Source organism: Streptomyces sp. NPDC004647, assembly GCF_040609575.1.
Lineage (GTDB): Bacteria > Actinomycetota > Actinomycetes > Streptomycetales > Streptomycetaceae > Streptomyces.
The window spans coordinates 56,349-171,691 of the sequence record NZ_JBEXKU010000002.1 but is presented as its reverse complement, the minus strand read 5'-3'; the positions used below and the strand labels follow the sequence as shown (position 1 = coordinate 171,691).

At 70.8% G+C, this 115,343-nt stretch carries 94 protein-coding genes, 2 tRNA genes and 3 pseudogenes (2 of these 99 cut by a window edge); 55 read left to right on the top strand and 44 right to left on the bottom strand.

Annotated features, from left to right (window positions below):
• Window positions 1–425, bottom strand: the 5' portion of a protein-coding gene (locus tag ABZW18_RS01605) for a mechanosensitive ion channel family protein (RefSeq protein ID WP_356180481.1). The gene continues 646 nt to the left of window position 1, outside the view; only the first 425 of its 1,071 coding nucleotides appear in the window; it begins with the start codon at window positions 423–425; the stop codon falls past the left edge of the window.
• 273 nt (window positions 426–698) lie between these two features.
• Here ABZW18_RS01605 and ABZW18_RS01600 point away from each other — a divergent pair, with 273 nt between their 5' ends.
• Entirely contained in the window at window positions 699–1,235 is a 537-nt protein-coding gene (locus ABZW18_RS01600; protein WP_356180478.1) for an HNH endonuclease, read from the top strand.
• 194 nt (window positions 1,236–1,429) lie between these two features.
• Here ABZW18_RS01600 and ABZW18_RS01595 read toward each other — a convergent pair whose 3' ends face one another.
• Window positions 1,430–4,456, bottom strand: a complete 3,027-nt coding sequence (locus ABZW18_RS01595) for a beta-N-acetylglucosaminidase domain-containing protein (RefSeq protein ID WP_356180475.1) — start codon at window positions 4,454–4,456, stop codon at window positions 1,430–1,432.
• A gap of 449 nt (window positions 4,457–4,905) precedes the next feature.
• Between ABZW18_RS01595 and ABZW18_RS01590 the strand changes: the two genes are divergently transcribed.
• The 5 genes from ABZW18_RS01590 to ABZW18_RS01570 all read left to right on the top strand — a co-directional run bounded on the left by ABZW18_RS01590 (window position 4,906) and on the right by ABZW18_RS01570 (window position 10,382).
• A complete protein-coding gene (locus tag ABZW18_RS01590) occupies window positions 4,906–6,330 on the top strand; it encodes an amidase (protein ID WP_356180472.1) in 1,425 nt (474 codons plus the stop codon).
• 217 nt (window positions 6,331–6,547) lie between these two features.
• Complete coding sequence (locus ABZW18_RS01585; protein WP_356180610.1) at window positions 6,548–6,847, top strand: hypothetical protein; 300 nt, start codon at window positions 6,548–6,550, stop codon at window positions 6,845–6,847.
• Window positions 6,848–9,565, top strand: coding sequence for a 4-alpha-glucanotransferase (gene malQ, locus ABZW18_RS01580; protein ID WP_356180469.1), 2,718 nt, complete (start codon window positions 6,848–6,850; stop codon window positions 9,563–9,565).
• Window positions 9,566–9,614: 49 nt separating this feature from the next.
• A complete protein-coding gene (locus ABZW18_RS01575) occupies window positions 9,615–9,854 on the top strand; it encodes a hypothetical protein (RefSeq protein ID WP_356180466.1) in 240 nt (79 codons plus the stop codon).
• A 207-nt stretch (window positions 9,855–10,061) separates the two neighbouring features.
• Window positions 10,062–10,382, top strand: a complete 321-nt coding sequence (locus tag ABZW18_RS01570; RefSeq protein WP_356180464.1) for a GYD domain-containing protein — start codon at window positions 10,062–10,064, stop codon at window positions 10,380–10,382.
• Window positions 10,383–10,517: 135 nt separating this feature from the next.
• On the opposite strand, the gene pepN (ABZW18_RS01565) is transcribed toward ABZW18_RS01570, so the two are convergent.
• Window positions 10,518–13,097: an aminopeptidase N gene (gene pepN, locus ABZW18_RS01565; RefSeq protein ID WP_356180462.1), complete on the bottom strand. Its 2,580-nt coding sequence runs from the start codon at window positions 13,095–13,097 to the stop codon at window positions 10,518–10,520.
• 158 nt (window positions 13,098–13,255) lie between these two features.
• Entirely contained in the window at window positions 13,256–16,585 is a 3,330-nt protein-coding gene (locus ABZW18_RS01560; protein ID WP_356180460.1) for a S8 family serine peptidase, read from the bottom strand.
• Between the two features lie 619 nt (window positions 16,586–17,204).
• Here ABZW18_RS01560 and ABZW18_RS01555 point away from each other — a divergent pair.
• Both ABZW18_RS01555 and ABZW18_RS01550 read left to right on the top strand, forming a co-directional pair.
• Complete coding sequence (locus ABZW18_RS01555; protein WP_356180457.1) at window positions 17,205–18,965, top strand: TIGR03767 family metallophosphoesterase; 1,761 nt, start codon at window positions 17,205–17,207, stop codon at window positions 18,963–18,965.
• Between the two features lie 145 nt (window positions 18,966–19,110).
• Window positions 19,111–20,364: a serine hydrolase domain-containing protein gene (locus ABZW18_RS01550; RefSeq protein ID WP_356180455.1), complete on the top strand. Its 1,254-nt coding sequence runs from the start codon at window positions 19,111–19,113 to the stop codon at window positions 20,362–20,364.
• A 70-nt stretch (window positions 20,365–20,434) separates the two neighbouring features.
• Here the strand turns inward: ABZW18_RS01550 and ABZW18_RS01545 are convergent, their stop codons facing one another.
• Together ABZW18_RS01545 and pepN (ABZW18_RS01540) are read right to left on the bottom strand one after the other, a co-directional pair.
• Window positions 20,435–21,436, bottom strand: a complete 1,002-nt coding sequence (locus ABZW18_RS01545) for a hypothetical protein (protein ID WP_356180452.1) — start codon at window positions 21,434–21,436, stop codon at window positions 20,435–20,437.
• Between the two features lie 169 nt (window positions 21,437–21,605).
• Window positions 21,606–24,284, bottom strand: coding sequence for an aminopeptidase N (pepN, locus tag ABZW18_RS01540; protein WP_356180450.1), 2,679 nt, complete (start codon window positions 24,282–24,284; stop codon window positions 21,606–21,608).
• Between the two features lie 148 nt (window positions 24,285–24,432).
• On the opposite strand from pepN (ABZW18_RS01540), the gene ABZW18_RS01535 reads away from it, so the two are divergent.
• Entirely contained in the window at window positions 24,433–25,071 is a 639-nt protein-coding gene (locus ABZW18_RS01535) for a DsbA family protein (protein ID WP_356180447.1), read from the top strand.
• A 232-nt stretch (window positions 25,072–25,303) separates the two neighbouring features.
• Here the strand turns inward: ABZW18_RS01535 and ABZW18_RS01530 are convergent, their stop codons facing one another.
• Both ABZW18_RS01530 and ABZW18_RS01525 read right to left on the bottom strand, forming a co-directional pair.
• Window positions 25,304–25,945 carry a superoxide dismutase gene (locus tag ABZW18_RS01530; RefSeq protein ID WP_356180444.1) on the bottom strand — a complete coding sequence of 214 codons (642 nt, stop codon included), beginning with the start codon at window positions 25,943–25,945 and terminating at the stop codon, window positions 25,304–25,306.
• Window positions 25,946–26,111: 166 nt separating this feature from the next.
• Complete coding sequence (locus ABZW18_RS01525; RefSeq protein ID WP_356180442.1) at window positions 26,112–27,527, bottom strand: amino acid permease; 1,416 nt, start codon at window positions 27,525–27,527, stop codon at window positions 26,112–26,114.
• A gap of 449 nt (window positions 27,528–27,976) precedes the next feature.
• On the opposite strand from ABZW18_RS01525, the gene ABZW18_RS01520 reads away from it, so the two are divergent.
• Window positions 27,977–28,567 (top strand): biotin transporter BioY, encoded by a 591-nt coding sequence (locus ABZW18_RS01520; RefSeq protein WP_356180439.1) that lies wholly within the window; start codon window positions 27,977–27,979, stop codon window positions 28,565–28,567.
• A 160-nt stretch (window positions 28,568–28,727) separates the two neighbouring features.
• On the opposite strand, the gene ABZW18_RS01515 is transcribed toward ABZW18_RS01520, so the two are convergent.
• On the bottom strand, window positions 28,728–30,173 hold the full coding sequence (locus ABZW18_RS01515) for an amino acid permease (protein WP_356180436.1): 1,446 nt from the start codon (window positions 30,171–30,173) through the stop codon (window positions 28,728–28,730).
• A gap of 161 nt (window positions 30,174–30,334) precedes the next feature.
• Here ABZW18_RS01515 and ABZW18_RS01510 point away from each other — a divergent pair, with 161 nt between their 5' ends.
• Together ABZW18_RS01510 and ABZW18_RS01505 are read left to right on the top strand one after the other, a co-directional pair.
• Complete coding sequence (locus ABZW18_RS01510) at window positions 30,335–30,820, top strand: ribose-5-phosphate isomerase (RefSeq protein WP_356180433.1); 486 nt, start codon at window positions 30,335–30,337, stop codon at window positions 30,818–30,820.
• A gap of 204 nt (window positions 30,821–31,024) precedes the next feature.
• Window positions 31,025–31,846 (top strand): DNA-formamidopyrimidine glycosylase family protein, encoded by an 822-nt coding sequence (locus tag ABZW18_RS01505; RefSeq protein ID WP_356180430.1) that lies wholly within the window; start codon window positions 31,025–31,027, stop codon window positions 31,844–31,846.
• A gap of 22 nt (window positions 31,847–31,868) precedes the next feature.
• Here the strand turns inward: ABZW18_RS01505 and ABZW18_RS01500 are convergent, their stop codons facing one another.
• Window positions 31,869–33,098, bottom strand: a complete 1,230-nt coding sequence (locus ABZW18_RS01500; RefSeq protein WP_356180427.1) for a GNAT family N-acetyltransferase — start codon at window positions 33,096–33,098, stop codon at window positions 31,869–31,871.
• Between the two features lie 148 nt (window positions 33,099–33,246).
• Here ABZW18_RS01500 and ABZW18_RS01495 point away from each other — a divergent pair, with 148 nt between their 5' ends.
• Entirely contained in the window at window positions 33,247–34,389 is a 1,143-nt protein-coding gene (locus ABZW18_RS01495; protein ID WP_356180425.1) for a PP2C family protein-serine/threonine phosphatase, read from the top strand.
• Here ABZW18_RS01495 and ABZW18_RS01490 read toward each other — a convergent pair.
• A complete protein-coding gene (locus tag ABZW18_RS01490; RefSeq protein WP_356180422.1) occupies window positions 34,373–35,494 on the bottom strand; it encodes a helix-turn-helix domain-containing protein in 1,122 nt (373 codons plus the stop codon). The two genes, ABZW18_RS01495 and ABZW18_RS01490, sit on opposite strands and share 17 nt — an antisense overlap.
• A 71-nt stretch (window positions 35,495–35,565) precedes the next feature.
• On the opposite strand from ABZW18_RS01490, the gene ABZW18_RS01485 reads away from it, so the two are divergent.
• Complete coding sequence (locus tag ABZW18_RS01485; RefSeq protein ID WP_356180419.1) at window positions 35,566–36,939, top strand: MFS transporter; 1,374 nt, start codon at window positions 35,566–35,568, stop codon at window positions 36,937–36,939.
• Between the two features lie 191 nt (window positions 36,940–37,130).
• On the opposite strand, the gene ABZW18_RS01480 is transcribed toward ABZW18_RS01485, so the two are convergent.
• On the bottom strand, window positions 37,131–38,324 hold the full coding sequence (locus ABZW18_RS01480) for an acyltransferase family protein (protein ID WP_356180416.1): 1,194 nt from the start codon (window positions 38,322–38,324) through the stop codon (window positions 37,131–37,133).
• A gap of 644 nt (window positions 38,325–38,968) precedes the next feature.
• Here ABZW18_RS01480 and ABZW18_RS01475 point away from each other — a divergent pair.
• A complete protein-coding gene (locus ABZW18_RS01475) occupies window positions 38,969–39,163 on the top strand; it encodes a hypothetical protein (protein WP_356180414.1) in 195 nt (64 codons plus the stop codon).
• A gap of 45 nt (window positions 39,164–39,208) precedes the next feature.
• Here the strand turns inward: ABZW18_RS01475 and ABZW18_RS01470 are convergent, their stop codons facing one another.
• Both ABZW18_RS01470 and ABZW18_RS01465 read right to left on the bottom strand, forming a co-directional pair.
• Entirely contained in the window at window positions 39,209–39,589 is a 381-nt protein-coding gene (locus tag ABZW18_RS01470) for an ArsC/Spx/MgsR family protein (RefSeq protein ID WP_356180411.1), read from the bottom strand.
• 452 nt (window positions 39,590–40,041) lie between these two features.
• Window positions 40,042–40,115, bottom strand: a tRNA-Gly gene (locus tag ABZW18_RS01465).
• A gap of 138 nt (window positions 40,116–40,253) precedes the next feature.
• On the opposite strand from ABZW18_RS01465, the gene ABZW18_RS01460 reads away from it, so the two are divergent.
• The 15 genes from ABZW18_RS01460 (at window position 40,254) to pgi (ending at window position 57,324) form a co-directional block, all read left to right on the top strand.
• A tRNA-Pro gene (locus ABZW18_RS01460) sits at window positions 40,254–40,330 on the top strand.
• Between the two features lie 150 nt (window positions 40,331–40,480).
• Window positions 40,481–41,884, top strand: a complete 1,404-nt coding sequence (tig, locus tag ABZW18_RS01455; protein WP_356180408.1) for a trigger factor — start codon at window positions 40,481–40,483, stop codon at window positions 41,882–41,884.
• Between the two features lie 338 nt (window positions 41,885–42,222).
• Window positions 42,223–42,837, top strand: a complete 615-nt coding sequence (locus tag ABZW18_RS01450) for an ATP-dependent Clp protease proteolytic subunit (RefSeq protein WP_356180406.1) — start codon at window positions 42,223–42,225, stop codon at window positions 42,835–42,837.
• A gap of 65 nt (window positions 42,838–42,902) precedes the next feature.
• Complete coding sequence (locus ABZW18_RS01445) at window positions 42,903–43,559, top strand: ATP-dependent Clp protease proteolytic subunit (protein WP_356180403.1); 657 nt, start codon at window positions 42,903–42,905, stop codon at window positions 43,557–43,559.
• Window positions 43,560–43,715: 156 nt separating this feature from the next.
• Window positions 43,716–45,005, top strand: a complete 1,290-nt coding sequence (gene clpX / locus ABZW18_RS01440; protein WP_356180400.1) for an ATP-dependent Clp protease ATP-binding subunit ClpX — start codon at window positions 43,716–43,718, stop codon at window positions 45,003–45,005.
• A gap of 569 nt (window positions 45,006–45,574) precedes the next feature.
• On the top strand, window positions 45,575–47,635 hold the full coding sequence (gene uvrC, locus ABZW18_RS01435) for an excinuclease ABC subunit UvrC (RefSeq protein WP_356180398.1): 2,061 nt from the start codon (window positions 45,575–45,577) through the stop codon (window positions 47,633–47,635).
• Complete coding sequence (rapZ, locus tag ABZW18_RS01430; protein ID WP_356180397.1) at window positions 47,632–48,564, top strand: RNase adapter RapZ; 933 nt, start codon at window positions 47,632–47,634, stop codon at window positions 48,562–48,564. Before uvrC ends, rapZ begins: the two co-directional genes overlap by 4 nt.
• Window positions 48,561–49,646 (top strand): uridine diphosphate-N-acetylglucosamine-binding protein YvcK, encoded by a 1,086-nt coding sequence (gene yvcK / locus ABZW18_RS01425; RefSeq protein WP_356180395.1) that lies wholly within the window; start codon window positions 48,561–48,563, stop codon window positions 49,644–49,646. Before rapZ ends, yvcK begins: the two co-directional genes overlap by 4 nt.
• Window positions 49,637–50,626, top strand: coding sequence for a DNA-binding protein WhiA (whiA, locus tag ABZW18_RS01420; protein ID WP_356180392.1), 990 nt, complete (start codon window positions 49,637–49,639; stop codon window positions 50,624–50,626). The genes yvcK and whiA overlap by 10 nt, the downstream gene beginning before the upstream one ends.
• 208 nt (window positions 50,627–50,834) lie before the next feature.
• Window positions 50,835–51,839: a type I glyceraldehyde-3-phosphate dehydrogenase gene (gene gap, locus ABZW18_RS01415; protein WP_356180390.1), complete on the top strand. Its 1,005-nt coding sequence runs from the start codon at window positions 50,835–50,837 to the stop codon at window positions 51,837–51,839.
• A 152-nt stretch (window positions 51,840–51,991) separates the two neighbouring features.
• On the top strand, window positions 51,992–53,203 hold the full coding sequence (locus tag ABZW18_RS01410) for a phosphoglycerate kinase (protein WP_356180388.1): 1,212 nt from the start codon (window positions 51,992–51,994) through the stop codon (window positions 53,201–53,203).
• A 7-nt stretch (window positions 53,204–53,210) separates the two neighbouring features.
• Window positions 53,211–53,987 (top strand): triose-phosphate isomerase, encoded by a 777-nt coding sequence (gene tpiA / locus ABZW18_RS01405; RefSeq protein WP_356180386.1) that lies wholly within the window; start codon window positions 53,211–53,213, stop codon window positions 53,985–53,987.
• Window positions 53,988–54,101: 114 nt separating this feature from the next.
• Window positions 54,102–54,332, top strand: coding sequence for a preprotein translocase subunit SecG (gene secG, locus ABZW18_RS01400; protein ID WP_356180383.1), 231 nt, complete (start codon window positions 54,102–54,104; stop codon window positions 54,330–54,332).
• A gap of 173 nt (window positions 54,333–54,505) precedes the next feature.
• Window positions 54,506–54,841 carry an RNA polymerase-binding protein RbpA gene (locus ABZW18_RS01395; RefSeq protein WP_356180380.1) on the top strand — a complete coding sequence of 112 codons (336 nt, stop codon included), beginning with the start codon at window positions 54,506–54,508 and terminating at the stop codon, window positions 54,839–54,841.
• An 803-nt stretch (window positions 54,842–55,644) separates the two neighbouring features.
• Window positions 55,645–57,324, top strand: coding sequence for a glucose-6-phosphate isomerase (gene pgi / locus ABZW18_RS01390; RefSeq protein ID WP_356180607.1), 1,680 nt, complete (start codon window positions 55,645–55,647; stop codon window positions 57,322–57,324).
• Here pgi and ABZW18_RS01385 read toward each other — a convergent pair.
• From ABZW18_RS01385 to tkt, 8 genes are all read right to left on the bottom strand, one after another.
• Window positions 57,300–58,097, bottom strand: a complete 798-nt coding sequence (locus tag ABZW18_RS01385) for an amino acid ABC transporter ATP-binding protein (RefSeq protein ID WP_356180605.1) — start codon at window positions 58,095–58,097, stop codon at window positions 57,300–57,302. The two genes, pgi and ABZW18_RS01385, sit on opposite strands and share 25 nt — an antisense overlap.
• Before the next feature lie 10 nt (window positions 58,098–58,107).
• A complete protein-coding gene (locus ABZW18_RS01380) occupies window positions 58,108–58,896 on the bottom strand; it encodes an amino acid ABC transporter permease (protein WP_356180378.1) in 789 nt (262 codons plus the stop codon).
• 8 nt (window positions 58,897–58,904) lie between these two features.
• Window positions 58,905–59,741: a transporter substrate-binding domain-containing protein gene (locus ABZW18_RS01375; RefSeq protein WP_356180376.1), complete on the bottom strand. Its 837-nt coding sequence runs from the start codon at window positions 59,739–59,741 to the stop codon at window positions 58,905–58,907.
• Window positions 59,742–59,934: 193 nt separating this feature from the next.
• Window positions 59,935–60,717: a 6-phosphogluconolactonase gene (pgl, locus tag ABZW18_RS01370; protein ID WP_356180373.1), complete on the bottom strand. Its 783-nt coding sequence runs from the start codon at window positions 60,715–60,717 to the stop codon at window positions 59,935–59,937.
• Window positions 60,714–61,799: a glucose-6-phosphate dehydrogenase assembly protein OpcA gene (opcA, locus tag ABZW18_RS01365; protein ID WP_356180370.1), complete on the bottom strand. Its 1,086-nt coding sequence runs from the start codon at window positions 61,797–61,799 to the stop codon at window positions 60,714–60,716. The genes pgl and opcA overlap by 4 nt, the downstream gene beginning before the upstream one ends.
• Window positions 61,796–63,334 carry a glucose-6-phosphate dehydrogenase gene (gene zwf / locus ABZW18_RS01360; protein WP_356180367.1) on the bottom strand — a complete coding sequence of 513 codons (1,539 nt, stop codon included), beginning with the start codon at window positions 63,332–63,334 and terminating at the stop codon, window positions 61,796–61,798. The genes opcA and zwf overlap by 4 nt, the downstream gene beginning before the upstream one ends.
• A gap of 1 nt (window position 63,335) precedes the next feature.
• Window positions 63,336–64,481 (bottom strand): transaldolase, encoded by a 1,146-nt coding sequence (gene tal, locus ABZW18_RS01355; RefSeq protein ID WP_356180364.1) that lies wholly within the window; start codon window positions 64,479–64,481, stop codon window positions 63,336–63,338.
• Window positions 64,482–64,515: 34 nt separating this feature from the next.
• Complete coding sequence (tkt, locus tag ABZW18_RS01350) at window positions 64,516–66,594, bottom strand: transketolase (RefSeq protein WP_356180362.1); 2,079 nt, start codon at window positions 66,592–66,594, stop codon at window positions 64,516–64,518.
• A 386-nt stretch (window positions 66,595–66,980) separates the two neighbouring features.
• Here tkt and ABZW18_RS01345 point away from each other — a divergent pair, with 386 nt between their 5' ends.
• From ABZW18_RS01345 to ABZW18_RS01335, 3 genes are all read left to right on the top strand, one after another.
• Entirely contained in the window at window positions 66,981–67,961 is a 981-nt protein-coding gene (locus ABZW18_RS01345) for a heme o synthase (RefSeq protein ID WP_356180360.1), read from the top strand.
• A 111-nt stretch (window positions 67,962–68,072) separates the two neighbouring features.
• Window positions 68,073–68,423, top strand: a complete 351-nt coding sequence (locus ABZW18_RS01340) for a hypothetical protein (protein ID WP_356180358.1) — start codon at window positions 68,073–68,075, stop codon at window positions 68,421–68,423.
• A 53-nt stretch (window positions 68,424–68,476) separates the two neighbouring features.
• Complete coding sequence (locus ABZW18_RS01335; RefSeq protein ID WP_356180355.1) at window positions 68,477–69,610, top strand: amidohydrolase family protein; 1,134 nt, start codon at window positions 68,477–68,479, stop codon at window positions 69,608–69,610.
• On the opposite strand, the gene ABZW18_RS01330 is transcribed toward ABZW18_RS01335, so the two are convergent.
• The 3 genes from ABZW18_RS01330 to ABZW18_RS01320 all read right to left on the bottom strand — a co-directional run bounded on the left by ABZW18_RS01330 (window position 69,587) and on the right by ABZW18_RS01320 (window position 72,370).
• Window positions 69,587–70,576 (bottom strand): COX15/CtaA family protein, encoded by a 990-nt coding sequence (locus tag ABZW18_RS01330; RefSeq protein ID WP_356180353.1) that lies wholly within the window; start codon window positions 70,574–70,576, stop codon window positions 69,587–69,589. The two genes, ABZW18_RS01335 and ABZW18_RS01330, sit on opposite strands and share 24 nt — an antisense overlap.
• Window positions 70,577–70,658: 82 nt before the next feature.
• The gene (locus ABZW18_RS01325; RefSeq protein ID WP_356180351.1) at window positions 70,659–71,447 is read right to left on the bottom strand and encodes an ABC transporter permease; all 789 of its coding nucleotides are present in this window, start codon (window positions 71,445–71,447) and stop codon (window positions 70,659–70,661) included.
• On the bottom strand, window positions 71,444–72,370 hold the full coding sequence (locus tag ABZW18_RS01320; RefSeq protein WP_356180350.1) for an ABC transporter ATP-binding protein: 927 nt from the start codon (window positions 72,368–72,370) through the stop codon (window positions 71,444–71,446). Before ABZW18_RS01320 ends, ABZW18_RS01325 begins: the two co-directional genes overlap by 4 nt.
• 212 nt (window positions 72,371–72,582) lie before the next feature.
• Between ABZW18_RS01320 and ABZW18_RS01315 the strand changes: the two genes are divergently transcribed.
• The 13 genes from ABZW18_RS01315 (at window position 72,583) to ABZW18_RS01255 (ending at window position 82,977) form a co-directional block, all read left to right on the top strand.
• Window positions 72,583–73,353 (top strand): ArsR family transcriptional regulator, encoded by a 771-nt coding sequence (locus ABZW18_RS01315; protein WP_356180602.1) that lies wholly within the window; start codon window positions 72,583–72,585, stop codon window positions 73,351–73,353.
• Entirely contained in the window at window positions 73,350–74,771 is a 1,422-nt protein-coding gene (gene sufB / locus ABZW18_RS01310) for a Fe-S cluster assembly protein SufB (RefSeq protein ID WP_356180347.1), read from the top strand. Before ABZW18_RS01315 ends, sufB begins: the two co-directional genes overlap by 4 nt.
• A 70-nt stretch (window positions 74,772–74,841) precedes the next feature.
• Window positions 74,842–76,023: a Fe-S cluster assembly protein SufD gene (sufD, locus tag ABZW18_RS01305; RefSeq protein WP_356180344.1), complete on the top strand. Its 1,182-nt coding sequence runs from the start codon at window positions 74,842–74,844 to the stop codon at window positions 76,021–76,023.
• On the top strand, window positions 76,020–76,343 hold the full coding sequence (locus ABZW18_RS01300) for a bifunctional 3-phenylpropionate/cinnamic acid dioxygenase ferredoxin subunit (RefSeq protein WP_356180341.1): 324 nt from the start codon (window positions 76,020–76,022) through the stop codon (window positions 76,341–76,343). Before sufD ends, ABZW18_RS01300 begins: the two co-directional genes overlap by 4 nt.
• Window positions 76,344–76,350: 7 nt before the next feature.
• Window positions 76,351–77,112, top strand: coding sequence for a Fe-S cluster assembly ATPase SufC (gene sufC / locus ABZW18_RS01295; protein ID WP_356180338.1), 762 nt, complete (start codon window positions 76,351–76,353; stop codon window positions 77,110–77,112).
• Entirely contained in the window at window positions 77,113–78,369 is a 1,257-nt protein-coding gene (locus ABZW18_RS01290) for a cysteine desulfurase (RefSeq protein ID WP_356180335.1), read from the top strand.
• A gap of 47 nt (window positions 78,370–78,416) precedes the next feature.
• Complete coding sequence (gene sufU, locus ABZW18_RS01285; RefSeq protein ID WP_356180333.1) at window positions 78,417–78,881, top strand: Fe-S cluster assembly sulfur transfer protein SufU; 465 nt, start codon at window positions 78,417–78,419, stop codon at window positions 78,879–78,881.
• Window positions 78,878–79,210: a metal-sulfur cluster assembly factor gene (locus tag ABZW18_RS01280; protein WP_356180330.1), complete on the top strand. Its 333-nt coding sequence runs from the start codon at window positions 78,878–78,880 to the stop codon at window positions 79,208–79,210. The genes sufU and ABZW18_RS01280 overlap by 4 nt, the downstream gene beginning before the upstream one ends.
• Before the next feature lie 150 nt (window positions 79,211–79,360).
• Entirely contained in the window at window positions 79,361–79,732 is a 372-nt protein-coding gene (locus tag ABZW18_RS01275) for a VOC family protein (protein ID WP_356180328.1), read from the top strand.
• Between the two features lie 61 nt (window positions 79,733–79,793).
• Window positions 79,794–80,114: a multidrug efflux SMR transporter gene (locus ABZW18_RS01270; RefSeq protein WP_356180325.1), complete on the top strand. Its 321-nt coding sequence runs from the start codon at window positions 79,794–79,796 to the stop codon at window positions 80,112–80,114.
• Window positions 80,114–80,659 (top strand): TetR family transcriptional regulator, encoded by a 546-nt coding sequence (locus ABZW18_RS01265; RefSeq protein ID WP_356180323.1) that lies wholly within the window; start codon window positions 80,114–80,116, stop codon window positions 80,657–80,659. Before ABZW18_RS01270 ends, ABZW18_RS01265 begins: the two co-directional genes overlap by 1 nt.
• A 223-nt stretch (window positions 80,660–80,882) precedes the next feature.
• Entirely contained in the window at window positions 80,883–81,875 is a 993-nt protein-coding gene (gene dapD, locus ABZW18_RS01260) for a 2,3,4,5-tetrahydropyridine-2,6-dicarboxylate N-succinyltransferase (protein WP_356180321.1), read from the top strand.
• A 658-nt stretch (window positions 81,876–82,533) separates the two neighbouring features.
• Entirely contained in the window at window positions 82,534–82,977 is a 444-nt protein-coding gene (locus ABZW18_RS01255) for an SseB family protein (protein ID WP_356180318.1), read from the top strand.
• Between the two features lie 412 nt (window positions 82,978–83,389).
• Here ABZW18_RS01255 and ABZW18_RS01250 read toward each other — a convergent pair whose 3' ends face one another.
• Window positions 83,390–85,216: an endonuclease/exonuclease/phosphatase family protein gene (locus ABZW18_RS01250; protein ID WP_356180315.1), complete on the bottom strand. Its 1,827-nt coding sequence runs from the start codon at window positions 85,214–85,216 to the stop codon at window positions 83,390–83,392.
• Between the two features lie 190 nt (window positions 85,217–85,406).
• Between ABZW18_RS01250 and ABZW18_RS01245 the strand changes: the two genes are divergently transcribed.
• Entirely contained in the window at window positions 85,407–86,942 is a 1,536-nt protein-coding gene (locus ABZW18_RS01245; RefSeq protein ID WP_356180313.1) for a hypothetical protein, read from the top strand.
• 485 nt (window positions 86,943–87,427) lie between these two features.
• Window positions 87,428–88,891, top strand: coding sequence for an alkaline phosphatase PhoX (locus ABZW18_RS01240; protein WP_356180311.1), 1,464 nt, complete (start codon window positions 87,428–87,430; stop codon window positions 88,889–88,891).
• Here ABZW18_RS01240 and ABZW18_RS01235 read toward each other — a convergent pair.
• The 3 genes and pseudogenes from ABZW18_RS01235 to ABZW18_RS01225 form a co-directional block, all read right to left on the bottom strand.
• Entirely contained in the window at window positions 88,863–89,687 is an 825-nt protein-coding gene (locus ABZW18_RS01235; protein ID WP_356180308.1) for a class I SAM-dependent methyltransferase, read from the bottom strand. The two genes, ABZW18_RS01240 and ABZW18_RS01235, sit on opposite strands and share 29 nt — an antisense overlap.
• Before the next feature lie 96 nt (window positions 89,688–89,783).
• A complete protein-coding gene (locus tag ABZW18_RS01230) occupies window positions 89,784–90,995 on the bottom strand; it encodes a TerD family protein (protein ID WP_356180306.1) in 1,212 nt (403 codons plus the stop codon).
• 85 nt (window positions 90,996–91,080) lie between these two features.
• Window positions 91,081–91,908: pseudogene (locus ABZW18_RS01225) on the bottom strand (NAD(P)-dependent oxidoreductase).
• A 183-nt stretch (window positions 91,909–92,091) separates the two neighbouring features.
• Between ABZW18_RS01225 and ABZW18_RS01220 the strand changes: the two are divergent.
• Window positions 92,092–92,220 (top strand): annotated as a pseudogene (locus ABZW18_RS01220) (5-dehydro-4-deoxyglucarate dehydratase); the annotation flags it as partial.
• A 135-nt stretch (window positions 92,221–92,355) separates the two neighbouring features.
• Window positions 92,356–93,549, top strand: a complete 1,194-nt coding sequence (locus ABZW18_RS01215; protein WP_356180600.1) for a serine hydrolase domain-containing protein — start codon at window positions 92,356–92,358, stop codon at window positions 93,547–93,549.
• 54 nt (window positions 93,550–93,603) lie between these two features.
• On the opposite strand, the pseudogene ABZW18_RS01210 reads toward ABZW18_RS01215, so the two are convergent.
• Window positions 93,604–93,804, bottom strand: a pseudogene (locus ABZW18_RS01210) (hypothetical protein); the annotation flags it as partial.
• 25 nt (window positions 93,805–93,829) lie between these two features.
• On the bottom strand, window positions 93,830–94,627 hold the full coding sequence (locus ABZW18_RS01205; RefSeq protein WP_356180303.1) for an IclR family transcriptional regulator: 798 nt from the start codon (window positions 94,625–94,627) through the stop codon (window positions 93,830–93,832).
• A gap of 114 nt (window positions 94,628–94,741) precedes the next feature.
• Between ABZW18_RS01205 and ABZW18_RS01200 the strand changes: the two genes are divergently transcribed.
• From ABZW18_RS01200 to ABZW18_RS01190, 3 genes are all read left to right on the top strand, one after another.
• Window positions 94,742–96,274 carry an aldehyde dehydrogenase (NADP(+)) gene (locus tag ABZW18_RS01200; protein ID WP_356180301.1) on the top strand — a complete coding sequence of 511 codons (1,533 nt, stop codon included), beginning with the start codon at window positions 94,742–94,744 and terminating at the stop codon, window positions 96,272–96,274.
• Between the two features lie 236 nt (window positions 96,275–96,510).
• On the top strand, window positions 96,511–97,188 hold the full coding sequence (locus tag ABZW18_RS01195) for a GntR family transcriptional regulator (RefSeq protein ID WP_356180298.1): 678 nt from the start codon (window positions 96,511–96,513) through the stop codon (window positions 97,186–97,188).
• Between the two features lie 100 nt (window positions 97,189–97,288).
• The gene (locus tag ABZW18_RS01190) at window positions 97,289–98,347 is read left to right on the top strand and encodes an aminotransferase class V-fold PLP-dependent enzyme (protein WP_356180296.1); all 1,059 of its coding nucleotides are present in this window, start codon (window positions 97,289–97,291) and stop codon (window positions 98,345–98,347) included.
• 148 nt (window positions 98,348–98,495) lie between these two features.
• Here ABZW18_RS01190 and thpD read toward each other — a convergent pair whose 3' ends face one another.
• From thpD to ectA, 4 genes are all read right to left on the bottom strand, one after another.
• On the bottom strand, window positions 98,496–99,395 hold the full coding sequence (thpD, locus tag ABZW18_RS01185; RefSeq protein WP_356180293.1) for an ectoine hydroxylase: 900 nt from the start codon (window positions 99,393–99,395) through the stop codon (window positions 98,496–98,498).
• 58 nt (window positions 99,396–99,453) lie between these two features.
• Window positions 99,454–99,858, bottom strand: a complete 405-nt coding sequence (locus tag ABZW18_RS01180; RefSeq protein ID WP_356180291.1) for an ectoine synthase — start codon at window positions 99,856–99,858, stop codon at window positions 99,454–99,456.
• Window positions 99,859–99,941: 83 nt separating this feature from the next.
• A complete protein-coding gene (ectB, locus tag ABZW18_RS01175) occupies window positions 99,942–101,210 on the bottom strand; it encodes a diaminobutyrate--2-oxoglutarate transaminase (RefSeq protein WP_356180289.1) in 1,269 nt (422 codons plus the stop codon).
• Between the two features lie 61 nt (window positions 101,211–101,271).
• Window positions 101,272–101,835, bottom strand: coding sequence for a diaminobutyrate acetyltransferase (gene ectA, locus ABZW18_RS01170; protein WP_356180286.1), 564 nt, complete (start codon window positions 101,833–101,835; stop codon window positions 101,272–101,274).
• Window positions 101,836–102,240: 405 nt separating this feature from the next.
• On the opposite strand from ectA, the gene ABZW18_RS01165 reads away from it, so the two are divergent.
• A complete protein-coding gene (locus ABZW18_RS01165) occupies window positions 102,241–103,332 on the top strand; it encodes an amidohydrolase family protein (protein WP_356180284.1) in 1,092 nt (363 codons plus the stop codon).
• 431 nt (window positions 103,333–103,763) lie between these two features.
• On the opposite strand, the gene ABZW18_RS01160 is transcribed toward ABZW18_RS01165, so the two are convergent.
• Window positions 103,764–103,889, bottom strand: coding sequence for a hypothetical protein (locus ABZW18_RS01160; protein ID WP_356180281.1), 126 nt, complete (start codon window positions 103,887–103,889; stop codon window positions 103,764–103,766).
• Between ABZW18_RS01160 and ABZW18_RS01155 the strand changes: the two genes are divergently transcribed.
• Entirely contained in the window at window positions 103,888–104,886 is a 999-nt protein-coding gene (locus ABZW18_RS01155; protein ID WP_356180279.1) for an SCO1860 family LAETG-anchored protein, read from the top strand. The genes ABZW18_RS01160 and ABZW18_RS01155 overlap by 2 nt on opposite strands.
• Window positions 104,887–105,085: 199 nt before the next feature.
• Here the strand turns inward: ABZW18_RS01155 and cobC are convergent, their stop codons facing one another.
• The 8 genes from cobC to ABZW18_RS01115 form a co-directional block, all read right to left on the bottom strand.
• On the bottom strand, window positions 105,086–106,153 hold the full coding sequence (gene cobC / locus ABZW18_RS01150; protein ID WP_356180277.1) for an Rv2231c family pyridoxal phosphate-dependent protein CobC: 1,068 nt from the start codon (window positions 106,151–106,153) through the stop codon (window positions 105,086–105,088).
• Window positions 106,137–107,063: a sirohydrochlorin chelatase gene (locus ABZW18_RS01145; RefSeq protein ID WP_356180275.1), complete on the bottom strand. Its 927-nt coding sequence runs from the start codon at window positions 107,061–107,063 to the stop codon at window positions 106,137–106,139. Before ABZW18_RS01145 ends, cobC begins: the two co-directional genes overlap by 17 nt.
• A 376-nt stretch (window positions 107,064–107,439) precedes the next feature.
• Window positions 107,440–109,431: a precorrin-3B C(17)-methyltransferase gene (gene cobJ / locus ABZW18_RS01140; protein WP_356180273.1), complete on the bottom strand. Its 1,992-nt coding sequence runs from the start codon at window positions 109,429–109,431 to the stop codon at window positions 107,440–107,442.
• Window positions 109,432–109,743: 312 nt separating this feature from the next.
• Window positions 109,744–110,577, bottom strand: coding sequence for a precorrin-4 C(11)-methyltransferase (cobM, locus tag ABZW18_RS01135; RefSeq protein WP_356180271.1), 834 nt, complete (start codon window positions 110,575–110,577; stop codon window positions 109,744–109,746).
• Between the two features lie 89 nt (window positions 110,578–110,666).
• The gene (cobI, locus tag ABZW18_RS01130; protein ID WP_356180269.1) at window positions 110,667–111,413 is read right to left on the bottom strand and encodes a precorrin-2 C(20)-methyltransferase; all 747 of its coding nucleotides are present in this window, start codon (window positions 111,411–111,413) and stop codon (window positions 110,667–110,669) included.
• Window positions 111,410–112,792: a cobyrinate a,c-diamide synthase gene (locus ABZW18_RS01125; RefSeq protein ID WP_356180266.1), complete on the bottom strand. Its 1,383-nt coding sequence runs from the start codon at window positions 112,790–112,792 to the stop codon at window positions 111,410–111,412. The genes cobI and ABZW18_RS01125 overlap by 4 nt, the downstream gene beginning before the upstream one ends.
• Window positions 112,793–112,905: 113 nt before the next feature.
• On the bottom strand, window positions 112,906–113,502 hold the full coding sequence (cobO, locus tag ABZW18_RS01120) for a cob(I)yrinic acid a,c-diamide adenosyltransferase (protein ID WP_356180263.1): 597 nt from the start codon (window positions 113,500–113,502) through the stop codon (window positions 112,906–112,908).
• On the bottom strand, window positions 113,502–115,343 hold the 3' portion of the coding sequence (locus ABZW18_RS01115) for a magnesium chelatase subunit D family protein (RefSeq protein ID WP_356180597.1). It continues 417 nt past the right edge of the window; 1,842 of the gene's 2,259 nt are visible here — the last part of the coding sequence; its start codon lies off the right edge, out of view — the gene reads right to left on this strand; its stop codon occupies window positions 113,502–113,504. Before ABZW18_RS01115 ends, cobO begins: the two co-directional genes overlap by 1 nt.

Here is a 115,343-nt window from a genome sequence, read left to right as displayed (position 1 = left end):
AAGCCGAGTGCCACACCGGCGACGCCCGCGCTGGCGAGCAGCGGCGCCAGATTGATGTTCAGAACGGACAGCACGGTGAGCGCCGCTGTGCCGAGAATCACAAAGGACGTGACGCTCCGGAGCACCGAACCGATCGCCTCGGAGCGCTGCCGCCGCCGCTCGACATTGACGAGCAGCCCGCCCAGGGCGGTGCCGTCCACGGCCTGTGCCGTGCGGTTCATCCGCCTGATGAACCTGGTGATCGCCCGGCGGACCACCGACCTCAGCACCACCGCGATCACGATGATCAACAGAATGCGCAGACCGGCGCCGAGCCAGGTGGACCAGTTCTCCTCCAGCCACCCGGCGGCCTGGGACGCATCGTTCTGCGCCTCTTGGAGCGAGGGCGCGGGAGCGTTCGCGTCGGCAGCAGGGAACCAGGACACAGCGAGAAACCTTCCGTGTGGGACAGGGGCAGCTGAGCTGCCCACCCGCCAAATACTGCGCGGGCGGAACAACCACACTAACGGGGCAAGCCGTCTCATCCGTTGCTCTGTTCGAGAAGGCGCAGGTTTTGAGCCTGGGAAGAAAAGGGTGTGGTCGAAAACACTCTTGATGCGTTACCTGGACGTGGTGGCGCTGCGACCAGGCATGAGGAGAGACTGAGAACAGATCGTCCCGGCGCGAGCCACGCGCCGCCGGCGTACAAGGAGGCACCCGTGCCGCATGTCCTGGTCCTCAACGCGTCGTACGAGCCGCTCGGCGTCGTACCGCTCCGCCGTGCGCTCATCCTCGTGCTCAACGACAAGGCGATCAGCCTTGAGGACTCGGGCGCCCTGATGCACAGTGCGACGCGTGCCGTCCCCGCACCCAGCGTCGTCCGGCTCAAGCGCTTCGTGCGAGTCCCCTTTCGGGGCCCTGTCCCGCTCACCCGCCGTGCCCTGTTCGCCCGTGACGGCGGGCGGTGCGCGTACTGCGGTGGCGTCGCAACCAGCGTCGATCACGTGATTCCGCGCAGCCGCGGCGGTCAGCACGCCTGGGAGAACGTGGTCGCGGCCTGCCGCCGCTGCAACCACGTCAAAGCAGACCGGCACGTCGCGGAGCTGGGCTGGCGGCTGCGGCACCAACCGGCACCGCCGTCCGGCCTGGCGTGGCGGATCATCGGCACGGGACATAGAGATCCGCGCTGGCTGCCATACCTGCAGCCGTACGGCGCGGACGACGCGATGGCCCGGATCGACGGCATATCAGCCTGAGACCGGGCCTTCGTCATCCCCTGCGGCGCTCCCGTACGGGGATCCGCGAGGCAGGATCCTGACTCGTGCGAGACCGGCCGGGCGGCGTACGTCCGTAGGTCCGTGCGCACCGGACGTTCCGTGCGAGAACCTCCGTGAGCAGCCGGTGACGGCCGGGGCCGGCCAGAGAGGGTTCCGGTCGGTGACGACCGGACTCAGTCGGTGACGGCGTAGGCCTCCACCGACCAGAGCGAGTAGCCGAAGCGGGTGCCGCGCCGGTCACCCTGGATCCGTACGAAGCGCGTGTCCGGGGCATCCATACGCACCGACTCCCGTCCCCCCTCGCCGTCCCGGACGGTCGCGGCCGTGCGCCAGCGGCGGCCGTCGGCCGAGACCTGGACGCGGTACCCGGCGGCGTACGCGTCCTGCCAGTGCAGCACCACCCGGCCGACCCGGGTCGGCCGCTCCAGCTCGACCTGGAACCAGGCGCCGTCCTCGGCCGTCGAGGACCAGCGGGTCCCCGGATCGCCGTCGACCGCGGCGGAGGCCGGGAAATCGGAGGTCTCGTCGCCCGAGGAGGAAGACCTCGCACCGCGCGCGAGGTCCGGACCGCCGCTGCGCGGAAAGGCCCGTACGGTCAGCGTGCGCTGCTCGCCGCCGAAGTCCAGCGGCACGTCGTAACTGCCGGCCGGTGTGCCCTCGGGGACCGTGACCTTCACCGGCACGGTCGCCGCGGCGCCGCGCGGGACATCCGTGCCCTCCGGTACGTCGACGCGGATGCCGTCCGGCGCCTTCACCACGAGCCTGCCGCGGACGTCCGACGGGCGCTGCGCGGTCAGCTCGGCCGTGACGGTCCTCGGACCGCCGCCGATCTCCGCGTCCGTCTCGCTGCGGCTCAGCCGGAGCTTCGCGGCGGGGGAGTCCGCGAACCACGGCACCATGCCGTGCACCTTCGGTGCCGCGCCGTCCGGGGCCCAGGAAAGCCGCAGCGCGTCGGCCCGTACGCCCTTGCCCTGGAGCTGGGTCCAGCCGTCCTGGGACAGCTCGCCGATCCGCCGCCAGCCCTCACCCGGCACATGCGCCTCGACGCCGGGGGGTGCGCCCGTGCCGGGCTCGGATGTGACCGTCACGGCCTCCAGCGGGTGGGCCCGGTCCAGATCCAGGGTCAGCCGGGAGGGGCCCTCGGTGAACGCGCTGCGCGGCTTCGCGCGGTCCGCCCCCGTCCAGGAGTCGGCTCGCTCGAGCGCCTTTCCCAGGAACGGGGAGAGCACCCCCTTGCCGACGGTCGCCGGGCGGGCGGCGATGTCCTTGCGCAGCCGGCGGACGTCGAGCTGGGCCTTCCAGGCCTTGGCCCCCTCGCCGCGTGACTGCGCGAGGAGCAGGTCCACTGCGTGCTCACCGGCCTCGCCGTAGCGGGCCAACTGCTCCAGCCAGGGTTGGACTTCGCTGTTCAGAGAGCCCAGCGAGGCGCCGGAGAGCCGCTTGGGGGCCTCGTGCATCACCCGGAACGCCGTGCGCAGCCGCTTGGCCGCGGCCTCCAGCTTCGTACGGTCCCCGCCGTCGTACCCGGCCCAGACGTCGGCGATCAGCGGCCGCAGATACGCGGACTCGTCGCCTCCCAGCACCGACGAGGCGTCGTTGCCCGCCAGGGCGCGTACGGCCTCGCGGGCGCGGGAGTCACCGCCCGCGAGATCGGATATCGCCGCCTGCCAGGACTCCTGGGGGCGGTAACCGCGCGGGTTCCAGGCGTAGTCGGCCGCGGTGAACAGCGGGATGCGGGACGCGGTCGGCTGCTCCATGGAGTTGGCGAGCAGCGCCGCCGACCCGGTGGCCACGGCGGGTTCCCGGCCGGTGTACGGGCCGAGGAAGATGCGGTCCTGCGCGTAGTCGTTGACCGGGTAGTTGTCCATGGTGACCAGCGGGTGGCCGAACGCGGCCCGGGCCCCGGCGAGTTCGCCGCCGGTGATGGTCCTCGGCACGACGCCGACACCGGTCCACGCCACCTCCACGCGCGCGTGGAGCGCGTCGGCCAGCGCGCGGCGGTAGTCGGTGGTGCCGTCCTGGTAGTACTCGGTCGGCATGAGGGAGAGCGCGGGCGCACCGGCAGTGCCCTGGGCCGCGGGCGCCCCGTGCCGCTCGGCGAGGTGCCGCGCAACCGCGTTCGCCACATGCGCCTGGGCCCTGGCCGCCGCCTCCGGGCCGGAGCCGAACCGGTCGGCGTCGGCGTCGCAGTGCCACTCGCTGTAGCTCACGTCCTGGAACTGCAGCTGGAAGGAGCGCGCGCCCAGCGCCCACATCGCGTCGATCTTGCGGGTCAGCGCCTTGACGTCGCCGTCGTCGGCGAAGCACAGCGCCTGGCCGGGGGAGACGGCCCAGCCGAGGGTGACGTGGTTGCGGCGAGCGCGGTCGGCGAGTTCGCGGAAGGCGGCACGCTCGGCGGCCGGGTACGGGTCGCGCCAGCGGGACTGGCGGTACGGGTCGTCGCCGGGCGCGTAGAGGTACCGGTTCTGTTTCGTGCGGCCCATGAAATCGAGCTGCGCGAGCCGCTGTTCGAGGGTCCAGGGAGTGCCGTAGAAGCCCTCGGTGGTGCCGCGCACGGCGGTGCCGGGCCAGTCGCGGACGACGGCACCCGCGAAGGACGGAGCTCCGTCCCGGGCGGTGGCCAGCTGGCGGAGCGTCTGCGCGGCGTGGAACAGCCCGTCCGGGCCGACTCCCGCCATGGCCACGGTCGCGCGCCCGTCGACCCGGCCCACGGCGAGCCGGTAGCCCCCGGTGGGCAGATCCCCGCGCTCGGGTGCGCGCAGGGCCCGCAGCGCCTTCTGCGCGCCCTTCTCGTCGGCGCGTACGACGAGCCCCCGGGGCGGCAGCGGCGAACCCGGCCGGTGGTCGGTGACGGTGGGTGCCCCGGCGTCGCGCAGCAGGGTGCGCAGCGCGTCGAGCGCGTACGGGTCGGTGGTGTCGTCGGCGACGAGGGCGACTTCGTCGCCGAGGGGGACGGACGTGCCCTGGGCGCGCAGATCCTGCGGGCGCGGCCAGACGGGCGGTACGGATCCGTCGCTCTCCCGGTCCGGTGAGGTGGGCGCGGGCTCCTCGGGCGGTGGTTGGGCCGCCACCGCGCTGGGGGCGCCGCCGAGCAGCCCGCCGATGACCGCGGCGGCCAGCGCCGTGGCCCCGGCCTTCGAGCCGCTACGCCCGCTACGCCGGCCACGCTCTTTGCCCCCGAACGGCCTTGCACCCCGCATCTGCACGGCCCCCTCCCCCTGTCGGTGTCGTGCCGATGGGCACCGAGCCCACCACCGGCTGAGGAAGGTGTCAACGTGAGTGACCGTTGTGACGGCATTTGCCCATCCGATGCGGGCCTGTGCGGGCGGAATCCGCCTTGGGGGATCTTGCTCCGGCGCCCCGCCCGTGTCCGTCCGTCGGCGTCACCGACCGCCGTGCAGCGGCGCGTACAGCTGCGGTTCGCCGATCCGTGCGACGCCGGCCGCCGTCCTTTTCGGCTGCTCACAGCATGGGGTTCCGGAACGAACTCCAGGTGTCCGGCTGGGAACCGGTCAAAGGCCGATCGACCGCCGGTCCCGCCCCGCCGACCGCGCGTAGCGGCTGTCGCCCGGCCGTCAACCCGTAGACCCGCACTGCCCGCCCCGCGATGCGTGGCCGTGCCCGGCCGAACGCCCCCTACAGTGGATCCGTGGCCGAACCGCATGAGTTGACGATGCTCGAGCAGGCCGCCGCCATCCGCGGTGGACAGGTGTCGCCCGTCGAGCTGGCCGAGCACTATCTGCGGCGCATCGAGCGGCTGGACGGCGCTCTCGGCGCGTATCTCACCGTTACCGCGGACCGCGCCCTCGACGACGCCCGCCGCGCGGAGCGACTCCTCGCAGAGAGCCGGAGCGACGATGAACTGCCGCCGCTGCTCGGGGTGCCGCTCCCGGTCAAGGACCTCGACCCCGTTCCCGGTGTCCGTTACACCGCGGGGTCTGCCGTGTACGCCGACCTTGTGGCCCCGCCCGACTCCGGCACCCACCTCGTCGGTCTGCTGGAGCGCGCCGGCACGGTGCTGCTCGGCAAGACCAACACCCCCGAGTTCGGACTGCCCGCCTACACCGAGAGCCGCGTCGGACCGCCCGCCCGGACCCCGTACGACCCGGCCCGTGGCGCCGGTGGCTCCAGTGGCGGTGCGGCCGCCGCAGTGGCCGCCGGGCTCGCGCCCGCCGCACAGGGCAGCGACGGCGGCGGATCGATCCGCATCCCGGCGAGCTGCTGCGGCATCGTCGGCCTCAAGCCCAGCCGGGGCAGGATCAGCCCGGCCCCGCAGGGTGACGTCAGCGGGCTGGCGACGGCAGGCCCGCTGGCCCGTACGGTCCGCGACACCGCTGCGCTGCTCGATGTGATGGCCGGCCCGGTAGCCGGCGACCCCGTCCCCCTGGCCGCGACCGGGACCCCGTTCCTGCAGTGGTGCGAGCGCCCTCCCGGGCGCCTGCGGATCGCCCGCTGGTCCCGCCCCGACGTGGCGGGCGTCACCGTGGAACCCCAGGTGCTCGCCGCTTACGAGAAGACTTCCGCGCTGCTGGCCGAGCTCGGCCATGACGTCGTGGAGATCGAGCAGCCGCTGCGGCCCGGCGACCGGGACGCCTTCACGCCCGTGTGGGCCGTGCTGGCCGCGATGGCGCCCGTACCGCCGGAGCGCGAGCGGGAGCTGATGCCCCTCACCCGCTGGCTGCGCGAGCAGGGCCGGGGGACGACCGGTGAGCAGTACGCCCGGGCGCTGGCCGCCATGCAAGCCGTGGGGCGCCGTCTGGCCGCCGCCGTGGAGCCGTACGACGCCGTGCTGACCCCCACACTCGCCCAGCTCCCGCAACCGGTCGGAACCCTGCGTGACGATGACGACCCGGCTGCCGACTTCGACGCCCAGATCGCCTTCACGCCCTTCACCGGGCCGTGGAACATCGCCGGACTGCCTGCGATATCCCTTCCGCTCGGCTGGACCGGCGAGGGGCTGCCCGTCGGCATGATGCTCGGCGCGCAGCACGGCGCCGAGGGCCGGCTGCTGGCGCTCGCCGCTCAGCTGGAGGAAGCGGCCCCGTGGCGGGGCCGTCGGCCTCAGGTCTGGTGACCGGTGCCCGTCGAAGCGGGCACCAGCAGCCCGGGAAAACCGCCGTCGGACGGGCGCATCCGACCGTAATCCCTGCGCTTATAGGTCCACCCGGCCGTAAATCAATGCTTTGGAAGCGATTGTGACGTGACCCACGTTCCTGATCTGTTTACGCCTGCCGTCCCGCCGTTTGGGTAAGGCTGCATATGACCCACCCAGTCGACCGATGGAGACCACCGTGGCCGCGCCCGCTCAGCTGCTCCTGTCCGCTCTCTCCAAACCCGGGGAGCCCGTAGGCTCCGCACACCCTATGGACGCCACCTTGAACCCGCTCGACCTGGACGGACTGTCCGACCCCGACTGCGGCCTGGACGGCGCCAGCTCCAGTGAGTGGGCCGAACCGCCGCTCACCAGCGAGCCGCCGCTGGCCGACACAGCCCCCCTCACCAGCGAGACACCTCTCGCCGCAGAACTTCCGCTGACCAGCGAGCCGACCGCCACCGCCATGGGTGCGGGCACGGAGTGCATGGAGGTCTAGATGGGCCGAGCGCGGCTCGCCGCACTGCGCGGTGTCGCCACCTCGTACGAGCCCTCCCCGGGGCACAGGGCCGACGTCCCCGAGGACACCGTCGTCGCCGTGCTCGCCGCGCTGGGCGTGGACGCGTCCACGCCGCAGGCCGTGCGTGCAGCCCTCGGCGCCCACCGGCACGACGCTGCGAACCGCCTGCTGCCCGCCACGGTGGTGCTGCGGGTGGCCGCCGCCGCTCCGTCCGCACGCGCGCGTGATGCCGCGTCCTCCACCGCCCCGCGCCATCCGCCGGCTCCGGCAGCCGCCCTCCCGGAGGGCACCGTGCTGTACGTCGAGACGGAGCAGGGCGAAAGCCTGCCGTGGGACGGCTCCGCATTCTTCCGGGGGAACGCCAGGGGGGCGTCGGCCTTAGGCACGGGAGCGGCGGCAGCGGGCCAACTCCCCCTCGGGACGTACGTCTTACGCGCCCATACCCCTGACGGGCGCTCCGCCCGCGCCGCCCTGATCGTCACCCCCGACCGGATGCCCGCGCCCCGGGGCCGCACTTTCGGCTTCCTCGTGCAGCTCTACTCCCTTCTCTCCGCCCGCTCCTGGGGGATGGGCGACCTCGGAGACCTGGCCGATCTCGCCGCCTGGTCGGGCCGGTCGCTCGGCGCCGGATTCGTCCAGCTCAACCCGCTGCACGCGGCGGTACCCGGGGACGGCAGCGCCCCGACCGATCCCTCCCCCTACCGCCCGTCCTCGCGCCGCTTTCCCGACCCCGTGCATCTACGGGTCGAAGACGTGCCCGAGTACGCGCATCTCACCGGCCCCGCGCGCGAGAGGGCCGCCGAACTCCTCCACCGGGCAGCCGGGTTGCGGGACTCCGTCCTCAACAAGGGCGCCCTGATCGACCGGGACGCCGTGTGGCGGCTCAAGCGTGAAGCCCTGGAACTGGTGCGCGCGGTGCCGCTCAGCCCCGGCCGCCGCGCCGCGTACTGCGACTTCCTCGCCGAGCAGGGCCAGGCGCTCGACGACCACGCCACCTGGTGCGCCTTCGCCGAGGTGCACGGCCCGGACTGGCACACCTGGCCCAGCGGTCTGCGCGACCCGCGCTCGGCCCGGACGGAACGGGCCCGCAGTGCACTCCTCGACCGCGTCGACTTCCACTGCCGGCTCGCCTGGCTGACCGACGGCCAGCTCGCGGACGCCCAACGGACCGCACGCGACGCGGGGATGGGCATCGGGATGGTCCACGACCTCGCGGTCGGGGTGCACCCCGGCGGCGCCGACGCCTGGGCCCAGCAGGACGCCTTCGCCGCCGGCATGTCGGTCGGCGCGCCCCCGGACGCCTTCAACTCCCGCGGCCAGGACTGGGGTCTGCCGCCGTGGCGCCCCGACACCCTCGCCGCCTCCGGCCACGCCCCGTACCGCGATCTGCTGCGCGGCCTGCTGAGGCATGCGGGGGCGCTGCGCATCGACCATGTGATGGGCCTGTTCCGGCTCTGGTGGGTGCCGGAGGGGTGCGAGCCGACGCAGGGCACGTACGTCAGATACGACGCGGAGGCGATGCTCGGCGTGCTGGCCCTGGAGGCGCACCGGGCGGGCGCGGTCGTCATAGGGGAGGACCTGGGCACGGTGGAACCGGGGGTACGGGACGCGCTCGCCGGGCGCGGAGTCCTGGGCACCTCGGTGCTGTGGTTCGAGCGTGACTACGACGGTCTCCTCGCGGACCCGGAAGCTGTTGTCCCTGAGGGAGCAACCGAGCCGGACAACCCCGGGGACGAGACCAGGGACGCCACTCGGGACGGGGCCCCCGCGGACGAGACCACCGGCGACGCCGCTGGGGGAGACGCCGCGACCGGGGACGCGGGGGACGCGACCACCGGCGACACCGCTACGAGAGACAGCGCCGCTGGGGACGCCGCCACGTTCGACGCCGCCCCGCGGGACGCCCGGAACGACGCCATGCGGGACACCGACACCCGCGCCGCCACCGGGGACGCCAGGGACGCCGGGGACGCCGGGGACGCCGGGGACGAGGCCACCAGGGACGCAGCCGCCGGGCACCCCGCCACCGGCGACCCCACCACCGGCGACCCCGACACTGTGGACGCCGGGGACGCAGCCGCCGAAGCCGCCGGGAACGCCGGGGAGAGCACCCGCGCGGTCCACGTACGACGGGCGCGTCCGCTGCCGCCCGAGGCGTGGCGGGCCGACTGCCTCGCCACCGCCACCACCCACGATCTGCCGAGCACCGCCGCCCGGCTCACCGGCGAGCATGTCGAACTGCGGCACCGGCTCGGGCTGTTGACCCGGCCACTGGCCCAGGAGCAGGCCGAGGACGCGGTCGAAGTCGGAGAGTGGCTGCGGCTGCTCAGGCGGCGGGGCCTGCTGCCGGAAGGTGTGGAGGACGAGGAGGGCGCGATCAAGGCGGTCTACCGCTTCCTCGCCAGGACCCCCGCGAGGATGGTCGGCGTATGGCTGCCGGACGGGGTCGGGGACCGGCGGCCGCAGAACCTTCCCGGCACGTGGAAGGAGTATCCGAACTGGCGGCTGCCCATCGCCGGCGCCGACGGGCAGCCGGTCACCCTGGAGCAGCTCGCGGCCTCCCCCCGGCTGCACTCCCTGATGGCCGAACTAGCGGAACTGATCCCCGCCGAGCCGGCACCGGAGGCCGCTCCTCGGTCCGCACCCGAGCCAACCCCCGGGGCTGCGGTCCGGTCGGCGGCCCGCATTCGGCCATAGGGGGCACCCCGGGCGCGCGAGGCGAGGGGCTGTTGGCTACGGTTGCCCTGTGGACAAGAAGAATGCCCTGCGCGCCGGAGCTGTCGTTGCCGGATCGACGCTGATGATGCTGCTCATGACGTCCCCCGCGCTCGCGCTCACCCGCGACGACGGCGACGACCCGGGCCCGGGCCTGAGCGTCGGCGAGACGCTCGGCCTCTACGTCGCCGCGCCGATCGTCCTGTTCCTGGTGATCGCGGGCCTCGTCGTGGTGGGCGAGAAGAAGTCCCACAAGCAGCACCAGGGCTGACACCCACCGCGTAACACCTGACGATCGAGGACGCCCCCGGCCGTACGACGCCGAGGGGCGTCCTTTCGTGTGCCCGGCCACACTGCTGCCCGCCCGCGTAAGCCGTTCGGCGGCTGTTCTCGTCATCCGGCGACCGTAGAGTCGAACGAACTATACGGACAAAACGGTTCTTCTACGGAACGGTTATCGCAGGAAGGCGAACGAACCATGCCGAAGTACCTCGTGAAGGGCAGTTACACCGTGGACGGCTTGAAAGGGCTGCTCAAAGAGGGCGCCACTGCTCGGCGCGAGGTCGCCGACCGCATGGCCCAGAGCCTGGACGGCCGGCTCGAGTCGATGTACTGGGCGTTCGGCGAGGAGGACCTCTACCTCGTGGTCGAGCTGCCGAGCAACGCCTCCGCGGCAGCGCTGGGCCTCGTGGTGTCGGCGGCCGGCGCGGCCCGCACGAGCACGGTCGTGCTCCTGACGCCGGAGGAGATCGACGAGGCCACCCGGCAGAAAGTGCAGTACCGGGCACCCGGCGCGTGACGCGACGCCGTCTCAAGGGGACGTACAACGGGCGTACAGCGAACGTACGAGGCCCCCGCGTCATCACGGGGGCCTCGTCAGCTGTCCGCAGTCCCGGGCCGTAAGCCGACGCCCAGGCCGCCGGATCACCAGCCGTCAGGGCTGGTCGGCCGCCGCCGCGTCCGCCGCCTGGGCCTTCAGGGCGCGCTCCACGCCCGACCGCGACTCCGTCACCAGCCGGCGCAGCGCCGCCGACGGCTCGGCCGAGGCCAGCCAGGCGTCCGTCGCGTCCAGCGTCTCCTGCGAGACCTGAATCACCGGGTACAGGCCGATCGCGATCTGCTGCGCCATCTCGTGGCTGCGCGAGTCCCAGGCGTCCTTCACCGCGGCGAAGTACTTCGCGGTGTACGGGGCCAGCAGCTCGCGCTGGTCGGTCTGGACGAACCCGGCGATGACCGCCTCCTGCACGGCGTTCGGCAGTTTGTCGCTCTCCACGACCGACGCCCAGGCCTCCGCCTTCGCCTCGGCCGTGGGGCGGGCCGCCCGGGCGGTGGCCGCGTGGCGCTCGCCCGCCGAGGTCTTGTCGCGCTCCAGCTCCGCCGCGATGGCCGTCTCGTCCGCCCTGCCCGTCGCCGCGAGCCGCTCGATCAGAGTCCAGCGCAGCTCCGTGTCGACGGCCAGCCCGTCGATCGTCTCCGAGCCCTCCAGCAGCCCGGACAGCAGGTCGAGCTGCGCGTCCGTACGGGCGGTGGCCGCGAACGCCCGTGCCCACGCGAGCTGGTGGTCGCTGCCCGGCCGTGCCGCGCGCAGCTGCTCCAGCGTCGCCTCGGTCCACTTCGCCAGGCCGCTGTCGCGCCAGCCCGGGTCGGCGTAGAGGTCCAGTGCCAGCTTCACCTGGCGGTGCAGCGACTGGACCACACCGATGTCCGACTCCTTCGCGATCCCCGACAGCACCAGCTCGAGGTAGTCGCGCGCGGCCAGCTCGCCGTCGCGCGTCATGTCCCAGGCCGAGGCCCAGCACAGCGCGCGCGGCAGTGACGCCTCGAAGTCGCCCAGATGCTGGGTGACGGTCGCCAGGGAGTCGGCGTCGAGCCGGACCTTCGCGTAGGACAGGTCGTCGTCGTTGAGCAGGAACACCGCCGGACGCGCCTTGCCCACCAGCTCCGGGACCTCGGTCAGCGCGTCGTCGACATCCAGCTCCACCCGGCCGGTACGGACCAGCTTGCCGTCGTCGCCCAGGTCGTACGACCCGATGGCGATCCGGTGCGGCCGCAGCGTGGGCGCCCCCTTGGCGCCGGCGGGCAGCGCCGGGGCCTCCTGCCGCACCGCGAAGGCGGTGACGACACCGGAGGCGTCCACCTCGACGTCCGGCCTCAGGATGTTGATGCCCGCGGTCTCCAGCCACGCCGTGGACCAGGTCTTCAGATCACGCCCGGAGGTCTCCTCCAGAGCGTTCAGCAGATCCGTCAGCCGGGTGTTCCCGAAGGCGTGCCGCTTGAAGTAGGTCTGCACACCGCTGAAGAACTCGTCCATGCCGACGTACGCGACGAGCTGCTTGAGCACCGACGCGCCCTTGGCGTACGTGATGCCGTCGAAGTTGACGAGCACATCGTCGAGGTCGTTGATCTCGGCCATGATCGGATGGGTGGAGGGCAGCTGGTCCTGCCGGTACGCCCACGTCTTCATGGAGTTCGCGAAGGTGGTCCAGGAGTGCGGCCACTTGCTGCCGGGCGCGTACGCCTGGCACGCGACCGAGGTGTAGGTGGCGAACGACTCGTTCAGCCACAGGTCGTTCCACCACTCCATCGTCACCAGGTCGCCGAACCACATGTGGGCCAGCTCGTGGAGGATGGTCTCGGCCCGCCGCTCGTACGCGGCGTCCGTCACCTTCGAGCGGAAGACGTACTGGTCGCGGAAGGTCACCGCGCCCGCGTTCTCCATGGCGCCTGCGTTGAACTCCGGCACGAACAGCTGGTCGTACTTCGCGAACGGGTAGGCGTAGTCGAACTTCTCCTCGAACCAGTCGAAGCCCTGCCGCGTCACCGCGAAGATCGCGTCCGAGTCGAGGTGCTCGGCCAGCGACGGACGGCAGTAGATGCCCAGCGGGACGCTGCGCCCGTCGCTCTCCCAGCTGCTGTGCACGCTGTGGTACGGGCCGGCGATCAGCGCCGTGATGTACGTGGAGATGCGCGGCGTCGGCTCGAAGCGCCAGACGTTGTCCGCCGGCTCCGGCGTCGGGGAGTTGGAGATGACCGTCCAGCTCTCGGGGGCCTTCACGGTGAACTGGAAGGTCGCTTTCAGATCCGGCTGCTCGAAGCTGGCGAACACCCGCCGCGCGTCCGGCACCTCGAACTGGGTGTAGAGGTAGGCCTGCTGGTCGACGGGGTCGACGAAGCGGTGCAGGCCCTCACCGGTGTTGGTGTAGGCGCAGTCGGCGACGACCTTGAGCTCGTTGGGTCCCGCCTCCAGCGACGGCAGCGCGATCCGTGAGTCCTTGAAGGCCCCGGCCGGGTCGAGCGAGGCGCCGTTGAGCAGCACTTCGTGGACGGTCGGCGCCACGAGGTCGATGAAGGTCTCCGCCCCCGCCTCGGCGGAGTCGAAGCGCACTGTGGTCACCGACCGGTACGTACCGCCCTCCTGCGCGCCGGAGAGGTCGAGCTCGACCTCGTAGGAGCTCACGGTGAGCAGACGTGCCCGCTGCTGCGCCTCTTCGCGGGTCAGATTCGTACCAGGCACGCAGTCATCTCCTTGCATTCGGACTTTCCGGCCATCCTTCCACGCCCCAGGGGCGACGTCCGTTTCCGACCGGAAAAAGACGTGTGGCAGCCTCCACGGGGATGGGGCGGCGGCTCCTACGAGCCCCCGCCCCATCCGCCGTATTCACCTCCGGGCGGTTACGGGGTGACCTTCTCGATCCGGACGCTGCCGCTGCCCGTGACCGTGCCGGCCGCGTTGAGCAGGCTGACGGTGCCGGAGAACTCGCGTCCCTCCGGCGCCGCTCCCGCCACCACGATCTGGGCGCCGACCTGGGCGGACGCGCCGTTGGCCAGCTTCACGGCCTTCGATCCGTCCACCTTCACCTCACCCAGCGACGGCGCGAAGTAGATGTCCGCGTAGTCGTACTCGGTCGTCCCCGCGGGCACCGAGTAGCCGTCCACGGTGATCGTGTACGTACCGGCCTTGGGCTTGACCAGGCTGACGGCCTCCTCCGAGTCGCCGTCCGCCGCCGACCCGACGACCACGCCGTTCAGCGAGACGCTCAGGTCCAGGTCGGCCTTGGCGTCCGAGGTCGAACCGATCGCCACGTCGAGCCGCGAGACGCCCTCGCCGAGGACGACCGTGGTCTCCTGCGACTCGGCGTCCTTGATCGAGGGGCGGGCCTTCTTGGCGGAGCCCAGCTCGCCGCCCCGCGGCTTCCCGTCGACCGCCGCGAAGCCGTTCGTCACTTTCCACTCGACCGGCGCCGGTGTGCCGACCTTCGCCTCGGCGATGGTCTGCACCTCTGGGTCGAAGGTGGTGCCGAGCGCGGTCGCCGTCACCGTGAACGGGTTGTCCAGCAGCGGTGAGGTGCGCCGCGACTCGACCTCCAGCTCCCAGACGCCGGGGATCGGGTCGGTGTAGGAGCGTAGATCGGGGCGGCAGGTGTTCGCCGGGTTCTCGTAGTTCGGGTAGCAGTTCGGCGTGGAGGTCGGGTCGACCGGCAGGCCGTACGGGTTGATCGCGATGAACCGGGTCTGGCTGCCGGCCTTGAGGCCGCTCATCGCGACCTCGAGCGACTTGGCGCCCTCGGGCACCGTCACGAAGTACGACGTGGTGCCGTTGCGCTGCACCGACCCGGCCGACTTGACCGCGTACGACGGCTTGGCCAGCGGCTTTGCGACCACAACGCTGCTGAGGATCTGCTTGTCGATGCCCTTGGTGCTGTCGTCGTCGAGCGTCAGGACCGCGCTGTGGAATCCGGCGGTCCGCGGTTTGGCGGCGACCTGCACGGTGACCGGCTTGTTCAGCGGCAGGTCGATCTCGTCGTGCTGTGACATTTGCCGCTGCGCGGCGGGCGCCAGCCGGAACGTGCCGTCGTTGTTCTGCCACTTCACGGCGTGGCGGACGGGGCGGTCCGGGCCGGTGGTCCGGGTGACGGTGACGTTGTACGTCCTGGACTGCCCGGCCTTGAGCCCGCCCTCGCGGTCGTAGATGCCCGTGCCGGAGCCCGGCGTCCTGAGCTTGTCCGAGAGCGCGGTCCGCACCGGCGCCTTGACCGTGTACTCGTGGGCGGTCGCACCGTCGCGGATCGCGTCCCACGCGTCCTCGATGTTCATCAGGCCCGAGCCCTGCTCGTAGGCCTGGAAGCCGGGGATCCGGTCGGCGGTGCCGGTGAGCGCGGTGCGCAGCTTCAGCGGGGACAGCTCGATCTTCTTCTGCTTCGCGGCGGAGAGCAGCAGGGCGGAGGCGCCGGCGGCCTGCGGGGAGGCCATCGAGGTGCCCTGGAGCATGCCGTAGCCGGGCGGGAGTTCATAGCCCGCCTCGGCGACCGGCTGGCCGGCCACCCAGGTCTGGATGGTGTTGACCGACGCACCGGGGGCGGAGATCGTCGGGGTGAAACCGCCGTCCTCGCGCGGACCGCGGGAGGAGAACGGCATCATCGAGTACTTCCGCTTCACCTGGGAGCCGTAGTTCGCGGCCCAGGTGTCCTTGGAGACGGTCGCGCCGACGCTGAGCACCTTGTCGGCGAGGCCGGGGTCACCGATGGTGTTGGCGCCCGGGCCGCTGTTGCCGGCCGAGATGACGAGCTGGACGCCGTAGGTGTCGATGAGCCGGGTGTAGAGCTCGGAGCGGGCGTTGTTGCCGTCGTTGAGCGCGGGCAGACCGCCGATCGACATATTGACGATGTCGACGCCGCGGTTGACGACGAGGTCGATCATGCCTTCGGTGAGCGCGACGTTGGTGCAGCCGCCGGTCCAGGTGCAGGCGCGGGAGGAGACGATCTTGGCGCCGGGCGCGGCGCCGCTCATCTTCCCGCCGAAGAGGCTCTTCGCGGCGGTGATGCCCGCGACATGGGTGCCGTGCTCGGACTCGATGACGCCGATGTTGACGAAGTCGGCCTTCTTCCCGGACCAGTCACCGCCCAGCGGGTCCATGGGCACGTCCTTGCGGATCTCGACCACGAAGGGGATCCGCTCGGCGACCGCCGTGTCCGGGTTGTCCTTGCCGAAGTACCCGATCCGGTAGCCGTCCTTGTACGGCTTCATGACCTCGTCGTTGCCGAAGTCGCCGTCGTCGTCGAGGTCGACGCGGACGGTTCCGGCGGCGGGGTCGTAGAGAACGCCCCAGCGGTCCGTGGTGTCGCCGTCCCGGTTGAGGTCGCCGGCCATGTCACCGCCGCTGGTGGCGGACTCCGAGAACCGGCTGACCTGGTACGAGCCCGCGGGCGCGGTCCAGGTACGGCCGCCGAAGGTGAAGGTCGGCCCGCTGACCGGGTTGATCATCGCGCGCCAGGTGCCGTCCTGGTCCACCAGCGGGTCGGTCGCCGTCACCCAGTCGGTGATCTTGCGTTCGCCGGTGGTGGTCTTCTGCAGCGCGGGGTGGCCCAGGTCCACGCCCGAGTCGAGGATGCCGATGGTGATGCCCCGGCCGTCGGCCTTGGGGTGGTCCTTCACGAAGTCGACGGCGCCCGTCTCGAACGCGGGCTGGTACGGGTTCTTCGCCGGGGTCGTCCTGTCGGGGGCCGGGTACGAGCCCTGCCCCCCCGCCTCGGCGCCCTTGGCCCGGTCGGCCTTGGGCGTCGGGTCCGGCAGCTCGATCTCCTGGCGCAGATCGATGCCGTGCACCGAACTCAGCTTCTGGGCCTTCTCGATCGCCGTGTCGGCCCGCCCGGTGGGCACGGTGGCGCGGACATAGCCGAGCTTGTCGTACGTACGGCCCACGGAGGCGCCCTTGACCGCGTCCAGCGCCCCGGCGACCTGCTCGGTCGCGCCCGGCGCGGTGACGATCATCATCGTGACGTGTCTGTCGCCGTCGGCCCTGGCCTCGGCGAGCAGCTCCGCGTCCGCCGAACCGAGCTTGCCCTGGACGGACTTGACCGGGGCCGGGGCGGGGTCGCCGTCCGCGGCGAGGGCGGGGAGCGGTCCCGCGCCGGCGAGCGCGGCCACCAGGCCGGCGGCGAGGGCGATACGTACCGTGCGTCTGTGCCCGGGTGAGGCGGGCTCGGGTATCGAAGATGAAGGCATCGGCATCCTTGGTTCAGAAATTGGTCCGGAATTCGGAACCGGATGACCGCTCACTGTTATGTAAGTGACAGGGTTTTGGGGAGAGTTGCCCGAAGGGCAATACAGTCGTGGCACATTTCCGCCAACCGCCATCGGGCCCAAAGATGGTCCAAAGCTGTCAAGTTGCCGCAGCAGTGGTCACGCGGGGTCGTCGGGCGTACGGGCGCAGTGGCGACGCGGGGGCGAGGCGGTGTTCACCGACGGGTCCCGGCTGATGGGAGTGCTCCCCGAGTCGCGGCCGCGGCGTGGGGGAACACCGGCTGCCGGTGCCGTTCCGGACACCTGGCCGCGCCGCACGACCACCGGGGTCGCGGCCCCCGCCCGGCGGCGCCGCCCGCCCCCCGGGACACCCGGCGCGCGCAGGCGTGTGAAGAGAGGCCCTACCCCGCCGGATGAACATGCGGTGAGCGCTGTCCCTCCACCACACGAGCGGTTGATGGCGCGAGCGGCCGTGAATGATCCATGTGCCGTGATCGGCGTCCGTCGTTTCGTCGTCGTTAAAGCGCAGGCCACCCCTGGTGCCAAACATCCCCAGTGAAGCGGGGAACCCCCCGCGCCCACGCACTCGGGGAGATCGCGCATGTCCCGGACCAGGTCCGTCGTCTCCGCTCTCGACCGCCGTTCGCTGCTCGCCACCGCGGGCGCGATAGCGGCCTCCGCAGGGCTCGGGCTGGCCATCGGCCCCGGCACAGGATCTGCCGCGGCGACGCCGCCCGCCACCGGCCGCCTGGCGGCGCGGCGAGCCGTACGCCCGGCGCCCGGCGCTCCGGCCGACCCCGGAACCGCCCCCTCCGTCGGTCCGTCGAAGACCGGCACCACGCTCCTCGACGTCGCGACCCCGCGCGGTTCCGGCGGCTACCGGCGGCTCGGCGACGGACCCGGCTGGCCCCGCGTCGTACGCCCCGAGCTGGCGGCGGCCAAGGGAGGCCGGGAGGACCGCCGCACCACCCTCGCCTCGTTCGTACAGTTCACCGACCTCCACGTGGTCGACGTCCAGCACCCGCTGCGCGCCGAGTTCCTGCGCTCCGAGCTGATCAGCTCCTTCCGCCCGCAGGAGGCGCTCTCGGTGGCCGGCGCCGTCTCGCTGGTCGAGCGGGTCAACGGACTGCGCGGCGGCCCCGTCACCGGCTCCCCGCTGGCCTTCGTCATGACCACCGGCGACAACACCGACAACAACGCCAAGTCGGAGCTGGACTGGTTCCTCACCGCGATGAGCGGCGGCCGGATCACCCCCAACACGGGCGATCGGCGGCACTACGAGGGAGTCCAGAACAGCGGTCTGAAGCTCTACTGGCAGCCGGACGAGGAGATCCGCGACGCCGACAAGCAGCTCGGCTTCCCGCGGCTCGACGGCTTCCTGGACGCGGCGATCCGTACGGTCAACAGCCCCGGGCTGCGGATGCCCTGGTACTCCACCGTCGGCAACCACGACGGTCTGCCCGGCGGCTGCTACGCGCCCGGCAAGAGCTTCTTCGCCGACTTCGCCGTGGGCGGACGCAAGCTGGAGACCCTTCCCGCAGGGGAGGCCGCAGCCCTCTGGGACGCGGTCGAGAAGGGCCAGGACCCGAAGGGCAAGCGCTACGAGGAGCTGCTGCGCACCCGCACCCGCAAGATGCGCAGCGTGACCCCCGACCCGGGCCGCGCGCCCTTCACCCCGCGCGAGTACCTCAAGGCCCATCTCGACCCCAAGTACACGGGCGCGGGCCCCGTCGGCCACGGCTACTCCGCCGCCGACCTCGCAGCGAACCGTCTCCACTACTCCTTCCGGATCTCCGACGACGTGCTCGGCATCAGCCTCGACACGACGAACTCCGGCGGCCACTACCAGGGTTCGCTCGGCGCGGCCCAGCTCCGCTGGCTGGAGCGCACCCTCGCGGCGCACAAGGACAGCCACGTCCTCGTCTTCAGCCACCACACCAGCAAGTCGATGGCCAACCTGCGGCCCGACCCGGCCCGTCCGACGGAGAAGCGGCACGGCGGTGACGAGCTGGTCGCGCTGCTCGAGCGGCACTCCAATGTGCTGGCCTGGATCAACGGCCACAGCCACAAGAACGACATCACCCCGCACGGCACCTTCTGGGAGATCTCCACCGCCTCCCACATCGACTTCCCCCAACTCGCCCGCGTCATCGAGCTGGTGGACAACCGCGACGGCACGCTGTCCCTGTTCACCACACTCGTCGAGTCGGCCGCTCCGCACCGTACGGATTTCGCCGACCTCTCCCAGACCGGGCTGGCCGCGCTCTACCGCGAGCTGTCCTTCAACGCCCCGGGCGCGCGCAGCGCTCTGGCGGGCGAACCGGGCGACCGCAACACCGAACTGCTCCTGAAGCGCCGCTGAGCCCTGTCCGGCCGGTGTCCCGGACGGCCGCCCTCCGGTGGCCGATTACTGTCCCCTCCGGACGCGTCGAAGCAACGTGGCGGCGGGTGCTGGAGTCCTGTCTCTCACGAAGCACCGCCATCGGCGCCAGCGGAGGGACGGATTCATGTCGGTACGTACTGTTCGAGGCAGGGTCGTGGGAGTCGCGGTCGCCGCCGCTGTGGCAGGCACCGCGCTCGCCGGTCCGGCGGCAGCCGCTACCACCGGCCAGGGCCCCGGCCAGGGCCCCGGCCAGGGCGGTTCCGGAGGCCATACGGCAACCCAGGCCGCCATGGACGCCGATGTGAAGGCCGGTGTCCCCGGCGTGCTGGGCCGGGCCCAGGACCCGGACGGTGTCTGGTCCGGCTCCTCAGGGGTCGCCGACCTCGGCACCCAGCGCCCCCGACTGCCGCAGGACCGCTTCCGGATCGGCAGCATCACCAAGAGCTTCGTCGCCACCGTGCTGCTCCAGCTGGAGGCCGAGAAGAAGCTCAGCCTGGACGATCCGGTCGAAGAGTGGCTGCCGGGCGTGGTCCACGGACACGGCCACGACGGCAGCAGGATCACGATCCGCGGGCTCCTCAACCACACCAGCGGGATCTACAACTACACCGAGGACCCCGGATTCACCGAGAAGGTCTTCGGCAAGGGCTTCCTCGAGCACCGCTACGACACGTATACCCCGAGGCAGCTGGTGCGGATCGCGATGCGGCACCAGCCGTCCTTCGAACCCGGCACGGGCTGGAGCTACTCCAACACCAACTACGTCCTCGCCGGGATGATCGTGGAGAAGGCCACCGGCCGCTCCTATGCCGGCGAGATCCAGCGGCGCGTCATACGGCCGCTCGGGCTGCGCTCCACCACGCTCCCCGGTACGTCCGTGACCCCTCCCGGCCCGCACGGCCGGGCGTACTCCAAGCTCTACGACGAGTCCCCGGACGCCACGGTCCACGACGTGACCGACCTCAACCCCTCACTCGCCGGAGCGGCCGGCGAGATGATCTCCTCCGCGGGCGACCTCAACCGCTTCTACAGCTCGCTGTTGCGCGGCAGGCTCCTCCCGGACCGGCAGTTGAAGGAGATGCTCACCACCGTGCCGACCGGCGAGCCGGGCCTCGACGCGTACGGGCTGGGGATCAGTCCGATGAAGCTGTCCTGCGGTGTGAAGGTGTGGGGCCACGGCGGAGGCATCCACGGCTCGGGTTCCATGGCAGGTGCCACCCGGGACGGGCGGCACTCCGCCGCCTTCAACTTCAACGCCGACTGGGCGGGCGACAGCGTCGCCGTCCTCGAGGCGGAGTTCTGCGGCAAGCTCCCGGAGAAGGGCGGAGCGAAGCCCTGGCCCGAAGCCCCGGCGCGCCGAGCGGCGCAGCTGCGGTAGCCGTTGACGCGGCTGTCCGGCTGGGACGACCGCGAGGCGGCCGTCATCCGGGACGGCCACGTGGCAGCCGTCACCTGGGGATCACTACGAGATAGGCGGCCGGGTCCCGGTCACCCGCGGCCATCAGTGCCGTACGGACCACGGCCGCCTGCTGCTCCATCGCCTCATCGAGCTTCCGGGGCGTGGTGTGCACGACCGTGATGCCGAGCCGCTCCAGATGCTCCCGCTTGCGGGCACCCTCCGACCACACCGTGTTCTCGTCCTGCCGGGGGGTGCGGGCATCGATCTCCAGCGCAACGGAGTGGTCCGGCCAGTACGCGTCGACGCCGCCGAGGTCCGGGCCGCCGGGCAGCCGCAGCTCCACGTTCCACACCGGGTCGGGCAGGCCGTGGCTGCGCACCATGTCGTAGAGGCGGCCCTCCGCGATCGCCCGGCCCTCCGCGAGCAGTGTGTCCACGACATCGGCCACATGCGGCCGGGACAGCAGCCGGGCGCTGGTCAACTCCCTGACGACCGAGTTCGGTTCGCAGTGGCCGCCGCGTACGGCCTCGGTGAGCAGACGGCGAACGGCCGGGGCGTCGGAGAGCTGCTCCACGGTGTCGGCGAGGGCGCGCGGCACGGGGACGACCGGTACCCCGGTGATCTCCAGCGCTTCGGGCAGCTCATGGGCCCGGACGATGTGCACCAGTCCGGAGGAGCGCAGCCGGCGGCTGCGCGGGACCAGCACGTCGATGCGGTCGAGGGAGCGCAGCGGGGGAGCGGAGGAGAGCCGGTGCAGGGCGAGCGCCGCGGGCCCGGTGATCATTGCCTCGCTGCTCGGTCCGCCGGATGCGACGGGCCGTCCGGCGTAGAGCAGCGCCGCGTGCAGCCGCTCCTCACTGGTGGGCGGGCCCGGGTGCAGCAGATAGACGCCGGGGAGCAGCTGCTGCCAGCAGCCGCCGGGGCGGATGCGCTCGGCGATGTCCGCCGCGGTGGCGCCCAGCTCGCGTAGTTGACGAATCGTCAGGATACTTCGCTGGACGTCGGAGAGGTGGCGGACCGGGAGGGGCGAGAGCGGGGTGTTGTAGTTCATGACCCGCCGATTCCCGCCTCGGGTCCGCCTCCTAACCGCTGTTACAGGCCCGTCGACAAAGCCGGACATCATCGCCCTAAAGTACGGCAGTTCGATCGCCGATCGAGGATCCGCCGATTGGCGCATCAGTGCCGGTGGCGGGCCTGCCGGAGCTCCTCGGGCGGCGAGGTCACACGACAGCCGCCCCCGAGTGGGCCCCCGCGTCGCACTCCTGTGCGCGCAGAGCCCGCGCGAGGTCGTCGTGGGCCTCGAGGACCAGCCGGCGCAGCGCCGAGGGCGCGTCCGTGTGCGCGTCCAGCCAGGCCTCGGCCGACTCCAGAGTCCGCGGATCATCCTGGAGGCTCGGGAAGAGACCGCGGACGATTGCCATGGCGATCTCGATCGACCGCTCCTGCCACACCCGCTCGATCGCGGCGAAGTACCGGGGCGCGTACGGCGCGAGCAGCTCTCGCTGGTTCGGCTGTACGAAGCCCGCGATCGTCGCCTCGACCAGCGCGTTCGACAGCTTGTCGGACTCGACCACATCGGCCCACGCCTGTGCCTTCACCTCGGCTGACGGCCGCGCGGCGAGGCAGCGCACCTGGTGCCGCTTGCCGGAGGCCGTGTCGTCGCGGGTCAGCTCGGCGCCGATCACGGAGGCGTCGGCGACCCCGTGCGAGGCGAGCGGCTCCAGGAACGTCCAGCGCAGCTCCTGGTCCACGTCCAGGCCGTCGATCCTCGCGGTACCGTCCAGCAGCCCGCTCAGCAGCTGGAGATCGGCCGGGGTGATGGCGACCTGCGCGAAGAAGCGGGCCCACGCCAGCTGGTGGCCGCTGCCGGGTTCCGCGAGCCGCAGCTCCCGCAGTGCGCTCACCGAGAGCTCCCGGCCGCTCTCCTCGCGCCACTGCGGCGCGGCGTAGTGCACCAGCGCCGACTTGGCCCAGGAGTGCAGCATCTGCAGCACGCCGATGTCGCTCTCCTGGCCGGCGAAGCGCTGCACCAGGCCGAGGTAGTCGCGGGCGGGCATCAGCCCGTCGCGGGTGAGGTTCCACAGCGCGGACCAGCACAGGGCGCGGGCGAGCGGGTCGGTCAGATCGCCCAGATGCTTCCGCAGCGTGTCCAGCGAGACCTCGTCGAAACGGATCTTGCAGTACGTCAGGTCCTCGTCGTTGACCAGGATCAGCTCGGGCCGCTCGGCCCCGGCCAGCCCGGACACGACCGTACGGGGCCCGGCGACGTCCGCCTCGGCCCTGGCGTACCGCACCAGCGCGCCCTCGACGCCCTCCCGGCGGTAGAGCCCGACCGCGACGCGGTGCGGCCGCAGTGTGGCGTGGGAGGCAGGGGCCTCCTGGAGAACCGCCAGCTGGATGATCCGGCCCCGGGAGTCGTAGGTCGCCTGCGGGGTGAGGGAGTTGACGCCCGCGGTCTCCAGCCAGGCCTGCGACCACTCGGCCATATCGCGGCCCGAGGTCTCCTCGAGGACGTCCAGCAGATGCTCCAGCCGGGTGTTCCCGTAGGCGTGCCGCCGGAAGTAGCGCCGGGCGCCCTCCATGAACGCGTCGCGCCCGACGTAGGCGACGAGCTGCTTGAGGACCGAGGCGCCCTTGGCGTACGTGATGCCGTCGAAGTTGAGCTTGGCGTCCTCCAGGTCCTGGATGTCGGCCGTGACCGGGTGGGTGGACGGCAGCTGGTCGGCGCGGTAGGCCCAGGCCTTGCGGCGGTTGGCGAAGGTGATCCAGCCGTCCATGAAGCGGGTCGCCTCGACCAGCGACAGCGCTCCCATGAAGTCGGCGAACGACTCCTTCAGCCACAGGTCGTCCCACCACTCCATGGTGACGAGGTCGCCGAACCACATGTGCGCCATCTCGTGCAGGATGACGTTCGCCCGGTGCTCGTAACTGGTCCGGGTGACCTTGCTGCGGAAGACGAACTCCTCCCGGAAGGTCACACAGCCCGGGTTCTCCATCGCGCCGATGTTGTACTCCGGCACGAATGCCTGGTCGTACTTCCCGAACGGGTACGGGTAGTCGAAGTGTTCGTGGAAGAAGTCCAGGCCCTGCTTGGTGACGGTGAAGATGTCGTCCGCGTCGAAGTGCTTGGCCAGCGACCTGCGGCAGAGCGCGCCCAGCGGGATCTCCAGAACCGAACTGTCGGCGAGCGTACGGCTGTAGCGGTCCCGCACATAGTGGTACGGGCCCGCGACGACTGCCGTGATGTACGTCGAGATGGGCTGCGTGGGTACGAACTGCCAGGTCAGCGCCCCCGGCCCGGCGGCTTCCGGCGCGCCCTCGGCCGCGCTGTTGCTCAGCACCGTCCAGTCGGCGGGCGCGGTCACCGAGAAGGTGAACGGCGCCTTGAGGTCCGGCTGTTCGAAGTTGGCGAAGACACGGCGGGCGTCGGCCGGCTCGTACTGGGTGTAGAGGTAGACCTCCCCGTCCTCGGGATCGGCGAACCGGTGCAGCCCCTCGCCGGTCCGGCTGTACGCGCACTGCGCGTCCACCGTGAGGACGTTCTCCGCGCGGAGCCCCTCGAGCGCGATCCGTGCCCCGTCGAACACGGCCGCCGGGTCCAGCTCCCGCCCGTTGAGCACCACTGAGGTCACGGACGGCGCGATGAGGTCGGCGAAGGTGGCGGCGCCCGGTTCCGAGCAGCGGAACCGGATCGTGGTGGTCGACCGGAACGTGCGCGGCTTCTCCTCGCCGGAGCGGCCCGCCGCTGAGCCGGTGCCCGCGCCCGAACCTGTCCCCGCGCCCCCCTCCGCACCCGTTCCGACCGCCGAGCGCAGGTCCAGCGCCACCTCGTACCCGTCCACGGACAGCAGCCCGGCCCGCTCGCGGGCCTCGTCACGGGTCAGGTTCTCACCGGGCACGACGGCTCCTTTGCCTCGTCCTGTCTCACATCCGGGACGATCGCCATAGTGTCACGCTGCGCTGACAGCGGGCATTCGGGAATGGCCACGGTGCCGCCCGGTGTTTGTCCCGGAGGACCCACTGACCACGCGTGCCCGAGGAGACCCTGTGACCGCACCCGAGAAGACCCCCGTCGACTTCTGGTTCGACCCGCTGTGCCCCTGGGCGTGGATCACCTCGCGCTGGATGCTCGAAGTGGAGAAGGTGCGCCCGGTCGAGGTCCGCTGGCATGTGATGAGCCTGGCGGTGCTCAACGAGCCGAAGATCGACGAGCTCCCGGAGGAGTACCGGGAGATGCTGGCCACCACCGCGTGGGGCCCGGTGCGCGTCGCCATAGCGGCCGAGCAGAAGTTCGGCAGTGAGGTGCTCGGCCCGCTCTACACCGCCCTGGGCACCCGCTTCCACAACCGCGGCGAGGGCCCCACCCACGAGGCCGTCGTCGCCGCCCTGGAGGACGCCGGGCTCCCTGCCGACCTCGCGGACTTCGCCGGATCGGACGAGTACGACACCGAGCTGCGCGCCTCCCACCGGGAGGGCATCGAGCTGGTGGGCCAGGACGTCGGAACCCCGGTGATCGCGGTGCCCGACGCCGACGGTGGGCGGGTGGCGTTCTTCGGCCCGGTCGTCACCCCGGCCCCGAAGGGCGAGGCCGCGGCCAGGCTCTGGGACGGCACGCTGCTCGTCGCGTCCACGCCCGGCTTCTACGAGATCAAGCGCACCCGTACCCAGGGGCCGGTCTTCGACTGAGGCCCGTAGAGCCGGAAGGCCCCCGCGCGACTCTCACGTGCGGGGGCCTTCCGTTTTCCGCCTGCCGGTGAAGGTTGAGAAGACGATCACGCGAGCAGGAGGCTCCTGGGGGAGACAGGGCCCTGTCGGGCCCGGAGCGCAGGGCCGAGCCGGACCCGGAGCGCAGACCAAAGCCGGGGGACCCGGAGCACAGGCCCAGGGGGCCGGGCGCACGGGGGACCAGGAGTGTGGCTCAGGGGGCGAGGAGCAGCCCGGTGGCCTTCTCCTTTGCCCTCTTGTAACGGTCGTTCACGTCCTGCCAGTTGACGACCCGCCACATGGCCTCGACGAAGTCCACTTTCTGATTGCGGTACTGCAGGTAGAAGGCGTGCTCCCAGGCGTCGAACACCAGGATCGGGATGCTGCCCTGGCCGACGTTGCCCTGGTGGTCGTAGACCTGCTCGACGATGAGCCGGCCGCTCAGCGGCTCGTACGCCAGCACGCCCCAGCCGGAGCCCTGGGTGGTGGCCGAGGCCTTGGAGAGCTGGGCCTTGAAGCGCTCGAAGGAGCCGAAGTGCTCCGCGATGGCGTCGGCGAGCTCGCCGGTGCCGTCCTTCTCCAGCGGCTCGCCGCCGCCGTCACCGGTCATGTTCTGCCAGTAGATGCTGTGCAGGATGTGCCCCGACAGATGGAAGGCCAGGTTCTTCTCGAGTCCGTTGATCGAGCCCCACTGGTCCTTGGCGCGGGCTTCCTCCAGCTGGTCGAGGGTGTCGTTCGCGCCCTTGACGTACGCCGCGTGGTGCTTGTCGTGGTGCAGCTCGATGATCTCCCCGCTGATGACCGGCGCGAGCGCGGAGTAGTCGTACGGGAGCTCAGGAAGTGTGTAGATGGCCATGCCCAACGCCCTTCGACAACGCTTATTGCAACTCACTTGCAAGTGCATATTACCAGCATGAAGATCTACCGCCAGGTCAGGGCGGGGGCACGCCGGTCAAAAGACCGAGGCGGGGCGGGCCCTCGGATGGAGGACCCGCCCCGCCTCGTCGGCGTGGTGAAGGCGTTCAGCCGGTGCGGGACTTCGACCGCTGCCGGACGTACCCGACGCCGGCCAGCACCACCGTCAGCCCGGCCGTGAAGAACAGCTGTGTCCGCGTTTCGCCCTCACGCAGCATCAGCAGCAGCACCGCGGCCACGCCCGCCAGCGCCACCCACGTCAGATACGGGAACGCCCACATCCGCACCGTCAGCTTGTCCGGCTCCTCGCGCTCCAGCCGCCGCCGCATCCGCAGCTGCGCCACGGCGATGAAGCCCCAGACCACCAGCACCGCCGCGCCGACCATGTTCAGCAGCCACTTGAAGACCGTCTCGGGCCACCAGTAGCTCAGCAGCACCGCGAAGAAGCCGAAGGCGGAGGAGGCGAGGACGGCGTGGCGCGGGACGCCGCCGGTCACCTTGCCCAGGACCCGGGGCCCCTCGCCGCGGGCGACCAGGGAGTACGCCATGCGCGAGGCGCCGTAGATGTTGGCGTTCATGGCGGACAGCAGGGCGACGAGCACCACGATGTTCATGATCTGCCCGGCCGCCGGAATGTCCAGGAAGTCGAGCACGGCGACGTACGGGCCGTCGGACACGACGGACTTGGCGTCCCACGGGATCAGCGTGACGATCACCAGCATGGAGCCGACGTAGAAGAGGGCGATCCGCCACATCGCGGTCCGTACGGCCTTCGCGACGCCCTTGCGCGGGTCCTCGGACTCGGCGGCCGCGATGGTCACCGTCTCCAGGCCGCCGTAGGCGAACACCGAGGCGAGCAGACCGACGACGAGGCCGTTCACCCCATTCGGCAGGAAGCCGCCGTCACCGGTGAGGTTGGTGGCGCCCGGGGCGTCCGTGCCCGGCAGGACGCCCAGGACGGCCAGCGTGCCCAGCACCAGGAAGATCGCGATCGCCGCGATCTTCAGCGCTGCGAACCAGAACTCGAACTCGCCGAAGTTGCTCACCGCGGCCAGGTTCGTACCGCAGAACAGCGCCATGAACAGGGCGACCCACATCCATGACTCCGTGCCGGGCAGCCAGCTGGTCATGATTCCGGCCGCGCCGATCGCCTCGGCCGCGATGCCCACACAGAGCAGCGTCCAGAACATCCAGCCGGCCGTGAAGCCCGCCCACGGTCCGATCGCCCGCTCCGCGTGCACGGAGAAGGAGCCGGACGCCGGATTGGCCGCCGACATCTCGCCGAGCATCCGCATCACGAACAGGACCAACAGGCCGGAGGCCGCGTACGCGAGCACGATGGACGGTCCGGCTGCCGCGATGCCGGCGCCGGAGCCGATGAAGAGGCCGGCGCCGATCACGCCACCGAGGGCGATCATTGACAGATGGCGCTGCTTGAGACCGTGGGAGAGCGGACTGTCGCTCCCCGGGGTCCCGTCGGCCTCGTCGCGCGCGGGCGCGGAAGACACAGATGTCCGATTCATGGGGCAATATGTCCAGTACGTGAGAACGTCGGCGGGCTGCCTCAGTGTGGAGGTACGTACCGGTCACAGCAACATCGTGTCCACAATCGACCGGTATCCGGACGCCGTCGTGACGTTCCGCAGCTGTCGCATCGTCAGGACGCGCGTATCCGCCTCTCCTCGGTCCACGCACGGCCCGCGCCGCTTTGGCCGGACCGCACAGTCCGTGTGACCGGCGGCACGCCCGAAGAGTCATGTCCCGCGCGATGTCCCGGCCACCCAGCCCCACGTGACGAGCTCACGAGACCTGCCCGAACGGCCAATGCCGGGACTCCCTTGCCGTGACCGGCTGTTGTCCGGAACTCACCAAGCAGCTGTTCACGCCTTTGTCGCATACGCACGGCGATCGGGCGCTGACTCCTGGGCTAACGTCACCCTGACCCGTCCAACCCTCTCCCGCGGAGCCCCTGATGAGCACTGCCGCCGTCACCAGCCGCCCCGGTACGGTCCTCGCCGACCTGCTGCCGGCCTCCACCGTGACCCGCGCCCGCCTGCGCGATGCCGCCCTGGTCGTCGGTGGCGCAGCGCTCACCGGCCTCGCCGCGCAGCTCTCCGTCCCGGTCCCGGGCTCCCCGGTGCCTGTCACGGGTCAGACCTTCGCCGCACTGCTGGTGGGCGCCTCGCTCGGCGCCGGCCGCGGCTTCTTCTCCCTCGCGCTCTACACCCTCGCGGGGATGGCAGGGATGCCGTGGTTCGCGGACGGCGCCGGTTCTCCTTCCTTCGGCTACGTCCTCGGGATGCTGCTCGCCGCCACCGTCGTCGGCGCGCTGGCCCGCCGCGGCGGCGACCGCGGCGTACTGCGCACCGCGGGCACGATGGTCCTCGGGTCGGCCATCATCTACGCGGTCGGCGTGCCGTATCTGGCGCTCGCCGCGCATCTCTCGTTCGGTGAGGCGGTCGCAGCGGGGCTCGTTCCGTTCCTGATCGGTGACGCGGTCAAGGCCGCTCTCGCGATGGGCGCGCTGCCCGCCGCCTGGAAGCTCGCGGGCAGGCGCGGCTGACACGCGCTCGCTCGTCTCCCGTACGCGGTGTTCCCCGTACGCGGCTGCTTCGCGTACGACCTGTTCCCCCGCACGTGCTGTTCCCCGTACGCGAAAAGCAAGGGCCGGACCCCGCACCCGTTGAACGGGGGTGCGGGCTCCGGCCCTTCTCACTTGGCAGTTACGCGTCGACGGCGACGGCTGCGTTCTTGCGGCGCCGGTCGCGTACCGCGCCGATGGCCACCACGATCACCGCCACCAGCGTCGACAGGAGCACCTGATCGCGCCCGGCGTCGTCGGTGAGCATGTAGACGAGGACGAACGAGATCATTCCGGCCGTCGCCCACGTGAGGTAGGGGAAGAGCCACATCCGCACGACGAGCTTCTCCGGGCTCTCGCGCAGGATGATGCCCCGCATCCTCAGCTGGGTGAGGCAGATGACCAGCCAGACGAACAGCGCAACCGCGCCCGAGGAGTTCAGCAGGAACTGGAAGACGGTGTCCTTCCAGATGTAGTTGAAGAACACCGCGACGAAGCCGAAGGCGACCGACGCGAGAATCGCGGTCCGCGGGACGCCGCGGGCGTTCGTCCGCGCGAAGGAGGCCGGCGCATCGCCGCGACGGCCGAGCGAGAAGGCCATCCGGGAAGCGGTGTAGAGACCGGAGTTGAGGCAGGAGAGCACGGCCGTCAGCACGATGACGTTCATGATCTGGCCGGCGTGCGGAATACCGATCGTGTTGAGCGCGGCGACGTAGGAGCCGTCCTTGACGATCGACTTGGCGTCCCACGGGAGCAGGGCGACGACGACGAAGATCGAGCCCAGGTAGAACACGCCGATCCGCCAGATCACGCTGTTGGTGGCCTTGGTGACCGCGCGCCGCGGGTCCTCGGACTCACCGGCGGCGAGGGTGACGATCTCGCTGCCCATGAAGGAGAAGACGACCATCAGCACGCCGGTGAGGATCGAACCGACGCCGTTGGGCAGGAATCCGCCCTGTTCGGTGAGATTCGCCAGTCCGGGCGCCCCGGAGTCGGAACCGGGCAGCAGACCGAAGACCGCGAGACCGCCGATGATGACGAAGGCGGCGATGGCGACGACCTTGATCCCGGCGAACCAGAACTCGAACTCGCCGTAGGAGCTGACCGAGGCGAGGTTGGTCGCGGTCAGCACGACCATCACGATCAGGGCCCAGGCCCACTGCGGTACGGCCGGCATCCACCCTTCGAGGATCACGGCACCCGCGGTCGCTTCGACCGCCAGCACCACCACCCAGAAGAACCAGTACAGCCAGCCGATCGAGAACCCGGCCCAACGGCCGAGCGCACGGTCGGCGTACGCGGAGAAGGAGCCGGAGGTCGGGTTGGCCGCGGCCATCTCCCCGAGCATCCGCATCACGAAGACCACCATCGCGCCGACGAGCGCGTACGACAGCAGGATGCCGGGGCCTGTGGCGGCGATGCCGGACGCGGAGCCGACGAACAGCCCGGCGCCGATGACGCCGCCGATCGCGATCATGGAGAGGTGGCGGTTCTTCAGTCCGGCCTTGAGGCCGTCGTCGGGTGACTCGCCGGGGCCGGGGGCCCCGGGGGTGGCGGCCACTGTTGTGGTCGTCGGTTGCGCGCTCATATGCACGATCCTTAGCTCTCGGTTCACGAGCCCGGCCAGTGAATCGCAGGAGAAGGAGAAGGAAAACCTTTGATTCCGGATCGTTGTATTTGAGCTTCCCTTGAGATGTGCGCACAGCACCCGGGACGACTACCCGAGCAGGGGCATGCCACACTCGGACCATGCGCGTGTACCTCGGCTCTGATCATGCCGGTTTCGAACTCAAGAACCACCTCGTCGAGTGGCTGAAGGCCCATGGCCACGAGCCCGTCGACTGTGGCCCGCACATCTACGACGCCCAGGACGACTATCCGCCGTTCTGTCTGCGCGCGGCCGAGAGGACCGCGGCCGACCCCGAGAGCCTCGGCATCGTGATCGGCGGCTCCGGAAACGGTGAGCAGATCGCCGCCAACAAGGTCAAGGGCGTACGTGCCGCGCTGGCGTGGAGTGAGCAGACGGCCACCCTCGGCCGCGAGCACAACGACGCCAACGTGATCAGCATCGGCGGGCGGATGCACACCCAGGACGAGGCGACGCGGTTCGTCGAGGCCTTCCTGAGCACCCCCTACTCGGGCGAGGAGCGGCACACCCGCCGCATCGAGATGCTCAGCGCGTACGAGACGACGGGTGAGCTCCCGCCGATCCCCACCCACCACCCGCAGCCGTAGCCTGCCACCGGCGGCGGCAGGGCTGCGCCGGACCCCGCCCGGGTAGCCGGGCGGGTATCGCGCGGCGGCTCTGCGGGCCCCACAGCCCCGCTGGGTCCACGCGGCGGTTGCGGCGGCGATCCCGGCTCGCGAAGCGCCTGGCGGCCGTACTCGCCCGGCGGCAGCGCCGGACGGCCGGCTGCCACCCACTCCGGAGGAGAACCCGTGCCCGAGGGGCATACGATCCATCGCCTCGCGGCGGACTGCCTGGAGCGTTTCGCCGGCCGCCAGGTCCGGGTCAGCAGCCCGCAGGGCAGGTTCACCGATGCCGCGGCCCTGCTGGACGGCCGGGTGTTGAGCGGTGCCGAAGCCCACGGCAAGCACCTGTTCCTCGGCTTCGAGGCCGTGGGCTGGGTCCACATCCACCTGGGCCTGTACGGCAAGGTCGGCTTCGGCGCGCCACCGGTGCCGGCGCCCGTGGGCCAGGTCCGGCTCAGGCTCGTCGGCGGTACCACCAACGGCGACCACTACGCGGATCTGCGCGGGCCGACGACCTGCGAGCTGATCACCCCGGCCGGCAAGCAGGCCGTACACGAGCGGCTGGGGCCGGACCCGCTGCGGCGTGCCGATGACGGCGAGGCCGCCTGGGCCCGCATCTCGCGCAGCCGTACGTCGGTCGCCGCCCTGCTCATGGACCAGAAGGTCGTGGCGGGCGTCGGCAACGTCTACCGCGCCGAGGTCCTTTTCCGGCACGGCATCGACCCGTACCGCGCGGGCAAGGACCTGACCCGCTCGGAGTGGGACGCGGTCTGGTCCGACCTGGCCGCCCTGATGCGTGAGGGCGTACGGAACAACCGGATCGACACCGTCCGCCCCGAGCACACGCCCGAGGCGATGGGCCGCCCGCCGCGGGACGACGACCACGGCGGCGAGGTCTACGTCTACCGCAGGGCTCACCAGCCCTGCCACATCTGTGGCGGCGAGGTCCGCACCGCCGGCCTCGCCGCCCGCAATCTCTTCTGGTGCCCGTCCTGCCAGCGGGCCTAGGCCTGCCCGGGAAATCCCGCCGTCAGAAGCCGTGTGGCAGCCAGGGGGCGACATCACTGCGGAACGCCACCGATGCCTCCGTCAGCGTGCCCTGCCGCAGCTCCCGCACCCGGCCCGCGGCCGCCAGCGCCGACAGCGCTGTCCCGCCCAAGTAGGCCGCGCCCAGCTCCCGTACGGAAAGCTCCAGGTCGGCGGCGTCCTCCGTACGCCGGCAGGAAGCGCCCTTGGTGTCACCGGTCAGCCGCCACCGGCCCTCGTTCCATGGGCAGAAGGCGTCCGTGACCTCGAACACCACCTCCACCGGTGTCGCGTACGTACGGGCCTCCAGCGCCGCGCCCACATCCACCAGCCGCGCGTACAGCGAGTCCCGGACGCTGATCCGGCAGCGTCGCGGGTCGGAGACCAGGTGCAGCACCGGGTCGTCGACCGGCCTGTTGCGCGTTTCGATCGTCGAGGTCAGGTCGAGGTCGAAGAGGAACCGCCACAGCGCGGCGTATGCCGCCGGGTCGAGCGCCTCGATGTCGCGCAGCACGACCGTGCCCTTCGGCCCGGCCGGCTCCCACTCCGGTTTGATCGCGTACAGCGCGAAGCCGACGGTCTCCCCGTCCCGCTCGGCGAGCACGCACTGCAGCGGCGAGGCACCCGCCCGCTCGCTCGCGGGGTCGAGCACCGGCAGCCGCTCCCAGCGGGGGAGCCTGGCGAGCATTCCGGGGCGGGCGGTCACGCGCCGGGCATAGACCGCCTCACACGCGTCGCGGACGTCCTCGGGTGCGGCGAGCCGGAGCCGTACGTCATCCGTGCCGTCCGGAACCGTCAGCCGGACCCGACTTGTGTCGACCTCCGCGACGAGTTGCTCGGTGGCGGCGCCGTAACCGAACCGCCCGTAGATCTCCGGCTCCGAGGCGGTCAGTACGGCGAGCGGCTCGCCCCGAGTGCGCACATCGTCCAGCTGCCGCCGCATCATCGAACGCAGCACGCCCCGCCGCCGGTGCGTCGCCAGCACGCTGACCATCGTGACCCCGGCCACAGGCACCAGCGCACCGCCCGGCACGGACAGCCGAAAACTGAAGGCCCCGGCCGTGCCGACGCAATCGTCACCGTCCCAGGCGCCGATCGAGCGCTCCACTTCGGTGAGATCGCGCCAAAGCTCACGCCCCTCCGGGGCCTCGCTCACCCCGCCGAAGGCCAGTTCCAGCCTGCCGAACCACTCGTCCCACTCAGCCGGCCGCAGAACGCGCAACTCCGTCGTCATGAGCAATCCCTATCAGCGCGTTCCCGTCCATGCGAGCGTATTTCTCGTACGGATGTCCGCACTCGTCGGGCCGGTGGCCGGATGCGAGGGACGCCCGGCGTGCCGTGAATCGACGCGCCGCTGAACGGGTGGATAGGGTCCCGGTGCAATGGCACGCGCCGCGGGAGCAGAGACCGTCACGGCCCGGATGCGAAAGAGGTCGCACCGGGCCCGCATCGGCATGCGCAAAGCCGGGGTCGATTACTTCCGCGGCGACGCCTCCGACTGGCTCGCCCTGGTCGCCCTGCTGCTCGCCGTCCCGGCCATCGCCGCGGCGACGATCGGCACGCCCGACTGGTGTCCGCCCGCCGCACTCGTACTCCCCGTCATCCTCGGCGGACTGCTGCTGCGGCCCGCCAGCCTGCTGATGCTGTACGGCGCATCGGCCGCGGCCCTGATCACCGAGGCGGCCGTGCTCGGCCCGTACAGCCAAGGGACCTCGCGGGTCACCCCGGGCACGATCCTGTTGGTCGGTGTGGTCGGCTTCGTGGGACTGATCATCGCTCAGTTCCGCAGCCGCGTAGGGGTGCCGTGGCGTCGCGGCGGCACCATGCTCTTCGACCTGCGCGAGCGGATCCGGGTGCAGAGCAAGCTGCCCAGGCTGCCGATTGGCTGGCACCGGGAAATGGCGCTCCGCCCCGCGGGCGGGCAGTCCTTCTCGGGCGACTTCGTCGTCGCGGCCCGCACGAACGGCGGCAGGACGCTCGAGGTCGTCCTCACCGACGTCTCCGGCAAGGGCATGGACGCGGCTTCCCGCGCGCTGCTCCTCTCCGGCGCCTTCGGCGGGCTGCTCGGCTCCCTGCCGCCGCACGAGTTCCTCCGCGCCGCCAACGGCTATCTGCTCCGCCAGGACTGGGACGAGGGCTTCGCGACGTCCGTCCACCTCGCCCTCGACCTGGACAGCGGCGACTACGAACTGCTGTCCGCCGGACATCTCCCGGCTCTCCAGCTGAGCGCGGGGACGGGACGGTGGGAGGAGAAGGCCGCGGAGGGACCCCTGCTCGGGGTGTACGACGGCGCGCAGTTCGACCCGACGAAGGGCACGCTGCGCCCCGGCGACGTGCTGATGCTGTTCACGGACGGGCTGGTCGAGTCCTCCGAGCGGGAGTTGACCGACGGCATGGACCGGCTCACGGGCGAGGCCGACCGCTATGTCGCCTCCGGCTTCGTGGGCGCGGCCTGGCATCTGATCGAGGCGGTCGCCAAGGACGTCAACGACGACCGTGCGCTGCTGCTCATCTGCCGGGAGTAGTGCTCCGGCGACCGGCCCCGGCCCCGGCCACGGCGCGGCTCCCGGCGCGCGGACGAGGCGGATTCCGCGGGCCCCGAGCCGAATCGCTCCCGCCCTGCGCCGAATCGCTCCCGCCCTGCGCACCAGGGCCGCGGAACGCACTACGGTAGGCACTCGGCGAGACGCCGAGCGCCGTCTGCAGATGCTGCCGCAGTGAGGCCGCCGTACCGAAGCCCGCGTCCGCCGCGATCCGGTCCACCGGGTGGTCGGTCTTCTCCAGCAGTTGCAGGGCGCGTTCGATACGCCGCTGGGTCAGCCACTGCACCGGGGTGATCCCGACCTCCTCCCGGAACCGCCGCGAGAAGGTCCGCAGGCTCATCGACTCCTGCGCCGCCAACTCGCGCAGGGAGAGCGGCCGGTCGAGATGTGCCAGCGCCCAAGCGCGGGCCGTGCCGGTGGAGGAGGACCGCGGCTCGGCGACGGGCCGTTGGATGAACTGGGCCTGCCCGCCCTCGCGGTGCGGCGGGACGACCGTCCGGCGTGCGACATCGCCCGCGACCGCCGCGCCGTGATCGCCCCGGATCATGTGGAGGCACAGGTCGATACCGGCGGCTTCGCCGGCCGAGGTGAGGACGTCGCCCTCGTCGGCGTAGAGGACGTCCGGATCGAGATCGACGGCCGGGTACAACTCCCGGAAGTGTTCGGAGGACTTCCAGTGCGTCGTCGCCCGGCGGCCGTCGAGCAGTCCGGCCGCCGCCAGTACGAAGGCGCCGGTGCAGATCGAGGCGATCCGGGCGCCGGGTGGGACGAGTGCGAACGCGTCGGCGAGCGCGGCGGGAAGGAGTCCGTCGGTCATCGACTCGTCGTCCTCGTGGGAGGCCGGGACGATCACGGTGTCGGCTTCACCCAGGGCCTGCGGACCGTGCGCGACGTGGATGGGGAAGTCGGCGTCCGTGCGGACCAGACCGGGGACGAGGGCGCAGGTCACGACCTCGTACAGCGGCTCGCCCGCGGCCGACTCGGCCTGGCCGAACAGCTGGTGCACGATGCCCAGTTCCATCGGCAGCAGACCGTGGCGGACAAGGACCGCGACCCGGTGCCGGCCGGAGTGCGTGAAAGCGATCATGGCACGATTCTTTCACATCATGGCTATCTGGCCACTCGTCCCGCGAGTGCCGCTCCCACAGGGTCGTATGCGTGACGCAGACAACCGATCCAGAGCATCAGCCGCCGCCGATGGTCGCACCGCCGGGCCATGTCCGGGAGGGTGCACCACTCCGGGAGAGTGCACCGCCGGGCCGTGCCCGGGAGGGGACACCCGCTGTCCGCGCACCCCGGGTGCACCGCGCCTGGTGGGTCGCCGCCGTCGCCTCGCTCGCGATCATCAGCGCAGGCGCCTTCACCACCATGTCGGGGCTGCTGGTCTCCCCGCTGCACCAGGAGTTCCACTGGTCACGCGGCACGATCGGCTTCGCGGCCTCGGTGAACATGGCGCTCTACGGGCTGACCGCGCCCTTCGCCGCCGCGCTGATGGACCGCCTCGGAATCCGCCGCGTCGTCGTCGGCGCGTTGCTGACCATCGCCGCGGGCGCCGCGCTGACCACGGTGATGACCCAGGCCTGGCAGCTGACCCTCTACTGGGGCGTTCTCGTCGGCCTGGGCTGCGGCTCCGTGGCGATGGCATTCGCCGCGACCGTCTCGGGCCGCTGGTTCGCCCGCCGCCGCGGCCTGGTCGCCGGCTTCCTCACCGCGGCGGGCGTCTTCGGGCAGTTCGTCTTCCTGCCCCTGCTCTCGTGGATCGTCGACCGCTACGCGTGGCGCCCGGCGGCGGTGACACCGGCGCTGGCTGCCCTGGTCGTGGTGCCGTTCGTCCTGCTCCTACTGCGCGACCATCCCGCGGACATCGGCCTGAAGGCTTACGGGGCCGAGCAGTTCACACCGAAGCCCGCCCCGCTGCCGGGTGCCGCGCGGCGCACGCTACGGGTGCTGCGGGAGGCGGCCGGGACACTCCCGTTCTGGCTGCTGGCGGGCACCTTCGCGATCTGTGGCGCCTCGACGAACGGCGTCATGTGGACCGCCTTCGCCCCTGCCGCCCACGACCACGGAATGCCGGTGACGGTCGCGGCCTCGCTGCTCGCGATGATCGGCGTCTTCAATGTGGTGGGCACGATCGCCTCGGGCTGGCTCACCGACCGCTTCGACGCCAGGCGGCTGCTCGCCGTGTACTACGCGCTGCGCGGGATCTCGCTGATGTCCGTGCCGCTGCTGCTGGCAGCGACCGTCCAGCCGTCGATGATCACCTTCATCGTCATCTTCGGGCTTCTCGACGTGGCCACCGTGCCGCCGACGATCGCACTGTGCCGGGAGTTCCACGGCGAGGACAGTGCCATCGTCTTCGGCTGGGTGAGCGCCGCGCACCAGGTGGGTGCCGCGCTGGTGGCGTTCCTCGGCGGCGTGGCACGGGATGCCTTCGGCTCGTACGACATGCTCTGGTTCGCCGCGGGTGCCCTCTGCGCCCCGGCGGCTCTGATGGCACTGATGGTGCGCTCCCGGAAGTCAGGATCCGTCTGACGCTGTGGCCGGGTCTCAACGGAAACGATCGCCAACTGTCCTGTCCTGCGAGGGTGTTGTGATGTGTTTCACGCCCGGAGCCCGCCTCTGCCGGGGACGGGTTCCCCCACCCACCGCGTACGGCCCTCTACGACGTACGGCCCCGGAGCTCGCTCCGGGGCCGTACGTGTGCGTCGAGCGAGCCGGGTGGTTCAGCCGGTCGGTGCCTTCTTGCGGTCGCGGGCCAGTTCCGCCGCGTCCTTCTTGAAGGCCCACTCCATCTTCGGCTCCATGGCGAAGCGGAACATCCGCTGTACCGGTGGCGTGCACAGCACCGTCACCAGAGAGGCCGCGAAGAGGGTGACAGCGATCGCCCCCGCCGGCGTATTCACCCAGTCGTAGGTGTCGAACCAGCCCCAGAAGCGGGAGCCCTTGGCGAGGAATCCGTGCAGCAGGTAGCCGTACAGTGTTCCGGCGCCGAGGATCGTGAACCACATCCTCCGCCTGGGCACCCACGCGAAGAAGCAGGCGACGAGCACCATCGAACAGCCGAAGAGGGCGAGAGTCATCACGATCCCGCTCCACCAGGGGCCGGTCAGCTCCTGGGCGCTGTCGCGGTGGTAGAACCACGCCGAGGACATCCTGGGCGCCGCCCAGTAGGCCACGACGCTCGCGACGGCGAAGATCGGCACGGAGAGGATCCGGACCTCACGGCGCCGCACCATCTGGAAGTGCTCCGGCTTCATGAACAGTCCGGCCACGAAGAACGGCAGGAACTGCAGTACGCGCTGCAGGTCGAGGTCGTCGCCGATGTCCGGGGAGACCGAGGCGAGCGCGGCGATCGCCAGCGAGAGCGGTATCGGCCAGCGGACGAGCTTCCACAGCGGAGTGGTCAGCCGCCAGATGAAGAGCGCGGCCAGGAACCACGTCAGGTACCAGGGATCGAGCAGGCTGATCGGATGCCCCGGATCGTCGTCCGCGTACCGTTTGAAGATGCTGTACGTGACCTCGAACAGGACGTACGGCACGGCGATTCCGGTCACCAGGCGCTTGAGCCGGTCCGGCCGCATGTCGAAGCTGCGCGAGAAGTAGCCGGAAATGAGGATGAACGCCGGCATGTGGAAGCCGTACACGACCATGTAGAGCGCTTCGGCGGTCCGGCTGCCGTCGGTGAGCGGCTCCCAGCCGTGGCCACAGGCGACCAGCACGATGGCGAGGTATTTGGCGTTGTCGAAGAAGGAGTCGCGCTGCTTCAGCTTCTCGGGTCCGGCCGTGGCGGTGGAGCGTGTACGGCGGTCCGCGGCGTCGCCGTCTGCGGAACGCGGACCGGTGTCGGTGGCCGTCGCTTCCCGAGCCGGGGGGAGCGGGGACCGCTGATAGCCGTGCGGGCGCAACGTGTTCGTCACAGGCCCTCCCACCATGAACTGGGCGAGACGATCCTGGACCCCACTGCGTGTGCGGGGGTCATGGCAGCGTGGAACATCTGAGGCACCATAGCGTCGGAAGGCGGAATCCGTAAAACCTTCATGCACCACTTCTACGAATCAAACGTCTACCCGGTTCACATGAAGTAAACGGGGTGGTCGGCTGGTTGGGCGCGATGAGATCAAGTGCCCGTTCTGTCATGGCTCATCCTGCTTAAATGGTGCATATGCCCCGCAGGAGGCCCAGGTGAAATGTCCGATTCATTGACCCTTTGTCATCCCGGCACTCGGCTCGCCGGTCTTTCTCCAATTCCCGTGCGAGTCACATCACAGGGCCGGAACATGAATACGGAAATGATCAGCCGAATTAACTCCGCGCCGAGGTCGTCGAATTACCCGGGCGGGCGCCCGCGGGCAACTGCTGGACGTCTGCTGGGCGGCGCCGGGCGTCCGCGGGCCGTACGGTCCCTGGCTCGATGTCCGTGCCAGGATGGCTTGAACAGTTGACCGATGATGTGTCACCCGGGGCCGATGGGTAACGGGTTGGTGGCACCATGGTCCAAACGGGGGAGTGCGGGGCATGCTCCCCTGGCCGGTGAACCGTTCCGACCGAGGGTGTGACCGTTGTGGCCATTTCGCTGTCTGTGGTGGTGCTGTTGGCGATCATCCTGGTGGTGATGATCCGCGGGGGTTCGATCAAGGCCGGGCCCGCCATCGTGGCGGCGCTGTTCGGCTTCTTCCTGGCCTCGACCGAGATGGCCCCGTCGATCAACCGGTTCATGAACTCGATATCCGAGACGATCAGCCAGATCAGTTTCTGAGCCGGGACCGGTCGACGGTCCCGGCTCAGCTGCTCACCGGCTGCTCTAACTGCCGCTGGGGCTGCTTCGGCGCGCGAGCGCGTCCCGTACGGCGTCCTCGGTCCGCGCGACCGACGCCGTGCCGTCGTCCGCCGTGATGATCGGCCGCTGGATCAGCCGCGGGTGTGCCGCGAGTGCCCCGATCCACCGCTCGCGCTCCGCCGGCTCGCGCGGCCAGGCGCGCAGCCCGAGCTCCTCGGCCTCGGCCTCCTGGGTACGGGCGATGTCCCACGGCTCCAGCCCCAGCCGGTCCAGGACCGCACGCAGCTCGTCCGTGCTCGGAGGGTCGTCCAGATAGCGCCGGACGGTGTACTCGGCGCCCTCCTCGTCGAGGAGGTGTACGGCGGACCGGCACTTCGAACACGCGGGGTTGACCCAGATCTCCATGCCGGGCACCTTAGCCACCCGCCTCACCGCCCTGAAAAGAGTGGTGTCCCGAGGGGCGGGGCTGGGTACGCGCCCACGTGATCACCGAGCGGGATGCCAATGAAGTGGTGTGAATCCCGTGAAAGCACCGAAGAGGGAGGAAGCGGTATGTCCTCGAAGCGGCGCCGCAAGAAGAAGGCTCGTCGTAAGAACGCCGCCAACCACGGTCGGCGGCCTCAGTCCTGAGCGCGGCACGGTCACCAAGGTTCGGAGAAGGGCGGTCCCTGCCGGGGTCGCCCTTCTCCGTGCACGGATTGAACTTCGTGTGCGGAGTGATCGCGAACGAGGAGGCGGCACCGGAGGCGGCACCAAGGGGCGGGAAGTGCTGATGCTGATACCGCCCCGGGAAAGACAACGGGAAAGACAACGGGCCAGGTCCGAGAAGAATCCCTCTGACCTGGCCCTTCGTCGTGTGGAGCGGGCGACGGGAATCGAACCCGCGTAGCCAGTTTGGAAGACTGGGGCTCTACCATTGAGCTACGCCCGCGTACGCCGCACGCCGTGAGGGCTGCGGCACACGGAGTGCATCGTAGCGGGTCCGTGCGGCTCCACGCACACCACATCACCCGCGCAGCAAAGCGGCAGCCGGACCGCGTCCGGGCATGTACCCTTCGTGTCGCACCAGCGGGGTGTGGCGCAGCTTGGTAGCGCGTCCGCTTTGGGAGCGGAAGGTCGTCGGTTCGAATCCGGCCACCCCGACCAGCAAGATCACGTGAACAGCAAGATCGCGTTGTGGGGCTGATCCCGCTTGCGGTTACTATGCAAGCTGCGTGCCCGTGTGTCTGTCTACCGGTCGCAATCCGCTGGAATCTCAGCAGAACCCCAGAAGTCAGCCCCCAAGGAGACCCAACCGTGAAGAGCGCCGTGGAGACCCTGAACCCGACTCGGGTTCGGCTCACTGTCGAGGTGCCCTTCGAGGAGCTCAAGCCCAGCCTCGACGCGGCGTACAAGAAGATCAACCAGCAGGTCACGGTGGCGGGCTTCCGCAAGGGCAAGATCCCGGCCCGTGTCATCGACCAGCGGTTCGGCCGCGGTGCTGTGCTGGAGGAGGCCGTCAACGACGCCCTTCCGAAGTTCTACACCGAGGCGGTCAACGAGGGTGACCTCAACCCGCTCGGCCAGCCCGAGGTCGACATCACCGAGCTGAAGGACGGCGAGCTGCTGTCGTTCACCGCTGAGGTGGACATCCGCCCGGCCATCGAGATCCCGGACTACTCCGGCATCGAGGTCGAGGTCGACGCCGTCGAGGTCGGCGACGAGGAGGTCGAGAAGGCCGTCGAGCAGCTCCGCGAGCGGTTCGCCTCCACCTCCCCGGTCGAGCGCGCCGCCGCCGAGGGCGACGTCGTGACGCTCGACCTCGAGGCCAAGGTCGACGGTGAGGTCCTGGAGGACGGCGTCGCTCAGGGCGTCAGCTACACCGTCGGCTCCGGCGAGCTCCTCGAGGGCATCGACGAGGCCGTGACCGGCCTCGAGGCCGGTGGCACCGCGACCTTCACCACCGAGCTCAAGGGCGGTACCGCCGAGGGCAAGGAGGCCGAGGTCAAGGTCGACGTCACCGCCGTACAGGCCCGGGAGCTGCCCGAGCTCGACGACGACTTCGCCCAGCTGGCGAGCGAGTTCGACACCCTCGAAGAGGTCAAGGCGGACAGCCGCAAGCGCCTCGAGCAGTCGAAGAAGTACGAGCAGGCCACCCAGGCCCAGGAGAAGGTGCTCGACGCCCTCATCGCGCTGGTCGAGGTCCCGATCCCCGAGAAGCTCCTCGAGGACGAGATCCAGACCCGCAAGCACAACCTGGAGAACCACCAGCTCGGGCAGATGGGACTGGACCTCGAGGCGTACCTCAAGATCCAGGACAAGTCCGCCGAGGAGTTCGACGCCGAGCTCAGGGAGCAGGCCGAGAAGGGCATCAAGACCCAGTTCATCCTCGACGAGCTCGTCTCCAAGGAGCAGCTGTCGGTCGGCCAGGAGGAGCTCACCGAGCACCTCATGCGCCGTGCGCAGTCCTCCGGTATGAGCCCTGACCAGTTCGCGCAGGCCGTCGTCGAGGGCGGCCAGGTGCCGATGCTCGTCGGCGAGGTCGCCCGCGGCAAGGCTCTCGCGGTGGTCGTCGAGGCCGCCACCGTCAAGGACACCAACGGCGAGGTCGTGGACCTGGACGAGGAGGACGAGACCGCCGAGACGGTCGAGGCCTCCGACGAGAGCGGCAAGGGCGAGAAGGCCGCGGACGAGTCCGGGGACGAGAAGTCGGAGGCCTGAGCCCCGCTTCTCCTGTAGCCCGTACGGTGGGCCCGGACGTGATCACACACGCCCGGGCCCACCGGCGTCTCGGGGGCCCGCTGCGGCGCCCGCGTTCGGGGCCGGGGAGCCGGTCGCGGCCGTGCCGTGACGAGGGCTCGGACCGCCCCGAGCCTGCGCTCACAGCGAACAGTTCTCAATGCGGGATGGCGTTGTCCGACCTGCGCGTTAGGGTCCGTAGATACGAGGGCAGGGGAGTCTCCGGAAGGCGACGGAGAGCGGCCGGTGCGACCGGCCCCTACGCCCCAAGAAAGACGCTGGGACGGCGCGCGGCCGTCAAACAACGAGCAGGTGGATACGTGACGAATCTGATGCCTTCCGCCGCCGGCGAGCCGACCATCGGTGGCCTCGGCGACCAGGTCTACAACCGGCTGCTCGGGGAGAGGATCATCTTCCTCGGCCAGGCCGTCGACGACGACATCGCCAACAAGATCACGGCGCAACTGCTCCTTCTTGCCGCTGACCCGGACAAGGACATCTTCCTCTACATCAACTCCCCGGGCGGCTCGATCTCGGCCGGCATGGCGATCTACGACACCATGCAGTACATCAAGAACGACGTGGTCACCATCGCGATGGGCCTCGCGGCCTCGATGGGTCAGTTCCTGCTGAGCGCGGGCACCCCGGGCAAGCGCTTCGCGCTGCCGAACGCCGAGATCCTGATCCACCAGCCCTCGGCGGGCCTGGCCGGATCAGCCTCGGACATCAAGATCCACGCCGAGCGACTGCTCCACACCAAGAAGCGGATGGCGGAGCTGACCGCCCTGCACACCGGCCAGACCGTGGAGCAGATCACCCGGGACTCGGACCGTGACCGCTGGTTCTCCGCCGAGGAGGCCAAGGAGTACGGCCTGATCGACGCCGTCTACCAGGCCGCGGCGAACATCCCGGGCGGGGGCGGCACCGGGGCGTGACAGCTCCCCACGCCACTCCAGCCGACCTCAGCCCATTGATCGTCTCCAGGACGGTGAACTCTTCCATGAACAACTTCCCCGGCAACGGCCTGTACCAGGGCCCGGTGGCCGAGTCCCGATACGTCGTGCCGCGCTTCGTCGAGCGCACCTCGCAGGGCGTGCGCGAGTACGACCCGTACGCGAAGCTCTTCGAGGAGCGCGTGATCTTCCTTGGCGTGCAGATCGACGACGCCTCGGCCAACGACGTCATGGCGCAGCTGCTGTGCCTGGAGTCGATGGACCCCGACCGGGACATCTCGATCTACATCAACTCCCCGGGCGGCTCCTTCACCGCGCTGACTGCGATCTACGACACCATGCAGTTCGTCAAGCCCGACATCCAGACGGTGTGCATGGGCCAGGCGGCGTCCGCCGCGGCCGTGCTGCTCGCCGCCGGCACGGCCGGCAAGCGGATGGCGCTGCCGAACGCCAGGATCCTGATCCACCAGCCGTACAGCGAGACCGGCCGCGGCCAGGTCTCCGACCTGGAGATCGCGGCCAACGAGATCCTGCGGATGCGCGCGCAGCTGGAGGAGATGCTGGCCAAGCACTCCACCACGCCGATCGAGAAGATCCGCGACGACATCGAGCGCGACAAGATCCTCACTGCCGAGGAGTCGCTCGAGTACGGTCTGATCGACCAGATCGTGTCCACCCGCAAGACCTCCGTCGGGATGGGCTGACCCTCTCCGGTCAGGTACGTCGCCCCTTGGGCCGGTCCCGGTCAAGTGAACCGGCCCAAGGGGGGCCCGCACGGGGGGCCCGGCAAGGTACCGTCGATAGGCAAGCACCCGGGTCTGCGCAAGTGATGCAGATCCCAGGCGAAGGGGAAGCACCTCGTGGCACGCATCGGTGACGGCGGCGACCTGCTCAAGTGCTCGTTCTGCGGCAAGAGCCAGAAGCAGGTGAAGAAGCTCATCGCAGGTCCCGGTGTGTACATCTGCGACGAGTGCATCGATCTCTGTAACGAGATCATCGAGGAGGAGCTCGCCGAGACCTCCGAGGTGCGGTGGGAGGAACTCCCGAAGCCTCGCGAGATCTATGAGTTCCTCGAGGGCTATGTCGTCGGCCAGGAGGCTGCCAAGAAGGCGCTGTCGGTCGCGGTCTACAACCACTACAAGCGGGTGCAGGCCGGCGAGAGCGGACAGAACGGGCGTGACGACGGCATCGAGTTGGCGAAGTCCAACATCCTGCTGCTCGGCCCCACGGGCTCCGGCAAGACCCTGCTGGCGCAGACCCTCGCCCGGATGCTCAACGTCCCCTTCGCCATTGCCGATGCCACCGCACTCACCGAAGCGGGCTACGTCGGCGAGGACGTGGAGAACATCCTGCTGAAGCTGATCCAGGCCGCCGACTACGACGTCAAGAAGGCCGAGACCGGCATCATCTACATCGACGAGATCGACAAGGTCGCCCGCAAGAGCGAGAACCCGTCGATCACGCGCGATGTCTCCGGCGAGGGCGTCCAGCAGGCCCTGTTGAAGATCCTGGAGGGCACGACCGCCTCCGTTCCGCCGCAGGGTGGCCGAAAGCATCCGCATCAGGAATTCATCCAGATCGACACGACGAACGTGCTGTTCATCGTGGGCGGTGCGTTCGCAGGACTGGAGAAGATCATCGAGTCGCGGGCGGGCGCGAAGGGCATCGGCTTCGGCGCGACCATCCGCTCCAAGCGCGAGATCGACTCCTCCGACCACTTCCGCGAGGTCATGCCGGAGGACCTGGTGAAGTTCGGGATGATCCCGGAGTTCATCGGCCGGCTCCCGGTCATCACCAGCGTCCACAACCTCGACCGCGAGGCGCTGCTCCAGATCCTTGTCGAGCCGCGCAACGCGCTCGTCAAGCAGTACCAGCGGCTCTTCGAACTCGACGGTGTGGAGCTGGAGTTCGACCGCTCGGCGCTCGAGGCCATCGCCGATCAGGCGATCCTGCGCGGGACCGGTGCGCGGGGCCTGCGCGCCATCATGGAAGAGGTCCTGATGTCGGTGATGTACGAGGTGCCGTCGCGGGCGGATGTCGCGCGGGTCGTCATCACCGAGGAGGTCGTGCACTCCAACGTGAACCCGACGCTGGTCCCGCGCGAGCCGCGAGGACTCGGCAAGGACGAACGCCACGAGAAGAGCGCGTAGCGCAGCAGTCGTCTTCGATACGAGAAGGGGGGGCCCCCCCCCGCCGCCGCCCCCCCCCCCCGGGCGGCCGCCGCGGCAACCGGTTCGCCGCGGCAGCATGCCGACGAGCTCCTGGTGTCGGCGGCGTCCGCCGCCACCGCTGTGGCCGCGGGCCTGGCCATCGTCCTCAGCGTCGTGGCTGCGCGGCGCCGTAAGCGCCGTTGAGCCGGAGCGGCAGCGGTTCCGCCTCCGCCTGACCGACCGTGCGGAGCCCGCCCGCCCCCGGGCCGGGTGTCCGGGCGCTCCCACAGCCCCACCACCACCGCACGGGCTCTCCACCCACCGCTCGTACGGGCCGCACCGCTCGTATGGGCCGCACCGCTCGTACGGGCCGGGGCGGTTGTCGCGAACCATTCCGCGCCCGGTGAGCGATTCCGTACCCGGTGAGCGCGCCGTGCGCGGTCACCGCCGACCGCACCGCCGACCACAGCGGGGGTTCCCTCGGCCGAGCCCGCCGCAGGCGACAGCGCATACCCGCGGCCATGCCACCGCACCCCGAACTGTCATCCCGCGCCAGTAGGGTGAGGGGCATGGCAGACCCCAGCAGCTACCGACCCAAGCCGGGACAGATCCCCGACTCGCCGGGGGTCTACAAGTTCCGCGACGAGCATCGCCGGGTGATCTACGTCGGGAAGGCGAAGAGCCTGCGCCAGCGGCTCTCCTCGTACTTCCAGGACCTCTCCGGGCTGCATACGCGCACTCGCACCATGGTCACCACCGCGGCCTCCGTCGAGTGGACCGTCGTATCCACCGAGGTCGAGGCGCTGCAGCTCGAATACTCCTGGATCAAGGAGTTCGACCCGCGCTTCAACGTCAAGTACCGCGACGACAAGAGCTACCCGTCCCTCGCCGTCACCCTGAACGAGGAATTCCCCCGCGTCCAGGTGATGCGCGGCCCCAAGCGGAAGGGTGTGCGCTACTTCGGCCCGTACGCCCACGCCTGGGCCATCCGCGAGACCGTCGACCTGATGCTCCGGGTCTTCCCCGTGCGGACCTGCTCCGCCGGCGTCTTCAAGCGCTCCGCGCAGATCGGCCGCCCCTGTCTGCTCGGCTACATCGGCAAGTGCTCCGCGCCCTGCGTCGGCCGCGTCACGCCCGAGGAGCACCGCGAACTCGCCGAGGAGTTCTGCGACTTCATGGCAGGCCGCACCGGAACGTATCTGCGCCGCCTGGAGCAGCAGATGCGGGACGCCGCGGACACCATGGAGTACGAGAAGGCGGCCCGGCTTCGCGACGACATAGAGGCGCTGCGCCGCGCCATGGAGAAGAACGCGGTCGTCCTGGCCGACGCCACCGACGCCGATCTGATCGCGGTCGCCGAGGACGAGCTGGAGGCCGCCGTCCAGATCTTCCACGTCCGCGGAGGCCGGGTACGCGGCCAGCGCGGCTGGGTCACCGACAAGGTCGAGGCCGTCAGCACCGCCGGACTCGTCGAGCACGCGCTCCAGCAGCTCTACGGCGAGGAGAGCGGCGAGGGCGTCCCCCGCGAGGTCCTGGTCCCCGCCCTGCCCGACCCGGTCGAGCCGATCGCCCAGTGGCTGGCCGGACACCGCGGCTCGAACGTCAGCCTCCGCATTCCCCAGCGCGGCGACAAGAAGGACCTGATGGCGACCGTGGAGCGCAATGCCCAGCAGGCGCTCGTACTGCACAAGACCAAGCGCGCCTCCGATCTGACCACCCGCTCGCGGGCCCTGGAGGAGATCACCAAGGCCCTGGAGCTGGACTCCGCGCCACTGCGCATCGAGTGCTTCGACATCTCCCACCTCCAGGGGGACGACGTGGTGGCCTCGATGGTGGTCTTCGAGGACGGCCTGGCCCGGAAGAGCGAGTACCGCCGCTTCCAGATCAAAGGCCGGGTCGGAGACGCGCAGATCTGGCACGGTGCGGGGCAGGACGACGTGCGGTCGATGCACGAGGTCATCGCACGCCGCTTCCGCCGCTACGTGCTGGAGAAGCAGAAGACCGGCGAGTGGGACGAGGAGGCCGGCGGCGAGGTCGACGCCGACGCCCCGCCCGGCGGTCCCGTCGACCCCGAGACCGGCCGCCCACGCCGCTTCGCCTACCCGCCGCAGCTCGTGGTCGTGGACGGCGGGCAGCCGCAGGTCGCCGCCGCCCGGCGGGCCCTGGACGAGCTCGGCATCGACGACGTGGCCGTCTGCGGCCTGGCCAAGCGCCTCGAGGAGGTCTGGCTGCCGAACGAGGACGACCCCGTCGTGCTGCCGCGCAGCAGCGAAGGGCTCTACCTCCTGCAGCGCATCCGCGACGAGGCCCACCGGTTCGCGATCACGTACCAGCGCAGCAAACGCAGCAAGTCGATGCGCGCCGGGCCACTCGACACGGTCCCCGGCCTCGGCGAGAGCCGCCGCCAGGCGCTGCTCAAGCACTTCGGTTCGCTCAAGCGGCTGCGGGCCGCCACCATCGACCAGATCTGCGAGGTGCCCGGCATCGGCCGGAAGACGGCCGAGACCGTCGCGGCGGCCCTCGCGGGGGCGGCGCCCGCCGCCCCGGCGGTGAACACCGCGACAGGAGAGATCATTGAAGATGAGGCCGCAAGCGCGGTGTCCTCATCGGAACGGGGGCGAGAGGGATGACCGGGATCGACGGAGACGGAGCACAGGTGAGTACGGGCACGACGGCGGAGGGCGGCGCGGAGGCGCCCGCCATCCCCGAGTTGGTGATCATCTCCGGTATGTCCGGCGCGGGGCGCAGCACCGCGGCCAAGTGCCTGGAGGACCTCGGCTGGTTCGTGGTCGACAATCTGCCGCCCGCCCTGATCCCCACGATGGTGGACCTCGGCGCCCGCTCGCAGGGCACTGTGGCCCGGATCGCCGTCGTCGTCGACGTCCGGGGCCGCCGCTTCTTCGACAACCTGCGCGAGTCGCTCTCCGCCCTGGACGCCAAGAACGTCAAGCGCCGGGTGATCTTCCTGGAAGCCTCCGACGACTCGCTGGTCCGCCGCTTCGAGTCGGTACGGCGCCCACACCCGCTGCAGGGCTCGGGGCGGATCGTCGACGGCATCGCCGCGGAGCGCGATCTGCTGCGCGAGCTGCGCGGCGACGCCGACCTGGTGATCGACACCTCCAGCCTCAACGTCCATGAGCTGCGCGCCAAGCTGGACGCCCAGTTCGCGGGCGAGGAGGAGCCCGAGCTGCGCGCCACCGTCATGTCCTTCGGCTACAAGTACGGCCTGCCCGTCGACGCCGACCTGGTGGTGGACTGCCGCTTCCTGCCGAACCCGCACTGGGTCCCCGAGCTGCGCCCCTTCACCGGACTGCACACCGAGGTGGCGAGCTATGTCTTCAACCAGCCGGGCGCGAAGGAGTTCCTGGACCGCTACGCCGAGCTGCTCCAGCTGATCGCCACCGGCTACCGCCGCGAGGGCAAGCGCTATGTGACCGTCGCCGTCGGCTGCACCGGCGGCAAGCACCGCAGCGTCGCCATGTCCGAGAAGCTTGCTGCCCGCCTCGCCGCCGAAGGCGTGGAGACCGTCGTCGTCCACCGCGACATGGGGCGCGAGTGACGAGCGGACGAACCTCACGGCTGCGGCGGGTACGGCAGCTGGTCCCGGAGCGTACGGGCCGGACCACGGGCCGTACGACTTTCAGACGCGGCGCGCAGCCCAAGGTCGTCGCGCTCGGCGGCGGGCGGGGCCTGTCGGCCTCGCTCGCCGCGCTGCGCCGGATCACCGGTGACCTGACCGCGGTGGTCACCGTCGCCGACGACGGGGGCTCCAGCGGACGCCTCCGCGACGAGCTAGGTGTCCTGCCGCCCGGCGACCTCCGCAAGGCGCTCGCCGCGCTGTGCGGCGACGACGAATGGGGCCAGACCTGGGCGCAGGTCATCCAACACCGCTTCGCGAGCGAGGGCGACCTGCACGGCCACGCCGTCGGCAATCTGCTGATCGTCGCCCTCTGGGAGCAGCTCGGCGACCACGTCAAAGCCCTGGAGTGGGTCGGCAGACTGCTCGGCGCGCACGGCAGGGTGCTGCCCATGTCGGCCGTCCCGCTGGAGCTCCAGGCGCTGGTACGGGGCCATGATCCCGCCCGGGCCGACGAGGTCACCACCGTCTGCGGCCAGGCCACCGTCGCGCTGACCCGCGGGGAGGTGCAGTCGGTCCACCTGGTGCCGGCCGACCCGCCCGCCGTCCCCGAGGCCGTCAAGGCGGTGCTCGACGCCGACTGGGTGGTTCTCGGTCCGGGGTCGTGGTTCTCGTCGGTGATCCCGCACCTGCTGGTGCCGGATCTGCTCGACGCGCTGACGGAGACCAAGGCCCGACGGGTGCTCTCGCTCAACCTCGCACCGCAACCCGGCGAAACCGAGGGGTTCTCTCCGCAGCGTCATTTGGAGGTTTTGGCCCGACACGCCCCTAAACTCGCCTTCGACGTGGTGCTGGCCGACGAGGATGCCGTGCCCGACCGGAAAAGCCTGATCGAAGCCGCCCAGCGGCTCGGCGGCGCGGTCGAGCTGGCGCCGGTCGCCGCACTTGAGGGCAGCCCCCAGCCCGAGGCTGGGGGAGGCTCACCAAGGCACGACCCGGAGCTGCTGGCCGCCGCGTACGACCGTATTTTTCGGATGCATGGAAGGATCGGCCCATGGCGATGACGGCAGCGGTGAAGGATGAAATTTCCCGGCTCCCCGTCACCCGGACCTGCTGCAGGAAGTCGGAAGTTTCGTCGATCCTGCGGTTCGCAGGCGGACTGCACCTGGTCAGCGGCCGGATCGTGATCGAGGCGGAGCTGGACACCGGCATCGCGGCCCGGCGGCTGCGCAAGGACATCCTGGAGATCTTCGGACACGCGTCCGACCTGGTGGTCATGGCCCCGGGCGGACTGCGGCGCGGCAGCCGTTACGTCGTACGGGTGGTGGCGGGCGGTGATCAGCTGGCGCGGCAGACCGGGCTGGTCGACGGCCGCGGCCGCCCGATCCGCGGGCTGCCGCCCCAGGTCGTCTCGGGTGCCACCTGTGACGCCGAGGCCGCCTGGCGCGGCGCGTTCCTGGCGCACGGCTCACTCACCGAGCCCGGCCGGTCCTCCTCACTCGAGGTGACCTGCCCGGGGCCCGAGGCGGCTCTCGCGCTGGTCGGCGCGGCCCGCCGGCTCGGCATCGCGGCCAAGGCGCGCGAGGTGCGCGGCGTGGACCGGGTGGTCGTACGGGACGGCGACGCGATCGGGGCCCTGCTGACCCGGCTCGGCGCTCATGAATCGGTGCTGGCCTGGGAGGAGCGGCGGATGCGCCGCGAGGTGCGCGCCACCGCCAACCGGCTCGCGAACTTCGACGACGCCAACCTGCGCCGCTCGGCGCGGGCAGCGGTGGCGGCAGGTGCGCGGGTCCAGCGGGCGCTGGAGATCCTGGGCGAGGAGGTGCCCGAGCACCTGGCCGCCGCCGGCAGGCTGCGGATGGAGCACAAGCAGGCGTCGCTGGAGGAGCTGGGCGCGCTGGCGGACCCGCCGCTGACCAAGGACGCCGTCGCGGGCCGTATCCGCCGGCTGCTCGCCATGGCCGACAAGCGCGCCCAGGACCTCGGCATCCCCGGCACCGAGTCGAATCTGACCGAGGAGATGGCCGACGGCATGGTCGGCTGACCGGCAGGTCACGGGGCAACTGACCGGCCACGCAAGGCAGTCGGAGCCGCCCCGGGCGGTGCTGCGCGCACAGCATCGCTGACGCTCCGTGTCCGGGCCGCCCGATGTCACCCGAACCGCCCGGGAGGGGTAGGGTCGGGGGTGGTCGGGGACATCCCATACAGCTCGCCGGCGTACAAACCGGCGTACCAACGAGGAGATCGGTTTCGTGACGATCCGCGTAGGCATCAACGGCTTCGGCCGCATCGGCCGCAACTACTTCCGCGCGCTCCTTGAGCAGGGTGCGGACATCGAGATCGTCGGTGTCAACGACCTGACCGACAACGCCACCCTGGTGCACCTGCTGAAGTACGACACCATCCTGGGTCGGCTGAAGCATGAGGTCAGCCACACCGACGACACCATCACGGTGGGCGGCCAGACCTTCAGGACGATGGCCGAGCGCGACCCGGCGAAGCTCCCCTGGGCCGAGCTCGGCGCCGACATCGTCATCGAGTCCACCGGCATCTTCACCAAGCGCGACGACGCGGCCAAGCACCTCGCCGCCGGTGCGAAGAAGGTCCTCATCTCGGCCCCGGCCAAGAACGAGGACATCACGATCGTGATGGGCGTCAACCAGGACAAGTACGACGCCGCCAAGCACGACGTCATCTCCAACGCCTCCTGCACCACCAACTGTGTGGCGCCGATGGCCAAGGTCCTCGACGAGAGCTTCGGCATCGTCAAGGGCATGATGACGACGGTCCACGCGTACACCAACGACCAGCGCATCCTGGACTTCCCGCACTCGGACCTGCGCCGCGCCCGCGCCGCCGCGGAGAACATCATCCCGACCTCCACGGGTGCCGCCAAGGCGACCGCGCTGGTCCTCCCGCAGCTCAAGGGCAAGCTGGACGGCATCGCCATGCGCGTCCCGGTCCCGACCGGCTCGGTGACCGACCTCGTCCTGGAGCTCGACCGCGAGGTCACCAAGGACGAGATCAACTCCGCCTTCCAGAAGGCCGCCGAGGGTCAGCTCAAGGGCATCCTGGAGTACACCGAGGACCCGATCGTCTCCTCGGACATCGTCAACTGGCCGGCCTCCTGCACCTTCGACTCCGGCCTGACCATGGCCCAGGGCAAGCAGGTCAAGGTCGTCGGCTGGTACGACAACGAGTGGGGCTACTCCAACCGCCTCGTCGACCTGACCACCTTCGTCGGCGGTCGGCTCTGATCGCAGGGGCAGCCAACTCGATGTGAGGACAGGGCTCGCGCAGCGCACAGCGCGAGCCCTGTTTTTGCCCTTTCTGCGGCTGTACCCGCCGTGGAACTGAAGGTTGTTGCGTTCCGCGTGAGAGTCGCGTCGCTACCTGGGAGTCCACAGATATGAAAACGATCGATGAGCTCATCGACGAGGGTGTGGCGGGCAAGAGGGTCTTCGTCCGCGCCGACCTCAATGTGCCGCTCGACGGCACGACCATCACCGACGACGGCCGTATCCGCGCCGTCCTGCCGACCATCGCCAAGCTCGCCGGCGCGGGCGCCAGGGTGGTCGTCGCCTCACACCTGGGCCGTCCCAAGGGCGCCCCGGACCCGCAGTTCTCGCTGGCCCCCGCCGCCAAGCGGCTCGCCGAACTCCTCGACAAGGGTGTCGCGTTCGCGACCGACACGGTCGGCGAGTCCGCCCGGGCCACTGTCGCCGGCCTCGCCGACGGCCAGGTCGCGCTGCTGGAGAACCTCCGCTTCAACCCCGGTGAGACCAGCAAGGACGACGCCGAGCGCGGCGCCTTCGCCGACCAGCTCGCCGCGCTGACCGACAGCTACGTGGGGGACGGCTTCGGCGCCGTGCACCGCAAGCACGCCTCGGTCTACGACCTCCCAGCCCGGCTCCCGCACGCCGCGGGCGGCCTGATCGCCACCGAGGTCGCCGTACTGAAGAAGCTGACCGAGCACGTCGAGCGCCCGTACGCGGTGGTGCTCGGCGGCGCCAAGGTCTCCGACAAGCTCGGGGTCATCGACCACCTGCTGGAGAAGGCCGACCGCATCCTCATCGGCGGCGGCATGGCGTACACCTTCCTCAAGGCCCAGGGCCACGAGATCGGGACCTCGCTGCTCCAGGACGACCAGGTCCCCGCGGTGGTGAAGTACCTGGAGCGCGCCGAGGCCAAGGGCGTGGAGTTCGTCCTCCCCGTCGACGTACTGGTCGGTCGCGAGTTCCCGGACCTGAAGACCAAGGCCCCGGCCGACCCGACGGCCGTCACCGTGGACGCCATCCCGGCGGATCAGATGGGCCTGGACATCGGTCCCGAGAGTCGCAAGCTGTACGCTTCGAAGCTCGCCGACGGGGCCACCGTCTTCTGGAACGGCCCGATGGGCGTCTTCGAGCACCCCGACTACGCCGAAGGCACCCGCGCGGTCGCCCAGGCCCTGATCGACAGCCCCGCTTTCACTGTCGTCGGCGGTGGCGACTCGGCCGCGGCCGTTCGCACCCTGGGCTTCGACGAGAGCGCATTCGGCCATATTTCCACCGGCGGCGGCGCGAGCCTCGAATACCTCGAGGGCAAGACGCTCCCCGGCCTCGCAGCACTGGAGGACTGACCCCCTGATGAGCAGCCGCACCCCGCTGATGGCGGGCAACTGGAAGATGAACCTCAACCACCTCGAGGCCATCGCGCACGTCCAGAAGCTTGCCTTCGCCCTGACCGAGAAGGACCACGAGGCCGTCGAGGTCGCGGTCCTTCCGCCGTTCACCGACCTGCGCTCGGTGCAGACCCTGGTCGACGGCGACAAGCTGAAGATCGTCTACGGTGCCCAGGACATCTCCGCGCACGACTCGGGCGCCTACACCGGCGAGATCTCCGGCCCGATGCTGTCCAAGCTGAAGTGCACCTATGTCGCCATCGGGCACTCCGAGCGCCGCCAGTACCATGGCGAGGACGAGGAGATCGTCAACGCCAAGGTGAAGGCTGCGTTCCGTAACGACCTGACTCCGATCCTGTGTGTCGGAGAGGGCCTGGACGTCCGCAAGGCGGGCAACCAGGTCGCGCACACCCTCGCCCAGGTCGACGGCGCGCTGAAGGACATCCCGGCCGGACAGGCCGAGACGATCGTGATCGCGTACGAGCCGGTGTGGGCCATCGGCACCGGCGAGGTCGCCACCCCGGAGGACGCCCAGGAGGTCTGCGGTGCGATCCGCGGGCGGCTGGCCGAGCTCTACAGCCAGGATCTGGCCGACAAGGTCCGGATCCAGTACGGCGGCTCGGTGAAGTCCGGGAACATCGCCGCGATCATGGCCCAGCCGGACGTGGACGGGGCGCTGATCGGCGGCGCCGCGCTGGACGCGGACGAGTTCGTCAAGATCGTCCGATTCCGGGACCAGTAAGTAGGCCGAAAGCCGTACTCCGTCGTACCCTGTCGGGGGCTGGGTGGTGCACAACAGTCACCGTCCGGCCCCCGTCGACCGTCACAGTCCGAGAGAGTTGGTCCAGCCGTGATTATGGGGTTCTCGATCGCCCTGATCGTCTTCAGCCTGCTGATGATGCTGCTGGTGCTGATGCACAAGGGGAAGGGCGGCGGTCTTTCCGACATGTTCGGCGGTGGCATGCAGTCATCCGTGGGTGGCTCCTCGGTCGCCGAGCGCAACCTCGACCGGATCACCGTGGTGCTCGGTCTGCTGTGGTTCGCGTGCATTGTCGCCCTCGGTCTGCTGATGAAGCTGGACAGCTGACCACGCCGTCTGACGCACCGTCGCAAGCGCGGCCTATCATGGGGCTTGCGTCCGCGGGGCGGGGTGTGTAACTCCTGTCACTGGACGCGCGTTGGGCCTTACGTAGACTGGGGCGCCCGCGGCGGAGCTGTTCATCGACGCTCCGCAGCACCATCACGCAGGGAGTTACGACCGTGGCAAGTGGCAACGCGATCCGTGGAAGTCGGGTCGGAGCGGGGCCGATGGGTGAGGCCGAGCGGGGCGAATCCGCAGCGCGCCTGCGCATCACGTTCTGGTGCTCGAACGGGCACGAGACGCAGCCGAGCTTCGCCAGCGACGCGCAGATTCCGGAAACTTGGGACTGCCCGCGCTGTGGCTTCCCGGCCGGCAAGGACCGGGACAACCCGCCGGCCCCGCCGCGCACCGAGCCGTACAAGACGCACCTCGCGTACGTACGGGAGCGGCGCAGCGACGCCGACGGGGAGGCGATCCTCGCCGAGGCCCTCGCCAAGCTGCGCGGCGAGATCTAGTGCCCCTCCCGGCAACGTTCGCCCCGTCGCGCCGCCCGGCACGCACTCCCCCACCCTTCGGCCGGGTGGGGGCGCCCCCAGCGGTAGCTGGGGGAGTGCCCCCAGCCGCGTTGGCCAAAAGCCCCGGCAGCTCCGCTACGAGGGCTTCCGGCCGCCTTGCGATCGCACGCACCGGACGACGCTCCCTGACGGGCCAACGTTGCCGGTCGCGGCACTAGCAGCTCCTCGCTCGCTCGAGCATCCATATGGCCCGGTTCGCAGGGAATCCCCTGTCGGCCGGGCCAGTGGCGTTCCCGGGCAGGACCGGGAACGACCGGCACTGTCCGTGACCGTCGGTAGTGTCGCGACAGCAGTCGTTCCACGGGCCGGAAGGGGAGCCACGGCGGCAGCCGACGCGGGCTCGGAGGATTCCCTGGGCTCCGTGCGACCGCTGCCGGGGCCGGGCCGGGGGAGGAGCAGGGGAGGGACCGGGCCGGGGCCGGAGGCCGGGGCCGTCGGCGCCCGCGTGGCGGGGCGGGTTCGGCCGGCTGTGGGCGGCTGCTGGGCCGGGTCAGCGCGGCGTTCCGTACGCTCTCGATCGCGGGCACGCCCCTCGGTGCGCTGCTCGGCGGGGTGACCGCCGCGGCGTGGGGGCCCAACACGCCCACGCTTGCGGCCGCCGCCCTGGGCACCGGAGGCGTCACCGCGCTGACACCCGCACTTGGCCGCGGCGACAGCGGACAGACGCCTCGCGCCCGCTCCTGATCAATTAAGTTGGGACGCGCAGCGGGGCAGGTACGAGAAGAAGTGGGCTGATGTCGGAGATGAACGCAGAAGGCCGTACCCGGCTCGACCGGTTGCCGGAGTGGATCGCGTTGGGTAAGCACCGGGAGCAGTTGGGGGAGGTGCAGCTGCGGGAGCTGTTCGAGGGCGACCCCGATCGCGGCGAGCGCTACTCCCTGCGGGTCGGCGATCTGGAGCTGGACTACTCCAAGCACTTGATCACGGACCAGACGCTGCGGCTGCTCCGCGAGCTGGCGGCGGCGACCGGGGTCGCCGCTCTGCGCGACGCGATGTTCCGCGGCGAGAAGATCAACGTCACCGAGAACCGCGCGGTGTTGCACACCGCGCTCCGCGCCCCGCGCGATGCGGTCGTCGAGGTGGACGGCGAGAACGTCGTGCCGCGTGTGCACGCGGTGCTCGACAAGATGGCGGGCTTCGCCGATTCGGTGCGCACGGGTAAGTGGGCCGGTTCCACCGGCCGCCGGATCAAGAACATCGTCAACATCGGCATCGGCGGCTCGGACCTCGGCCCGGCGATGGCCTACGAGGCGCTGCGCCCGTACACCGACCGTGCCCTGACCTTCCGGTTCGTCTCCAATGTCGACGGCGCGGATCTGCACGAGGCGGTGCGGGACCTGGACCCGGCCGAGACGCTGTTCATCGTCGCCTCGAAGACCTTCACCACCATTGAGACGGTCACCAACGCCACCTCTGCCCGCACATGGTTGCTGGACGGGCTCGGCGGGTGGGGGCACCCCCGGTCGGAGACTGGGGGAGAGTCCGCGGTGCCGTTCCATTTCGTGGCGCTGTCCACGAATGCGGCCGAGGTGGCGAAGTTCGGCATCGACACAGAGAACATGTTCGAGTTCTGGGACTGGGTCGGCGGGCGCTACTCCTTCGACTCGGCCATTGGCCTCTCCCTGATGATCGCCATCGGGCCGGCCCGGTTCCGTGAGCTGCTGGAGGGCTTCCACCTCGTCGACGAGCACTTCCGCACCGCTCCGCCGGAGGCCAACGCTCCGCTGCTGCTGGGCCTGCTCGGCATCTGGTACAACAACTTCCACGATGCGCAGTCGCACGCCGTACTGCCCTACAGCCACTATCTGTCCAAGTTCACCGCCTACCTCCAGCAACTCGACATGGAGTCCAACGGCAAGTCGGTCGACCGCAACGGCGAGCCGGTGAACTGGCAGACCGGGCCGGTCGTCTGGGGCACCCCGGGCACCAACGGCCAGCACGCCTACTACCAGCTGCTGCACCAGGGCACGAAGGTCATCCCGGCCGACCTCATCGGCTTCGCGAACCCCGTCCACGAGCTGAGCCCCGAACTCGCGGCGCAGCACGATCTGCTGATGGCCAATCTCTTCGCGCAGGGCCAGGCCCTCGCCTTCGGCAAGACCGCCGAGGAGGTCGCGGCGGAGGGCGTGCTCGCGGAGCAGGTGCCGCACCGCACCTTCCGCGGAAACCACCCGACCACCACGATTCTGGCGAAGGAGCTGAGCCCCTCCGTGCTGGGCCAGCTGATCGCGCTCTACGAGCACAAGGTGTTCGTGCAGGGCGCGGTGTGGAACATCGACTCCTTCGACCAGTGGGGCGTCGAGCTGGGCAAGGTGCTGGCCAAGCGCATCGAGCCGGTACTGACGACCGGCACCGGCGGCGAGGGCCTGGACAGCTCCACCGCCGCCCTGGTGGCCCGCTACCGCTCGCTTCGCGGGCGCTGAGGTTCGGTGACCCGTGCCAGGAAGGCGCGGGTCCGCGGGTGGTCCGGACGCACCAGTACGTCGTCCGGGCCGCCCTCCTCCACCACGCTCCCGCCGTCCATGAACACCACCCGGTCGGCGACTTCCCGCGCGAAGCCCATCTCGTGGGTGACGACCATCATCGTCATGCCCTCGTCCGCCAGCCGGCGCATCACCGCCAGCACATCACCGACGAGCTCAGGGTCGAGCGCGCTCGTCGGCTCGTCGAACAGCATCAGCTCGGGCCCCATCGACAGCGCCCGAGCGATCGCCACCCGCTGCTGCTGCCCGCCCGACAGCTGCGCCGGATAGCTGCTCTCCTTCTCCCCGAGCCCGACCTTCGCGAGGTTCTCCCGCGCGGTCGCTGCCGCCTCCTCCTTGCCGCGCCGCAGTACCCGCCGCTGCGCGACCGTCAGATTCTCCAGCACCGTCAGATGCGGAAAGAGGTTGAAGGACTGGAAGACCATGCCGATCCGGCGGCGCACCCGGTCGATGTCCACATCCGGATCGGTGATGTCGACCCCGCCCACCAGTACGGTGCCGGCCGTCGGCCGCTCCAGCAGATTCGCGCAGCGCAGCAGCGTCGACTTCCCCGACCCCGACGGCCCGATGACACACACCACCTCGCCGTACGCGATCCGGAAGTCGATGCCGCGCAGCACTTCCAACTCGCCGAACGACTTGTGCAGCCCCTGGATCTCGATGGCCGCGCCCGCCCTAGCCGGGTCCTTCGTCATCGCCGTGTCGTCCGCCATCGCGTCCGTCTCACCGGGCCTTCGCATGCCGGGCCTCCAGCCGCCGCACGAGCAGCCCGAGGGGGATGGTGACGAGCAGGTAGCACAGCCCCGCGACGAAGATCGGCGTGGTGTTGGCTTCCTGACTGGCCAGGTCCCGCCCGAATTTGGTCAGTTCGCGCTCCTGCAGGGTGACGCCGAGGAACAGCACCAGCGAGGAGTCCTTGAAGAGCAGCACCAGTTCGTTGGTGAGCGGCGGCACGATGATCCGGAAGGCCTGCGGGATGACGATCGAGCGCATCGCGCCCGCGTACGACATGCCCAGCGTCCTGGCCGCCTCCATCTGGCCGCGCGGCACTGCCTGGATGCCGGCCCGGATGGTCTCCGCCATGTACGCGGCCGAGACCAGGCCCAGCGCGCACGCCACCTGCCCGTACGTACCGCCGGGGAAAACCAGCCCGGGGAACGCCAACGGCACCCCCACCCCGACGAAGATGAAGATCAGCAGGGCCGGCAGGCCGCGGAAGAACTCGATGTACGCCATCGCCAGCCACCGGTACGGGCCCACCGACGACAGCCGCATCAGTGCCACCACCAGCCCGAGCACCAGCCCCACGCCGAAGCCGGTGAGGGTGTAGACGACCGTGTTCCACAGCGCGACCGTGATCAGGTCGGGGAACAACTGCCCCGCCACGGACGGATCGAGGAACTGCTCCTGGAGCCGCCGCCAGTCGGCGAGCGTCGCGAGCAGTACCAGCGCCACTGCGAACACCGCGTACTGCGCACCGCGCGCCATCCGCCGTCGGCGCCGCGGTGACATGGGCCCGCTCACTTGTCGGCGTCGCCCTTCGGCATCGGGCCGACCCACTTCTCGTGGAGCCTCGCGTACGTACCGTCCTTGCGGGCCTTCCCGATCGCCGCGTCGATCTTCTTCAGCAGCTCCGGGCTGCCGCCCTTCTTCACCGCGAATCCGTACTGCTCACCGGTGTCGAGGTTGGCCGCGAGAGTGAACTTCGCGGAAGTGGCGGAGTCCTTCAGCCAGTTCCGCACAACAGGGTAGTCCTGGATGATCACATCGACCTGCCCCGTCCGCAGGCCGTTCAGCTCGGCGTCGGAGGACTCGAAGGACTTCGAATCGAAGCCCGCCTTGCGCGCGAGGTCCTCGCCGGTCGTCGAGGACTGCGAACCCAGCTTCAGCTTCTTCGACTTCACGTCGTCCAACGACCGGACATCCAGGCCCTTGCGTGCCAGCAGCGCCTGGGTGGCGTCGAAGTAGGGCACCGAGAAGTCGAGATTCTGCTTGCGCTCATCGGTGATGGTCATGCCGGCGGCCGCGACATCGCAGATGCCGGCGTTGAGATCCGCGCCGGTCTTGATGGTCTCGAAGGACTTGTCGACCACCACCTGCTCGACACCCAGGTCCTTCGCCACCAGATCGATCATGGCCACATCGAAGCCGACGACCTTCCCGCTCTTCTCGAACTGGAAGGGCGGATACGGGAGATGGGTGCACGTCGTGATCTGCCCGGCCTTGACCAGCTTCACGCCCTTGACGGTGGCCGACTCCGAGCCGCCGGATCCGCACCCGGCGGCGAGCAGCGCCGTGGACGCCGTCAGGGCCAGGAGTACGGGCCGGCGGCGCGCTCTGCTGCTGGGCGGATTCATCGGTACCCCTGTACGTCGGCGCCATGAGATCGCACAGCCTGTCGCATGTACCGGACACGTGTCCAGAGCCCGAGAGCATCCCAGTTCGGCGGGGCCGCGGCGATGTGACCACAACCCCGAAGACACCGGTGCCCCAAGGCCAGGAGCGGCCTCGGGGCACCGGACACGGGGTCACATGTCAGGAAGTCACCTGTCAGGGGGAGGCAGGCGGATACAGGTCACGTGGCAGACCCGACGCCGCGGCCGCGTCGAGCAGCCACAGCGTCCGGCGGCGGCCGTACGCCCCCGCGGCGGGCGCCTGCACCTCACCCGCTCCGGACAGGGCGATGGCCGCGGCCTGCGCCTTGTCCTCGCCCGCCGCGAGCAGCCACACCTCGCGCGCGGCACGGATCGCGGGAAGCGTGAGCGTGACCCGGGTCGGCGGCGGTTTGGGCGCGCCCCGTACCCCCACCACCGTCCGTTCGGTCTCCCGCACCGCGGGCAACTCCGGGAAGAGCGAGGCCACATGTGTATCCGGGCCGACACCCAGCATCAGCACGTCGAACGAGGGGACCGGGGCGTGGTTCTCATGCCGGGCCGCACCGGCGAGTTCGGCCGCGTACGCCTCCGCCGCGGACTCCACGTCGTCGCCGTACGGTCCGTCCGACGCGGGCATCGGATGCACCCGCTTCGTATCCAGGGGCACCGCGTCGAGCAGCGCGTGACGGGCCTGGGTGTCGTTGCGCTCCGGGTGACCCTCCGGGAGGAAGCGCTCATCGCCCCACCACAGGTCCAGCCGCGACCAGTCCACCGCGTCCCGCGCCGGAGCCTCGGCGAGCGCGGCCAGCAGACCGTTGCCGTTCCGCCCGCCGGTGAGCACCACCGAGGCGGAGCCGCGGGCGGCCTGGGAGTCCACGATCTTCGTGATCAGCCGGGCCGCCGCGGCCTTTGCCATCAGCTCCTTGTCGCGGTGCACCACCACCTGCGGAGCGCTCACGTGGATGTCGCCTTCCTGGCGGAGGTGTTCTTGGCCGGGGCCGCCCCGGCGCCCTTCCCGGTCGTGGGAGCAGGCTTCTCCCCGCCGTCCTGCGTACGCCCGGAGCCCGGCCCCGAGGGGGAGGTGGCGTCGGCGGCCGATCCGCCCTCGATGACGCTCCGGCCCAGTTTGGTCAACACGAACTTCACCGAGGACGCGTACATCTCGTCCGGGTCGAGCCGCCGCAGCTCCTCGGCGATCAGCTCGGCGGTGTCCCGCCGGTGCAGCGCCACATGGCGGTCCGGCTGCCCGGGCATCGCCAGCTCCGCCAGCGAGCCGTCGGCCCGGTCCAGGCAGATCGTCCCGTCACGGGTCTCCAGGCGCACCGCCGTCAGCCCGGGGCCCTCGGACACCGTGCGCTCGACCGGTACGCCCAGCCGGTCGGCGAGCCACAGCGCGAGCAGTTCGCTGCTCGGGTTGTACGCCTCGCCCTCGACCACCGCGGACTTGATCGCGGAGTGCTTCTGGTCCAGGGCTGCCGCGAGGACGCTGCGCCACGGTGTGATCCGGGTCCAGGCCAGGTCGGTGTCGCCCGGGCTGTAGGTCTGCGCCCGCAGCGCCAGCGTGGTGGCCGGGTCCTCGGTGGCCGCCGCGTCGGTGATACGGCGCGCGGCCAGCTGTCCGAGCAGATCCTCCTGGGGGTGCTCCGGGGCGTCCTCCGGCCACCACACCACCACCGGGGCGTCCGGCAGCAGCAGCGGCAGCACCACCGAGTGGGCGTGGGCCGCGAGTTCACCGTGCAGCCGCAGCAGCACCGTCTCGCCGGTGCCCGTCTCGCCGCCGACCCGCACCTCCGCGTCCAGCCGTGCCATTTTGCGGTCGCGGGGCGAGCGCCCGGGCCGCTTGATGACCACGAGGATGCGGGACGGGTGCTCCTTGGACGCCTCGCTCGCGGCCCTCAGCGCGTCGTAGTGGTTGCCCTCGTCGGTGACGATGACGAGGGTGAGCACCATGCCGACGGCCGGGGTCCCGGTCGCCCGGCGCGCCTTGACCAGAGCGTGGTTGATCTGGCTGGAGGTGGTCTCCGTGAGATCGATGTTCATGGTCGCCGCCAGCTCCGTCCGTCTCGTGCGAGCATCTCGTCAGCGGACTTGGGCCCCCACGTCCCGGCGGTGTACTGCTCGGGCTTGCCGTGCTTCTCCCAGTACGCCTCGACCGGATCGAGGATGCGCCAGGACTCCTCCACCTCCTGGTGGCGCGGGAACAGGTTGGAGTCGCCCAGCAGCACATCGAGCAGCAGCCGCTCGTACGCCTCGGGGCTGGACTCGGTGAAGGACTCGCCGTACGCGAAGTCCATGGTCACGTCGCGGATCTCCATGGAGGTGCCGGGCACCTTGGAGCCGAACCGGAGGGTGATGCCCTCATCCGGCTGCACCCGGATGACCAGGGCGTTCTGCCCGAGTTCCTGGGTGTCGGTGGTGTCGAAGGGGGAGTGCGGCGCGCGCTGGAACACGATCGCGATCTCGGTGACCCGGCGGCCGAGGCGCTTGCCGGTCCGCAGGTAGAAGGGGATGCCCGCCCAGCGGCGGTTGTCGATCTCCAGCTTGATCGCGGCGTAGGTGTCGGTGCGCGACTGAGGGTCGATGCCCTCCTCCTCGAGGTAGCCGAGTGCCTCCTCGCCGCCCTGCCAGCCGTGCGCGTACTGGCCGCGCACGGTGTGCTTGCCCAGCTCCCTCGGCAGTTTGACCGCCTTGAGGACCTTCAGCTTCTCGGTGACGAGCGCCTTGGCGTCGAAGGAGGAGGGCTCCTCCATGGCGGTCAGGGCCAGCAGTTGGAGCAGATGGTTCTGGATCACATCGCGGGCGGCGCCGATGCCGTCGTAGTAGCCGGCACGGCCGCCGATACCGATGTCCTCGGCCATCGTGATCTGTACGTGGTCGACGTACGACCGGTTCCACAGCGGCTCGAACATCGTGTTGGCGAAGCGCAGCGCCAGGATGTTCTGGACCGTCTCCTTGCCCAGGTAGTGGTCGATCCGGAAGACATCGCTCGGCCGGAAGACCTCATGGACGATGTTGTTGAGCTCCTGGGCGCTCGTCAGGTCGTGGCCGAAGGGCTTCTCGATGACCGCGCGCCGCCAGGAGTCGCCGGGGGCCTCCGAGAGGCCGTGCTCCTTCAGCTGCTCCACGACGGTGGGGAAGAACTTGGGCGGGACCGACAGATAGAAGGCGAAGTTGCCGCCCGTGCCGCGCGCCTTGTCCAGCTCTTCTATCGTCGACTTCAGCTTCTTGAACGCGTCGTCGTCGGAGAACGAGCCCGGTACAAAGCGGAAGCCCTCGGCCAGCTGCTGCCAGACCTCCTCGCGGAACGGGGTCCGCGCATGCTGCTTGACCGCGTCGTGGACGACCTGGGAGAAGTCCTCGTGCGCCCAGTCGCGGCGGGCGAAGCCGACCAGGGAGAACCCCGGCGGCAGCAGTCCGCGGTTGGCCAGGTCATAGACGGCAGGCATCAACTTTTTCCGGGACAAATCGCCCGTGACGCCAAAGATGACCAGGCCGGACGGCCCCGCGATACGCGGGAGCCGCCGGTCCTTCGGGTCACGCAGCGGGTTGTCGCCGTGCGCGGACGATGAGGTCAAGTCACTCCTCCGGAGGAGCGAGGCGCTTGAGCTCCGCCTCGGTGGACTTCAGCAGGTCGTTCCAGGCCGTCGCGAACTTGTCGACGCCCTCGTCCTCCAGGAGCTGCACCACCTCGTCATAGGAGATCCCCACGCCCTCGAGCGCGTCGAGATCGGCCCGTGCCCGCTCGTACGTGCCGCTGACGGTGTTACCGGTGATCTCGCCGTGGTCGGCGACGGCTTCGAGGGTGGCCTCGGGCATGGTGTTCACGGTGCCGGGGGCCACCAACTCGTCGACGTACATCGTGTCCTTGTACGCCTTGTCCTTGACGCCGGTGGAGGCCCACAGCGGGCGCTGCCGGTTGGCGCCGGCCTTCTCCAGTGCCGCCCAGCGGTCGGAGCCCTGGACCGAGCCGACGACAGCGCCGAAGACCTCTTCGTACGCCTGGTAGGCGAGCCGGGCGTTGGCGATGGCGGCCTTGCCGCGCAGCTTCTTGGCCTCGTCGGTGCCCAGCGTGTCGAGCCGCTTGTCGATCTCGGTGTCCACGCGGGAGACGAAGAACGACGCGACCGACTCGATCTTGGAGAGGTCCAGGCCGGCGGCGTTGGCCTGCTCCAGGCCGGCGAGGTACGCGTCCATGACGGCGCGGTAGCGCTCCAGCGAGAAGATCAGCGTGACATTGACGCTGATGCCCTTGCCGACGGTCTCGGTGATCGCCGGCAGGCCCGCCAGGGTGGCCGGGATCTTGATGAAGGTGTTCGGCCGGTCCACCAGCCACGCGAGCTGCTTGGCCTCGGCGACCGTGGCCCGGGTGTTGTGGGCCAGGCCCGGGTCCACCTCGATCGAGACGCGGCCGTCCCGGCCGCCGGTGGCGTCGAAGACCGGCCGCATGACGTCGGCCGCGTCGCGGACGTCAGCTGTGGTGATCATGCGAAGGGCTTCTTCGACGGTGACCTGGCGGGCGGCGAGATCGGCGAGCTGCCGCTCGTATCCGTCGCCGCCGCCGGAGATCGCCTTCTGGAAGATCGACGGGTTCGTGGTGATGCCCACCACGTGCTGCTGGTCGATCAGCTCGGCGAGATTTCCGGATGTGATGCGATGGCGCGACAGGTCGTCCAGCCAGATCGCCACGCCTTCGTCGGAGAGGCGCTTGAGTGCGTCTGCCATAGGTGTTGCATCTCCTACTTGTCGTATACGAAGGTCAGCGACCGGCAGCCGCGAGAGATTCCCGTGCGGCTGCTTCGACAGCGTCGGCGGTGAGGCCGAATTCGCGGTAGAGCACCTTGTAGTCGGCGGACGCGCCGAAGTGCTCGAGCGAGACGATCCGGCCGGTCTCGCCGACGTAGCGGTGCCAGGTGAGGCCGATGCCGGCCTCGACCGCCACCCGGGCCGTCACCGAGGGCGGCAGCACGCTCTCGCGGTACCCCTGCTCCTGCTCCTCGAACCACTCGACGCAGGGCATCGAGACGACCCTGGCCGGAACGCCGGTGGCCTGCAGCTGCTCGCGTGCCTTGACGGCCAGCTGCACCTCGGAGCCGGTGCCGATGAGGATCACCTCGGGGGCACCGCCCTCGGCCTCGAGCAGGACGTAACCACCCTTGGCGGCGTCCTCGTTGGCCTCGTACGTCGGCACGTTCTGCCGGGTCAGGGCCAGGCCGTGCGGGGCGGGCTCGGCGCTGTGCCGGCGCAGGATCTCGCGCCAGGCGACGGCGGTCTCGTTCGCGTCGGCCGGACGGACCATGTTCAGGCCCGGAATGGCCCGCAGCGCGGCCATGTGCTCGACCGGCTGGTGGGTCGGGCCGTCCTCGCCGAGGCCGATGGAGTCGTGCGTCCAGACGTAGGTGACCGGCAGCTGCATCAGCGCGGCCAGGCGCACCGCCGGGCGCATGTAGTCGGAGAACACCAGGAAGGTGCCGCCGTAGACGCGGGTGTTGCCGTGCAGCGCGATGCCGTTCATGGTCGAGCCCATGGCGTGCTCGCGGATGCCGAAGTGGACCGTACGTCCGTACGGGCCGGCCTCGGGCAGCGGGTTGCCGGTGGGCAGGAAGGACGACGTCGCGTCGATCGTGGTGTTGTTCGAGCCGGCGAGGTCGGCGGAGCCGCCCCACAGCTCGGGGATCACGCCGCCCAGCGCCTTGAGGACCTCGCCGGAGGCCTTGCGGGTGGCGACGTCCTTGCCGGCCTCGAAGACCGGCAGCTTCCCCTCCCAGCCCTGGGGCAGCTCGCCGGCGGCGATACGGTCGAACTCCGCGGCGCGCTGCGGGCTGGAGCTCCGCCACTCCTGGAACTGCTTGTCCCAGGCGGCGCGTGCCTCGCGGCCGCGGTCGAGTGCCTTGCGGACGTGGGTGATGACCTCGTCGTCGACCTGGAAGGTCTGCTCGGGGTCGAAGCCGAGCACCTCCTTGGTCGCGGCGACCTCCGCGTCACCGAGCGCCGAGCCGTGGGAGGCCTCGGTGTTCTGCGCGTTCGGGGCGGGCCAGGCGATGATCGTGCGGGCCGCGATGATCGAGGGGCGCTCGGTCTCGGTCTGCGCGGCGGTGAGCGCCGCGTGGAGCTCCTGGACGTCGAAGTCGCCGTTGGGCGCCTGCTCGATGCGCTGGACGTGCCAGCCGTAGGCCTCGTACCGGGCCAGGACGTCCTCGCTGAACGCCGTCGCGGTGTCGCCCTCGATGGAGATGTGGTTGTCGTCGTACAGGGCGACGATGTTGCCCAGCTTCTGGTGGCCCGCCAGCGAGCCGGCCTCCGCGGAGACACCCTCCTGCAGGTCGCCGTCGGAGACGATCGCCCAGATGGTGTGGTCGAACGCGGACGCCCGGGGGGCCGCGTCCGGGTCGAAGAGCCCGCGCTCGTAGCGCGCGGCCATCGCCATGCCCACCGCGTTGGCGATGCCCTGACCCAGCGGGCCGGTGGTGGTCTCGACGCCGGTGGTGTGGCCGTATTCCGGGTGGCCCGGGGTCTTGCTGCCCCAGGTGCGGAAGGCCTTCAGGTCATCCAGCTCCAGGCCGTAGCCGGCCATGTAGAGCTGGATGTAGAGCGTCAGACTGGTGTGGCCGGGGGAGAGGACGAACCGGTCGCGCCCCGTCCAGTTCGCGTCCGCCGGGTCGTGCCGCATCAGCTTCTGGAACAGCAGGTAGGCGGCAGGAGCCAGGCTCATTGCCGTGCCCGGGTGGCCGTTTCCGACCTTCTGCACTGCATCCATGGCCAGGACGCGGGCGGTATCGACGGCCCGCTGGTCCAGCTCGGTCCACTCGAGATCTGTGGTGGTCGGCTTGGTGCTCACCCTGGGTCAGGGCTCCTCTCCACATGTCGAATGCCGGTGACGTTCTGCACACCGGGCGCTGTCGAGCCTACCCTCGCGGGAAGCGCGTCTTTCGACTGGTCGTCGGCCACCGGACGGGCGCCCGGCGCTACCGAATACGTGCTCCCGGCGCTCCTGTCTCAGGCGAGCGGGCACTGTTTCAGATGGACGCGCGCTGCTCGGCCTGCCCGTCGCCAGCGGCTTCCCCCGCCGGGGACGGAGGGCGCTCAACACGACCCACCCCCGCGAAGGCGGCGTATCCGCTGCGTCTAGAGTGGCGTGGTACGCGCAAGTCTTTACCGGGTATTCAACTCCGGTGCTTGCTGGTCTGTGCCCGCGGCGCGAGCCGCTGAGGTCGCTATTCAGGGGTGTGCGTGACGGCCGTCGAATCCCGTCCTGCGGGTGGGGGTACCTCCCACACCCGAAGGGCTGTGGGGGAACTCGAGAAGGGCCCCGGTCACCGGCCGTTCGGTGCCCGGGTCATGGGGTTCGTGGCCCTGACGAAGCCGCGCATCATCGAGCTGCTGCTGATCACCACCGTGCCGGTGATGTTCCTCGCCGAGCAGGGTGTGCCCGACCTGTGGCTGGTGCTCGCCACCTGCATCGGCGGCTACCTCTCCGCGGGTGGCGCGAACGCGCTCAATATGTACATCGACCGTGACATCGACGCGCTGATGGACCGTACGTCGCAACGGCCGCTGGTGACCGGCATGGTCTCGCCGCGCGAGGGCCTGGTCTTCGGCCTGGCGCTGGCCGTGGTCTCCACCCTCTGGTTCGGCGCTCTGGTCAACTGGCTGTCGGCGGCGCTGTCACTCGGCGCACTGCTGTTCTATGTCGTCGTCTACACGATGATCCTCAAGCGCCGCACGGCGCAGAACATCGTCTGGGGCGGCATCGCCGGCTGCATGCCGGTCTTCATCGGCTGGTCGGCCGTCACCAACTCCCTTTCCTGGGCCGCCGTCGTCCTCTTCCTCGTCATCTTCTTCTGGACGCCGCCGCACTACTGGCCGCTGTCGATGAAGGTCAGGGAGGACTACGCGCGCGTGGGCGTGCCGATGCTCCCGGTCATCGCCACCAACACCGTCGTCGCCCGCCAGATCGTGCTCTACAGCTGGGTCATGGTCGCCGTCTCGCTGGCGCTGTGGCCGCTGGGGTACGTCGGCTGGTTCTATCCGCTGGTGGCGGCCGTGGCCGGCGGCTGGTGGCTGAAGGAGGCGCACGGGCTGCGGGCCCGCGCCAAGGCAGGGCTCTCGGGCGCGAAGCTCAAGGAGATGCGGCTGTTCCACTGGTCCATCACCTATGTCTCGCTGCTTTTCGTCGCCGTGGCGCTGGACCCATTCCTGCGCTAGGCGCTGTGCCCCGGGGAGCCCGGGGCTTCGGGGAGCCGGGAGCCGGGGCGTGGTCAAGGCCACGCCCGTCACCGGTCGCCAGTTGATCTACCCATCGGTAGCATCGTGACCATGGCAGACACCAAGCAGGCCGCGGACAGCGCACACGACGCCAGGGCCGAGCGCCGGGCGAACCGGCTCGCGAAGCAGATCAAGAACTTCGCCGGCAGCCATGGCGGCAGCGCCGAGGGCCAGCTCGCGTACCTCGGCCAGATGGGCACCCGGATCGTGCTCGTGGGAGCGGACGGCGCGTGGGGCGACCTCGTGGCGCCCACCCACGCCATCGCACAGCGCGCCGCCGAACTGGCCGGAATCACCCTGCACGAGTCCTTCGACGGCGACTTCGCGGCCAAGGTCCGCACTGGCCCGTACGAGTGGAGCCGTATGGCAGGCATCCAGCTCGGAGGCCCGAGCAACACCTGAGACCGGGCGCGCCCGTTATACCGCACGACGGTACGGACGGGAGGCGCTGCGCTGTGATCGAACTGCCACCTCTGGTGGACCAGCACTGCCACGGCGTGCTCCGGACGGAGCTGGGCCTCGGCACCTTCGAGGCCTACCTCACCCAGTCCGGCGCCCCCGCCGCTCCGGGCACCACCTTCTTCGACACCCAGACCGGTTTCGCGGTACGCCGCTGGTGCCCGCCGCTGCTCGGACTGGAGCCGCACTGCCCGCCCGCGAGCTATCTCGCGCGGCGCCGCGAGCTCGGCGTACTGGAGGCCGGGCGGCGACTGCTGCGCAGCACCGGCATCGGTACCTATCTGGTGGACACCGGGCTGCTCGGGGATCTCACGGAGCCGGCCGAACTGGCCGCCGCCGGGGGTGCCGCGGCGCACGAGATCGTGCGCCTGGAGCTACTGGCCGAACAGGTGGCCGACACCTCAGGGACCGCTGACGGCTTCGTGGCCAATCTCGCGGAGGCGGTGCACGGCGCCGCCCAGTCGGCCGTCGGCTTCAGCTCCGTCGCCGGCTGCCGGCATGGTCTCGCCCTGGCGCCCGAGCCACCGGGCCCCGGCGAAGTGCGCCGGTGCGCCGGACGCTGGCTCTCCGGCCGCCCGGTCGCGGGCCGCCTCACCGACCCCGTGCTCCTGCGGCATCTGCTCTGGACGGCGGTCGCCACCGGGCTGCCGCTCCAACTGCACGCCGGAGTGGGGGACCCCGACATGCGCATCGACCGCACGGACCCGATGCTGCTCACCGACTTCGTACGGGCCACCGCCGGGCTCGGTACGGATGTGGTGCTGCTGCACGGCTATCCGTACCACCGGCAGGCTGCCTGTCTGGCCGATGTGTTCCCGCATGTGTACGCGGATCTCGGCCCGGCGCTCGCCCGAACCGGTTCGCGCGCCCGTACGGTCCTGGCGGAGGCGCTGGAGCTGGCGCCGTTCGGCAAGCTGCTGTTCTCCACCGGCGGGCAGGGGCTGCCGGAGCTGCATGTGGTCGGAGCCCGGCTGTTCCATGAGGCGCTCGGCCGGCTGCTGGCGGAGTGGGTGGCCGAGGGCGTCTGGTCGCGCACGGACGCGGCGCGGATCGCCGGGCTGATCGCGGCGGGCAACGCCCACCGGGTGTACGGGCTGGAGGGCCGCTCAGACGGCGGCCGGGGCCGCTGAACCCTCCTGCGCGGGGCTCGGCAGCTCCGCCCCGGCAGCCGTTTCGGGTTCCGGGCGCTCGCGCATCGCCAGGGGGACCCGCAGCACGGCGATCCACACCAGGCAGGAGCCGAGCATATGGGCGCCGACGATCACCTCGGGCAGATGCGTCAGGTACTGCACGAAGCCGATGAGGCCCTGGGCGAGCAGCACGACCAGCAGATCCCGTGCCCGCCGGCGAACGGCGGCGGGAGCGTCCACGGCGCGCAGGGTGAACAGCAGGGCGACCGTCAGACCGAGCACCAGGAAGACCAGGTCGACGTGGATCTGGGTGACCCGCTCCCAGTCGGCGGGGATGCGGTGCACCTTCTTGGCGTCTCCCGCGTGCGGGCCGGCGCCGGTGACGACCGTACCGGCGACGATCAGTGCCCCGGTGACGGCGACGGTCAGCCACGCGAGCCGCCGCACCGGCAGGTTCACCAGCGGTCGGGTGGGTGCTTCGCTCTCCCCCGACCGGTTCCACATCACCACGGCCACGGTCAGCAGGGCCGTAGCGGCCAGGAAGTGGGCGGCGACGATGTACGGGTTCAGGCCGGTCAGTACGGTGACGCCGCCGATCACCCCGTTGATCATGATGAGCCAGAACTGCGCCCAGCCGAGCCGGGTCAGATCACGCCGCCGCGGTCTGCGGGACCGGGCCGCGATGATCGCGAAGCCGACGACGGCGCAGAGCACGTACGTCAGCATGCGGTTGCCGAACTCGATGATGCCGTTGACACCCATCTCGTGGGTCGGCGTCAGGCTCTCCTCGGTACAGCTCGGCCAAGTCGGGCAACCGAGGCCGGACTGGGTGAGCCGGACCGCGCCGCCGGTGACGACGATGACGACGGCCATCACCACGGCGGCCAGCGCGGCCCTCTGCACCGTGCGCGCGGAGGGCTGCCAGCGGCGGGCGATCTGCTCGAGGGGATTCAGCGAATTCGGCACGGGCTCATCGTAGGCGGGGGCTTGTGCATGTTTTCACGAGGGGTGGCCCACGGCTCGGCTGCCCGAGGCCGCACGCGCCCGCTCACTCCCACCTGAAGTAGCGTGCCGCCGCGCCCAGGCCCAGTACCGCCCACACCGCAAGGATCCCCAGGTCGCCCCACGGCACCCCGGACCCGTGCTGGAGCACATCCCGCAGCCCGTCCGACAGAGCCGACACCGGAAGCAGCGCGAGCACGCTCTGCGCGGCCTCCGGGAACCTCTCCAGCGGAACGATCACCCCGCCCGCGACCAGCAGCAGGATGAAGACCAGATTGGCCGCCGCCAGCGTCGCCTCCGCCTTCAGGGTGCCCGCCATCAGCAGGCCGAGTCCGGAGAAGGCCGCCGTGCCGAGAGCGAGCAGCACCACGACCACGAGCGGGTTGCCGTGCGGTGACCAGCCCAGCGCGAAGGCGACGACGGTCAGCAGCGTGATCTGGAGGATCTCGGTGACCAGCACGGAGCCGGTCTTGGCGGTCATCAGGGCCCAGCGCGGGAGCGGCGAGGCGGCGAGCCGCTTCAGTACGCCGTACCGCCGCTCGAAGCCCGTCGCGATGGCCTGCCCGGTGAAGGCCGTGGACATCACGGCCAGCGCCAGGATGCCGGGCGCCAGGAAGTCCACCGCCCCGCCCTCGCCCCCGGCCGTCCCGGTGGGCACGGAGATGATGTCGACCGCGCTGAACAGTGTGAGCAGCAGCGTCGGGATGACCACGGTCAGCAGCAGCTGCTCGCCGTTGCGCAGCAGCATCCGGGTCTCCAGCGCCGTCTGCGCCGCGATCATCCGGGCGAGCGGCGCCGCGCCGGGCTCGGGGGCGAATGTGCCCGTGGCGGTCATGCGCGCAGCTCCTTGCCGGTCAGCTCCAGGAAGAGGTCCTCCAGGGTGTGCCGCTCGACCGAGATCCGGTCCGGCATCACGCTGTGCTGGGCGCACCAGGAGGTGACGGTGGCCAGCAGCTGCGGGTCGATCTTGCCGGTGACGCGGTACGTGCCCGGGGTCAGCTCGGCGGCCGTGGTGTCGGCCGGCAGCGCCTTGAGCAGGGCGGCGAGGTCGAGCCCTGGCCGCCCGGAGAACCGCAGCGTGTTCTCCGCGCCGCCCCGGCACAGCGCCTCGGGGCTGCCCTGGGCGGCGACCCTTCCGCCGTCGATGATCGCGACGTCGTCCGCGAGCTGCTCGGCCTCGTCCATATGGTGCGTGGTGAGGACCACGGACACGCCGTCGGCGCGAAGCTCGCGCACCAGGTCCCAGGTGGCGTGCCGGGCCTGCGGGTCGAGCCCGGCGGTCGGCTCGTCGAGGAAGACCAGCTCGGGCCGCCCGACGACTGCCATGGCGAGCGCGAGCCGCTGCTGCTGGCCGCCGGAGAGCCGGCGGTAGGCCGTACGCCCGCAGCTGCCGAGGCCCAGGCGTTCGATCAGCTGGTCCACGTCGACGGGGTGCGCGTGCAGCCGCGCGGTGTGGCGCAGCATCTCTTCCGCGCGGGCCCCGGGGTAGACGCCACCTGATTGGAGCATGACGCCGATCCGGGGGCGCAGGGCGGCCGCCTGGGACACCGGGTCGAGTCCGAGGACCCGGACCGTGCCCGCGTCGGGGCGCCGGTAGCCCTCGCAGATCTCGACCGTTGTGGTCTTCCCCGCTCCGTTCGGGCCGAGTACCGCGGTGATCGTGCCCGCCGCGACGGACAGGTCGAGGCCGTTCACCGCGGTCTTCGGGCCGTAACGCTTGACCAGACCCTGGACCTGGACGACAGCCTCGCTTCGCATGCCGGGAAGTCTACGAACCGCCGTCGGCGGCCCGGCCGCCAGGGCCCGGGGCCCCGTGGAGCCTTGCCGTTTAGGTAACCCTTAGTGACCGAGCCCACGAGATGTGAAGGGATCATCGCTTGTCGCGGGCCGGGGAATTACGCAACAATGGCGTTGTGAAATACGCGAGCGAGGCTCAGCAGATTCCGGCGGCCGGTGCGGCCGCCGGGTCGATGCTGCCTGCGCACGCCGCGTCCTTCGGCGAGGACGGCCAGCGGAGCACACGTAACCGCGTGGCCCGGTCGATCCTCGACCACGGGCCGTCCACCGCGGCAGAACTGGCCCTGCGCCTGGAACTGACCCCGGCCGCGGTCCGCCGCCATCTCGACTCGCTGGTCACCGACGGCGTCGTCGAGCCCCGCGAACAGCGCGTCTACGGCTCGCGCGGCCGAGGCCGCCCGGCCAAGGTGTTCGCCCTCACCGACGGCGGACGGGACGCCTTCGACCAGGCCTACGACAAGCTGGCCGCCGACGCCATGCGCTGGATCGCCCAGACGGCGGGCGGCGGCGAGCTGGGCGAGGCCGCCGTCGCGGCCTTCGCCCGCGCCCGGCTGGCAGCCCAGGCCGTCGGCTACCGCGAGGCGCTCGAGGCCGCCGACCCCGAGCACCGCACCGAGGCGCTGGCCAAGGCGTTGACCGCGGACGGGTACGCTGCTACGGCGCGCAGCGCACCGGTCGGCGAGCAGCTCTGCCAGCACCACTGCCCGGTCGCCCACGTCGCCGAGCAGTACCCGCAGCTGTGCGAGGCGGAGACCGAGGTCTTCTCCCGTCTGCTCGGCACGCATGTACAGCGGCTGGCCACGATCGCCCACGGCGACGGGGTGTGCACGACCTTCATTCCGAAGGCCGGCAGCGCCCCCGACGCCAGGCGCACCAGCAAGACCACTGAGACCAGCAAGACCACCACAGCATCTGCAAGCACGGCCGGGAGGAACCCCGCATGACTCTCCCCACGGAGACCGCCCACCCCGAGCTCGAGGGCCTGGGTACCTACGAGTACGGATGGGCCGACTCCGACATCGCCGGCGCTTCCGCGAAGCGTGGTCTGTCGGAGGACGTTGTCCGAGACATCTCCGCGAAGAAGTCCGAGCCGGACTGGATGCTGAAGATGCGCCTCAAGGGGCTCAAGCTCTTCGGCAAGAAGCCCATGCCGAACTGGGGATCCGACCTCTCCGGCATCGACTTCGACAACATCAAGTACTTCGTGCGGTCCACCGAGAAGCAGGCCACCTCCTGGGAGGACCTGCCCGAGGACATCAAGAACACCTACGACAGGCTGGGTATCCCGGAGGCCGAGAAGCAGCGCCTCGTCGCCGGTGTCGCCGCCCAGTACGAGTCCGAGGTCGTCTACCACCAGATCCGCGAGGACCTGGAGGAGCAGGGTGTCCTCTTCCTGGACACCGACACCGCGCTCAAGGAGCACCCGGAGCTCTTCCGGGAGTACTTCGGCACGGTCATCCCGGCGGGCGACAACAAGTTCGCCTCGCTGAACACCGCCGTGTGGTCGGGTGGCTCCTTCATCTACGTGCCGAAGGGTGTGCACGTCGACATCCCGCTGCAGGCCTACTTCCGGATCAACACGGAGAACATGGGCCAGTTCGAGCGGACGCTGATCATCGTCGACGAGGACGCCTACGTCCACTACGTCGAGGGCTGCACCGCGCCGATCTACCAGTCGGACTCGCTGCACAGCGCCGTGGTCGAGATCATCGTGAAGAAGGGCGCCCGCTGCCGTTACACGACCATTCAGAACTGGTCGAACAACGTCTACAACCTGGTCACCAAGCGCGCCGTGGCATACGAGGGCGCGACCATGGAGTGGGTCGACGGCAACATCGGCTCCAAGGTCACCATGAAGTACCCGGCCGTCTACCTGATGGGCGAGCACGCCAAGGGCGAGACCCTGTCCATCGCCTTCGCGGGCGAGGGCCAGCACCAGGACGCCGGCGCCAAGATGGTCCACATGGCCCCGAACACCTCCTCGAACATCGTCTCGAAGTCGGTGGCCCGGGCCGGAGGCCGTACCTCCTACCGCGGTCTGATCGAGATCGGCGAGGGAGCCGAGGGCTCGAAGTCCAATGTGCTCTGTGACGCCCTGCTCGTCGACACCATCTCCCGGTCGGACACCTACCCGTACGTGGACGTCCGCGAGGACGACGTGTCCATGGGCCATGAGGCGACCGTCTCCAAGGTCAGCGACGACCAGCTCTTCTACCTGATGAGCCGTGGCATGACCGAGTTCGAGGCGATGGCGATGATCGTGCGCGGCTTCGTCGAGCCGATCGCCAAGGAGCTGCCCATGGAGTACGCCCTGGAGCTCAACCGGCTGATCGAGCTGCAGATGGAGGGCGCGGTCGGCTGACGGCCGGCCCCGCGCTTCCACCACCAGCGGCACTGTTTTTCCGACGTAGAGAGAGAGCACGACGACAGCCATGGCTGAGGCTCAGAACATTCCGGCGGGTTCGACCACCACCGGGTCGATCGCGGTGGCCGCCGAGTCGACCGTCGCCACCCGGATGAGTACGTCCCCGTCCTTCGACGTGGCGGACTTCCCGGTGCCGCACGGCCGCGAGGAGGAGTGGCGCTTCACTCCGCTCGAGCGGCTCAAGGGGCTGCACGACGGCACCGCGGTCGCGAACGGCGGCGGCGTCAAGGTCGAGATCACCGCGCCCGACGGCGTGACGGTCGAAACCGTGGGCCGCGACGACGCCCGGGTGGGCAGGACCGGCAAGCCGGTCGACCGGGTCGCCGCGCAGGCGTTCTCCGCCTTCGAGAAGGCCTCGGTCGTCTCGGTGGCCAAGGAGGCCGTACTCGCCGAACCGATCCGGATCGCCGTGCACGGCGAGGGCGGCACCGCCTTCGGCCACCAGGTGATCGAGCTGGGCGCGTTCGCCGAGGCCGTCGTCGTGGTCGACCACACCGGCGACGCGGTGCTCGCCGCCAATGTCGAGTACCACCTCGGCGACGGCGCCAAGCTCACCGTCGTGTCCGTGCAGGACTGGGACGACAACGCCGTGCACGCCGGGCAGCACACCGCGCTGGTCGGCCGTGACGCGACGTTCAAGTCGGTTGTCGTCACCTTCGGCGGCGACCTGGTCCGGCTCCACCCGCGCGTGGAGTACGACGGCCCGGGCGGTGAGGCCGAGCTGTACGGCCTGTACTTCACCGACCGCGGCCAGCACCAGGAGCACCGGCTCTTCGTCGACCACGGCGTTCCGAACTGCCGCAGCAACGTCGCCTACAAGGGCGCGCTGCAGGGCCAGGACGCGCACGCCGTATGGATCGGCGACGTACTGATCCAGGCGGCGGCCACCGGCACGGACACCTACGAGCTGAACCGCAACCTCGTGCTCACCGACGGCGCCCGCGTCGACTCGGTCCCCAACCTGGAGATCGAGACCGGCGAGATCGTCGGCGCCGGACACGCGAGCGCGACCGGCCGATTCGACGACGAGCAGCTCTTCTACCTGATGGCTCGCGGCATCCCGGCCGACGAGGCCCGCCGGCTGGTCGTCCGCGGCTTCTTCGCGGAGTTGGTCCAGCAGATCGGTGTCCAGGACGTCGAGAGCCGCCTGATCGCCAAGATCGAGGCAGAGCTGGAAGCATCCGTATGACCGCCGGCTATGTACGAGTCTGCGGGCTGAGCGAGCTCGAGGAAGAGACCCCCAAGCGGGTCGAGCTCGACGGCACGCCGATCTCGATCGTCCGTACCGAGGGCGAGGTGTTCGCGATCAACGACATCTGCTCGCACGCGAACGTCTCGCTGTCCGAGGGCGAGGTGGAGGACTGCCAGATCGAGTGCTGGCTGCACGGCTCCAGCTTCGACCTGCGCACCGGCAAGCCGTCCGGACTGCCCGCGACGCGCCCCGTTCCCGTATACCCCGTAAAGATCGAAGGGGACGACGTGCTCGTCTCCGTCACCCAGGAGTCCTGAGACACCCATGGCAACGCTTGAGATCCACGACCTGCACGTCTCCGTCGAGGCCGAGACCGGCCCCCAGGAGATCCTGCGCGGCGTCGACCTGACCGTGAAGCAGGGCGAGACCCACGCCATCATGGGCCCCAACGGCTCCGGCAAGTCGACCCTGGCGTACTCCCTCGCAGGCCACCCCAAATACACGGTCACCAGCGGCACCGTCACCCTCGACGGTGAGGACGTCCTGGCGATGACCGTCGACGAGCGCGCCCGGGCCGGCGTCTTCCTCGCCATGCAGTACCCGGTCGAGGTCCCCGGCGTGTCGGTCTCCAACTTCCTCCGCACCTCCGCGACCGCGGTCCGTGGCGAGGCCCCCAAGCTGCGCACCTGGGTGAAGGAGGTCAAGGAGGCCATGGAGCGCCTCAACATCGACTCCGCCTTCGCCGAGCGCAACGTCAACGAGGGCTTCTCCGGCGGTGAGAAGAAGCGCCACGAGATCCTCCAGCTCGAGCTGCTCAAGCCCGCGATCGCCATCCTCGACGAGACCGACTCCGGCCTGGACGTCGACGCGCTGCGCACCGTGTCCGAGGGCGTGAACCGGGTGCGTGAGGGCGGCGAGGTCGGCACCTTGCTGATCACCCACTACACGCGCATCCTGCGCTACATCAAGCCCGACTTCGTTCACGTCTTCGCGAACGGCCGGATCGCCGAGTCCGGCGGTGCCGAGCTCGCCGACAAGCTGGAGAACGAGGGCTACGAGGCCTACACGAAGGGTGGCGCTTCCTAAGTGACGACACTGCCGGGCCTCCTCGACACCGAGGCGATCCGCAAGGACTTCCCGATCCTGGACCGCGTGGTCCACGACGGGCAGAAGTTGGTGTACCTGGACAACGCGGCGACCTCGCAGAAGCCGCGCCAGGTGCTCGACGCCTTGAACGAGTACTACGAGAGGTACAACGCGAACGTCCACCGTGGCGTGCACGTCCTCGCGGAGGAGGCCACGGCGCTGTACGAGGGCGCGCGCGACAAGGTGGCGGCGTTCATCAACGCGCCGAGCCGCGACGAGGTGATATTCACCAAGAACGCCTCCGAGTCGCTCAACCTCGTGGCGAACATGCTGGGCTGGGCCGATGAGCCCTACCGCGTGGACAGCGACACCGAGATCGTCATCACGGAGATGGAGCACCACTCCAACATCGTGCCGTGGCAGCTGCTCGCGCAGCGCACCGGCGCGAAGCTGAAGTGGTTCGGCCTGACCGACGAGGGCCGGCTCGACCTGTCCAACATCGAGCAGATCATCACCGAGAAGACCAAGATCGTCTCGTTCGTGCTGGTGTCCAACATCCTGGGCACGGTCAATCCCGTCGAGGCGATTGTCCGCCGCGCCCAGGAGGTCGGCGCGCTGGTGCTGATCGACGCCTCGCAGGCCGCGCCGCACATGCCGCTGGACGTGCAGGCGCTGCAGGCCGACTTCGTGGCCTTCACCGGCCACAAGATGTGCGGTCCGACCGGCATCGGCGTGCTGTGGGGGCGGCAGGAGCTCCTCGAGGACCTGCCGCCGTTCCTGGGCGGTGGCGAGATGATCGAGACCGTTTCGATGAACTCGTCCACGTACGCTCCGGCGCCGCACAAGTTCGAGGCCGGTACGCCCCCGATCGCTCAGGCCGTGGGTCTCGGTGCGGCCGTGGACTACCTCTCCTCGATCGGCATGGACAACATCCAGGCCCATGAGCACGCGATCACCGAGTACGCGGTGCGCAGGCTCCTCGAGGTCCCCGACCTGCGGATCATCGGCCCGATGACGGCCGAGGACCGCGGTGCGGCGATCTCCTTCACGCTCGGCGACATCCACCCGCACGACGTCGGTCAGGTGCTCGACGAGCAGGGCATCGCGGTCCGGGTCGGCCACCACTGCGCTCGGCCGGTCTGCCTGCGGTACGGAATTCCTGCGACCACGCGAGCGTCGTTCTATCTGTACTCCACTCCGTCCGAGGTCGACACCTTGGTCGAGGGCCTGGAGTACGTACGCAACTTCTTTGGTTAGAGAAAGCACAGTCGGTCAGTGAAAGCACAGCGGGTAGGGGCTGCCTCGTGAAGCTGGATTCGATGTACCAGGACGTCATCCTGGATCACTACAAGCACCCGCACGGGCGGGGGCTTCGGGATGGCGACGCCGAGGTGCACCACGTCAACCCGACGTGCGGTGACGAGATCACTCTGCGGGTACGGCTCGACGGCGGGACCGTCGAGGACGTCTCGTACGAGGGTCAGGGCTGCTCCATCAGCCAGGCCAGCGCCTCGGTGCTGAACGAGCTGCTGGTCGGCAAGGACCTGGCCGAGGCACAGAAGATCCAGGAGACCTTTCTGGAGCTGATGCAGTCCAGGGGCCGGATCGAGCCGGACGACGCGATGGAGGAGGTGCTGGAGGACGCGGTCGCGTTCGCCGGCGTCTCCAAGTACCCGGCGCGCGTGAAGTGCGCTCTGCTGAGCTGGATGGCCTGGAAGGACGCCACTGCCCAGGCACTGGGCGACGAGGCTGCGAGGAAGACGGCATGACAGAGAACACACAGTCCGCGACCGCCACGACGGAGGAGGTCATGGAGGCCCTGATGGACGTCGTCGACCCCGAGCTGGGGATCGATGTCGTCAACCTGGGGCTGATCTACGGCGTCCACGTCGACGAGTCGAACATCGCCACGATCGACATGACCCTGACGTCCGCGGCCTGTCCGCTGACCGACGTCATCGAGGATCAGGCGAACTCCGCGACCGAGGGCCTGGTCTCGGAGCTCCGGATCAACTGGGTCTGGATGCCGCCGTGGGGCCCGGACAAGATCACCGACGACGGGCGGGACCAGCTGCGCGCCCTGGGCTTCAACGTCTGAGACTCCGGACCGTCTGAGACTCCGGGGACTCCGGGGATTCCGGGGATTCCGGGGATTCCGGGGACTCCGAGACGCCGGGGACCGTCCGGGACCAGCCCGTCCGGCACGTTCGGACTGACAGAGCCATGCCCGCCAGGCAGACTGGCGGGCATGGCTCTTTCGCTGTTCCAGATCGCCATTGATGCCCATGACCTGCGGGGACTCGCCCGCTTCTGGTGCGAGGTGCTGGACTGGAAGGTGCTCTTCGACGACCCGGAAGAGGTCATCATCGGCGCCGGCCAGGACGCCTGGCCGGGCATCGTCTTCCTGCCCGTACCGGAGACCAAGACCGTGAAGAACCGGCTGCATCTCGACCTCAGCCCGGATGACCAGCAGGCGGAGGTCGACCGGCTGCTGGCGCTCGGGGCGCGTCGGGTGGACGTCGGGCAGGAGGAGCGGGGGGACGCGACCTGGGTCGTCCTCGCCGACCCGGAGGGAAATGAGTTCTGTGTGCTTCGGCCGAAGAGCTCCCTGACCGACTGACCGACTGACCGACTGAGCGGCTTGCGTACGGTCGTACGCATCGTTGTGTACTATCGTACGCATGGTGTGGATGATGCTGGCCGGAGCGATTCTGGCCGAGGTGCTGGGGACGACCTCGATGAAGTACAGCGACGGCTTCAGCCGGCTCTGGCCGTCCCTGGGCACGGCGGTCGGCTATGTGATCGCCTTCGCGCTGCTCGCTCAGACGCTGAAGACGCTGTCCGTCGGCACCGCCTACGCCGTCTGGTCGGGTGCCGGGACAGCGGCCATCGCGGCGATCGGGATGCTCTTCCTCGGCGAGACGGCGAGCGCCGCCAAGCTGATCGGCATCGTTCTGGTGATCGCAGGCGTGCTCGTACTCCATATCGGCGGGGCCCACTGATGGCCCGCCGCCGGTACGACCCCGACCGCCGCCAGCGCATCATCGACGCCGCGATCCGGGTGGTGGGCGAACGCGGTATCGACGGCCTCAGCCACCGCGCTGTGGCCGCGGCGGCCGACGTCCCGCTCGGATCCACCACGTATCACTTCGCGACGCTGGACGACCTGCTGGTCGCCGCCCTGCGGCAGGTCTGTGTGGAGCCGCAGGCGGCGCTCGAGGACTGGCGTCGTCATCTCGAAGGGAGCGGACTGCCGCTGGCTGACCGGCTCGCCGCCCTGCTCGAGGAAGCGATGGCCGGGGACCGCAGCCGTATCCGCATCGAGTACGAGCTCTACCTCGCCGCTCTGCGGCGCGACGCCCTCCGGCCGGTCGCCGCAGAATGGCTCGACGGCGTGGCCGGGATACTGAACGACCACACGAAGGACGCGTCGACCGCCCACGCGCTGATCGCCCTGATCGACGGGCTGCTGCTGCAACTCCTTCTCACCGGCCGCCCGTTCGACCGCGCGGAGGTCCGGCAGGCGCTCGCCCGCGTCATCGGCTGACCCGCTGCCCGCGGGCCCCGCGGCGGCGAGCAGGGAACAGCGGGGGCCGCGTCTCCCGGCAGGCCGGTGCTCATGAGGACGCGCGTCGGGCCGTGACGAGGGGGGTCGTGAGGTGGGCGGGTCGTGACGTGGGAGGGCCGTGAGGGGGCGGGTCGGCGTCGCGCGGCGTCTGACCGATGAGATCGGTTCGCCTCCCCGGCCCGCCTCCGGTTAGGTTTTCGGCATGACCGATGTTGCTTCCACCACCCGTATCACCGGCGCAGTCGCCGCCGGCCTTGCCACCGTCGCCGCCGATGGCGCCGTTCTCGACACCTGGTTCCCGGCTCCTGAGCTCGTCGCCGAGCCCGGCCCCTCGGGAACCGAGCGGCTGAGCGTGGAGCGCACCGCCGAGCTGCTGGGCGAGAAGGCCCCGAGCGCGCTGGGCCCCGACCTCCGCCGCGGTGTCGACGTCGTCGCCGTGCGGACGGTCATCGCTTCCCTGGACGACAAGCCGCTCGACGCGCACGACGCCTACCTGCGGCTGCACCTGCTCAGCCACCGTCTGGTGAAGCCGCACGGCCAGAACCTGGACGGCATCTTCGGGCTGCTCGCCAACGTCGCCTGGACGAGCCTCGGCCCGGTGGCCGTGGACCAGGTCGAGGCGGTGCGCCTCGCGGCCCGTGCCGACAACCTGCACCTCGCGGTGACCAGCATCGACAAGTTCCCGCGGATGACGGACTACGTCGCGCCGTCCGGCGTGCGGATCGCCGACGCCGACCGCGTCCGGCTCGGCGCCCACCTCGCCTCCGGCACCACGGTGATGCACGAGGGTTTCGTCAACTTCAACGCCGGCACTCTCGGCACCTCCATGGTCGAGGGGCGGATCAGCGCGGGCGTCGTCGTCGGCGACGGGTCCGACATCGGCGGCGGCGCCTCGATCATGGGCACTCTGTCCGGCGGCGGCAAGCAGATCGTCTCCATCGGTGAGCGCTGCCTGCTCGGCGCCGAGGCCGGCATCGGCATCGCACTCGGCGACGACTGCATCGTGGAGGCCGGCCTGTACGTGACCGCGGGCACCCGCGTCACGCTGCCGGACGGCAAGGTCGTCAAGGCGCTCGAGCTGTCCGGTGCGGACAATCTCCTCTACCGCCGCAACTCCACCACGGGCCGTGTCGAGGCGCTCCAGCGCAGCGGCTCCTGGGGCGGCCTCAACGAGGCGCTGCACAGCCACAACTGATGGTGAAGGGCCGCCCCGTGCGGCCCTTCCAACGATCACCCGGTGACCTGCGCTCGAGCCGTCACGGCTGTCACGTCGCTCACCGCTGAGCGCCCTCCCACGGCCCGGCGACGGCCCGTGAGAGGGCGCTCTCTCATCTCCGCGCCGGTCCCGTCACACGTTCCGGCTCAGCTGCCCCGCCCCGACCGGCTGCGAGCCCCTGCGCACATGGCTTCGTCGGGCAGCGCCCATCCAGGCCTCTGCGCTGCTGACCTGCGCGAATGTCACCCGACGATCAGGGCAGGGCCCCCTCGCGCGTCTCTCGTGCGTGGGCCTGTCGCCCCCAGGTGCGGCACGGCCTGGGCGGGGGGAGGCTGGGGGTATGGACGTTCCGCGGCAGCATGCTCCGGCAGTTCGCGCATTCCCTGCCTGACGGGGCCTGGGTGGGCAACGGAGCAGCAGCGGTAGAGCGGTTGGCGCGGGACGCGAAGCCGGCCGCGATCTCCTCGGATTTCCCGACCGGCCAGGTCGCAGGCCGTTCGGCGATCTGGCCTTGGTGGTGTTCCCACGCTCGCCAGGCCCCGTGCCGACGGGCGGCATCCGGCGGGCGACTGCGGCAACCCGTGCCCACCGCTGTCGAGCAGGCGGCCCGGTGAGCACCGTCGACGAGAGGACCATCATGAGCACCTCGAGCCCTGACGACCGCGCGAACCCGGGTGAGGAGCCCCCGACAGAGGCGGCTGCCACCGGGGGGACCCCGTCCGGCGCGGAGGCTGCGGAAACTCAGGCCGTCCTGGAAGACCTTGCCAACAGTGTGGCCCTGCTGCCGGAGGCGCCGCCGGCCGAAGGCGAGGAGCGTCCCGAGGGCGCGATCGCCCTGCCGGTGATCGAACAGGACGGTAATCGGTACGTCCCCGTCTTCACGACCGAGGACGCACTGCGGGCGGGCGGGGGAGACCCCGAGAACGCGCTCCGCATCCCCGTCGCCGAGCTGGCCGCCAATTGGCCGGCGGACGACCTGTGGCTGGCGGTGAACCCGTCCACGGAGGACGGTCTCGCCCTTCCCGCAGACCTGGTGCGGGCGCTGCCCACCTTCGGCCGGGCGGCCGGCCCAGGTCGGTGAGACGGGAGGCGGCGAAGGCGGGGCCGGCCCCCGGACTCCCATCGTTCGACCCCACCCCGTCCCTCCGTGAGCCGGGCCCCCACGGGCCGTCCCGGCACCGAAGTCGGCCGGCATGCGGAGCCGATACGCCGGCGCGACCACACGCACACCGGCATCGGCTCGGTCGGCAGCGGAACATGCGAATCTGCCTGTCTCCATTCCGTTCCGAAGCAGCGGAAAAGAGCCGAACCCGTTGTACTGGGTCCGGCTCTTTTCCGCCGGCATCGCCGCAGACCAACCATGGAATTCAGGATGTGCCCCTGAGTGGCCTGCAGGCTTCGAACCCGCGCGCCCGGTTCCAGGTCCGGCGGCCCGCCCGGTCCGGAAGCCTTCGGACCGGGCGGGCCGCCGCCGTGCCGGGGGCGGCGGGCGGTCAGGGACGGATGCGCAGTACCTGCGGGTCGTGGTCGCTCGCCTGGTCGGCGAACTCCGCGTTGAGGTGGACGACGTCGTAGTCGGCCCTGCGGATGGCCCGGCTGGTGAGCATGTGGTCCAGGACCTGGGAGTTGCCGTTGAAGACGTAGCCGTACTGCTCGCCGCGCGGGAGCCGGTTCACCAGGTCGGTCAGGGCGCCGCCCGCGGTGAGGGCGTCCAGCGCGGGGGAGAAGCCGAAGTCGTTGAGGTCGCCCGCGACGACGACCTTGGCCTTCCGGTCGAGCGCGAGGAGTGACTTCACCCAGGTGTTGACCGCGGTGGCCTGGGCCAGCCGCTGGGTCTCGGAGGTGCGGGCCGGCGGCTGGAAGCGACCGTCCAGGCCCTGGTCGCCGCCCTTGCTGTTGAAGTGGTTGGCGACGACGAAGACGGGCTCGCCGCGGAAGGTGAACTGGGCTGCCAGCGGCTTGCGGCTGGCCTTCCAGGCCTCGTTCTGCGGGTCGATCCGGCCGGGGTTGGCGGACAGCGTGACCCTGCCCTCGGCCTGCACCGGGGTCACCGGGGTCGTGGAGTCGCCGCCCGCGACGTCCGTGAAGGAGACACGCTCCGGGTTGTAGAGGAAGGCGACCCGGATGTTGCCGCCGGGCTGGCCGCCGTCCTGGTCGTCGACCGGGTCGATCTGACGCCAGGCGTACGAGGGGCCGCCCGCCGCGGCGATCGCGTCGGTGAGCTTCTTCAGGGTCGCGCCGGCCGAGACGACCTTGTCGTTCGTGGGGCCGTTGTCGTCCTGCACCTCCTCCAGCGCGATGATGTCGGGCGAGGCGAGGTTGCCCACGACGGCCCCGGCGAGGCGGTCGAACTTGGCCGCGGAGTCCTTGGGCGAGAGGTTCTCGACGTTGTAGGTGGCCACGGACAGTTCGGACGCCGACTGCTTGCGGGTGCTCTCGCGCCGCAGCCCGTTGTCTTCGAGCGAGCCGAGGGTCGTGGCCTGGAGCTCGTAGCCGCCGAACTGGTCGTAGTCCAGCGGTCCGGACGTGGTGCCGGCGAGGCGGTCGCCGACATTCGCCTGCGGGAACGGCCGCTCGGCGAAGGGGATGAGGGAGGCGACCTTGACGCGGCCGCCGTTCTGGTCGCGGTAGGAGCCGTAGAGCGTGCCGCCGCGCACCGTGCGGTTCTGTCGCGGCTCGGCCGTCACCCAGAGCTCGTTGTGCTCGCTGGTCGCGCCGACCACGCCCGCGTCGGTGACCTGGGTGAGCATCCCTTCCAGCGACTCGTACCGGTCCAGGGCGTAACCGCCCGGGCGCAGCCGCAGCTTCTCGATGCTGCTGCCGTCGGCGCTCGGGCTGTAGCGGTTCGGCACGGTCGAGGGGTTCAGCCGGAAGGCGGCGGGCAGCGGATTGCCGGAGGAGGCGACGGTCCACGTGGGCGCGCTGATCTCGGTGACCGACTGGAGCCCCGCGGCTTCCCCGCCCGGGTAGTACTCGGTGACCGTGCCGGACACCCGTACGGAGTCGCCGACCTTCACTTCGGGGGTCTTCGCGCCGGTGAAGACGAAGACGGCCTCACTCGTCGCACGGTCGCGGTCCGGGTCCGGGTCCTGGACCCAGAAGCCGCGTGCGGAGCCGAAGGCGCGGATCGCGGTGACGGTGCCGAGCACATCGGTCACCTTCTGGCCCGCGAGCGGGGATATCCGGGTGCCGCCCTGTATGTCGTGGATACGGACCTCGGCGGCGGTCGCCGAATCGGGCGCGGCGAGCAGGCCGGCCGCCATCGCGGCGGCGATCAGGGCGCCGACAGCCACCGGTCTGTGAAGGGGAAGAGCGGACATCAAGGTCTCCGGAGTGGTCGAGGAACGGAGCGGACATCGTCTACGCGCGTCAATCTCTTGCGCCGTCAAGGGAGTTGTCAAGGCTCCGCCGGTGTACGGCTCCTGACGGGTACATGAACCGGGTGGCATGGGGCGATATCCGTCTACGCTTGGGCAGCGCCCGACCCGCTGTCCCGAGGAGAGCCCGCTGATGTCCCCAGACCGCTCCACGATGCCGCCGGTGCGGCTGCCGTCCGAGGCCGAGCTGGCCCGGGACGCGCTCGCCGCCCCGCTCTTCGCACGGGCCGTACGGCTCGCCCGCTGGGCGGGGCCGCACGCCCGGGTCGGGGCGGGCGGCGAACTCCTCGACGACGGGCTCCGGGAGGCGGTCCGGCACCTCGGACTGGAGGGGGACGAGGAAGGGCAGGAACAAGCGAGCGAGGCCTGGCGGCTCGCCGTCGACACCGGCCTCGTGGAGATCGAGGAGGACGAGACAGCGGCAACGGCGGGCGATGAGGCGGCGGACGATTCGGAGGACGCCGCTGTCGGGACCGCGACCCCCGGCGAGGAGGCGGCGGCCGTCACCTCCGGCAGCCCGGTGGACGTGCTGGAGATCTGGCTGAGCGGGCTCGAGACCGTGCTCGCCGACGCCGCGGCCCCCGACCTCGCGGACCTGGTCGAGAGCATCGGCGAGAACGGGGAGTTCGACCTCGACGCGCTGGTCTGGAACCCCGAGGAGGAGGCCGACTTCCTCGACAGCGTGCTGGGCAATCTGTATCTGCTGACCGTCCTGGAGGAGGCCTCGGAGCAGCGCGCGATTCCGCTGCCCGCCCTCGCGGCCTCCGTCATCGTCCCCGAGGACATGGACGCGCCGACGGACGAGGTCCTCGAAGAGATCTCCGAGGCGATGATGCGGCTCGACGACCAGTTCCGGATGCTCGGTTCCATCGGTCTCGTCGACTACCAGCCGGTGGACGAGGAGCTGATCGAGGAGTACGAGGGCGAGGGCGAGCGAGAGAGCGGGCGCGGAGCGGAGAGGGACCGGCGGGAGAGCACGACGCCGGTCGACGAGGACGATGTGTCGCGGTACGGCATGGTCCGCCTCACGCCCCTCGGCGTGTACGGCGTACGGGCCCGGATGCTCGAGGCCGGGATCGAGGCCCCGGCGGTCGGCGACCTCGCCGACAAGGGCGCCGACATCCTGTTGGACCGGCTGCCGGGTCATCCGGAGTCCCTCGTTCAGGCCGAGGTCGAACAGTGGCTCGCCCGGCGCGAACCCGCGGACGCGGCCCGCGAACTCCTCGCGGCGGCCCGGGGCAACGACGAGCACGCCCCGATGCGCCGCCTCGCCTGCCAGCAGGCACTGCTGCTGGTCGGCTCCCATGCCGCACCCGCCCTGCGCGACGTACTCGACGACGCCCAACTGGGCGGGCTCGCCCGGGTGGGGCTCGCCGAGCGCGGCGTGACCGATGTGCCGCCGCCGCCGCAGGACATGGTGTTCTGGCTGACGATCGACACGATCGCCGCCCAGCTCGGGCATGTGAACGAAGCGACGGAGCTGCGGGAACTGATCGAAGGGGTGGTCGGGCAGCACAGCGGCTTCTTCGACGCGGCCTGGCGGGTGGACCACCCGGCGACCGCCGATGTCCTGGAGGCGATGGGACAGTTGCATCCGGACAAGAGGCTCGCGAAGGAGGCGCGCAAGGCGGCCTTCAAGGCCCGTTCGAAGCCCGGTTCGGCGAGCTGAACGGTATGGGGCCGGGCGGATGACGTACCGCCGGGCCGGTACCGCGTGGCCGGTACGTCCGTCGGCGAAGCCCAACCGGCATAGCGACAAGCCACCCCGCTTCTGGGAGTGGAGGAGTCACGAGTCGGAGCCGACCGTCGCGCGGCCCGCTCCCGGGGAGTCGGGGCCCCGGCGCATGGTCGTGACGCCGAGTGGCCCGCGTTTCTCCCTTGGGCGATGCAGGTAGGGAAATGCCCACTGCCGGGCGGGGGCGCGGCGGTCAAGGCGAATAGCGGTGAATCATGCCCTTATCGTCGAATGCCAATGGTTGATCTTGTTTGCCATGGTTCTTTACGGTCTCTTCCGAGGGGACGCTGGTACGGACCGGGAACGGGTTCTGTAATCGGTCCCTTGATGTCGTGTCGAGTTCAATTGCTGTTCGACGGAGCGCGGCACCGTGACGTTCAGCAGAGCAGGGAAAAGATCCCGCCATCCAGGAGATGAAAATGCCGCTCACCCGCAGAGACTTCGCGAAGCGCTCCGCCTCCACCGGAGCGGGGGTCGCACTTGTCGGCAGCGTCGGCGTGCTGGCCACGGCTCCGGGTGCGATCGGGTCGGAAACCGGGAGCGACGGCGGCGAGGGAACGGAGCGGAACGGCGGCCCGAGGACGGGCTACGGTCCGCTGGTGGACGACCCGGACGGCATCCTCGCGCTGCCCGAGGGTTTCTCGTACCGGATCATCACCCGCAGCGGTGAGACCAAGCTGGAGTCGGGCGAGTCCACGCCCTCCAACCACGACGGCACGGCCACCTTCGAGGGGCCGCGCGGTGTGACCCTGCTGGTCAACAACCACGAGCTCAAGGGCCCGCGGTCGAAGTGGAAGTACCCGGTCCCGCTCGCCGAGGGTCTTGTCTACGACCCGGCCGCAGCCGGTGGCTGCACCGTGGTCGAGGTCCACAAGCACAGCGACGGGCGCGCGGGCAGCGGGGTCGCCGAGTGGGTCGGCATCGCCGGTACCTCCACCAACTGCGCCGGGGGGAGCACCCCTTGGGGCACCTGGCTGACCTGTGAGGAGAACTCCGACCGGGCCGGCGAGAACGGTATGACCAAGGACCACGGCTATGTCTTCGAGGTCGACCCGTACGACCGCCGGGCCAACCGGGACCCGAAGCCGGTCAAGGCGCTGGGCCGCTACGACCACGAGGCTGTGGTCGTCGACCTCAAGCGGGGCCACCTGTATCTGACCGAGGACGACGCCGATCCGAACGGCCTGTTCTACCGCTGGGTGCCGCCGCACGGTTTCAAGCACGGCCGCGGGCAGCTGCGGAAGCTGGCCGACGACGCCGGTGTGCTCCAGGCGCCGAAGTGCTACGACTCGGGCGGCCGGTTCGTCGACGACCTCTCACGGGCCACCAGGACGGGCACGGTCTACGGGGTGGACTGGGTCGACGTGCCGGACCGGGACGGCACAACGGTGGCGGTGCGCGAGCAGTTCGGCGCCGACGAGGTGACCCGCGCCCGGAAGCTGGAGGGCATGTGGTGGGCCGACGGCGGCGCGTACATCGTGTCCTCGTACGCCCGTGAGGAGAGCCCGGTCGCGCACGACGGCCAGGTGTGGTTCTACGACCCGCGCAGGCGGACCCTCACGCTGAAGGTCCTCCTCGGCGTCAACAAGAACCCCGGGGAGGACGGCGCCTTCGACGGCCCGGACAACATCACCGTCTCCCCGTACGGCGGGCTGATCATCGCCGAGGACGGGGAGGGCATCCAGCACCTCTTCGGGGCCACGGACAGCGGCCGGACCTACCCGATCGCGCGCAACGACCTCAATATCGGCACCGCGGACGAGCCGGTGTTCAGCGAGTTCACCGGGGTCGTCTTCGCGCCGGACGGGCACACGCTCTTCGCCAACATCCAGGATCCGGGGATCATGCTGGCGATCACTGGTCCCTGGCGGCATCAGCGGTGACCACGTAGTAGTCGACGAGACCGGTCTCGTACGCCTGAAGGAAGCGGCGGGGCCAGAGGTCTCTCAGAGGCGTCTGGGCGAGCCAGCGGTCGAAGGCCGCCCAGACGTCCTCGCCGATCGAACGGACCTGGACGCCGGTGAAGCCGGTGTCGGCGAGGGTCGTGGCGAACCGGTCGACGACATGCGGTAGGTCGAGGCCGTCGGCGTAGGTGGGCAGAAGCCCGGGGAGCCGGGCGGCGGCGTCATCGCTCGGAGCGAAGAACGTCGTCATCGCCAGCCGCCCGCCCGGCCGCAGCACGCGGGCCGTCTCGGCCGCGAATCCGGGCAGGTCGGGGAAGTGCTGGGCCGCCTCGACCGAGTACACGCAGTCCGCCGAGCTGTCGGGGAGCGGCATGCTCTGGGCGGCTCCGCGCACATAGCGGAGCCTCGCGGGGTGCTCGGCGAGCAGGGTGGCGTTGGCCTGCCTGGCCCGCTCCAGCTGGTCGGGGTGGAGGTCCAGTCCGCATACCTCGCCGAAGCCGAACTCCCGCAGTGCCAGGGCGGCGCCTACGCCGATGCCGGAGCCCACCTCGACGGCGCCGAGCCCGTCCGTGCGGTCGAACGCGCGCAGGACGAGACGGTAGAGCTCCTGCCCGGTGCGGAGCCGGTCCTCCTCGGTCAGCGGGCGGTCGGACGGGATGCCGTGCCAGTAGCCGAAGTTGATGAACCCGCCCGAGAAGGCGGGCACCGAGCTGAGGTCGAACGCACCGTAGCTCTTGTCGATCTGCTCCGGGACAGGCGGACCGTGTTCACTCACCGGCGGCCCTCGCTTCGCAGGAGTCTCGGGCGGCCGCCGGCCTCACGGCGTCGACCTGCCGTGCGCCGGCCGGGGCCGGCGGCCCGCTCATGGACGTCACAGAGCCTTCCCGCCCGGCTTCACCATGCCACGCACCGTCCGCGAGTCGACGTAGTCGCCAATGGCCGTCATCTCCCATTCGCCGGAGAACTGGCGGACCAGCTTGCACATCAACACGCCTGTCTGCGGCTCGGCGTTGGTCAGGTCGAAGCGCACCAGCTCCTGACCGGAGCCGGCGTCGAGAAGCCGGCAGTATGCCTTGGCCACCTCGGTGAACTTCTGGCCGGAGTAGGAGTTCACGGTGAAGACAAGACCGGTGACGTTCGGCGGGAGGTCGCCCATGTGCACGGTGATCGCCTCGTCGTCGCCACCGCCCTCGCCGGTGAGGTTGTCCCCGGAGTGCTGGATCACGCCGCCCAGGATGGCGAGCTTGCCGAAGTAGCACGCGTCGACCTTCTTGCGGTCCGGGCCGTAGGCGATGACGGACGCGTCGAGGTCGATGTCCTTGCCGCGGTAGGCGGGCTCCCAGCCGAGGCCCATCTTCACGGAGGTCAGCAGCGGGGCGCCGCCCTTGACGAGGGAGACCGTCTGGTTCTTCTGCAGGCTCACCCGGCCCTTGTCGAGGTTGATCTTGCCCGTCCCGGCGGCGGCAGCGGCCGGGGGAGCGGCGGGTGCGGCCGGGGCTGCCGAGGGCTGCGCGGGCGCGGCGGGCGGCACCGGCTGGGCAGCGGCGGCGGGGGCTGCGGCCGGAGCCGGGGGTGCGGCGGGTTCGTCCACGCTCACCCCGAAGTCGCTCGCGATTCCGGCCAGCCCGTTGGCGTAACCCTGCCCCACCGCGCGGGCCTTCCACGCTCCCGCCCTGCGGTAGATCTCCATCACGACGAGCGCGGTCTCGGTGCCGAGCTGCGGCGGGGTGAAGGTGGCGAGCACGCTGCCGTCGTCGGCGCTGCGGACGGTCGCGGTGGGCTCGGTGCCGGCGAAGGTCGTGCCCGGCGCGTCGAGGCTCGCGGTCACCACGATCTTGTCGATGCCCGCGGGGACGGAGCCGGTGTCCACAGTGATCGAGTCCGGCCCGGCGCCGCCGCCCGCCCGGTGGGTCACGCCCCCACCTGACGGCTGGTTGTAGAAGACGAAGTCGTCGTCGGAGCGCACCTTGCCGTCGGGGGTGAGCAGCAGGCCCGATACGTCGAGCTGCACCGGGGCGCTGACATCCACCGCCACACGCGGGACGGAGAGCGCAATGTTCGAGCCAGGGGTCATAGCGGTCATGCTCGGGGTAACGAACGAGGCCGCTTTACGGTTCCATTACCTACGTCCGTCCGTGCGGCGGTCCCGATGCAGTGCGGCCGGACGGTCAGTGCGGCCAGGCGGGCGGGTCGGTGCAGAAGCGGCCGCCCAGACGGTCGTGGTCCGGGTCGGCCGGGTCCGGTTCGCCCTGCTCGGCGATGAGCTTCTCGGCGTACGGCTCCGAGTCGTCCTGCGGCTCGTATCCCAGCGCCGGCGCGCCGGACAGGTCCCACCACAGCCGGGTGTTCGCCGAGCTTCCGTGGACGACCGTGTGCCGTACGTCCTCGGCGGTGAGCGACGCGTGCAGCAGCCGGGCGCAGTCGTCCGGGCTCCACCGGATCGACAGCATGCGGACGGACGTGGGCAGGGGAAATCAGGAGCCGATGCGGATGGCGACGGTCTCCAGGCCGTGCCGGTCCCGGTAGAGCGAGGCGAGGTCCTCGCCGAAGCACTTGGACAGCCCGTAGAAGGTGTCGGGGCGGTGCGGGGTGCCGACCTGGAGCAGGGGGTCGCCCGCGGCCGGCCGCGGGGTGAAGCCCACGGCGTGGTTGCTGGAGGCGAGAACGATCCGGCGCACGCCCTCGGCGCGCGCCGCCTCGTAGAGCTCGTAGAGGTTGTAGGTGCCCTGCATGGGGGAGTGCAGGACCTTGTCGAACGGCGCTTCCAGGGAGATGCCCGCGAGGTGGACGACCGCGTCGACACCACTCATCGCGTCGCGCAGCGCGTCCGTGTCGGCCGGGTCGGCGGTGATCGCTGTGCCGTCGTCGGGTGCGCCCTCGACCGGCACGAGGTCCAGCAGCCGCAGCCGGTAGCCGTATCCGGGGAGCCGCTCCCGCATGAGGGTGCCGAGGCCGCCTGCGGCGCCGGTGAGCAGGACCGTACGGGGAGCGGGCATCGGCGGGTCTCCTCGGGGAGCGGGTGGCGGACGGCGGGCGGTGGGGCGGCAGGCGGCCTCGGCAGGACGTGGAGCGGACGGCGGTAGGCCTCATCCGTGGGTATGGTTCATATGCATGGACAAGCCAAGGAGTTGCGGCGCCCGCCTCCTCCGCGATCCGGGCGTAGCGGACGGCGAGCTCCCCGGCTGAGCGGACTCGAGGTCGGCGAGGTCCGCTCCCCGCTCACCGAACCGAGCCCGGCCCACATCAAGGAACTGGCCGAGCTGATCGAGCGCGGCAGGGCGCTGCTGTCCGGACCGTCCGGCAACTGACCTTGCGGGGAGACCACATGCGAGTCTCCGTGTTCCTCTACCCCTGGGACGTCGTCGGCGACCGTCCCGCACGGAATACCGGTACAGCGCCACGACTTGATCCGTATGACCACCGTGGACCGACAGGGAGCGCAGATGCTCGACGAGATCACCCCCCACCCAGCAATCGGCGGGCAGGCGGTGCACGGCACCGTCGCCGACGGATTCGAGCCCGTGCGCGAGGCGTTCGCGGCCGTCCTGGCCGCCGACTCCGGTCATGCCGCCCAGGTCGCCGCCTACGTCCACGGCCGGCCGGTGGTGGATCTGTGGGGCGGCCCCGGGATGGCCGAGGACTCGCTGATCGGGGTCTTCTCCTCGGGCAAGGGCGCGGCCCATCTCGCGGTCGCGCTGCTCGTCCAGGACGGCACGCTCGACCTGGACAAGGAAGTACGCCACTACTGGCCGGAGTTCGCGGCGGAGGGCAAGGACACGCTCACGCTTCGGCAGCTGATCTCCCATCAGGCGGGGCTGATCGGCACCGACCCCGGGTTCGGCTCCGATGAGATCCTCCACGACCGGAGCGTCGCGGCGCGGCTGGCAGGCCAACGCCCCTACTGGCGGCCGGGGTCCGCGCACGGCTACCACGCGTTCACCGTCGCCGCTCTCACCGGAGAGGTGGTGTTCCGCTCCACCGGCCGCACACTTCACGAGTTCTACGCCGCCGAGATCCGCGACGCGCGCCGCATCGACCTCTTCCTGGGACTGCCGGAGAAGCACGAGCCGCGGGTCCTCGACGTACTGCCCGCGCAGCTCACCGCCGAGCAGCAGCGGCAGGCCGCCGAGATGTGGACCGCGCCGGACAGCATCCCCGGCGTCGCCTTCAACCGGAACGGCGACCCTCTGCCGCTGGAGGCGCTCCCCAACTCCCGGGCGGCACGGGCCGCGGGACCCGCGTCCGTCGGAGGCGTCGCGTCCGCCCGCGGCCTCGCCAGGCTCTATGCGGCGGCGATCAGCACGCTGGACGGACTGCCGCCGCTGCTGACGCCGGACACCGCGGCCGCGGTCGCGCAGATCCAGTCGGTCGGGCACGATCTCGTGCTGCGTGAGCACAGCGAATTCGGACTGGGCTTCCGCACGATGGGCGATAAGCACCCCTATCTGGGCGCCGGCGCCTTCGGGCACGGCGGCGCGGGCGGTTCCCTCGCCTTCGCCGACCCGCGGACCGGTCTCGGCTTCGGCTACATCCGGCAGCGGTTCCCGTTCCCGGGCGGCGCGGGCCCGGAAGCCTTGGCCCTGGCGGCGGCAGTACGCACCTGCGCCATCGACGGGGCCGCCGCCCAGCTGTCCTGACCCAGCCGTTCGCCCAGGACCCGGCAGAGGACCCGCAGGCAGGTCTCCTGGGGTCTACGTCAGGCCCCTCAGACCCCTCGGGAGCTCGGGACGCCGTGTCCGCCGGTCCGCCGCCGCGGCCCGCTCACGGCGCAGCGCGACCCCGGTGACGACCGCGCCCAGCCCCTCCCACAGCCCCACGCCGAGGAAGGGGCCGGGCGCGGTGCCGGCCATGACCAGCAGGGTGAAAACGGTGCAGGTGAGCAGCCGGAAAGGCGCCGCCGGGGCCGGAACCGCCGGGTCAGAGCCGTCGCGTGGCGAGGGTCAGCCGGTCCCGGGCGTCGAACAGGGCGTCCTTGATCATCTGTTCGTGGCCGGGGGTGAGCCGGGCCACCGGCACCGAGCAGCTGATCGCGTCCCTCGCCGGCGTGCGGTACGGGATCGCGACACCGAAGCAGCGCAGGCCCAGCGTGTTCTCCTCGCGGTCCACGGCATAGCCCTGCTCGCGCACGAGATGCAGTTCGTCAATGAGCTTCTCGCGGTCGGTGATGGTGTGCTCGGTCAGCGAACTCAGCGTCTCGGGCAGCATCTTGCGCACCTGCTCGTCGGAGTAGCTGGCGAGCAGCGCCTTGCCCAGCGACGTGGAGTGCGCGGGCAGCCTGCGGCCGACGCGGGTGAACGGGCGCAGATAGTGCTGGGACTGCCGGGTCGCGAGATAGACGACGTTGGTGCCGTCCAGCCGGGCGAGGTGGATGGTCTCCGTGGTGTCGTCCGAGAGCCGGTCCAGGGTGGGCCGGGCGGCGGCCACGACCTCGTCGCCGTCGATGTACGAGGTGCCGACGAGCAGCGCCCGGACCCCGATGCCGTAGCGCGTGCCGGTGGCGTCCGTCTCGACCCAGCCCAGTTCCACCAGTGTGCGCAGCAGCATGTAGAGGCTGGACTTGGGGTAGCCGACGGCCTCCTGGACGGCCGCGAGGCTGTGCATTCCGGGCCGCCCGGCGAAGAATTCGAGCAGTTCCACGGTGCGCACCGCGGACTTGACCTGGGCTCCGGCCTCTCCCGCCCCCCGGCCGGTGGCGCCCCCACTCGCAGCCGACATCGCCCTTGACCCCTTCCTCCGACCGGAAATAGAGTCCCGGAAGAATTCACCATCAGGGACAGAATTCAGCATATCGAACGGCGTCCCGTGTGCGGCAAGCAGGAGGATTCAACGGTGGCAGCACCAGTCTGGAGCGTCGACCCCCGAACCGGGAAGCAGCGGGAGCAGGTTGCCACCGAGGCCACGGCCGAGGAGGTCGACCGAGCGGTGCGCGACGCGCACGCCGTACGCGGAGCGCTCGCCGACCGGACCGTGCGCGCGGCCTTCCTCCGCACCGCGGCCGACCTGCTCGACGAGGCCGGTGAGCACGTCATCGAGGCCGCCGACGCCGAGACCGCGCTCGGGCCCGGCCGCCTCACCGGCGAGCTGGCCCGCACGACTTACCAGCTGCGCTCCTTCGCCGACACCGTGGACGAGGGCGCCTTCCTCGACATCCTCATCGACCACCCCGACCCGGACGCGGGCCCCGTGCCCCGCCCCGACCTGCGCCGCTACAAGGTGCCGCTCGGCGTCGTGGCCGTCTACTCCGCCAGCAACTTCCCGCTGGCGTTCTCCGTCCCCGGCGGCGATACGGCCAGCGCGCTCGCCGCCGGCTGCCCGGTCGTCGTCAAGGCGCACCCCGACCACCCCGCCACCTCGGAACTGTGCGCCTGCCTGCTGCGCCGTGCCGCCGCGCGGCACGGCCTGCCCGAGGCGGTCGTCGGCCTGGTGCACGGCTTCGACGCGGGCCTCGAGCTGGTGCGGCACCCGCTGGTCGCGGCGGCCGGATTCACCGGTTCCGTACGCGGCGGCCGTGCGCTGTTCGACGCCGCGGCGGCCCGCCCGGCGCCCATTCCCTTCCACGGCGAGCTGGGCAGCCTCAACCCCGTCGTGGTCACCGAGGCCGCGGCGAGCGAGCGCGCGGAGCGGATCGGCACGGGGCTCGCCGGGTCGGTCACCCTCGGTGTCGGCCAGTTCTGCGTCAAGCCCGGCCTGGTGCTCGCCCCGACGGGGGAGGCGGGGGACAGGCTGCTGAAGTCCCTCACCGAGGCCGTCAGCGACACGGCGGAGGGCGTGCTGCTCGACCCCCGGATGCGGGAGGCCTTTGTGGCGGGGGTGCGGGCCAGAGCGGCGCTCACGGGCGTGCAGAGCCCGGTCACCCCCGGCGAGAGCGGCGAGACCGCGGTCAGCGCGGGCTTCCTCACCGTCCCGGCCGCGCGGCTCGCGGACGGTGAGGACCACGACCTGCTGCTGGAGGAGTGCTTCGGGCCAGTCACGGTCGTCGCGCGGTACGCGGACGAGGCCGAGGTCTCCGCGGTGCTCGGCCGGCTGCCGGGCAACCTCACCGCCACCGTCCACCTCGGCGCGCAGGAGGCCGCGCAGAGCGAGGGCCCCGCGGCCAGGCTGCTGGCCGAGCTCATCCCGCTGGCCGGGCGGGTGCTGGTCAACGGCTGGCCCACCGGCGTCGCCGTGGCCCCCGCCCAGCACCACGGCGGCCCCTATCCAGCGACCACCTCGGCCTCCACCTCGGTGGGCGGGACCGCGATCGAGCGCTGGCTGCGCCCGGTGGTCTTCCAGAGCACCCCCGAGGCGCTGCTGCCGCCCGAGCTGCGCGAGGACAACCCCCTCCGGCTCCCGCGCCGCGTCGACGGCCGCCGGGAGAACTGACCGGCGCCGCTCCGGGACTCCGCGCGGCGGGCCCGGCCCCCGGAGGCCGTTCCCGTACGCAACGCCGCCGCGGCGGCTCGTACGCTCCCGCAGGGGTCGTGCCGGTCCGGCGCCCGGAGCCGCGCTCAGTCGGCGCCGAAGCCCGGCTCGCGCACGCGGGACCGTACGCCTGGATCCGTATGCCTGTCCCCCATGTTCCCCCGAGAGGGAACAGGCGAATGAGTGACAATAGGTGCATGCCGGACAGAACCTCAGAGGCCTCCGCAACCGGACCGGTGGACCGGGCATATGCCGAGATCAGGGCACGTCTGATGGACGGCAGCTACGACTCGGAGGAGCTGCTGCACGAGGACGTGGTGGCAGCGGAGCTGGGCCTCCCGGACGCCGCCGTCCAAGAGGCCTTCACCCGCCTCCAGAAGGAGGGTGCCCTGCGCCTCTACCCCACGCGCGGCGCGATGATCCTGCCCGTCAAACTCCAGGAGGCCCGCGACATCATGGAGGCCCGGCTCCTCCTGGAGATCTTCGCCCTGGACTCCGTCGCGGCCCGCGGCCGTCCGGACCTGCGCGAGCTGGGCATAGGACTCCTCGACGGGCTCCACGAGGTCAGCACACCCGAAGACGCGATGAAGCTCGGCAGGGTGTTCCACACCCGCCTGGTGAGCGCGGCCGGCAATCCGGTGGTGGCCGACATGCACGCCTCCCTGTGGGACCGGACCTGGCATGTGGCCGCCGCCTCCACCATCGGTCCCGGCAACCCGGAGAACGACGTCGCCGAGCACACCGCCATCGCCGAGGCCATGGCCCACGGGCGGAGCGGCGACGCCCGCGAACTCCTGCACCGGCATGTCTCCTCGACCCTGCGCCGCATAGGCGTCGGCGAGGAATTCGCGCTCCCGCGCCCCGCCGAGAACTGAGAGATCCCCAGGTCGGCGGCGTGTATGAGCAACTCGCCGACGCCGGAGCCGGGAGAAACACGATGGACGTGATGATCGCCGGGTCCCATAGTGGGGAGACATGGAGAAGAGCCTCGCAGGCGCCGAGTTCGCGCCGCAGACGACGTATCTCAACACCGCATCCAGCGGCCTGTTCCCCGCACGGTCCGTGACCGCCCTGCGCACCGCCGTGGAGGACGCCGCCGCGGGGAAGACGTACGAGGGCTTCGAGTCCGTTGAGCTCTCCCGGGCCTGCTACGCCCGGCTGGCCGGGGTGCCCGTCAGGCGGGTCGCGGCCGGCGCCTCGGTCGCCGTGTACGCCGGGCTGATCGCGGCCTCACTGCCTTCCGGCTCCGAAGTCCTCGTCGCGGAGAACGACTTCAGCTCCCTCGTCAATCCCTTCGTCGTCCGCGGCGACCTCACCGTGCGCAGCGCACCCCTCGAACGCCTGGCCGACGAGGTGCGCCCCGGCACCTCCCTGGTCGCCGTCAGCGCCGCCCAGTCGGCCGACGGCCGGATCGCCGACCTCCAGGCCGTCCGGGCCGCCGCCCGCGCCCACGAGGCCCGTACGCTCATCGACGCCTCCCAGTCCGCCGGCTGGCTGCCGCTGAGCGCGGACGACTTCGACTTCACCGTGGCCGTCGGTTTCAAGTGGCTGATGTGCCCCCGCGGCGTCACCTTCCTCACCGTCCCCGAGGACCTCGGCTCGCTGACGCCGCTGTTCGCCGGATGGGTGGCGGGGGAGGAACCCTGGGACAGCTGCTACGGCCCCGTCCGGCAACTGGCGGACTCCGCCCGGCGCTTCGACGAAAGCCCCAGCCTCTTCTCCTACGTAGCGGCCCGGCACTCCCTCGCGCTCGTCGAGGAGCTCGGCACCGAGTCGATCCACGCCCATGACACCGCGCTCGCCGACCGCTTCCGCGACGGCCTGGCAGGCCTGGGGTACGAGCCGTTGGGCGCCCCGGGCTCGCCCATCGTCGCGGTGCCCGGCCTCGGCCACGCCGCCGGCCGCCTCGCCGAGGCCGAGGTCCATGTCTCGGACCGCGCCGGCAACCTCCGCGCGGCCTTCCACCTCTACAACACCGCCGCTGACGTGGACCGGTTGCTCGGTGAGCTGTCCGGACTCCACGAACGGGCCTGAGCTCGTACGACGCACTGCGCCACTGTGCGCCCCTGTCGCAGCGGACGCCGCTGCGACAGGGGCGGCATAACGAGAGCCCCGCCCGGCAACGCACCGAGCCGGGCGGGGCTCTCGTGTCCTACGTGACTGCTACGACCTCACCACGACCTCACCGTACGGGGGTGAAGTCCCGTGCCCCGATGAACTCGGGACGCCGGATCGGTGCCGCGAACGGCTCCACCGCTTCGTTCTCCACGCTGTTGAAGACGATGAAGACGTTGCTGCGCGGGAAGGGCGTGATGTTGTCACCCGAACCGTGCATGCAGTTGCAGTCGAACCAGGTCGCCGAACCCGCGGCGCCGGTGAACAGCTTGATCCCGTGCCGGCTCGCGAAGTCCGTCAGCGCCTCGTCCGACGGAGTCCCCGCGTCCTGCATCTGCAGCGACTTCTTGTAGTTGTCCTTCGGCGTTGCCCCCGCGCAGCCGAGGAACGTACGGTGCGAACCCGGCATGATCATCAAGCCGCCGTTGGTGTCGTAGTTCTCGGTCAGCGCGATCGAGACGGACACCGTCCGCATGTTCGGCAGGCCGTCCTCGGCGTGCCAGGTCTCGAAGTCGGAGTGCCAGTAGAACCCGGAGGCACCGAAACCGGGCTTGACGTTGATCCGGCTCTGGTGGACGTACACGTCCGAACCGAGGATCTGCCGGGCACGGCCCACCACCCGCGGGTCTCGCACGAGCTCCGCGAACAGCTCGCTGATCCGGTGCACCTCGAACACGGAACGGACGTCCTGCGTCGTCGACTCGATGATCGAGCGCTCGTCCGCCCTGACCTCCGGGTCGATGATCAGCCGGTCGAGCTCCGCACGGTACTTCACCACCTCATCCGGGGTGATCAGCTGGTCGACCGTCAGAAAGCCGTCGCGGTCCAGGCCGCGCAGCTCCGACGGCTGGATCGGGCCCGGAGCTCCGGGCTCGGACCAGATAACCGGGTCCAGGCGCGGAGTGGCCACCTCGGTGGCGCCGCGCGTCGGGTAGAGATCGGCCGTTCGCTCGGGTGCGGTGGTCATGGTGCTGCTCCTTCTCCTCTCGTACGTCCCTGCTCTTTCTCGAACCCCCGTTGGGAGCTCAGCTCTCGGCGGGCTCGGTGAGCAGCGGGTACACGCCGTTCTCGTCGTGGTCCTCCCGGCCGGTGACCGGCGGGTTGAAGACACAGACGCAACGGAAGTCCGTTTTCGGGCGCATCGTGTGACGCTCGTGACCGTCCAGGAGGTACATGGTCCCGGGTTCGATCCAGTGCGTCTCGCCGGTCTCGTCGTTGGTCAGCTCGGCCTCGCCCTCCACACACAGCACGGCCTCGATGTGGTTGGCGTACCACATCGACGTCTCCGTACCCGCGTAGAGCGTCGTCTCGTGAAGCGAGAAGCCCACCCGCTCCTTCGCGAGGAGGATGCGCTTGCTGCGCCAGGTGCCGCTCTTGGCGGTCACGTCGCGGTCAGTGCCTTCGATGTCCTGAAACGATCGGACGATCACGGTGATCGGGTGCCTTTCTTCTCTACGGTCGGCGGTGCGGAGGGGGCGGTCAACCCGTTGAACAGGGTTGACCGCCCCATCCGTCAGACTGTCTCGCGCACCGCCCGGGCGAGGGTGCGCAGACCCTCGTCCAGCTCTTCGGGGGAGACGGTCAGCGGCGGCAGCAGCTTGACCACCTCGCTCTGCGGCCCGGAGGTCTCGATGAGCAGCCCCAGCTCGAAGGCGCGAGCGGCCACGGCCGACGCACGGGACTTCTCGGTGAACTCCAGGCCCCAGACCAGGCCACGGCCCCGGTACTCGCCGCCGAGCCGCGGGTGCTCCTCGACGATCGCGCTCAGCGCCTGCTCGACCTGCTCGCCGCGGGCGATGGTCTGCTTCTCCATCTGACCGTCGGACCAGTAGGTGTCCAGCGCGGCGGCCGAGGTGACGAAGGCCGGGTTGTTGCCGCGGAAGGTTCCGTTGTGCTCGCCGGGCTCCCAGATGTCCAGCTCCGGCTTGAACAGGGTGAGCGACATCGGCATGCCGTATCCGCTGATGGACTTCGACAGGGTCACGATGTCCGGCGTGATGCCCGCCTCCTCGAAGGAGAAGAAGGCGCCGGTACGGCCGCAGCCCATCTGGATGTCGTCGACGATCAGCAGCATGTCGCGGCGCTCGCACAGGTCGGCCAGGGCGCGCAGCCACTCCGGGCGGGCGACGTTGATGCCGCCCTCGCCCTGGATCGTCTCGACGATCACGGCGGCCGGCTGGTTGAGGCCGCCGCCCTGGTCCTCGAGCAGCCGCTCGAACCACAGGAAGTCCGGGACGCGGCCGTCGAAGTAGTTGTCGAACGGCATCGGGGTGCCATGCACCAGGGGGATGCCGGCGCCGGCCCGCTTCATCGAGTTGCCGGTCACGGCGAGCGCGCCCAGCGACATGCCGTGGAAGGCGTTGGTGAAGCTGACGATCGACTCGCGGCCCTTGACCTTACGGGCCAGCTTGAGGGCTGCCTCGACGGCGTTGGTGCCCGTCGGGCCGGGGAACATGACCTTGTACGGCAGGTCACGCGGCCGCAGGATGACGTTCTGGAAGGCCTCCAGGAACGCCCGTTTAGCGGTGGTGCCCATGTCGAGGCCGTGGGTGACGCCGTCACGCTCGATGTAGTCGATCAGCGCACGTTTGAGTACCGGGTTGTTGTGCCCGTAGTTCAGCGCACCGGCGCCGGCGAAGAAGTCGAGGTACGTGTGGCCGTCCTCGTCGTACATGTAGCTGCCCTGTGCACGGTCGAACACAGCAGGCCAGCTGCGGCAGTAGCTGCGCACCTCCGACTCCAGAGTCTCGAAGACGCTCAGTGCGGGCGGGGTGATGGTCACAGCATGCTCCAGGGAGATGAGTGCGTGGGGAAGGGAAAGTCTTGGGGGACGGGCCGGTCTGTCAGGGCCGGGCCGCCGAGCCGGCCAGGGGGCCGATCCGGTACAGCACCTCGGGCTCGTGCCCGTCGTCGGGGAACAGCCCGCCGTCGAAGAGCACCTCGCGCTCCACGGCGGCTTCGTGCCGCTCCGCGTACGAGCTGAACAGTCGGTTCGACGGGGTGTTGTCGGGGGTGACCGTGGTCTCGATGCGGTCGGCGCCCAGCTCTTCGGTGACACGGGCGGTCAGTCCGTCGAGGAGCGCGGCGGCCAGGCCCTTGCCGCGCTGCGCGTGGTCCACGGCGACCTGCCAGACGACCAGGGTCTGCGGGCGCCCGGGGCGGATGTAGCCGGTGATGAAACCGACTGGCTCGCCGTCCCGGTCACGCGCCACCACGGATGTGGCGGCGAAGTCGCGACACCACAGGAGGTAGCTGTACGAGGAGTTGAGGTCGAGCACCTTCGAGTCGCGGGCGATACGCCAGATCGCGGCTCCGTCCTCGACCCTTGGGGAGTCGAGAACGAGCCCCTCCGGCATTTCGAGGAATTCCGAGTGGGCGCCTGCAAGGTCTGCTTGAGCGGCGGTCATGCGAATTAAATTTACCGAGGGCAAATCGAAAACGCATCTCGGGCAGGGGTTACGCAAGAGGGGGGTCATGTGTTATCGCGCGGGGACGCGCGGGCACGCGGCCAGTAGTCGAAATGACCGTGTTTGCCCGGTTGTAACCGGGCAAACCGGACTGGGTGTGGAGTCCGTCACATGTGCGTAACGACCTCGAGATCTGTCCGAATTGCATCGCTGGACGCACCCAAAAGTGTGGTGTTTGGGTTCCTCGAACCGGGGAAGAAGCACAAGGGAAGCTACACATTCAGTGAATTGGGAATTCGCCAGCAAAGGATATCTTGATTCGCTGTTCCGGCAAATCCTGGGACGTATGTTCGGGGTGGCAGGGGCCTGATACCTCCGGTGCGCACGGGCTCGTACAGTCGTGCCATGAGCGAGAGTGCTGTGCTGCATATCAAGGGGCGGGTACTGGTCGGCCCGGATGACGTCAGGGACGAGCTGTGGGTCGTGGACGGCAGGATCTCATTCGCGCGCCCGTCCGGCATCCGGGACGTCGCCACGGTGTCCGGCTGGGCACTGCCGGGGCTGGTCGACGCGCACTGCCACGTGGGGCTCGACGCCCACGGGCCGGTCGACGAGTCGACGAGCGAGAAGCAGGCGCTGACCGACCGGGACGCGGGCGCCCTGCTGATCCGGGACGCCGGCTCGCCCTCCGACACCCGCTGGATCGACGAGCGCGAGGATCTGCCACGGATCATCCGCGCGGGCCGTCACATCGCCCGTACGCAGCGTTACATCCGCAACTTCGCGCACGAGATCGAGCCCGAGGACCTGGTCGCGTATGTGGCGCAGGAGGCCCGGAGGGGCGACGGCTGGGTCAAGCTCGTCGGCGACTGGATCGACCGCGGTACGGGCGACCTGAGCGCCTGCTGGCCGCGTGGCGCGGTGGAGGCGGCCATCGCGGAGGCGCACCGGCTGGGAGCCCGGGTCACCGCCCACTGCTTCGCGGAGGAGTCCCTCACCGATCTGGTGGAGGCGGGCATCGACTGCATCGAGCACGCCACCGGGCTGACGGAGGAGACCATCCCGCTGTTCGCGGAGCGGGGCGTCGCCATCGTCCCGACCCTGGTCAACATCGCGACCTTCCCGCGGCTCGCGGTCGGTGGAGAGGCCAGATACCCCCGGTGGGCGGACCATATGCGCAGGCTCCACGCCCGTCGCTACGACACGGTGCGCGCCGCGTACGACGCGGGGATCCCGGTGTACGTGGGCACGGACGCGGGGGGCTCGCTCGCGCACGGGCTGGTCGGCGCCGAGGTCGCCGAGCTCGTCAAGGCCGGGATCCCGGCCGTCGCGGCGCTCTCGGCCACCGCCTGGGGAGCGCGGGAGTGGCTGGGACGGCCGGGACTGACCGAGGGGGCACCGGCGGACCTGGTGGTCTACGAGTCCGATCCGCGGGCGGACGTCAGGGTGCTGACCGCTCCGCGGCTAGTGGTCCTGCGCGGACGGGTCATCGGCTGAGGGGCTTCAGGGGCTTCAGGGGACTCAGGGGGGCTGAGGGGGCCTTGAGTGGCCTCAGGGGCTCTGGGGGCTCAGGGGACTCAGGGGTCCCGCTCAGGGGATGCTGAGGCTTCGAGGCGGCATGAGGGAGCTCAGTGGAGCTGAGGCGGCTGAGGGGCTGTGGACGGGGCCGGCGGGGCCGGTTGTGGGCCCGCCGGCCCCGTCCGTTCGGGGCTCGCTGTCCTCGCTGTGCGGTGCGCGGCGGATCCGGGTCACCACGATGAGCCCCGTTGACCGAGCGTTACGCGCACGGGGCGCGTGTCGTTGGAAGTGGCTGTGTCGGGGCTGTCCGACGTGGCTGGGGTGACAGCCGCGAACGCACGTGTCCCAAGATTCGAAAACCAGGGCGGAAACCACCCTTTGGGATGAACTCACGTCAGGACACTGTTCGTTCACTCCCAGTACGTAAGTATTTCGGGGTCGAGGTCGCCGGCGCTCTTGATGTCCCCATGGGCCACGCCGGCGACTCCATGTCTCTTGTGGGGGTTCCACACCTTGAACAGCTCTGCCTTCAGCATGCCCGTGCGCCGTGCCGCCGCCGTGCTGACCGCCACCGCTCTGGCCGCCGGTCCTGCGGCCCTCCTCGTCGCGGTGCCCGCGCACGCCACCGGCGGGCACGGGAAGGCCGGTGCCGTCGTGCTCCGCACCGGCCTCGATGTCAAACTGCTCAACAAGGCCCATGTTCCGCTGAACGCCACGCTCAACGAGGTGCACGCGCCCGCCAGCGCGGAGAAGACCGCGCTGAGCGTGAAGCTGGACGGAGTCGGTCACGGCAAGCCCTTCAGCGTGCTGCGCGCCGATGTGGCCACCGCACGAGCCACCGCGGAGGCCCGCAAGTCCGAGGGCTACGCGAATCTCGTCCGCGCCAAGGTCCATGTCCCGGGTCTGCCGCTGCTGTCGCTCATCGAGGTCCAGCAGGTCACCTCGAAGGTGGTGTGCGAGACCGGCAAGCGGCCGACCGCCGAGTCGAACGTGCTGGGCAGCGTGCTCGTGCTCGGCAAGAAGGTCACGCTCCGCGCCGACGGTACGACCAAGGTGGATGTGCCGGACATCGGTGAGGTGCGGCTCGACCTGTCGAAGACCGAGACCACCTCGCGCACTGCCGCTGCCACCGCTCTGGATCTGAAGGTCTCCGTCAACCCGAAGAAGCTGAACGTCGCCAAGGTCCACGGGCGGGTCACGCTCGCCGAGGCCACCTGCGAGAGCCCCAAGGGCGCGCCGCAGGAGGGGCAGCAGCAGGAGGGGCAGCAGCAGGAGGGGCAGCCGCAGGAGGGGCAGCCGCAGGGGGAGCAGCCGCAGGAGGGGCAGCCGCAGGAGGGGCAGCCCACCGCAGGCACGACCGAGGCTCCCGACATCAGCACCCAGACCGGCTCCACCGATGAGAAGGACAACCTCGCGGAGACCGGTGGCAGTTCCGCCACGCCGTACCTGGCGGGCGGCGCGGCCCTGCTGATCGGTGCGGGCGGGGCGCTCATGCTGGTCCGCCGGCGCCAGGCGGCGAGCCGCCAGGGCTGATCGGAACCGGGCCCGTGGGGGCGGCTCCGGCTCAGCCCCTACGGGCCCTACGGGCCTCGTCCCGGCCCTCCTCCGGGTCCTCGCTTCCGGATCCTGTCCGGGCTCGTCCGGGTTCCCGCTTCCGGTTCCCGTCCCGCTCGTCCGGCCCCCGCTCCCGGCTGTCGGCTCAGCACTTGGTTCAGCACTTGGTTCAGCTGGTTCAGCCCTCGGCGAGGGCCTTGGCGAGCGACTCCGCGAAGCGGTCCGTCGTGGCCCGGTCGCGCACGGCCAGCCGGAGCCAGTCCGGTCCGAGGCCCGGGAAGGTGTCCCCCCGGCGGACCACGAACCCGCGGGCGCGCAGCCGTTCCCGTACGGCATCGGCACCCGCCAGCCGTATCAGCAGGAACGGCCCGGCGGCTGGCTCGCAGACCTCCAGACCGGTGAACTCGGCCAGGCGGGCGAGCAGATGGGCCCGGTCGGCGGCGACCCGGTGGGCGGCGTGCGCGGCCTCGGCCAGTGCCGTGGGCGCGCTGCACGCCTCCGCGGCGGCCAGGGCCGGGCCGGACACCGGCCACAGCGGCTGGGCCCGCTCCAGAGCCGCGATCCGGTCCGGCTCGGCCAGGACGTAGCCGATGCGGAGCCCCGCCAGACCCCAGGTCTTGGTGAGGCTGCGCAGCACGACCAGGCCCGGAAGACCGGTGTGCCCGGCGAGTGACTCGCGCTCGCCGGGCACCGCGTCCATGAAGGCCTCGTCGACGACCAGGACGCGGCCGGGGCGGGCCAGCCGGGCGAGGTCCTCCGCCGGGTGCAGCACGGAGGTGGGGTTGGTCGGATTGCCCACCACCACGAGGTCGGCGTCCTCCGGGACGGCGCCGGGACCCAGCCGGAAGCCGTCCCGTACGTCCAGCAGCACGCGTTCCACCCGGTGGCCGGCAGCGCGCAGGGCGGCCTCCGGCTCCGTGAACTGCGGGTGCACGATGACCGGGCGGCGGGCCGGGAAAGCCCGTGCCATCAGCACGAACGCCTCCGCCGCCCCGGCCGTGAGCAGCACCCGCCCGGCCGGTAGCCCATGCCGTACGGCCACGGCCTCCCGGGCGGCCCGGGGATCGGGGTAGGCGGCGAGATCGTCCAGGGACGCGGCGATCCGGTCCTTGAGCCAGGCCGGGGGAGTACCCGCGCGCACATTGACCGCGAGATCGGTCAGCCCGGCACCGGCGTCCCGTACCTCCGCGTCCCCGTGATGGCGCAGGTCGTGTGCCGGCTGCACCGGATCAGTGGGCGTGGGCATGGCCGCCGTGGTGGTGATGGTGGCCGTGGCCGTCGCCGGAAGGGTCGTCGGGGTGGTGGTGCGGCTGCTGCGGCAGGCCCACCTTGTCCTCGAAACCCGGGAGCGCGATGCGGTAGACGCACGAGTCGCAGTTCATTCGCAGATCGCCTTCGACGGCCTCGCGGTAGCGCTCCATGACCAGGTCGACCAACTCGTCGGTGGGGCCGATGACATCGGCGGAGAGCACCTCGATCTCGGGGTGCGCCGAGGCCCAGCCCTCCGTCTGCTGCCGCACCCGGTCCGGGAGGATGCCCGTGAAGAGGAAGTACGGCAGCACCACGACGCGGCGGGCGCCGAGCTTCACACAGCGGTCGAGACCGGACGGCACATCGGGCGCTGCGAGCGAGACGAAGGCCGTCTCCACCCCCGCGAAGCCGCGGCCCTCCCAGAGGAGCCGGGCGGCTTTGTGCACCTCCGCGTTGGCGTCCGGGTCGGTCGAACCGCGGCCCACCAGCAGTACGGTCGTCTCCGCCCGGTCGGCGGGCGAACGCGACGTTTCGCCCAGCACCTCGTCGAGCCGTCGCTCCAGGACCTTCAGCAGCTTGGGGTGCGGACCCAGCGGGCGGCCATACCTGTACGAGACTCCCGGGTGGCGGTCCTTCTCGCGGGCGAGCGCCGCCGGGATGTCGCCCTTCGCGTGCCCGGCCGACACCAGCATCAGCGGCACGGCCGCGAAGCGGCTCACGCCCTGCTCGACGAGTTCGGAGACCGCGTCCGCCAGCGGCGGCGGGGACAGTTCGATGAACCCTCCCGCGACGGGCAGTTCGGGATTGCGCCGGCCCAGCTCCCGTACGAAGTCGCGGAAGGCCTCCGCTCCCGCTTCGTCACGGGTGCCGTGTCCGGCGATGAGCAGCGCGGGCGGGGTGGTCACGAGATCTCCTTGGAGCTACGGGGAGCAGGTTCGGCGGGTGGTTCGGGGGGTTCGGCCGGTTCTGTGTGGAGGAGGCCGGGGAGGGCATTGTGGGCTGGGGCTTCGGTGACCGCGGAGCGGTCGTCGGCCGAAACGCTACTGACCGCGGATGGCCCGCTGTCGTGCAGGGCCGCCTTGCCGTCCGATGCCTCCACCGAGCCGACCGGAAGTCCGTGGTGCGATCGGTAGCCGGCCGGCCGGGGGCCGGGCCGCCGCTGTGGCTCTCGTGCGGGACCGTCGCGGCACGTCGTGAGAGGGCCGGGCTGCCGTGGGCCTCGGCGCAGCCCATGACGGCGGCTCGGTCCGGCTGCGCACCGGCTCCGGGCGTGCGGCGGCTTCAACTCTGCCACCGGTAGCCGCGGGGCGTCACCATACGTCCGGCGATGCGGCGGGCCGCCGTATTGCCGACGACCACGACGGTCATCATGTCGACCGTCGCCGGGTCGAGTTCGGCGAGCGTGGTCAGCCGGCTGCTCTCGTCCGCGCGGGACGCGTTCCGCACGACGCCGACGGGTGTCGTCTTCTCGCGGTGCTCGGCGAGGATGTCCAGGGCCTTCGGCAGCTGCCAGTCGCGGCCCCGGCTGCGCGGGTTGTAGAACGTCACCACGATGTCCGCCTCGGCCGCGGCCCGGACCCGCCGTTCGATGACCTCCCACGGGGTGTGCAGGTCGGAGAGGCTGATCGACACATGGTCGTGGCCGAGCGGTGCGCCCAGGATCGCCGCGGCTGCCAGTGCCGCCGTCACACCCGGGACGCCGACCACATCGATGTCGTCCGAGGCCTCGGCGAGCGCGGGCGAGGCCATCGCGTACACCCCCGCGTCCCCGCTGCCGATCAGCGCGACGGCATGTCCCGCCCGCGCCTCTGCGACGGCCGTACGTGCTCGCTCCTCCTCCGCGCCGAGTCCCGACTCCAGGACGCGCGTTCCGGGCCGCAGCAGATCGCGGATCTGGTCCACGTACTGGTCGAGGCCGACGACGGTCGAGGCGCGGCGCAGCTCCTCGCGGGCCCGCGGCGTGAGCAGGTCGCGGGCGCCCGGCCCGAGCCCGACCACGGCGAGCCGGCCGCGCGGGCGGCGGCGGGCGACGGCCGCGGTGGCCATCGCCGGGCGGCCCTCGGGCGTGGACTTCCGCTTGTCGACGACCAGTTCGGCGCCCGGGCCCGCGGCCAGCAGGGCTGCGGCCTCGGCGACGGACGGCGTTCCGACGGCGGCGAGGGGTGCCCCGGAGGGATTGGGCACGCCGACCGCGGCAAGGGCGTCCGCCGGATACGTCCTCAACACCACTCCGAGCTGCTCCGCCGCCGCTGTCAGCCCCTCCTCGTCGGCCTTGGCGTCGACGGTCGCCAACTCGGTGACGGAACGGTCCGACAGCCCCGCCGCGGCCAGTGATTCCCGTACGAGGCCGAGCACTTCGGCGGTGCCGACTCCGCGGCTGGCCCCGACTCCGACGACAAGCGACGGGGGACGCAGCACGGCGCAGTCCTCGCCGAGGGGCACGGTACGGTCGGTGACCCACAGCTCCGCCCCGCTCCTGGACTGGGTCACGGCCTCGCGCCCGGTCCCAGCCGCGGCCCCGCTCCTGGACTCGGTCCCGGCCCCGCGCTCGGTCCCGGCCCCGCGCTCGGTCCCGACCCCGTTCCCGGCCCCGGACTCCGCCGGGGAAGTGGCTCCGGCCGCTCGCGCGGAGTTCGGCAGAGCCGATGCGCTGTCGGGGCCGGTGGCCTCCGCCCTGCCGCCGGTGCCTGCGGGAGTTGTCGGCGGGGCGTCCGTCGCGCCACCCTCGCCCGTTCCGGGGGACGGTGCCTGCGACCGCGAGCCCGGTGGCGGCGGAGCCACATGCGTCGGCAGAGCGGGAAGCGGCCACTGCGCGTCCGCGCGGAGGGCGACCGGCGAGCCGTCCAGAACGGCCCGGGTCACCGCGGCCACCGCGCCCTCAACCGGCCAGCCCAGCGTGTCGAGACCGGGCAGGTCCACCGCGTCCGTCGCCGTCGTCACCACCGGCCGACAGCCCGGAAGCACCTCGGAGACCGCCGAGGCCAGGGCGTTCGCTCCGCCGCCGTGGCCGCCCAGCAGAGCCACCGCGTGCTGCTGTGCCTCGTCGACGCATACGACACCCGGGTCCGTGTCCTTGCCCGCGAGCAGGGGGGCGACGAGCCGTACGACCGCGCCCGTCGCCAGGAAGCACACGAGTTGCCCGCACTCCGCGAAGGCGCGCTCCACGGCTTCCCGCACCGGACCGCCGTAGATCCGCGTACGGTCGGGCCAGGCGGCGGCCAGCCGGTCGCGGGCGGCGTTGCCCGCCGCGGTGGCGGAAATCAGGCCGATCAAGAGGGTGCTCCTTCGATTCCGGTGGAGGTGCCCGCGGCGCCGCGGACGCCCCACAGCACGCAGTGGGGATGGGCCGCCCCGAGCGGGGGCACCCGGTCGGGCAGCGGTGCGAGACGGGACGACTGCGGCAGCACACGGTGCGCGTCGCACGCCGTCCGCCGCCTCGGGGACTGCGTGTTGGCGTAAGGAACCGCGCCACGGACGGCTCGGGCGGTGGCCGTGGGACGCTGCCGCCTCTCGGGCGGGCGATGGGCCGTGGTGGCTCCCCATGGTGTGTGGCCGGCGGTCGTAGGCCGCTGCCCGCGGTCCGGGTCAGCCACCGGTCTGATCCGCGGCCTGTGTCGCGGCGCGCAGCGCCCGGCGGGAGGCGGGGTCGGCTCGGCGGAAGCCGTGGAAGTGACCCGGGTGGTAGAGGTGCGAGCGGGTGCCGGAGGCGGACAGCGCCGGTCCCACCAGAAAGAGCGTGTGCTTCCAGAGCTTGTGCTCCTTGACGGTCTCCTCCAGCGTGCCGATCGTGCACCGCAGCACGAGCTCCTCCGGCCAGGTCGCCTGGTGAGCGATGAGGACGGGGGTGTCGGCCGGGTAGCCGCCCTCCAGCAGTTCCACAGCGAGCTGTCCCGAGCGGGCGGCCGACAGGAAGACCGCCATGGTCGTGCCGTGCCGGGCGAACTCCCGTACCTCCTCACCGGGCGGCATCGGGGTCTTCCCACCGCCCAGACGGGTGAGGATCACCGACTGGGCGACCTCGGGAATCGTCAACTCCCGCTGCGCTATGGCCGCGACCGCCGAGAACGACGACACACCGGGTACGACCTCGACATCCAGGCCCAGCTCCACGCAGCGGTCCAACTGCTCCTGGGTTCCGCCCCACAGCGCGGGGTCACCGGAGTGGATGCGGGCCACGAGCAGCCCGTCCTGTACGGCCCGCCGGTAGACGACGAGCACGTCCTCGAGCGACATCGTCGCGGAATCCAGGATCTCCACGCCCTCGCGGGCGTGCTCCAGCACCTCCGCCTGCACCAGGCTGGCCGCCCAGATCACGACGTCCGCCTCGGCGATGGCACGGGCCGCACGGAAGGTCAGCAGGTCGGCGGCGCCCGGGCCGGCGCCGACGAAGGTTACCTTGCCGATGGTCTCAGCGGGCATGGGATGGGTCCTCTCGGGTGCGGAAACGTCTGAGGGGGCGGGCAGCGGCCCGGCGGGGGAGGCGTCGGATCAAGCGGGCGGCGCAGGGCTCACAGCTTTCCTCCCCGTCCGCCGTCCCGCCGCGCGGGCGCGATCAGCGTCGACAGATAGGGCAGCGGGCCGGACTCCAGCTCGTCGGCAGGCCGGATCGACTCCTCCGGCAGCCCGAGCGCCGAGCCCCACACCGCGCCGTCCGTACGGCCGGTCGCGCGCAGCGCGGACGCCACGTCGCCCGCCAGCCGGCCGAACTTGTACGCCACGACCGTCCCCGGCCCCTCCAGGGCGTCCTTGAGGACGGCCGCCCCGGCGGTCACCGGGACCAGCGTCAGTGGCTCCGTGCCCTCGGTGAGCACCGCCCCGCTTCGTGCGGCGAGGTCCTGCATCGCGGTGATGCCGGGCACCGTCTCGACGACCAGCCCCGGAACCAGCTCGCCGACGGTCTGCGCGAGATAGGTGAAGGTCGAGTACACATTGGGGTCACCGATGGTCGCGAACGCCACCGTGCCGTGCGTGCGCAGCAGTTCGGCCACCCGCTCGCCCGCCGCGTCCCACGCGGCCTCGCGGCGGGCTCTGTCGCTCCGCTCGTTCAACGCGAAGACCACCCGGACCACCTTCGCCGGCTCGGTGTAGTGCAGCACGGTCGCCTCGGCACGACCCGTGCCGCCGTCCTCCATGACGGGGACGACTACGGCGTCGGCTTCCCGTAGCGCGTTCACACCCTTGACCGTGACCAGCTCCGGATCGCCGGGGCCGACCCCGACTCCTATCAGTCTGGACACGTCCGGAAGACTGGTCATGCCTCACACCTCTCGACGAACCTGCGGGCCGTGCCCGGTGCGGCAGCCCAGTGCACATGGACATACGAGGCGTGCACGCCCCCTTGAACGAACCCTTCGACGCGCCGCTCCGGGCGCACGAGTCCCCACGCGGGCGCCGGCCCGGCGCCCGGTTCGAGCGCCGTACGGTGGAACTCATGGCCGTGCAGGCGGGTCCCGGCCGGCGCCAGGACACTGTCCGAGACCGCCACGGCCTCGCGGTAGCCGAGGGTGAGCCGCTCCGACATCCGTGCCTCGGCATCCAGCACGCCGCACATCGGCCTGCCGTCCAGCGACCGCGCCAGATACAGCAGTCCCGCACACTCGGCCGCCACCGGTGCGCCCGAGGCCGCCAGCTCGGCAACGGCCTTGCGGAGCCGCCCGTTCGCCGACAGCTCCGGTGCGTACACCTCCGGGAAGCCGCCACCGATCACCAACCCGGCGGTCCCTTCCGGCAGTTCCTCGTCCCGCAACGGGTCAAAGGTGACCACCTCCGCTCCCGCCGCACCCAGCAACTCCGCATGCTCCGCATAGGAGAAGGTGAAGGCGGAACCACCCGCGACCGCGACCACCGGCCGGGAGCCCGTGCGGCCGGGAGCAGCACTCCCCGTCGCGGCCAGCAGGTTCGCTCCGCCGTGCGGTTCCTCCAGTTCCGCCGCGGGGTCCCACGCGGCGGCGGACAGCCGTGGTGCGCTGCGGGCCAGCGAGAGCAAGGCATCGAGGTCGCACCGAGCCCGTATCTGTGCGGCCATGGCCCGTACCGCCTCGACAGCCTCCGTGCGGCGCTCGGCCACCGGTACCAGGCCCAGATGCCGGGACGGCGTGCCGATCCGGTCTGCCCGGCCCAAGGCGCCCAGCACCGGTACGCCCGATTCGTCCAGCGCCTCCCGCAGCAGCTCCTCGTGCCGCTCCGAGCCCACCTTGTTGAGGATCACCCCGCCGATGCGCACCTCCGGGTCCCAGGAGGCGAATCCGTGCACCAGCGCCGCCACCGAGCGGGACTGCGAGGACGCGTCGACCACCAGCACCACCGGTGCCCGCAGAAGCTTCGCGACCTGCGCCGTCGAGGCCAGCTCCCCCTGCCCCGCCGCCCCGTCGTAGAGGCCCATCACGCCCTCGACCACGGCCAGATCCGCACCGGCCGCACCGTGCAGGGCGAGCGGTGCGATCTGCTCCGGCCCGCACAGATACGCGTCCAGATTGCGGCCCGGCCGCCCCGTGGCCAGCGCGTGGTAGCCCGGGTCGATGTAGTCCGGCCCGACCTTGTGCGGCGACACGGCCAGGCCTCGCTCCGCGAAAGCCGCCATCAGACCTGTCGCCACAGTCGTCTTGCCGCTGCCGGAGGCAGGCGCGGCAATCACCAGCCGCGGCAGAGAAGCGGAGGAAACGGAGGAGGCTGTCGAAGCAGATGAACCAGGTGAAGCGGAGGACGAGGCGCAGGATCCGGTGGCAGCCGACGAAGCGGAGGAGGGTATCACCATTCGATGCCCTTCTGGCCCTTCTGCCCGGCGTCCATCGGGTGCTTGACCTTGGACATATCGGTAACGAGATCGGCGACCTCGACCAGCTTCTCCGGAGCGTTACGTCCCGTGATGACGACATGCTGCGTGCCCGGGCGGTCCCGCAGTACCGACACCACCTCGTCGGTGTCGATCCAGCCCCACTGCATCGGATACGCGAACTCGTCCAGCACGTACAGCCGGTATGTCTCCGCGGTCAGGTCGCGCTTGACCTGCTCCCAGCCCTCCTTCGCGGCCTCCTCGCTCGACTCGATGTCGCGCTGGACCCAGGACCAGCCCTCGCCCATCTTGTGCCATGCGACGGTCCCCCCTTCACCCGAGTCGCCGAGGACGCGCAGCGCCCGCTCCTCGCCGACCCGCCACTTCGCGGACTTTACAAACTGAAATACACCGACCGGCCAGTTCTGGTTCCATGCCCGCAGCGCCAGCCCGAACGCCGCGGTCGACTTCCCCTTGCCCACCCCCGTGTGCACGATGATCAGCGCCCGGTTCCTTCGCTGACGCGTCGTCAGCCCGTCGTCCGGTACGACACTCGGCTTCCCCTGCGGCACTACGCGGCCCTCCTCGGTCCCTGCACATCACGGACCAGCGCCGCGACACTGTCCGCGCGCAACTCGTCCAAGGTCACTGCCGTCCCGCCCAGACCCGCGGCGAGGGAGCCCGCCATACCCAGCCGTACCGGTCCGGACTCACAGTCCACCACCACCGACGCGGTGCCCTCGGCGGCGAGCAGCCGCGCCGCGCGCTGCGCCTGTGCGAAGGGATCCCGCGGCTGCGTTCCGGCCTCCGGTGCTGAAGCTGCTGAAGCGCCCGACTGCCCGGAGCGGGCCGCCGCGCCCATCACCGCGCTCCGACCGCCACGGCCCGTCACCGGGCCGCCCGAGCCCGCGGCCGTCGCCCTGCCGTCGGTCACCACAACCAGCAGCGGCCGCCTTGAGGGGTCCCGCAGCCGTTCGATCCGCAGCACTTCGCGCGCCTTCAGCAGCCCGGCCGCAAGCGGCGTACGGCCGCCGGTCGGCAGCTTCTCCAGCCGGGCCGCACCCGCTTCGACCGACGAGGTCGGAGGCAGCGCCAGTGCGGCCTCCGACCCCCGGAAGGTCACGAGCCCCACCTTGTCCCGCCGCTGATACGCGTCGAGCAGCAGCGACAGCACAGCGCCCTTGACTGCGGTCATCCGCTGGCGGGCCGCCATCGAACCGGAGGCGTCCACCACGAACAGCACGAGGTTCCCCTCGCGGCCCTCCCGTACGGCCTGCCGCAGATCGTCCCGGCGCACGACCAGCCCCGGACCCCGGCGGCCGCGTGCGTGCTGATGCGGCGCGGCGGCCTGCACGGTGGCCGCCAAGTGCAGCTTCGTCAGCGCGCCCTGGGGCCTGCGCGCCCCCGTCGTGCGCCCATGTGCCGTACGCGCCCGGGAGCGCCGCCCGGCCGCGCCCTCGCCCAGTCCCGGCACGCTCAGCATCCGCGTCCGGAACGGCTCGGCCGCTCCGACAGCGCTCTGCTCGCTGTCCGCGCCGGACGCCGCCTCCCCGTCCTCGGTCGCATCGGCGTCGGACGACGTGCCACGCGCGCGTGGCCGAGGCCCCCCGGCCGTGTCCTGCGCCGGCTCCTCCGCCGTACCCTCCGGATCGCCGTCGCGATCCGCCTCCCCGTCCGCTTCCGCGCGGGTCCCGGGGACGGACGGAGCAGCGGACCGCTCCGGGGAGCCGGACGGAGGGGCCCCGTCCTGGAAGTCCTGGAAGTCCTGGCCGTCCTGGCCGTCCTGCGTCGGCTGCCCGTCGGGGCCGCCGCCGTCGGGGCCACCCGGACCGTCCGGATCCGGATCGTCGTCCCCGCCGCCGAACTCCTCCAGCGTGTCGTCCAGCTTGTCCTCGTCCAGCCCCGGTGCGTCGAAAGGGTTGCGCCGCCGCCGGTGCGGCAGCGCCAGCAGGGCCGCCTGCCGCACGTCCTCCGCGAGCACCTCCGTACGCCCCGCCCACGCGGCCAGCGCCGTCGCCGTCCGCGCCGTCACGATGTCCGCGCGCATCCCGTCCACTTCGAACGCCGCGCACACCGCCGCGATCTGCCGGAGCGCCCCGTCCCCGAGCCGCACCGACGGAAGCAGCGCACGCGCCGTCGCGATCCGCTCCCGCAGGGCCTGTTCCTCGGCCGCCCAGCGGCCCGCGAAGGCGGCGGGGTCCTCGTCGTACGCGAGCCGCCGCCGTACGACCTCCACCCGCTGGTCCGGCTCGCGCGAGGCCGCGACCTCGACCGTGAGCCCGAACCGGTCGAGCAACTGCGGCCGCAGCTCGCCCTCCTCCGGGTTCATCGTGCCGACGAGCAGGAAGCGGGCGGCGTGCCGCACCGAGACGCCCTCGCGCTCCACGTACGACGCACCCATCGCGGCCGCGTC

Excerpts from the sequence above, each read along its gene's own strand:
- ABZW18_RS01595 (WP_356180475.1), bottom strand. The coding sequence starts at position 4,456 with ATGCGGGGTGCAAGGCCGTTCGGGGGCAAAGAGCGTGGCCGGCGTAGC.
- malQ (WP_356180469.1), top strand. The coding sequence starts at position 6,848 with ATGGGCCGAGCGCGGCTCGCCGCACTGCGCGGTGTCGCCACCTCGTAC.
- ABZW18_RS01570 (WP_356180464.1), top strand. The coding sequence starts at position 10,062 with ATGCCGAAGTACCTCGTGAAGGGCAGTTACACCGTGGACGGCTTGAAA.
- ABZW18_RS01560 (WP_356180460.1), bottom strand. The coding sequence starts at position 16,585 with ATGCCTTCATCTTCGATACCCGAGCCCGCCTCACCCGGGCACAGACGC.
- ABZW18_RS01555 (WP_356180457.1), top strand. The coding sequence starts at position 17,205 with ATGTCCCGGACCAGGTCCGTCGTCTCCGCTCTCGACCGCCGTTCGCTG.
- ABZW18_RS01550 (WP_356180455.1), top strand. The coding sequence starts at position 19,111 with ATGTCGGTACGTACTGTTCGAGGCAGGGTCGTGGGAGTCGCGGTCGCC.
- ABZW18_RS01545 (WP_356180452.1), bottom strand. The coding sequence starts at position 21,436 with ATGAACTACAACACCCCGCTCTCGCCCCTCCCGGTCCGCCACCTCTCC.
- ABZW18_RS01530 (WP_356180444.1), bottom strand. The coding sequence starts at position 25,945 with ATGGCCATCTACACACTTCCTGAGCTCCCGTACGACTACTCCGCGCTC.
- ABZW18_RS01525 (WP_356180442.1), bottom strand. The coding sequence starts at position 27,527 with ATGAATCGGACATCTGTGTCTTCCGCGCCCGCGCGCGACGAGGCCGAC.
- ABZW18_RS01520 (WP_356180439.1), top strand. The coding sequence starts at position 27,977 with ATGAGCACTGCCGCCGTCACCAGCCGCCCCGGTACGGTCCTCGCCGAC.
- ABZW18_RS01515 (WP_356180436.1), bottom strand. The coding sequence starts at position 30,173 with ATGAGCGCGCAACCGACGACCACAACAGTGGCCGCCACCCCCGGGGCC.
- ABZW18_RS01510 (WP_356180433.1), top strand. The coding sequence starts at position 30,335 with ATGCGCGTGTACCTCGGCTCTGATCATGCCGGTTTCGAACTCAAGAAC.
- ABZW18_RS01500 (WP_356180427.1), bottom strand. The coding sequence starts at position 33,098 with ATGACGACGGAGTTGCGCGTTCTGCGGCCGGCTGAGTGGGACGAGTGG.
- ABZW18_RS01495 (WP_356180425.1), top strand. The coding sequence starts at position 33,247 with ATGGCACGCGCCGCGGGAGCAGAGACCGTCACGGCCCGGATGCGAAAG.
- ABZW18_RS01490 (WP_356180422.1), bottom strand. The coding sequence starts at position 35,494 with ATGATCGCTTTCACGCACTCCGGCCGGCACCGGGTCGCGGTCCTTGTC.
- ABZW18_RS01470 (WP_356180411.1), bottom strand. The coding sequence starts at position 39,589 with ATGGAGATCTGGGTCAACCCCGCGTGTTCGAAGTGCCGGTCCGCCGTA.
- ABZW18_RS01445 (WP_356180403.1), top strand. The coding sequence starts at position 42,903 with ATGAACAACTTCCCCGGCAACGGCCTGTACCAGGGCCCGGTGGCCGAG.
- uvrC (WP_356180398.1), top strand. The coding sequence starts at position 45,575 with ATGGCAGACCCCAGCAGCTACCGACCCAAGCCGGGACAGATCCCCGAC.
- rapZ (WP_356180397.1), top strand. The coding sequence starts at position 47,632 with ATGACCGGGATCGACGGAGACGGAGCACAGGTGAGTACGGGCACGACG.
- whiA (WP_356180392.1), top strand. The coding sequence starts at position 49,637 with ATGGCGATGACGGCAGCGGTGAAGGATGAAATTTCCCGGCTCCCCGTC.
- ABZW18_RS01410 (WP_356180388.1), top strand. The coding sequence starts at position 51,992 with ATGAAAACGATCGATGAGCTCATCGACGAGGGTGTGGCGGGCAAGAGG.
- tpiA (WP_356180386.1), top strand. The coding sequence starts at position 53,211 with ATGAGCAGCCGCACCCCGCTGATGGCGGGCAACTGGAAGATGAACCTC.
- secG (WP_356180383.1), top strand. The coding sequence starts at position 54,102 with ATGGGGTTCTCGATCGCCCTGATCGTCTTCAGCCTGCTGATGATGCTG.
- pgi (WP_356180607.1), top strand. The coding sequence starts at position 55,645 with ATGAACGCAGAAGGCCGTACCCGGCTCGACCGGTTGCCGGAGTGGATC.
- ABZW18_RS01385 (WP_356180605.1), bottom strand. The coding sequence starts at position 58,097 with ATGGCGGACGACACGGCGATGACGAAGGACCCGGCTAGGGCGGGCGCG.
- ABZW18_RS01380 (WP_356180378.1), bottom strand. The coding sequence starts at position 58,896 with ATGTCACCGCGGCGCCGACGGCGGATGGCGCGCGGTGCGCAGTACGCG.
- ABZW18_RS01375 (WP_356180376.1), bottom strand. The coding sequence starts at position 59,741 with ATGAATCCGCCCAGCAGCAGAGCGCGCCGCCGGCCCGTACTCCTGGCC.
- opcA (WP_356180370.1), bottom strand. The coding sequence starts at position 61,799 with ATGAACATCGATCTCACGGAGACCACCTCCAGCCAGATCAACCACGCT.
- tal (WP_356180364.1), bottom strand. The coding sequence starts at position 64,481 with ATGGCAGACGCACTCAAGCGCCTCTCCGACGAAGGCGTGGCGATCTGG.
- ABZW18_RS01340 (WP_356180358.1), top strand. The coding sequence starts at position 68,073 with ATGGCAGACACCAAGCAGGCCGCGGACAGCGCACACGACGCCAGGGCC.
- ABZW18_RS01325 (WP_356180351.1), bottom strand. The coding sequence starts at position 71,447 with ATGACCGCCACGGGCACATTCGCCCCCGAGCCCGGCGCGGCGCCGCTC.
- ABZW18_RS01320 (WP_356180350.1), bottom strand. The coding sequence starts at position 72,370 with ATGCGAAGCGAGGCTGTCGTCCAGGTCCAGGGTCTGGTCAAGCGTTAC.
- ABZW18_RS01315 (WP_356180602.1), top strand. The coding sequence starts at position 72,583 with ATGCTGCCTGCGCACGCCGCGTCCTTCGGCGAGGACGGCCAGCGGAGC.
- sufB (WP_356180347.1), top strand. The coding sequence starts at position 73,350 with ATGACTCTCCCCACGGAGACCGCCCACCCCGAGCTCGAGGGCCTGGGT.
- sufD (WP_356180344.1), top strand. The coding sequence starts at position 74,842 with ATGGCTGAGGCTCAGAACATTCCGGCGGGTTCGACCACCACCGGGTCG.
- ABZW18_RS01300 (WP_356180341.1), top strand. The coding sequence starts at position 76,020 with ATGACCGCCGGCTATGTACGAGTCTGCGGGCTGAGCGAGCTCGAGGAA.
- sufC (WP_356180338.1), top strand. The coding sequence starts at position 76,351 with ATGGCAACGCTTGAGATCCACGACCTGCACGTCTCCGTCGAGGCCGAG.
- ABZW18_RS01280 (WP_356180330.1), top strand. The coding sequence starts at position 78,878 with ATGACAGAGAACACACAGTCCGCGACCGCCACGACGGAGGAGGTCATG.
- ABZW18_RS01275 (WP_356180328.1), top strand. The coding sequence starts at position 79,361 with ATGGCTCTTTCGCTGTTCCAGATCGCCATTGATGCCCATGACCTGCGG.
- ABZW18_RS01270 (WP_356180325.1), top strand. The coding sequence starts at position 79,794 with ATGGTGTGGATGATGCTGGCCGGAGCGATTCTGGCCGAGGTGCTGGGG.
- ABZW18_RS01265 (WP_356180323.1), top strand. The coding sequence starts at position 80,114 with ATGGCCCGCCGCCGGTACGACCCCGACCGCCGCCAGCGCATCATCGAC.
- dapD (WP_356180321.1), top strand. The coding sequence starts at position 80,883 with ATGACCGATGTTGCTTCCACCACCCGTATCACCGGCGCAGTCGCCGCC.
- ABZW18_RS01255 (WP_356180318.1), top strand. The coding sequence starts at position 82,534 with ATGAGCACCTCGAGCCCTGACGACCGCGCGAACCCGGGTGAGGAGCCC.
- ABZW18_RS01250 (WP_356180315.1), bottom strand. The coding sequence starts at position 85,216 with ATGTCCGCTCTTCCCCTTCACAGACCGGTGGCTGTCGGCGCCCTGATC.
- ABZW18_RS01245 (WP_356180313.1), top strand. The coding sequence starts at position 85,407 with ATGTCCCCAGACCGCTCCACGATGCCGCCGGTGCGGCTGCCGTCCGAG.
- ABZW18_RS01240 (WP_356180311.1), top strand. The coding sequence starts at position 87,428 with ATGCCGCTCACCCGCAGAGACTTCGCGAAGCGCTCCGCCTCCACCGGA.
- ABZW18_RS01230 (WP_356180306.1), bottom strand. The coding sequence starts at position 90,995 with ATGACCGCTATGACCCCTGGCTCGAACATTGCGCTCTCCGTCCCGCGT.
- ABZW18_RS01215 (WP_356180600.1), top strand. The coding sequence starts at position 92,356 with ATGCTCGACGAGATCACCCCCCACCCAGCAATCGGCGGGCAGGCGGTG.
- ABZW18_RS01205 (WP_356180303.1), bottom strand. The coding sequence starts at position 94,627 with ATGTCGGCTGCGAGTGGGGGCGCCACCGGCCGGGGGGCGGGAGAGGCC.
- ABZW18_RS01195 (WP_356180298.1), top strand. The coding sequence starts at position 96,511 with ATGCCGGACAGAACCTCAGAGGCCTCCGCAACCGGACCGGTGGACCGG.
- ABZW18_RS01190 (WP_356180296.1), top strand. The coding sequence starts at position 97,289 with ATGGAGAAGAGCCTCGCAGGCGCCGAGTTCGCGCCGCAGACGACGTAT.
- thpD (WP_356180293.1), bottom strand. The coding sequence starts at position 99,395 with ATGACCACCGCACCCGAGCGAACGGCCGATCTCTACCCGACGCGCGGC.
- ectA (WP_356180286.1), bottom strand. The coding sequence starts at position 101,835 with ATGACCGCCGCTCAAGCAGACCTTGCAGGCGCCCACTCGGAATTCCTC.
- ABZW18_RS01165 (WP_356180284.1), top strand. The coding sequence starts at position 102,241 with ATGAGCGAGAGTGCTGTGCTGCATATCAAGGGGCGGGTACTGGTCGGC.
- ABZW18_RS01155 (WP_356180279.1), top strand. The coding sequence starts at position 103,888 with ATGCCCGTGCGCCGTGCCGCCGCCGTGCTGACCGCCACCGCTCTGGCC.
- ABZW18_RS01160 (WP_356180281.1), bottom strand. The coding sequence starts at position 103,889 with ATGCTGAAGGCAGAGCTGTTCAAGGTGTGGAACCCCCACAAGAGACAT.
- cobC (WP_356180277.1), bottom strand. The coding sequence starts at position 106,153 with ATGCCCACGCCCACTGATCCGGTGCAGCCGGCACACGACCTGCGCCAT.
- cobM (WP_356180271.1), bottom strand. The coding sequence starts at position 110,577 with ATGCCCGCTGAGACCATCGGCAAGGTAACCTTCGTCGGCGCCGGCCCG.
- cobI (WP_356180269.1), bottom strand. The coding sequence starts at position 111,413 with ATGACCAGTCTTCCGGACGTGTCCAGACTGATAGGAGTCGGGGTCGGC.